Genomic DNA, 115,343 nt, shown 5'->3' on the forward strand with positions numbered 1-115,343 from the left:
CTGAATACTTCTTGAGCATTTCTGAAAAAAAACTTAATAATAAAATTAAATTGGTAGAAGATGGATTGGAAAGAGTTAAGGAGACTGAGAAGAATAGAGGTTATCTGGAAAGAGAAGAGTTGGAGTACAGAACAGACAATGAATTTATCCTTGAAAATTTCAGGGAAACTAAACAATTAGAACCTGTAACGGTCTCTACTTCTTCCAACAACCCACTCAAAAAAGCCATCTTCGGCTTCCTAGTAGGAATCATGCTAAGCCTATTCATCCTCCTAATCCCAGAACTATTCAAGGAATATAGAGACGATGAAAGGGTATAAGGAGAAATAAAAGAGAAGGCATTCATCCTTACCGATGATTGCCTTCTCTTTTTAATAAGTTAATAAGATGATTCCTCATCCTCATAAGTATCCTCAGTTTCTGGAGGTGTATATTGTAAGTGATGCTGTAATTCCTTAATAATTTCATCCGTCTTTTCTTCATCTGGTATAAAGTAGTACACGCCACTATAATATTGGTCAGTACCTGCGAATTCTATTTGTTCTAGTGATGAAGAAGAGAAGTCGTTATACTTCTGAATGAACGCAAGTCCTTCTTTAATCTTCATATTTGTTTCTACATTACTTCCGACTTCGTCTGCAAGATCGTCAACTTTTAAGAATGTTTTAGGAGATAAGGCTTTGTCAATGAGGCTCGTGACAATTTGTCTCTGTCTTTCATTTCGTCCGAAGTCTCCACGTGGATCTTTTTTGCGCATTCTTGCATAAACCAGTGCTTCTTCACCGTTCAGCTTTTGCTTACCTTCCTTGAAGTAAAACTTGTCCCAATCTTTATTGATATCAGAGAAATCGAATGGCACATCTACCGTGACGCCTCCAACCTCATCAATGATATTTTTAAATCCATTAAAATTAACCGTTACGTAATAATCTATAGGTATATTAAGAAAATTCTCTACGGTATCTATCACTAATTCTTTACCTCCATAAGCAAAGGAGTGATTGATCTTATTTTCACCGTTATCAGGAATATCTACTAAGGTGTCTCTAGGGATACTTACTAACTTCATTGTCTGGTCTTTTGGATTAAATGTAGCAACCATGATAGTATCGGATCTTCCTTTGTCATGTTCGCTTGAGTAATCTTCTACACCCAGCAATAGCACTGAGAAAGGATCATTGGAAACATACACTTGTTCATCCCGGAGTTTCGATTTAGCTCCCCGTTCTATCTCTGAATAAGTGTTGTCTAATGCTGAATAAGATTTATAAGCCATAAAGCTCAATCCGCCTATGGATATTAACAAAAAGATACTTATGATTGTCAGTATAACTCTTTTTCTTCTTTTCTTCCTGATCTTTCTTGCGTGACGAAGTCTATCTTCATTGAAATCCTTCATATTTATATCATCCTTTAAATTTGATCCATTAGACAATTATAAACGATTACAAGTCTGTTTGAAATGAAAACTAGTATTAAGATTCATTTACGGTTATGTTTTATATTGATTAAAGTCGGGTATTAATATCATGTTCCAAATAGACTGTGTTACTCTCTTGAATCTCACCCTGCCCATTCGTAAGCTCAGTCATCCAATCAACAAACTGATCCTTAGACGCGTCCTCTACATACACTTCAACTTCTACAGCTTCCAAATAATGAATGTCTTTCAATTGATAGTGAGAGGACCGCACTTCATTTTCCACCTTGCCTAACCACGTATAATCGATTTTCGTCTTCATAATCCGCATCAGACGTCTTTCGACAATACCGGTGGCGTTGAGTCCTTCTGACACAGCCCGTCCATACGCACGGATCAGGCCGCCTGCACCAAGCTTGATCCCGCCGAAGTAACGTGTGACGACGACGACGGTGTCTTTCAAATCCCGCTTCTTCAACACTTCAAGCATGGGAACTCCGGCTGTCCCACTCGGTTCCCCGTCATCGTTCGCCTTCTGGATCATATTCTGTTCGCCGATCATGTAGGCAGAGCAGTTATGATTGGCATCATGATGCTTCTTTTTAATCATTGCAATGAATTCCTGCGCTTCTTCCTCGGTTTCAACCCGATTCACGTAGGTGATGAATCTTGAACGTTCAATATTGATTTCATTTTCTCCGTAACCCTTGACGGTATTATACTGATGTAGCAAAATCATTTCTCCTTTCATAAATGCCGCAGCGTACGACAAAGTCCGCGCTTTTATCCTAATTCTACTATATAGAAAAATGGTGAAGAATGCACAATTCTAGATACTTTCCGAGGTAATAACTGGTTCTACATGAAATAATGGTAATACAATGTAATCAAACTTTAATCTCCGACAATATGTGACATGGTATAATGGACGCTGATAGTAATACTTCAGTTGTTCCAACGCTTCATTAGGGAAGCCGAATGGTCTAGATATTTGCCATAGTTTCTCTATTATTCCTGAAGCGAATAATCCCTTGGTAGAAGTATTACATAGGAATATGCCTAGATGAATAAAGGAGTTTCATGACTTTCCATTGAATTGATAAAAGGTACGATCTAGTATAGATGAATAGTAGGTCTAAGGACATGATGTCCAGAGCTTATAACGCCGATTATTATTATGCAAGGATAGTTTTCATGTTGCTAGGCGGACGACTATTGTGGAACAAAAGAGGGGTGTACCGTGTCACTTAAAAAGATAGACACCAAGATGTTGGATAGCATCCTGAAAAAGATGGTCGATACGGTTGACGAAAGTAAGGATGAGATCTTCCAGATTGGCGAGCAATGTCGAACTGATTATGAAGATTTGATGAGAGAATTACTGGAAGTGAAAGAAATGGTCCTGAAGGTGATTGATGAAGGAGATGATCTCCAACAGAAATCAAAGTTTGCCCGGCTCAGACTTTCTGAAGTCAGCAAACATTTCCAAACCTATTCAGAAGACCAGGTAAGAGAAGCGTACGAGAAGGCTCATGACCTGCAGATGAAGCTATCCATGAACCGACAGCAGGAAAAGCAGCTTCGGAACCGCAGGGATGAACTGGAAAGACGCCTGCAAGCACTCGGGGACACGATTGAAAAGGCAGAGAATCTCTGCTCACAGATATCCGTCGTTCTCAATTATTTGAATAGTGACTTAAGGCAAGTGGGTGAGGCGTTAGAAGATGCGAAGCAGCGGCAGGATTTCGGTCTCAGGATCATTGAGGCACAAGAGGACGAGCGAAAACGCTTATCCCGTGAAATTCATGACGGCCCTGCTCAAATGATGGCAAACGTGATGATTCGCTCAGATCTAATCGAGCGGGTGTTCAGGGAAAAGACCCCAGAACATGCCATCACAGAAATCCGCGATCTTAAACGGATGGTCCGCTCAGCCCTGTATGAGGTCCGCCGAATCATCTATGATCTCAGACCAATGGCGCTTGATGACCTCGGGTTGATACCGACCCTCAAAAAATACTTGAGTACAATCGAAGAGTATAACCAGGAGACCTCCATACAGTTTGTGAATATGGGGCTCGATATCAGACTTCCTTCCAAATTCGAAGTCGCTCTGTTCCGGTTGGTACAAGAAAGTGTCCAGAACGCCCTTAAGCACGCAGAAGCCACGCATATCCAAGTTAAAGTAGAAGTAAAGAAAGACCAAATAACGGTTGTCATCAAAGACAACGGCAAAGGATTCGATGAAGACAAACAAAAGACAGGATCCTTTGGAATCATGGGGATGAAAGAACGTGTCGACCTTCTCGAAGGAGACATCACGATTGACTCAAAAGTAGGAGCAGGGACGGTCATACTGATCCAGGTTCCCCTTAATACGTAAATTTTTCGAAGGTTTAGGGAGGCGAAAGACATGGCAACAAATATTGTTATCATTGACGATCATCAGCTTTTCAGGGAAGGGGTTAAACGAATCCTCGAATTCGAACCTTCTTTCAACGTAGTAGCAGAAGGTGATGACGGTTCAGAAGCAATGAACCTCGTCGAAGCACACGAACCCGACGTAGTCCTCATGGATATCAACATGCCTGAGACAAACGGCGTGGAAGCGACTCGTAAATTAATGGACAAGTATCCGGATACGAAAGTCATCATCCTGTCCATCCACGACGACGAGAACTATGTGAACCATGCGCTGAAAACAGGTGCACTTGGTTACTTGTTAAAAGAAATGGACTCAGATGCATTGGTTGACGCCGTGAAAATCGTCGCTGAAGGCGGTTCATACGTACATCCTAAAGTGACGCATAATCTGGTTGCAGAATACAAGCGCCTGGCAAACGCCCAGAACTCAGGCGGGTTCCAGCAATCCGAAGTTCGCCGCCCGCTTCACCTGTTAACGCGCCGCGAATGTGAAGTCCTGCAAATGCTTGCAGACGGTAAAAGTAACCGTGGCATCGGTGAAGGCTTATACATCAGTGAAAAGACTGTTAAAAATCATGTAAGTAATATACTTCAAAAAATGAACGTGAACGACCGTACCCAGGCAGTAGTGACTGCAATCAAGAACGGTTGGGTTGAAGTACGATAAGTACTACCGTTTGATAGATAGAGTATTGTTAATTTGTTGTTGAGAGAGCGGCCCTTCATCGTGGAGGGTCGTTTTTTGGTTTGATTGCGGAGGAGAGGGAGATGAGATATCTACAGATAGTGAATGATGTGAACATTAACAGAGTCAAAAAAAACGCCTGGACAAGTAAAGAACCGCTTCTTGTCCAGGCGTTAATCTGTTATTGTATCATTCTATTATTCTACTTCGACAAAATGATCGAACCGACCGATTTGTCTTTTGCCTGATCATTGACCAGAACCTTCAGTCCGTAATGGCTGATATTACGTCCGGCATCCGGAAGGTAAGAGTTGTTATAATCCTTCATATCGTTAAATAAAGGAACTCCGCGCTGACTTGGGAAAGTAAGTGTTTGATCAGGGTAAATCAAGTTCAATCCCGACGTCGGCATGAAGTTAAATGCTGCATCTGCCACATGGTAGCGACTTGAAGCCTTAACTCCAGTATTCCAGACTAAATTAGTGTCATCGTGAGCATCGACGACTCCAAGGAACCCGTCACCAGGATGGATGCCTGTCCAGTTATCAGTATACGTATCATCCACATACCAGACGACAAGGCCGCCATCGTAGCTCATCAAAGAGTTACCGCGTGCGATATGGGCAAGACCTTTGTCCACACCTTGATGGTTACGCCATTCCATTAAGTAGTAGTGATCAACATATTTATTTCCGTCAAATCGATCGAATCCATTGAATGTGAATGAAGAGCTTGTCGATTCAGCGCCATCACTTAATACAGTTGCACCGTCGGCAACCACCTTGATGTTATCCGCAAAGAATCCGGTTTGAGTTGAACCCCAATCGGAAGCATAACGGAGTCTTAACTTAATTTTTTGCCCTGCATATTGATTTAAATCAAAGGTTTGGGCTTCCCAACCATCCGAAACCCCTGTAAATCCTGGCATTGAGTTAAGAATCGTCGGATACCCTTCAGGAACCACATCACTTCTAGTATTTTCGTTCCCTAATGAAGTCCACGTTTCACCGTTATCCGTTGATACTTGGACAAATCCAAAATCCCATTGTTCTTCAATATCATACCACGCATCAAATGTAAGCTTGGCAGAAGATTTACCTGTTAAGTCGACATCGGTCACCATATTCGTATCGATTTCGTCTTTTTGGCCGCCCCAATATTCATAGCTTCCAGCAGCAGGAGTATTGATAGCCGTCTTTTTCTCAGGAAGATTCACCTGAATCGCCTGATGGTTTTGCCCGTTAGGTGAATTAGCCTGATCGAGAAGGAGAGCCGTTCCTTTTTTCTTTAAATCCTCAAAGTCGACGACAGTCGGCTTCGTCCAGTTTCCGCCCAGTGTCGTTTGGAGGTAGGATTTAGCCCAAGGGGAGAAACCGGTCGGTTCTGTACCAGGCACTTTACCTGCCCATGAACCTGCCGACATGATTGACCAGTACTCGACCGCATCCCCTTCACCTGAATAGATTGTGTCATATTCATCCGGTAATCCCAGGTCATGACCATATTCATGAGCGAATACACCAGTCGCGCCATCTTCCGGCATCATCGTGTAATCATAGAATCCCGGTTTGCCTTTCCCAAGTCCATCTTTGTCAACGAACACTGCGGATCTGTGAGACCAAATGGCATCATCAAATAATGAGCCGCCTCCTGCTTCCTGTCCCATACCGGAGTGAATGATTTGAAGATGATCGACCAAGCCATCCGGCTCCCAGTAGTTTCCATCACCATCTAAATCATGTGGATCTTCTAAGTCATAGTCTTCAAGGGGAATTCCTGCCGCAAGCGCTGCAGCATAAGTATCTGCCACTAATTGTTTCGATCCACCAGGAGTGACATTATCATGGCCACCTGTTGATCTGTCAGCCCCATAATACTTCGCTGTACCAGGAACTTTAAGCCAACCGTAAGCGTTTCCTTCGACTGTATACGTTCCGCCTGATTGCTCCTCATAAAACTGCTTTTGGGATACAAAATTTTCTCCATTTGGACCCTTTACGCCATCTTCGCCAAAGATCATTTCTTCGAAGTGCTCCGTATTGTAATCCGCATAGTAGTTATCCGTTTCGCTTGGTTTGATATTGTTATGGGCGAAATCCGAGTATTCTACCATTATGGTAAGAAGCTTCCCTTTTTTAGCTATTCCCGGTGACGGTGATTCCTTTACGGGATCAGGGTGTTTGGTACTTCCTTGCAGTTTGCCGCTGTTTTTTTTACTGGCATCTTTGAAATTCTGATGCTTTTCGGATTCAGCAGCCTTTGCCTTAGGTGCGATGGGATCCTTACCACTGGCATCTTCCACTTTCTTTCCTTTGAGTTCAATATACTTCTCCAACGCTTTTTGCTTGGAGGCATCAGAAGCCTTGGATGAAATCTTCCCTTGCTTGATTAATGATGCCAGCAATCTCTCATCATTGATCAACGCAGCATCCAATGTCCCGATGAAATGTGAATCCGTTTTATTTACTTTGCTTTCTGTCACCACACTCGCCGAGACGGAGGAACTGACTGGAATACCAGCGAATAATGTTCCTGCCATCACAACCGAAGTGATCCCTGTTTTAAATAACTTGTTCATACGTAACCCCCTAAATGTTTTTTTGATACATTCCCATATTATTCTATTAAAATTCACAATTCTAGAAGAGTCGCTCACCAAATTACGACATATTGGAGGGGGTGATTTCTTAGGTCAAGAACCCCTTTCAACCTTGTTTTCGCACTCTAAGCCTTATCGCAGCTTAATTTTTTAAGCAAAAAAAATAGAATTCATCTACAGATATTTTGTCGCTTTTTAACGAACATTTTTGTTCGTTATAACGTTGACACTTTTATCTAAGTCTAGTAAATTTGTGAATACAGGCGATAACTACAATAGGAGGATGTGATGAATTGGGAAGAAAATTGTTGAAAATGTTCACTTATCTCCTGTCGATATCTGTTCTATGTTGTATTGTGTTTCTATTATTCGTAACGTATCAGGCACAACAGAACCCTAGTAAGATTCCATCCTTTTTTGGGTACAAGCCGTTAACAGTCCTGACAAACAGCATGGAACCCAAAATCAGCGCGGGGGACATGATCTTCGTAAAGGAAAAGGATGCTGCGGATGTGAAGGAAATGGATATCATCACGTTTCGAACTGACGATCAAAAAGTTGTCACTCACCGAGTTGTGCAGGTTACACCTGAAGGCATCATGACTAAAGGTGACAATAATAATGTCGAAGATAGCTGGAAGGTGACATCTGATAGCTTGATAGGAGAAGTGGGGGTCATTCTGCCAAATGCAGGGTTTGTGGCAAAATTTATTTCCAGCAAAATTGGATTTTCCTTATTTGTTCTGCTGCCATTTCTACTCTTTATCCTAATTGAAGTATTTGAGCGGACGAAGAGACATTATAACCGTAAGGAAGATGCTGCATCATCAAAGGTTTAAACATATCCAGGTTCAATGAAAGAAAAATAGAGTATACAAATTCGAGGAGGAATTCATTTTATGAAATCAGTAAAAAAAGCATTATTGGCAACATCATTGGCAGGAGCACTAGTGGTAAGTGCAGGATATGGTACATATTCTTGGTTCACATCAAGTACATCGGCATCGGGAACCATCGATACGGGGACTTTATCGGTCAATAATGGGGAAGCCATCACGACACCGTTATTCACCGGTTCAAAATTTGCTCCTTCCCAAGTCGTCTTTGGAGATTTCATTACCCTTGAGAATACAGGAGACTTAAAGCAAAACTTAAAACTGACGTATACCGGCTCCGTGGATAAAGCTTCGGCTGATCCATACAAAATCTACTATATGGCTTTTAAATATAAAGAAAAGGCTGACATGGATGAAATGAATGACTGGAGAATGGCTTGGGAAAAAGGATTCTACAATGGAAATCACAATCCGCAGATGAGCATGGCGATATCGGCAGTGGCGGCATTGCCTAAAGGGGTAGAGGTGGTGACAGGTGAAGCGACGGTAGAAGAAGTGCAGGCCATGTCGTCTCTTGCCAAATCCTCTTCAGAAGGAGATAAAACCTTTAAATTCGGTAAAGACGAGTTCTTCACGTTGGAAGAGGATCAATACATCACAATGGAATTTGCTGTGAAACTTGATCAAAGTGCAGGGAATGAGTACCAAGGGGTAAAATATAGCGGAAACTTGATGGTTCAGGCCAAGCAGACGGATCAGGGCGCTAAATTCGAAAACAAGAAATAATGACTAATGGAAGGGGCAGTCGCACTCAGGCTGCCTATCTTTATTGAAAGGAGAATCTAATGAAATCGCTACATAATGGACGTAAGGGGAATAGCACCCTTATCTTGATTTGTACCTTCCTTATCCTTTCCTCCATCTATTTCATTTCAACTGCATTAAACAGTTTACCAGGAACCTATGCGTGGTTCACCTCAGAAACGAGTTCGTCGGGAACCATTCAAAATGCGACTACGGAAGACTTGCTGCAGATCGGTTCCTCGGAAATCACATATGGAGACGATTGCTCCATTGAACACTCGCTATCTGTCAAAAATATTTCGGATATGAGTACGAAGGTGACCATTTCCCTTCAATCCGGCAGCGGAGAGGAACTGATCACGAGTCAAAAATTGAAACCGGGTGCATCCTTAGAAACCGCACCAGATGCTATCTCAGACCCAAGCGGTGGGTGTGAGGTAACTTCTGTGGACTACCATATCAAGGGGTTTATTAATTATGTGGAAGAAACCTTCAGCGTGGCTGTGGATCCAGCGGAAATGATCCAACCGATTGTGCCTGAACCGGATGATAGTAAAGTAGATGAAAAGGTGAAGGAACAAGATCAACCAAATGTAAAGGAACCGGAAAAGGCTGAACCTGAGGAGGAAGCAGCTGAAGATGATGAAACATCTCCTGCAAAGGATGAAGAGGAAGAAGCGGAGCCGCCTGTTGTTGAGGAGAAACCGGTAGATAAACCTGAAGTAGAAGAAAAGGATACAAGTAGTATAGAAAAACCGGAAGAAAAGATAACAGAAGAAGCCCAGGAAGAAAAGCAAGTCGAAGAAGTGAAAGAAGAACAGTCTGAGCAAGCCAAAAGCATAGCTGGTGAATGAAATAAGATTAGTCCGGGCATATACTGACGGACTGATTTTTTTTTGCTATATGGGTGAGCGAGTGTAACTAATAAAGAAAAATCCACTCCCCATTCAGGAAGTGGACCTTACCTAATGCTTTCTCCGTGCAAAATCCACAAACCGGAACATGTCCAGCCGGTGCCGGGATTCTGTGTATTCAAAGAGTGTGGCATCCTTTAAATGGACATAGTTCTTCACTACGACCACATGATCATATTCATTCAGATCCAAATACTCCCGGTCTTCCTCGGTACACTCTTCCACGACGATTTCTTTTTTTGCAAAATCGATGGGTAGTTGGAGCTCCCCTTCGAGATACTCATAGATGGAGTTCTCGCATATTTCTTTTGTCAGAAGCGGAACTTGTTCTTTGAGAAAATACGACTTGTCCAAAATGATCCTCTCGCCGCCGATTTTGCGGGAGCGGACGACTTTCCATATTTCAGCGTCACGGGACGTCTCGAGTTGAGTGGCGATCCCATCATCGGCAGAAATCAAGCCGAAGTCGTGGACGAACGTTTCGATTTGATCGCGTCCCATGGATGTCTGCAGTTCCTTGAAGCTTACAAGTCCGGAAATCGGAAAGCTCATACGTGACACGTCGAGCACGAGGGATCCTTTTCCGCGCAGTTTCTGTATCAACCCTTTTTGAGCCAGTAATGTAAGCGCTTTACGTATAGTCTCGCGAGAAGTGGCATAGATCACCGAGAGCTCGTTTTCTGATGGCAGGATGGAGTTCGCCGTATACGTGCCATTTTGTATTTTTTCAGAGAGATCCTCGAAGATTTGTTGGTATTTATTGCTTTTCGTCATAATATCACCTGCTATTATTTTACCATAATTATTAGGAAGTGATGAGATTCAACTTGAGTGTTGTGAATATTTTCAATAGAATGGAGATAGTGCAAATTTTAGAAAAGGGTGAAGAGCATTGTCGAAACAGCATTGGAAGAAAATCATGTTGGGAATTGGCATGAGCACGTTATTATTGGGTGCTTGTGGGGCAGACGAAGAGAAGAAGGAAGAGAAAGATACGGCAAAGAAAACGGAAGAGGTCAGCCCGAGTGAAGATCCTGCAACAGATGAGGCGGCATCCCTGACCCAAATGACGCAGATCGTGGAGGACGCAAGTGAACTGAAGGAAGCAGAAGGGATCCCGGCAGAAGAAAAATCGGCGATCGACGCAGCCTTTAATCAATATATCAATGCCTTTAACGAAGAAGATTTCGATTCATACATGAGTGTCATCTCGAAGACACCTGTGAACTTTAAGTACGAAGATGAAGAGCGCTATGTGAAGCAGATCTTTGATACCGTTGATTCAAAGCGTAAAGTGGATAATGTAAAGATCATCAACTACGCTGGCAAAAAAGCGGATGTATATGCAGAGATTCAAGCAACAACGAAGGACCCGAACAGTGATAAGGAAGTGACCCGTTCAGGGAAGCAGGTAACCGTCTTCCATAAGAAAGATGATGGGTGGAAGGTTGCAGCGATTTTCTTCTTGGCCAGTGAGGGAGAAGAGGAAGCGACGGAATAATGAAGAAAGGCTGTGCCCTGGCACAGCCTTTTACTTTTGATTCAATTGGTGGTAGAGGTTAAATAGTTCATCGAGTTCCTGACTGAGTTTCACCGTTGCGGGATGTGAGAAGCCGTGGTATTGAGCAAGATATTTAAGTTCCAGACGCTTTGTTTCCATTTCATGAAGAAGATGTTGATCTTTTTCCGTGGCGTTCATTGCAGGAACTCCTTTTTGCTTTATTATCCCATAAAAACTTTTAAATGTTAACCTAATTTCAAATATGGTTTACTTTTTGAAAAATTTTGAACGAACTATAAGTAAAAGGATAGCAAAACCATAGTTGACGATTGCAATAACCACAAATGCAGGAAGCTTTTCAGGCATGGAAGTGCCGGTGAAAATAGCTGGGCTGATGATGGCCAGTGGCATCGTTCCGCTGATGAATCCCATGATGGCGAATACAAGCAGCCCGGTCCGGATGATTTTCCTAAGGGATGGATTATCTGAGAACATTAGCAAGCCACTCCTAGTAAGTATTTTCCTGACGATCGGCTTCTTCACGGATTTTTTTATCTTCATCCGTCACGTAGCCGTTATGTAAAACTTCTTCGATCAGGTTCCGGTTAAAGAAGACATTGTAATCAGGTGAAATATTGCCTTCCGGATAAGGGACCCCGATATAATCGTATTGTTTATTCGTGCTTACTTGGATTTGATTGTAGCCATAGATCATAACCGATTTGTCCACTTTAGACAGCTTTACGACGGTTCCAATAGGTAAAAGCTTAGTCGGATCCAGGCTTTCCTCTTTTACTTCCTCTTTCTTATTAGGTTTATCGGCAGCAGTCTGGCTGCAGCCAAGTAAAGTGAATGTGATACATATAAGCATAAATAGAAATTTAATTTTCATCTTGGTTCCTTCCATTCCTCCGATTCTTCTCCATATCCTCTTCTACTTTTTCCCTCATCAGTTCTTCTGCAGGAGAAACGAGTCCCGGATGGATGACGTCTTCGATCAGTCCCCGATTGAAAAAGACGTTGAATTCTTCTGTCAGGTTTCCTTCTGGATAAGGGACCGCTATGTAATCGAAGATGTTCTCTGTCTTTTTTTGAATTTGGTGGCGTCCGTAGATCATGACCGGTTTATCTACCTTCTTTAACTTGACGACCGTTCCGATGGGGAGGAGGGTGGTGTCTTTTTTACTCATGAAAAATCCCTACTTTCCTAAAGAATAATGAGCAGGGGATAACCCTACTCTTGAGAAATCTTTTCCTTTTTAAAGAAAATGGCACGGATGACAAGGGAAGCTGCACACGTTCCGTAAATGACCAAAGCCAAGATCAGGATGGCTGGCAGCTGGGATTGTAAGTCTTCCTGTGGTATTCCCCATGTGACAAGGACAATTAAGCTAATGGTCCCCATGAGGCCCATAAAGATGGGATATATGAGCAGAAGCAATCGAAATAAATTTCTGGATTTTTCTCTGGTGGTTGGCATGTGGTCCTCCTTCATCAGGTTATTTCTTATCTTCTTCCAGTCCGCCTTTGATGCCTACGCCGATTCCGTAGGCGGCATAAACCCCGGTTTCCATTCCGACTGATCCACTGACACCTGCGCTCCCTAAGGATACATCGACAGCGATGTATGGATCATAATCGAAACCGAACCACTCTTCAAGGGGTTCGTAGCCGAACCAATTCAGGGGTTCAAGTTTTAATTCCGTTTTGGCGGCGGCAACTCCTATACCTGCACTTGCCGTGTAGTTTTCGACGTTTGCTTTCGCTTCTGCCTGACCAAATGCCAGGTCAAGGGCGGCAGGTGAATTGTCGTGGGCAAAGGTCGTTTTCGATACGTTAGCTTCCGTTTTCAATCCGATATTCTGGCCATAGAGAAGCGCTTCACCAGTCGATTTGAATGAATAAGGAATGTCGGCGTCCATCTCTCCGAATAAAACCTTTTGCTCCAGAAAGGAGGGAATGTCGTCCATATTATTGGTATCAACGACAGAGCCATTTAAATTAAATGAAAGATGACCAGCATCATAGTCATTCGTAAAGTTCAGGCCTGCGTTCCCGACACCGTCAGAACCAAAACCATCTTCTATTTTTTTATCTATGACGTATTCATTTTTCTCGGGAGGATAGCAGACCCCGTAAGAAGTTTGTGCTTTGCCTTCACTAGAAATAGCGAGATCATCTGAATAATAAGATAGGAATGACCCGGAATTCCCTTGACCATTCAGCATCAACAATTGCTTCAAGGAATCGTATTCACTCGAAATGGTCATTCTGGATACTAGCAGACTTTCAAACTGCAATCTGTCAGAGAGCGTACTCATAAAAGGCTGGCGGTGGAAGGATTGATTCAATTCTGTACCGGAGTAACTACCGACTGTGATCTTCCCGCTCTTAAACATTCCCTCTATTTCATAAATATAACGTTTCATCAGCTGAATGTCATGGTCCACAGTATCCAGGGCTTTCGTTTGGTCAGTGTCAAAAGAAGTTAAATCTTCTAGGGTCTCTGTGATTTTCTGTTCGGCTCGTTTCGTATCACTGAGGAACTTCTGGTCCTGTATGGCAGGAACATGAACGATGTCCCGAATCGAGTCCAATGTCTGATTCGTTTCATCTACGAGGCCAAGGGTGGTGCTTTCCGTTTTGTTCAGACCATCCCTCAGCTCCCCATCGAGGAATGGTTGACGGATAAATCCTGAAGTGTCAGATTCCAGTTGGGTGGAGGCCGACTTCAACGCGGTCAGGACTCGTTCATAGTTTAGCAGGGAAAGGCTATAGAACGTCAGAAAAGGGGTGTGAAGATCCTGGTAGAAAGACCGGACGGCTTCACCGCCCTGCCCGCTGAAGGCATCGTGTGAACCGGAGAACTGCTCGACGGCTTGCCTGAGCTCGGACAGCTGTTCTTTCTGGGTTTCAAGCTTGCTTCGCAAATCTTCTATACCGCTATGTAATGATTGATTATCAAGAGTTTTCATTTTCCTCTAATTCCCCCTAACGCGACCGGATGGAAGCGGAAATGGTGTCGTCGACTTCTTTAAAGTCCTGGATGGCGTTGGTCGCCGATACATTATTCGAAGTCAGAAGGTTCTTATACACCCGGGCGACATCCTCCAGCTGTGTATTCAATTCATTTAATCTCGTCACCACGTCCAGGTGATTGGAAAACGCCATGTCCTTTAATAGGGCTGGTTCAAATGATTCCGTGGCAGCCTGGATGTTCTTCAAGGATTCATTGATTTCACCCATGCGGAGGATAATGTTTTGGTTCATGGTCATCCTTCCTTTCGCTGTTCTTGTTCGATTCGGGCACGTTCATTGGCCATACTCGTTTCAAGGGACTGGATCTCTGTCCGGAGTGAGGCGATTTTGTCTTCGATGGTACTGATGGCCGTATCCATTTGGTTATGAGATAGATCTTTATAGGAAAATAACATATCTTCCCGGATTTCCGTGAAAGCTTTGGCTAATGTACCCTGCCAGGTAGTGGGGCTAAGGTCCGGTGCAGTCACGGATGATTGATGCTGAAGAAATTCACCTTGAAGGGCATTGAGGCTGGAGAGGGAATTCCTCAAGCGTACAAGCTGCTCTTTTTTCTCATGGAGCTGGGAAATCAAATATGATAAATAGGACAAGACTTTCATCCCCCTTTTTAATAGTAAACACACAAATTAATGGTATCAAATGGAAATAGTGGTTGGGTATGGGTTATTTGTACTGAAATTGATTTTGTGACTTAAATACCATATACCCATATTATGGATTCTTAATCTTCTATACGTAAAAAAAGCATTGCCCATATGGACAATGCCTCATCTTCTTTATTTTGTTAACCGAAACACCACAGACTCATATGGACGAAGAGTGATTTGAGAATACACATTCTCCGCATCATCATAATTCGAAATCAGAACCTCACTCGACCAGCCTGCGACATCAACCTCATCAGGAAGCGTGAACTCCGTCTCGCGACCATAGAAGTTATTCACCGCAAGCAGCTTCTCTCCCTCACCATTCCGCACATAGGCAAAAATCTCAGGATGACCTTCCAAAATCAGCTGGTAGTCACCGTCGACGATGATGTCATATTCCTTACGGAGGCGGTTCAGCTTCTGGTAGTGATAGAAGACTGAGTTTTCGTCATCTAACGCCTGTTCTGCGTTGATATCCTGGTAGTTCTTCGCAACAGGGATCCAAGGGGTGCCGCTCGTGAACCCTGCATTTTCTTCATTATTCCACTGCACCGGTGTACGGGAGTTATCACGGGACTTGTGTCGTAGGATCTCGAGGATCTCTTCTTCCGTTTTTCCTTGTTCCTTCAATATATTGAACGTATTGAGGGATTCCACATCACGATACTCCTCGATGCTTGTGAACTTCGGATTTGTCATTCCGAACTCTTCTCCCTGATAGATATAAGGGGTACCCTGCATCATATGGATCGTCGTCGCAAGCATCTTCGCCGATTCGTTACGGTACTTTCCGTCATCACCGTAACGGGACACGATACGCGGCTGATCATGGTTACACCAGAAGAGGGCGTTCCAACCGCCGCCTTTGTTCATTTCACGCTGCCATGTAGACAGGATGTCCTTTAATTTCAGGAAGTCGAAGTCAGCAACCGACCATTTCTGTCCGTCCGGGTAATCCACTTTCAAGTGATGGAAATTGAACGTCATGCTGAGCTCATTGCGTTCCGGGTTGGAATACTTGATACAGTTGTCGATCGTGGTGGAAGACATTTCCCCGACAGTCATGATGTCATATTGAGAGAAGACTTCTTTGTTCATTTCCTGCATATACTCATGGACCTTGGGGCCGTCAGTGTAAAACTTGCGTCCGTCCCCGGGAGCAACCGAGCCATCATCATCAGGGAAGTCCTGATCTTTGGAGATTAGGTTGATCACGTCCAGGCGGAACCCGTCGACACCTTTCTTTAGCCAGAAATGCATCATGTCATACAGTTTCGTGCGCACCTCATCGTTCTCCCAGTTCAAGTCGGCCTGAGTGACATCAAAGAGGTGAAGATAGTACTGACCCGTTTCTGCGTCATACTGCCAAGCGTTACCTCCGAACTTCGACTGCCAGTTGGTCGGCTCGGAACCGTCCGGCTTACCATCTTTCCAAATATAGAAGTCACGATACTCATTGTCCTTCGATTTCCGGGACTCGATGAACCACTGATTCTCCGTCGATGTATGATTGATCACGATGTCCATGATGATCTTGATTCCGCGGGAGTGGGCTTCCTCCAGAAGCTCATCGAAATCCTCCATCGTTCCGTATTCTTCATGAATATTGAAATAGTCGCTGATGTCATAGCCATTATCATTCTGAGGAGACTTATAAATCGGCGTGATCCACACCACATCAATCCCAAGCTCCTTCAAATAATCCAGCTTCGCCGTAATCCCCTTAATATCCCCAACGCCATTCCCCGACGTATCATAAAAACTCTTCGGATAAATCTGATACACAACCGACTTCTTCCACCAAGGCTGCTTCATACCACATGCACCATCCTTCACATATTTTTGAGGGACGGACCTCAACTTTTTAGCTCATCCGCCTCATTTATTTCATATCATCAATGTTCTCATGCTTATTTAGAGGGACGGACCTTCCATTCTTCGTCACAAAGCCTTACCTAATAGGAAAAGACTCTCCAAAACAAGCAGATTTGAAGGTCCGTCCCTCTAATGAAAAAGGGGACAAACATCCCCATCACTATCCCTTTCAGGCAAGTGCTAAGAATTCATTTGTCCCCCTTAGTTTAACTTGTATATACAAGTTGTTGCAACTGTTTTCTCTCTATTGATCAGACTACTTCGTTTTTACTGAATTTGGACCAGACGATTGTCAGGACGAACGGTACGACGATACAGATGCCCATTCCAATGAAGAACGGCAGCCAGTATTCAGGAATGATCGATAGGAATCCAGGCAATCCACCTACACCGATGGAGAATGCTTTCGTTCCTGTCATCGCTAAGAGTACACCACCGATGGCAGACCCGATCAAGGCACTGATGAACGGGTAGCGGTAGCGCAGGTTCACCCCGAACATCGCCGGTTCTGTAATTCCAAGATAAGCCGAGATGGCTGACGTACCTGCCAAGCCACGAAGCTTTTCGTTTTCTTTTTTCGCTACAACCATCATGGCAAGCGCTGCTGAACCTTGTGCAATATTTGATAGAGCAAGGATCGGCCATAAGAATGTGCCACCTTCACTACCGACCAGCTGTAAGTCTACTGCAAGGAACGTATGGTGCATACCTGTGATAACCATGACGGCGTATAAACCACCATACAGGAGACCACCTAACCATGATACGTGATCGAACACCCATACGACGCTATCCGTCAGCATGTTACCAATAAAGAAGGTCACAGGTCCGATCAGGACGAAGGCGGCAAATCCGGTAATCAGAAGGGCCACCGGTGCCACGACTAAGAGCTTGATGGAATCATGAACTCTTTTGTCCAGGAACATTTCAATCTTCGCTAATAGATAGGAAGCGAATAGGATCGGTAAAACTTGTCCCTGATACCCGATCTTGTCGACTTCAAATCCGAATAAGTTCCATGTAGGAATCTTTTCTGCACTTGCATATGACCAAGCGTTCAGTAAGTCCGGATGAACAAGCATAAGACCTAATACGATACCGAGTAATGGACTTCCGCCAAAACGCTTGACTGCTGACCAACCGATCAACCCTGGCAGGAACACAAAGGCTGTATTGGCGATCAAGTTAATGATCGAGGCAAAATCAGCCCACTGCTTATGAACATCGATGACCGACTTCTCATCATAGAAAATCCCCGGTCCGGTTAGAATATTATTCAGACCCATCAACAAACCGGCCGTTACGATCGCCGGCAGGATCGGAATGAAGATATCCGCCAGTACCTTGATCGCGCGCTGCAGGGGATTCAGGTTCTGAGTCGCCGCATCCTTTACATCCTGTTTCGATGCATGCTCGATTCCCGTTTCCTCAGCCAGAATTTGATACGCTTTATTCACAAGACCTTGTCCAATGACAACCTGGAACTGACCGTTGGAGGAGAAGGAACCCTTCACCAGATCAATTGCCTCTAATCTTTCTTTATCAACTTTCTTCTCATCATTCAGCACCAGCCGTAGACGAGTCACACAGTGCGTGGCCGTACGGATATTATCCTTACCGCCAATCGCTTCAATGATTTCGAGAACGTCTTCACGTTTCACGCTCATGAATTTCCCTCCCTTGGAATGGTGAAAGATGTCGGGCGCTTGGATTGTACCCGCTTTCATTTCTATTAATGGAATTCCCCTAATTAGTATGTGAAAAACGCTTTATATCATGCTTTTGTCAAAACGCTTTCATTTTTTTGGGGAGTGTTGTATATACAAGATATACTCTTATTGTATTCATGTATATACAAGTTGTCAATGAAAAAGTGTAGACGTTTTCATTTTGGACAAAAAAGCTTACAGCAACTCTGTCGCTTCAAGCAAATGATGCAAGGTCATTGAGGATTTCTCTCATATTTATCCCACATATGATAGTTATACGCAATTTGAAGGATGTGACTTATCAGACCAACCCCAACGAAAATGAGGGTATTTATTTATGCTAGAGTTAAACCTCTGTTGTAAAAATAGCAATAAAAAAAACCAGCTGAATATCAGCTGGCACAGTAGAGTATTGTTTATAATCAACCAGCCATTTTCACTTTTCCGGCCGGCTTCTTCCTTTTAATAAACGTTTTATAATTAATGACGGAATACACAACATAAGAGAGTCCCAGGCAAACTCCAAATATGACCACAGCATACACGAGATATTGCAGGATCAGGAGAGACTCGCTCCTGATATTCATCCATTCCATGACATTGCCCCATAATCGCTGTCTGATCAGGGGATGCTCATGTATCAGGTAGACGCCAAGTACATACCCTGATATGGCGTTGATGGGTCTCGATACAAAGCTGAGCTTCGAGAAAAATAGGAACAGTGCCAGCGACATGATCACGGTGATGGGAGAATTATAGGTCAGCAATTTGAAAGGCAGCTCCCATGCCTGCTGTATCATCAGGGCAGTGCCTGCTCCGATAAGGATGTAAACGCTTAAATAATATCCCGTACTTAGGGAAGAAATAAACGTTCCGTGATGTCTGAGGTACCCGGCGACAAAATAGAGAAAGATGAAATGTACGATGCTGTATCCACCATTGACCCCGAAGCTTGCCAGGGGATGAAAGAACTGCCAGACACAGTTGACCAGGAATAATAGGAAAAGCAGTTTCTCATATTCCTTCTTTGATAACTGATTGATGACGATATTGAGATACGGCGAAATCAGAAATAACAGGATATAAACCGTGATGAACCAATAGGTGGACAAATAAACAGGGAAGACCGATGGGAGCATTCCGGCAAGAGAACCGTCTGTCCTCTGCAAGACTGCCATCCCGGCAAAAATCAGAACGGAGAAAATAAAGGTTTCCCAAACTACCCTTATCGCCTTGCTCATCTTGAAAGTTGACGTACACAAGAAGTATCCACTGATTAATACATATACGTTAACCCCCACCAAACACAGTACCTTGATGAAATTGAAGAGGAATTGATTGATATTACTTAACTCAGATATGTTCATATACTTCGAAATACCATAGGTCCCAAAATGCAACAGTACAATCATGATCATGGATAGGACCCTGAGAGATTCAAAGTTTGACAGCCTTATTTTTCCTGCCAATTTAACCCGCCCCTTGCTTTTACGAAAGATAAATTCTACTTATTTTAATCGATAAAAATCATCTTGTCATTCAGAATTTTCTTGAAGTAAGTGGAGGGGTGGGGTGGGTAATAGGGATGGGGAGAGGGGAGTCGACTGGTCCATATGAAAGGTCAGCGGTCGTAAACCACCATGAGAAAAAGAGAGTAAAGACCCACAAAAGCATCGAGGCAATGTTGTAAGCGTAACCATAAATTTCTAAACGGTATGACACCGGGGCTGATAATGTTTTTTTGCAAATAAGGACATTCACCCAGGTGAATCCTTCAAACTATGTAAGGAACTATTTGTAAATGGAAATAGGACCATAAAGTACCAATTACTATTACACTGGGGTTTCTTCCTGTTTTTTCTTCATATAAGAATATTAGCCTATTAAAATATCAGTCTATTTCATAGATAATGGACAAGCACTAAAATTCGACACTATCTATGAAGAGGAGACATTTTTTTGAAAAAAACAATCATTGCCTTTACTACTGCTGCTCTATTCTCGACAATGGCTGCCAATTCAGCGGAAGCGGCTTCTTACCGTGTACAATCAGGTGATTCCCTTTCCGTGATTGCATATAAATATGATACATCCGTTTCAAACCTTAAGAGTTGGAATAACTTAAGTTCCGACACGATCTATGTTAATCAGGTCCTAGAAGTATCAAAATCAACAAGTACATCTGGTAAAACATATACTGTCCAATCAGGTGACTATCTATCAAAAATCGGTGCCAAATACGATGTGTATGTAGCCGAACTAAAATCATGGAACAACCTGAGTAGTGATGTGATCTATCCTGGTCAAACGTTGATCGTTTCTTCCGGCGGAACAACACCACCACCGTCAACGGGATCAAGTACATACACTGTACAATCAGGAGACACCCTTTCACATATCGCCATCCGTTATGACGTGAGCGTGTCGTCCATCAAGTCTTGGAACGGGTTAAGCTCTGATACAATATATGTAGGTCAAAAGCTTTCCATTAATGGTACATCAGGCGGAGGAACAGAAACTCCATCATCAAACGTCGTCGACATCGCCAAGAAATATGTAGGAACTCCGTACGCATGGGGAGGCACATCACCATCTGGCTTTGACTGCAGCGGATTCATCTACTACGTCTTCAACCAGGCGGGACAATCGATTGCACGTACGAACACAGAAGGCTACTACAGCAAATCATCCTTTGTATCCAGCCCGAAAGCAGGCGACCTCGTATTCTTCGAAAATACGTATAAAGCCGGCATCAGCCACATGGGAATCTACGTAGGAAACGGGGCATTCATCCACGCATCCGACAGCGGAGTTGTGGTATCGAAGTTAAGCAATACGTACTGGAATCCTAAGTTTGTTGGGTATAAGAGATTTTAAGTTCGATTGGAGCGTCCTACCTGTTGAGGGTGGGGCGTTTTTATTAGGTTATGAAGATTATTTGACACGGCGGCACGATTATTGAGAATCTCGCATGAAAAATTTATATCTCGCACGAAAGGCTTATATACCGCACGATAATCTGCATTCCGGCATGATCCTCTTTAAAACCCGCATGATTGTTTTGCGAGGGTGGCTTGTTTAGGAGAATACGATTCTAGAACGGCCCATAGTCTTTATCAAGGACCTCATTCCCAATCAAAACAGACAATCTAAAGAAGAAATACCGTTCAGAAAGAAGATCAAAAGCTCAAAAATAAGCTGTTTTGAGAACGGAGCCTCTGCCTGTTACGGAGATGGGAGAGTGGAGCCGAAAGGGCATAGTAGTAGGGAAGGGTAAAGAAAATTCGACACGTCGGCACGATTATGTGGAATCTCGCATGATTAATCAGCATGACGCATGAAAAACCCACAGCCCGCTTGATAATCTCAAATCTGGCTTGATCCACCTCAAAACCCGCACGATTCCTCCACGACCTAGATCCCAATAAAGAAACCAACCTCTCTATCGGCCCACAATCCCCCTCCCAAACGCCACACCCAACCAAAACTAGACAATTCAAAACAAATCCATCAAAAAGCAGGATTTTCACCACTAAAGTAGAACTAATAAACAATCAAATCCCAAAAGGAGTGAACCATCTTTATATGAATGTGAAAAAGCGAACCACGCCTATCAAACTTCTCCAAACAGAAGCCTTACTGCAAAGGCTGAATCCTCCAACCCATCCGAAAAGACCCATCATTGAAAAGGATTTAAAAAAACGAAAAGCCGGCTACCAAGGAGAGAAGACAGTAGATTATCATTTAAGTTTCCTCACCGACAAGAAGTATATGATTTTCAACGATCTCAGGCTGCCCCTCGCACCAGATTACTTTCAGATTGATAGTTTACTTGTCACACCCTGTTACTCCCTGCCGATTGAAATTAAGAATATCGCCGGAACCCTGACCATTGATCCGGAATTCAATCAGCTTTCGCAAAATTACAAGGGAGTCGAAACGGGCTACCCGGATCCTATCGCCCAGGCCACCCGCCAAAAACTATTCCTCCAGAAGTGGTTCTTCAATAATAAACTCCCTTGTCCGCCGATTGAATTCCTCGTCGCTTTCAGTAACCCTGCTACGATTCTTAAAATGGCTCCAGGTCACAAAAGGATTCCTCCATACGACAAAATGATCCATGCCCAGAACATCGTAAGTGAAATCAGTAAGCTCAATACCGGGTTCACCCGTGAAGTCACCGATCTCAAAAAAATAAAAAGACTCCTCCTGAATCAGCATCAACCAGCCTATCCGACAATCCTCTCAACCTACCAACTCACAGAAGCCGACATCATTAAAGGAGTCCAGTGTGAAAGATGCTCCCACACCATGATAAGAAAAATAGGGATGTGGCTTTGTACAAACTGCAGTCACCTATCCAGAACCGCCCACCTCAAAGCCATAGAAGACTACTTCCTCCTCATCGAGCCTACCATCACCAACCAAAAACTGAGAGATTTCCTTCAACTTTCTTCTGCGAAAACCGCAGCTGAAATCCTGAAGTTTCTTAAACTAACAAGGACCGGTTCTACGAAAGGAACTCACTACATCAAAAACTTCCCATAAAAAAACCGCCCGAAATCCCATTCCGAACGGCTCCATCCTTATTTATAACTAACCACACCTTCAACCCCGCGATCATACTTCCAATACATCCATCCACCAAGCACCACACACGGAGCCACAACCACGGCCATCCCCATAAATGCCGTACCAGGTGAGATGTCATACAAGAAGCCGCCGACGAACGTCAGCACAGCCGTACTCAATCCCATTCCAAGGGAAGTATACACTCCCTGGGCTGCAGGAATATCCTTGCTCTCCAATTCTTCATAAATCAACCGCATGAATGCATAATGGGTCAATCCGAAGGTTAGAGAGTGGAAAAGTTGGGTAAAGATGAAGACAGGGGTGCTGGGGAATAGGAACAACAAAGTCCAACGCGTCACAGCAGCCCCTGCTGCTATTATAAACATGAGGGAAATGCTCTTTCCCTTAAGCAGTCGGTCTGAAAATGCAAAGAACAGGATTTCCGATAACACGGCAACATTTAAGATCACGCCGATATACACGGCGCTCACATCTAATTCCTTCAAATAAAGAACGCCATAATTATAGTAAGAAGCATGTGCTCCCTGAATCAAGACGACGATCACCATCGTCCAGACAAACTTACTGGATTTCAGAAGTCTCCTGTAAGAAAGCTTCTCCTGACCACGTGTCCCGCTCATAGACTGTGGCAGTTTCGCAAGGGAAGAAAGCAAGATCACGACAATCCCGCCAAACAGAAGATAAATCACGGCCCCCTCTGTAAAAATCGACGTCAAAAATCCAACTGCAAGCAATGCAGTCGTATACCCGATCGATCCCCAGGAACGGCTCCGGCCATAATCAATCCCATCTTCCTTCATCATCACAGCCGCCATACTTTCAACCATCGGAAGCAACATCGGATACACAAGGCTGAATAACACCATACATCCTAAAACCATCCCAAATGAGTTCAGTGGCAGGAACAGCAACAAAGCAGCCCCCGATATCAACACCAACCACCGGGAAAGACGTCCCAATGAAACCGTCTGGCTCAACTTAGGAAATACCAAGAAGCTTGAAAACGAACGGGCGATCATTCCTACGGCAATCACGGTACTTGCAGCCGAAATGGAGAAATCCTTACTCTCCACTAACCACGCTGTCCAGTAAGGAATGAAAATTCCCCATGTAAAAAATATCGCAAAGAACTGAAGTGATAACCACGACTGATTCTTCAAATATATCAAATCTCCCTTTATGTAGAGTTGGAAATAATTTAACAAACAACGAACCATTATACGGAATTCAGTCCCGATTGACAACCAACTTAGCGACCGTTTTTTTACTCTGGTAATAAAAGGATGGCTATTTTTGCGTTCTTGAAGGACTACGTCCGTGTAATCTAGAAGAAGTGTACATATAGATATGGGTTTGAATACGAGGGGGAGATGGGATCGTGAGCAGGAAGACAGTCGGAATCATCATCGGAAGTGTATTATTGTTAACTGCTTTGGGTGTTTACATAGCTTTGGGTACTTTAAATGTGGGTGGAGTGATTGGTGGATCAGACGAAGAAGCAGATGTTGGGAGCGTGGAACAAACGGAGGGGGTAGAAATGAATGATGATGAAGAGGATGGACAGAAAGTAAGTAAAGGTGGAAACCCATTCGGGGAAGAAGTCAAAACCCCCTTAAGCGAAAAGCTGATGCAGCAGTATATACATGCCATGAGCCATCAAAAGGTAGCGGCGAAAGAAAAGTGGTCATTCTTCCAAATCACAGATGAGCGGATTGAGTACCTGCTGAATCAATTAGAAATCAATCAGTATAAGCATGAAAATGCATACGAAGATATATTGATAAGCTGGAAAGAGGGAGATTTCTCTGATGCCGTCAGTGATCATAACACGATTTGGCGGATCCAGGAGGGGACCGTAGGAAAAGCAACCAGTTTGCTGTCTTCTAAGGAAGAAGAAGCTTATATCCATAAGCAAAAGACGGAAAAAAGGTAAAAGAAAGGCTACGGATCTGCAGATCCGTAGCCTTTCTTCTTATAACTCGAGATGCTTTTTAAGAGTATCCTGAATCTCTTTCAGCTCTTCATCAGGAATCACATAATAATAGATTCCATCGATTTTTGTACCTGTGCCGTTCTTGATTTGAATCTGTTCTATATCCTTTGATGCTGATTTGTAGTGTTTTTGTATTTCGACCATCTCTTCGAACGTGAGGTTGGTTTTGACGTTACTTCCCAGGGCATCGAAGATATTATCGAAGTTCCAAAGACTTGATACGCTTGCCCCTTCACGAATGACGGCCTGGATGACTTCACGTTGACGAAGCTGTCTTCCAAAGTCACCACGTGGATCATCGTATCTCATGCGTGAGAAAGCCAGGGCTTCTTTCCCATTCAGGTCAAGCTTTCCTTCGCGGAATGTATATCCTTCATAACTGAAGTTCAGGTCATTGTTGACCGTCACACCACCGACGGCATTAACGATATCCTTGAAACCGTCCATATTGATCTGTACATAGTAATCGATGGGAATATCGAGTAACTCTTCCACAGTGTTCATGGACATTTCCACACCGCCGAATGCGTAGGCGTGGTTGATCTTATCTCTTGTACCGTGACCTACAATATCGGTCAGAGTATCACGGGGGATACTGATCATCTTTACGGATTTAACCTCAGGATTCACGGTAAGGACAATCATGGAATCCGAGCGGCCTTTGTCATTCTTTCGTTCATCTACACCTAATAGAAGAACAGAGAATGGTTCTTTGTCTTTGAAGTCAATTTCTTTCGTGCGTTTCGACGATTTGTCACGGTCGATCGGGGAATGCATGGTTTCCACTGCTTTATTCAATGAAGCATAGATGCTATATCCATATACACCGCCGGCAACAACCAGTAACAGCACAATCATGCCAAGGATCTTTGGCCATCTTCGTTTCTTTCGTTTTGTATGTTTATCACTTCTCATTAACGTTTACCTCACCTTTAGTTAGCCTACTCCATAAGATAGCAGATTCGGGACCTATTGCATAGATAGAATTTTTGAATTATTTATGAAACTTCTGATGATTCATTGATGAAATATTCGATTAAATAATCTGCCCAGATTTTATGCCCTTTCTCGTTAGGCGTGTCCTGGGATTCGATTAAATAATCGCTGAGGGTCTTATCATCCGGCCATGAATCCCAATGGTCAAGGTATGAAATGGATTCTTCCCCGGCAAATTCCTTCAATGCCTCAATTTGCTGAGGGTAGTAAGTGGCTCCTTCTAATGGATGAGGAGGTTGAAGAAGTAAAACGCTATCCTCATTTGTTTCTTTCATTTCCCTTAAGAACATAAGAATGCTTTCATGGTTCTGAACGGTCCCTACCTGATTAGAGTTATCCGTAAGGGAGAAGGGTTCTAATAGAACGAGATTGGGTTCGAAGGCGAGAACATTGTCGGATTCTTCACCATTAATGAATTCAATGGACGTGACGTCCGATTGAAAGATCTCCACTTCCACTTGAGAACCGAGTTCCGATAAGAGCTTTTCTTTTAATTGAGGGGCCCAACCATTTTCATCTTCCCCCATAGCCGGGGAACCGACTATAGCCAGCTTAAAAGGTTCATCTTTCTTCATTAGCTCTTTAAAATGAGTGCGGGCTTCTTCCGGCCAGTTGGCAGTAAGGGAATCAAGATCTTTCTTTCCTTCTTCCTCGGTTGCTTCCTTTTGAGGAACCTGTGTTTCCCCTGACGGAGAAGTTTCAATCGTCTTGGTGGTCTTTTCTTCAGAAGCGACCAGTGTCGTCTTCTCCTTCCAATACATGTTTCCAAGGTACAGGAAAGCAACGCAGCTGATGGCCAATAGCGTGAGCAATAATTTTTTCATGGAAATCTCCTTCCCTTTAGGTAAATACTTACAAGAAATTAATACCAATTATGATAATTCCCTTTTCAAATAGAAAAATTTGTAGTTTAATAGATAAGTATGGAAATATTACAATTCAATTAAAATTATGACAATAAATGAGAAAAAACACAACAAGATATGATATTATTTTACATATTTTTCTTTAGGAGGACGTTATGGAAGAAACAATTAGTTTGAAGGAATTGATCGAGACTATAAAGAAGAGAATGCAGCTCATCCTGCTCATCACTCTTACAGCCATCATTGTAAGCGGAGGGGTAAGCTTCTTTCTATTGACACCTGTGTATCAATCCTCAACTCAACTACTGGTCAATCAGTCCAAATCGGATCAACCGGCTTATAATATTGGAGAGATTCAAACGAATCTTCAATTGATTAATACATACAATGTCATTATGAAAAGTCCGGCCATACTTGAGAAGGTCATAGCAGATTTGAACCTGGATCTTACAGTAGAAGAATTAAATGAGAAACTTTCGGTAGCCAGCGAAAAGGACTCCCAGGTCATCAACCTTTCTGTTGAAGATACCGATCCAAAACAGGCGGCTGCCATTGCCAATAAAATAGCAGGTGTCTTTCAGGATGAAATCGGTAAGATCATGAATGTGGATAATGTCAGTATCCTGGCAAAAGCGGAAGTGGGTAAAGACCAATCTCCCATTAAACCGAAACCTTTACTGAACATCGCCATTGCTACAGTCGTAGGGTTGATGGCGGGAGTCGGTTTAGCCTTCCTATTAGAATTCCTTGATAATACGATCAAGACGGAACAGGAAGTAGAAAAAATCCTTTGCCTTCCGGTGCTTGGATCAATCACACGAATCCAGGATCAGGCCGAACAGGCGAAAAGCCGTTCCCAGCGAAAATCAAGAGTGAGAGGTGAGACAGTTGGCTCTTAACAAGAATCTAAAAAAACAAATGATGAATACCAAACGTAAATTGATTACGAAAACGGATCCGATGTCTCCGATCTCTGAACAATATAAAACGATCCGAACCAATATAAACTTTTCTTTCATCGATCAGGAATTACGTTCCCTTATGGTCACGTCATCAGGACCCGGAGAAGGGAAATCAACTACCTCTGCCAATCTTGGTGTCGTCTTTGCCCAGGAAGGGAAGAGAGTTCTCCTGGTTGACGCAGACATGCGTAAACCAACGGCTCATTATACATTCGGATTGAATAATACGTTCGGGCTGACGAGTGTACTGACACGTCAGAAGTCCTTAACAGAAGTAACCCATTCATCCGATGTGAAAAACCTGGACCTGCTAACCTGCGGTCCCATCCCGCCAAATCCGGCAGAACTTCTTAATTCGAAGCGTATGGAGCACTTCTTTAAAGAAGTGTATGAGGAATACGACATGGTGATCTTTGATACGCCTCCGGTACTTGCCGTAACGGATGGACAAATATTAGCGAATCAATGCCAAGGTACCATTCTTGTCATCAGTTCAGGAACAACAGAAGTGGACAGGGCAGTAAAATCCAAAGAATTATTAGAGGCAGCCAAGGCGAAACTAGTTGGCGTTGTATTGAATAATAGAGAAATGAAAGACAGTAATTACTACTATTATTATGGTGGAAATAAATAACATATATAACAATGATGTATTTACTTTACATTTTTAAACATTATAGTAAAATATGAATGGGTATTTTAATGGGTATAATTAACCACGAATCAAGGAGGGGTCGGCATGATAGACATTCACAGTCACATTTTGCCTGGAATAGATGATGGAGCCAAGACGATTGAGGAAAGCATAGATATGGCGAAACAAGCGGTTTCTGAAGGCATTCATACAATCATTGCGACTCCCCACCACCGGAACGGGAAGTATGACAACAAGAAGGCTGATATCCTGCCTCTAGTGGACACGGTCAACGAAGCATTTAAAAGAGAAAACGTGAACCTGACAGTCCTGCCTGGGCAGGAATGCCGTATATATGGTGAGATTCTGGAAGATTATCAAAAAGGTGAGATTCTTCCCCTCAATCAATCATCACAGTACTTATTCATCGAATTTCCATCCAGTTCTGTACCGAGATACGCAGAACGTCTGCTCTACGATATCCAAGTCGAAGGTCTGACACCGGTCATCGTTCACCCGGAACGTAATGCCGAACTGATCGAACGACCAGACAAATTATACAAACTGGTCAAGAATGGTGCCATCACTCAACTGACAGCTTCCAGCCTGGTAGGCTACTTCGGAAAGAACATCCAAAAGTTTTCAGACCAGATGATCCAAGCCAACCTGACGCACTTCCTAGCATCTGATGCCCATAACATACATAATCGCACCTTCAAAATGGAAGAAGCGATGGACTATATAGAGAAAAAGTACGGAATCGACATGGTCTATTACTTTACCGAAAATGCAGAAATGCTCGTGGATGGAAAAACAATCTATAAAGAAATACCTGAATTGATCAAAAAGAAAAAATTCCTCGGAATCTTCTAACGCAGGTCAAGATACAGGTAATCCAAGGTGCTATTGTCGTTGGTAAACAAGAAACAAAAGCTCTACACAGACAACAGTAGAATTTTGGGAATGTCTCCTTGCCATTATCCATGGGGGCACTCGGTCACGCCGTGGGGGAAGAGAAACTTCGCCTTAGACGCACGTCGTCAATGGTGGGATGTGAGGAAGGGTTAGATGCCCACATTTACTATTTTAATTGAAATAAGTAAAGAAAAACAATGAAAACGCTTTATGCAATAGTTGGTTCAGGTTCCAATTGGATACCTAATGAAAAAACATTTGGAAATGGTGTTTTTTCATTAGGTATTTATTATGTCGTAATTAATTTCAAAATAACAGGGGGGCTATAAGTGAAGAAAGTTAGAAAAGCTATTATTCCTGCAGCTGGGTTAGGGACAAGATTTTTGCCTGCTACTAAAGCGATGCCTAAAGAAATGTTGCCTATTGTTGATAAACCAACTATTCAATACATAGTAGAAGAAGCAATCGCATCAGGTATCGAAGACATTATCATCGTTACGGGTAAGGGTAAAAGAGCAATTGAAGATCACTTCGACTTCGCGCCGGAATTAGAAAGAAACTTAGCTGAAAAAGGGAAATTTGATTTGCTGGAGAAGGTACAGCATTCCAGTAATCTAGTGAATATTCACTACATCCGCCAAAAAGAGCCGAAAGGATTGGGTCACGCGGTCTGGTGTGCAAGGAATTTCATTGGAGATGAGCCATTTGCAGTCTTGTTAGGTGATGACATAGTTGTAAGTGAAACGCCTTGTGTTAAACAACTTATTAATCAATATGAAGAAACAGGTTCTTCAGTCATTGGTGTTCAAACCGTTGAGCACAACCAAACACATCGATACGGAATTATTGACCCAGCAAATGTTGAAGGTAGGCGATACAAAGTAAACAATTTTGTTGAGAAGCCGACACTTGGTACTGCTCCTTCAAACTTGGCGATTATGGGCAGGTACTTACTTACTCCAGAAATTTTCAACTTGTTAGAAGACCAAGAAGAGGGGACAGGGGGAGAGATTCAACTTACCGATGCTATCCAAAAACTAAATAGCATTCAAAATGTATATGCGTATGACTTTTTTGGAAAGCGATATGATGTTGGGGAAAAGATAGGGTTTGTGAAAACAACAATCGATTTTGCTCTTGATAATATTGAAATAAGAGATGGCGTACTTGAATATATGGAAGAAATTCTAAACAAAAATAGAGTTTAAAAAAAGCTGTGAGAAGAGGAAGGGAAGCTATTGTCAAATCTAGCAGAGAAAGACCTAATCTATTTAAACTCTGGAACAAAAGCTACCATCGAAAATAGAAAGAGTTACTTATTACTTAAGAGATTTGTAGATATTACTGGCTCTATATGTGGAATGGTATTATTGAGTTTTTTATTTATTATTCTAGCAGTATTAATAAAACTAGAAGATCCTAAAGGACCAGTTTTTTTCTCTCAAAAAAGAGTAGGGAAAAACGGAAAAGAATTTAAAATGTATAAATTCAGATCTATGGTAAGTGATGCGGAACAGAGATTGAAAGACTTATTGGAATTGAATGAAGTAACTGGTGCGATGTTCAAAATGAAAGACGATCCAAGAGTTACAAAAATAGGAAAGTTTATACGAAAAACAAGTATCGATGAACTGCCACAATTATTTAATGTGTTAAAGGGAGATATGAGTTTAGTAGGGCCAAGACCTCCATTGCCTAGAGAAGTCGATGAATACACGAGTTACGATAAGCAAAGACTCTACGTCAAGCCAGGATGCACTGGCTTATGGCAAGTGAGTGGAAGAAGTAATGTGGGTTTTGATGAAATGGTTGAACTAGATTTAATTTATATTAGAAAGAGATCAATCTTATTTGATTTTAAAATAATATTTAAAACTGTCTTAGTGCTATTTGGCTCAAAAGACGCTTACTAAAAATAAAACAAACAAAGTGAGGAAACAACATGTATGATTTAAACGGTAAAACAATTTTAGTAACAGGCGGTACGGGTTCATTTGGAAAAAAATTCATTGCAAAAGTCCTACAACAAGATGTTAAGAAAGTAATTGTATTCAGCCGTGATGAATTAAAACAATATGAAATGGCCCAAGATTTTACGGATCCACGTATTAGATTCTTCATTGGGGATGTTAGAGATAAAGAGCGTTTATATAGAGCTTTTGATGGGGTAGATGTAGTCATTCATGCTGCAGCTTTAAAGCATGTGGGGGCCTGTGAATATAATCCATTTGAAGCTGTAAAAACAAATATTCATGGTGCACAAAATATTATTGAGGCTGCAATTGATAGAGGAGTTCAACGGGTAATCGCACTAAGTACCGATAAAGCGGCCAGCCCGGTTAATCTTTATGGGGCTACAAAGTTAGCTTCGGATAAAATATTTGTAGCAGCAAATTCGTATGCCGGTAATAAAGAAACAAAGTTTGCTGTGGTAAGATATGGAAATGTTGTAGGGAGCAGAGGCAGTGTTGTCCCCTTCTTCAAAAGAATTAAAGAAACTGGGAAACTACCGATTACAGACGAAAGAATGACAAGGTTCTGGATTACACTTGATCAGGGTGTACAGTTTGTCCTGGATAATCTTGAAAGAATGTATGGTGGAGAAATCTTTATTCCTAAAATTCCGAGCATGAAAGTAACAGACTTAGCAACTGCAATTGCTCCAGAATGCGAAATTGAAGTTGTAGGAATACGTCCAGGTGAAAAATTACATGAAGCTATGATTACTGAAGATGATGCTCGTCGTACTATGGAGTTTGACAGTTATTATGTCATTCAACCGGAATTTCCATGGTGGTCTGATGAAAATACTAATGGCGGGAAAACGTTGCCTGAAGGATTTAGCTATGTAAGTAATGTGAATGAGGATTGGTTAACAGTTGAACAATTAAGAGAACTAGTAGAAGGAATGTAATATTCCTTCTGCTTTAATAGGAGAATTCATATGTCTAATATTAGAGATACCTACCTTCCTTATGGGAAACAATGGATAGATGATGATGATATTAATGAAGTAGTAAAAGTATTAAAGAGTAACTATTTAACAACAGGTCCAGCTGTGTCAGAGTTTGAAGAAGCTGTGGCAAATTATGTTGGTTCTAAATATGCTGTTGCATTTTCAAATGGAACAGCTGCATTACATGGAGCTTGCTTTGCAGCAGGTATCTCTAATGGTGATGAAGTAATTACTACTCCATTAACCTTTGCTGCTAGTGCAAACTGTGTGTTGTATCAAGGGGGAGTACCTGTTTTTGCTGATATCGATCCCCACACTTATAACATTGATCCAGAAGTGATAGAGAGAAAAATCACTTCTAAGACAAAAGCGATTATTCCAGTCGACTTTACTGGACAGCCAGTAAATTTGGAAAAGATAAAGGAAATTGCTGATAAGAATAACCTGGTGGTTATTGAAGATGCAGCACATGCCCTTGGTGCAACTTATAAAGGTGAAAAGGTTGGATCAATTAGTGATATGACGATGTTCAGTTTTCATCCAGTAAAGCACATCACTTCAGGTGAGGGTGGAATCATTACTACAGATAATAAAGAATATCGTGATAAGCTTGTTCAGTTCCGCTCACACGGCATCACCAGAGATGCTGACAAATTGGTGGAAAATCATGGACCGTGGTATTACGAAATGCAATTCTTAGGCTATAACTACCGAATGACTGATATTCAAGCAGCACTTGGGAAAAGTCAATTGATGAAATTAGACAAATTCGTAGAGCTTCGAAAAACCATGATTGAAAAATATAATGATTCCTTTAAAGAGTTACCACAAGTAAAGATACCTTACCAAGATGCCAATGGATCATCTAGCTGGCACTTGTATATATTACGGTTCGATACTTCAAAGCTCAAAGCAGATAGAAAAGAAATATTTGAAGCACTTCAAAAACAGAATATTGGTGTAAACGTACATTATCTTCCAGTACATTTACTACCTTATTATAAGGAATTAGGCTACGAAAAAGGAATTGCACCTGTTGCAGAAGAAGTCTATACGGAAATTATCACTTTACCTCTTTTTCCAGCGATGACGGATAAAGATGTTCAGGATGTTATCAAAGCCGTTAAGCAAGTGATTGAAAGCCATAAAAAATTAGTTTAAGGGTGTAGAGATGAGAGTTATTGCGATCATTCAAGCCAGAATGGGTTCATCCAGGCTACCTGGTAAAATACTTAAAAAGGTAATGGGAAAAACTCTACTGGAATATCAGTTGGAAAGAATACAAAGGTCAACTTTAATAGATGAAGTAATAATTGCTACAACAGTAAAGGAAAGCGATTATCCGATAGTAGAATTATGTAGAAACTTAGATATTAAAGTATATAGAGGGTCAGAGCAAGATGTACTAGCTCGGTATTATGAAGCCGCAAGAATGCATAATGGCGATGTGATTGTGCGATTGACTTCTGATTGCCCTCTAATTGACCCAGAAGTGATTGACAGCGTTATTCAAATGTACTTAGACAATATAGGGGAAATAGACTATGTTTCAAATACATTAGAAAGAACTTTTCCTAGAGGACTGGATACAGAAGTATTTTCTAATAAAATATTAGAGGAAGCTTTTAATCATGCTAAAAAGAGTATCTACAGAGAGCATGTTACCTCATACTTTTATAATAATCCAGATAAGTATAAGTTACTGAACAATTTTAATACTGATGACCAGAGTGATCATAGATGGACAGTAGATACAATTGAGGACTTGGTGCTAATAACAAAAATATTAGAATGCATTTACCCTCAAAAACCTTTTTTTAATACAGCAGACGTTTTGGATTTAATAAAGGATCATAAAGAATGGAAGAAAATTAATTCACACATAGAACAAAAGAAGGTTTAACAATGGTAATTAAGAACGTGAAGATTCGAGTAGATGCCTCTGTGAAAATAGGAAGCGGGCATGTTATGAGATGCTTGACATTAGCAAAACAACTTAGAGAAAAAGGTGTTATTGTTAGCTTCATATCCAGAGAAACTCAGGGGAATTTAATTGACATGCTAGAGAGACATGGATTTGTAGTTGACAAGCTTACTAAAGTTGACATGGATAAAGAGAATAGTTGGTATAATGAAAACTATGTAACTGACGCATTTGAAACGGTGAACCATATTAAAAATTCATCCTCATGTGATTTGCTTGTAGTTGATCACTATGAGCTTGATGCTAAATGGGAATCAATTGTAAAAAAACACGTTGGTAAGATAATGGTAATTGATGATTTAGCAAATCGTGTACATGATTGTGATTTATTATTAGATCAAAATTATTTAATTGATTATGAAATAAGATATAAATCATTGGTTTCCTCAAGTACTCCACAATTATTGGGCCCTGAGTATGTTCTATTAAGATCTGAGTTTTACGAGGTCCCTAAAGCATATCGATGTCGAAATGGGGAAATTAATAATATACTTGTGTTTTTTGGTGGAACTGACCCAACTAATGAAACATTAAAGACACTAAATGCTTTGTTAAAGTTAGAGTCTGAAATTGATGTTATTAATGTCATTGTGGGGAAGTCAAATGCAAATAAAGATCAAATTAAAGACTTGTGTCAAAGGTATTCCAACTTTGAGTATCATGAACAAGTAGATAATATGGCTGAATTTATGAATGAAGCTGATTTAGCAATAGGTGCAGGTGGAACAACAACTTGGGAAAGGTGTTTCTTAGGGTTGCCTTCTATTACAATAGTAATCGCAGAAAACCAGTTTGAGATAACCAAAGCAGTAGCTGAATTTGGTGCTACCATTAATTTAGGTTGGTATCAGAATGTTGAAGAACAAGATATTATTCTAGAGGTTGAAAAGTTAACAAAAGAACCTGGAAAATTAGCGATAATGAATCAGCGTTCGTTAGAACTTATACCGCCAGGAGTGGCTCATAACTATACTGTAACAAGTTATATTTTGGAGGAGTTAGATGGGGATTCAGGCTGAAGCTGAATTAATTGATATAAACGAGGATTTTTTGGACTTAGTTTTATTGTGGAGAAATCAAGAGGATATTAGAAAGGTAATGTACCATGATAAGCTAATCACGATAGAGGAACATAGATCTTGGTTTAATAGTATTAATAACTCCGAAAAAAAAATTACGAAAGTTTTCTTGTTTAAAGGAGCACCATATGGTGTTGTGAATATAACCAATATTGATAGAATTAACCAGAGATGTGAATGGGGATTCTATATTGGTGAGAAAAACGCTCCTAGAGGACTAGGTTCTATAATGGGGAATTTGGCTTTGAATTATATGTTCAAAGAATTGAGACTAAATAAAATTTGCTCTGAGGTATTGGGTTTTAATCAGGCGAGTTTACATTTTCATAGGAAGCTTGGTTTTAATCAAGAAGGGTTATTAAAAAACCATATAATTAAGAATGGAAAATACATTGATGTGTACTTGTTTGCAAAGTTTAACAATAGCTAGAAGAAATTCTAAAAAGGAATGAGATCATGAAGGAAATTCAAGTTGAAGGTATAAAAATAGGACCGAAGCAGAAACCATTTATCATTGCTGAAATGTCTGGCAATCATAATCAATCTTTAGAGAGAGCCCTGGAGATTGTAGAAGCAGCAGCAAAATCCGGTGCTCATGCATTAAAGATCCAAACATATACTGCGGATACTATGACATTAAACATAGAGAATCCAGATTTCAAAATAGAAGACGATAAAAGTCTATGGAATGGGAAAAACTTGTACCAACTTTATCAACAAGCATATACGCCTTGGGAATGGCATAAACCAATATTTGATAAAGCTCGAGAACTAGGAATGATACCATTTAGTACCCCTTTTGATGACACTGCAGTAGAATTTCTAGAAGAATTGGGTGTGTCAATGTATAAAATTGCCTCTTTTGAAAACACTGACATCCCATTAATAAAAAAGGTAGCCTCTACTGGAAAACCAATGATCATTTCTACTGGAATGGCTTCAGTAGCTGAATTGGATGAAACAGTTAAAGCCGCAAAGGAAGCTGGATGTAAGGATTTAATATTACTGAAATGCACTAGTACTTATCCTGCCACACCGGAAAACACAAATATTTCAACCATTCCTCATATGAGAGAATTATTCAAGGTGCAAGTAGGAGTTTCTGATCACACAATGGGAACGGGAGTATCTGTAGCTAGTGTAGCTTTAGGTGCTACTGTAATCGAAAAACATTTTACTTTATCACGTTCAGACGGAGGGGTAGACTCTCAATTTTCCCTTGAACCTGATGAATTAGAAAGATTAGTAGTAGAGACAGAGAGGGCATGGCTATCATTGGGCGAAATCAAATATGGGGTTACAAAAGCTGAATTTAATTCTTTGAAATTCAGAAGATCTATATATGTTTCTCTAGACATTAAAAAGGGAGAAAATATAACTTTAGAAAATATAAAGATTGTCCGACCAGGGTTCGGTATAAAACCAAAATACCTCACTAATGTTTTGGGAAGAAAAGCTAATAAGGATTTAAGCAAAGGTAGCCCACTAAGTTTTGAGGATTTATAAAAGGTGATACAAGATGAGAGTTATTATCACAGGCAATAGAAGTAGTGAATATAATGCTTATAAAATTAACGACTTACTTTCTTTGAAAGATATAGAGGATATTGAAAATCGAGCATATTTATTATCAGATACGTGGTTTGAAGGAAACCCTTTAAAGTATAATAACATTAATTTTAGTAGGTTATCCCAGTTATATACTTACAAATATTTCGAGGAAATTCTTACTTTATCTAAAATATATCGGAACATTATGCAATTAGACATGGATATCTGTTATTTATACTCTGAAGAGCCTAAAAGACTATACAAATTATTTGAAACTGTAAGTAATTATTCAACTGTGAGAGAAATTGAGTTTAAATTAGAAACATTAGTAAGCAATGGTACTGGTGAAAAGAAAGACTACAAAAAATATTTAATTGACTATCTAAAAATGAATTTCATGGATAACTTAGTCAAATATTTTTATAGTTTCATAGGCAGTAAAAGTAATAAAGTGAAAAAAAAGCCTTCTAAAATACTTATATTTGCAGATGTTTATAATAAACCAACCAATGAAATGTTAAATCAAGTATTTAATAATCTATTAGAGGAAGACAAATTAATTGTAGCCTCTGAAAAAAGAATTATAAATGAATTTTTTTTCAAAGGCAACTCACTTGGACAATATTTTCATGTCAAAGATATTTTTAAAGCGTCGACTCAAGTTTATAAAATGAATAAGAAAATTAATAAATTATTCGAAAAGATAATGGTAAATGAAAATTTAAATTTTTTTGAAATGGAAAATGCGATTATTTTGGATAAGAGTTTTATTAACTTTTTCAAAAAGATTTCTTTTTCATCATTATTAGATCATATAGTACTAAATAGACTACTTAATATTGTTTCCCCTAAGTTAATTGTTCTAGGAACAGATTGTCATAAACTCTCAAGACATATTAGTATGATCTCCAATCAAAATAATATTTCAACCTTAGTAGTACAACATGGGGCCACTAATGGAAAATTTGGTTTTTCTCCTTTAATTGCAGACAATATTGCAGTTTGGGGAAATATATCAAAAAAAACACTAATAGAATGGGGAGTGGCTGCTGAATCAATTCATATTACGGGAAACCCTAGATATGAGGAATATAAAAAATTCAACAATGACATATCTATAAATAAAATTCACAATGATAATAAACAGCTTGTGTTTCTCCTAGCGTTGTCACCTTATGAAACTGATACAATGAATGAGATATTAGAGTTGGTATTAAAATATTTCACTAAAACGAATAATAAAGTAATATTAAAGCCACACCCTTCGGATAAAAATTTACAAATCTATCGGGATAATGTAAATAAGTTTTCAAATGGGAATTTCATTTTAGACACAACTTCTAGTACAGAAACTTTATTAGCTAGAAGTGATGGTGTAATTACTGCTCAGTCTACGATTGGAATTGAGGCATTAATATTAGGTAAACCATTGATAGAAGTTAATTCAAAAAGAATACAAGTTAAAATACCTTATATTGAATATAATTGTTGTTATACTATTTCTAATGAACAAGAATTAGAAATAGCTATAAATTCTATATTTGATAAAGACAGTAACTGTAGAATAAAAAGTAAAAATGCTGAGAAATTTGTGAATGATTATATTGGCGAGGAGAATTCTTTCTCAAAACTTAATTCTCTAATTTCATCCATTTTGCAAAAAAGGATAATTGGGAAATTGTAACAAAAAATAAAAGTCGTCTTACCCTTATAGTATTTTGGGGTATGGCCCAAAGTTTCAGCACTATAAACCATGTTATTCAAAGTAGTTTTAGGGTTTAAAGGGAAATTTTTCTTTTTTAAGTGAAGTCTTTAAATTACTCTCTCTATGAAGATAAAAAATTTCAAAAAACTTCTGGTTAATCATTTAGAGTGGGTCGCTTGTGCTTTACTGGAATAAGAAATATTTATGATTAAGGTAACTTAAATAAGTACTATCTAAAATTATTTGTGAAATTTCTAGATGTATTTCCACAAAATATATAAAATAAGATAAGGAATATTTATTTCCACTCTTAATAAATATTTTAAATGAATAATATTTGGAAAAAAGTCAGGGTTAATTTAAGGAGTTATTATAAGTTGAGGACGGGAATTTCAAACCTTTTTTTAAGATCAATATCACTGTCTGCTAAGTTCATATTAACAATATATATTGCCAAGTATTATTCTACAGTAGAATTAGGAATGTTTAACTTATTCACAATAAGTATTACAATTCTAATGTACTTTGTTGGTTGGGATTTCTATACTTATTCAAATAGAGAAATATTAAAAAATAAAGATGAAAATAAAAATATTATTTTGAATCAACTTTTATTCCATACAGTGATATTCATATTTTTATCTCCATTTATAGGAATTATCTTTTTGATAAATATAATACCTATAAAATATATACTTATTTTTTATATTCTTCTATATTTAGAATCAATATCACAAGAGATTTATAGAATTTTAATAGCAATGAGTTACTCTGTGAAAGCCAATATAGTTTTTTTAGTACGTACAGCATTTTGGATTTATTTGTTTATTTTCTTGGGGTTTTCCTCTAGCAAGGGATCAATAGAATTCAGCGCTATATATTATCTGTGGGGAACTAGTTCTTTTATCAGTATAGTTTTAGGTGGGTATTTCATCTATAAAAAAATGGATTTTAAAAGTAAGGATTTTACTATTAAAATTAATTGGATCAAGAAAGGGGCTATCGTTTCTTTTCCTTTTTTTCTGTCTACAATTTTGTTGAAAACTATTGAATTTGCAGATAGATATATTATAGATTTTTATTTTGGAAAAGAATTTGTAGGTTTTTATTCCTTTTTTTTTAGTATAGCTAATATTACAAATATTTTTGTAGTCACAGGTGTTATAAGTATAATTTATCCTAGACTAATTGTATTGTATGAAAATAATAATTTAAATGAATTTGATTTTCATATAAAGAAGATGATCAAACAAGTTATTTTAGTATCGTTTTTTTTGTCAATAATATTGATAATATCAATTCACCCAATTCTCAATATTATTGGTAAGAGAGAATTTAAAGATTATGTTCATGTGTTTTATATTTTATTAGGTAGTAGTTTTCTTCTTAACCTATCGTATATACCACATTATATACTATATGCATATGGACTCGATAAAAAAATAATAAAAAGTGTAGCAATTGCAGTTGTAATTAGCTTAGTTCTATCACTGTTTCTTATCCCAACCTATGGATTAGTGGGAGCAGCAACTTCACTATTGGCTACTAACTTTTCTATTCTTCTATTAAAAATGTTGTATCTTACCAAGACCAAGGTTAAATAAATTAAACCCAGTGGTAATATGTCAAACACCATAATTCACTGAATTGTAAATTAATCTTGAATTATATCAAAAAACACTTAAAAAAGAGGCGCCACGGACTGTGATATATTTCTAGAATCTTGAACTTCCGTATTTAACCAAAAGTGGTGATCTAGCCAGCTATTGTAGAAACTTGCAATTCCCTCTGGCTTTTTTAAATGTGTTTCTCCTTTATCCTGTAATACTACGAGTTCTTCAAGATTCATCTCAGTGATGGTACCAGGCTCTAATTCTTCCATGCCAGCCATTCTTGTAACTTCGTATTGATTTGAAAAGGGATTATCTTACCTAAACGACTAGATTTCGAAAAGACCTGATTGAAGTGCGTTTTATTGTAGGTGATTTCACTCATGATGTGAAAACTGGGTCGAGTCAATATTTTAAGTGACTCATATCGAATGGCATTTCTCATTGAGCAGGCAGTTTCTCAAAACGCAAGTAGTCATTGATGGCCAAGGTATCTATACGATCGGGGAGTTATACCCCTTTATGAAACGACCGACTCTTCTCGCATTTAAAAAGATTGAGGCTTGAAACTTTGGTTCATAGCCTTTCATACAATCAGGGTTACGGCCCCGTTTTGATCATTCGACACATATAAGTAGGCGAGTGTGGACCTTTGCTCTTTTATGAAATGAAAACGGTAGAACTTCATGCTTACAACAACACCAACAAGCATTTGTCACATACCAATCACCTCCAGTAAGTTAATTAAGCACGTTCAGACTTGATTGCTCACGAGAATTATCGATGTCATACTCGTCATCTAACCACTGGCTGCGCCGCCGTTAAAGAAGACGGATCTTGAAACGCTATAAAAAATGGCTGAGTAAAACCATGGAGTATCCTCTATCCTCCGCCATCTCGCACTAATCATTTTGGATATTTTTAAGAAGCAGGAGGGAACATCCCTCTGCCAGATAGGAACAACAAACAAATCTTTTAATAGTATTTGGATTTTACTCGGTTTCCCCATCAAGTGGTGAAACAAGGTTAAATCGAAACATTTATAGATGATAACCCGAGAGGCTAACATAGGAAACCTATAGGAATCTAGAGTGAATTTTAGAGGATCCGGATTAACTAGAAATTCTTCTGAAAAGAGCTCTTACTAATAATATACGAGGAGTATTTAAATGAAAGAAGTATTTATTATTGGCTCAAAGGGAATCCCTGCTAAATATGGCGGGTTTGAAACCTTCGTTGAAAACTTAACAAGAATGAAAACTTGTAAAAAAATTAATTATCACGTTTCCTGTATGGCAGAGGATAATGTTGAATTTTATCATAATCAAGTTCGGTGTTTTAATGTGAAAGTTCCGAATATTGGCAGTGCAAAAGCTATTTTATACGATATCTTGAGTATAAAAGAATGTATAAAATATATTAAGGAAAAAGGGATAAACAATGCGGTTATATATGTGTTAGCTTGTCGCATTGGTCCCTTTTTTGGTGGATATAAAAAAGAATTAGAAAAATTAGGCGCTAAAGTTTTTGTGAATCCAGATGGTCATGAATGGAAGCGAAGTAAATGGAATTTTTATATTAGACAATATTGGAAGGTATCGGAACGACTTATGGTAAAACATGCAGATTTATTAGTATGTGATTCTAAAGGAATTGAAAAGTATATACAAAAAGATTACGCTAATTTTAATCCTAGAACTACTTTTATTGCTTATGGTGCAAGTGTCGGTGAATCAAAACTTGATGATGATTCAAGTAGATTAAGCGATTGGTATCAAAAGCACAGTGTGAGTTTAAATGAATACTATCTGATTGTGGGAAGATTTGTTTCAGAAAATAACTATGAACTAATGATCCGTGAATTTATGGCATCTAACTCAACAAAAGACTTAGTTATTATTTCGAATGTAGAGCATAACAATTTTTATAAAGAACTCTTAGCACGAACTAACTTTAAAAGTGATCCTCGAATTAAATTTGTAGGAACGGTATATGACCAAGAATTACTTCAAAAGATTCGTGAAAAAGCTTACGGCTACTTTCATGGCCATGAAGTCGGAGGGACAAACCCATCATTACTTGAGGCACTGGCAACTACAAAGTTAAATATACTGTTAGACGTAGTTTTTAATAAAGAGGTAGCTGCTGGAAATGCAATTTATTTCACAAAAGAAACTGGTAACTTAGCAAGTGTAATTAATGAAGCTGACTCTATAAACATTGATAAAATGGAAGAGTTATCTACTAAAGCAAAACATCGTATAAAAGAAGAATACTCATGGGAAAAAATCGTTAATGAGTATGAAACTTTATTTCTTAATGAATAAGGAGGTGTTATAGATGAAAGGAATTATCTTAGCGGGGGGAAGTGGCACTCGATTATATCCTCTAACAATGGTTACAAGTAAACAGTTGCTTCCTGTATATGATAAGCCAATGATTTATTATCCACTATCCACATTAATGTTGGCAGGTATTAAAGATATTTTAATAATTTCTACTCCAGAAGATACACCAAGATTTGAAAGCCTATTAGGAGATGGTTCTCAATTTGGATTGACCCTCAATTATAAAGTTCAACCTAGTCCAGAGGGATTAGCTCAGGCATTTATATTAGGTGAGGAATTTATTGGACAAGATTCAGTTTGTATGATCTTAGGAGACAATATATATTACGGTAGTGGATTAAGGAAAATGGTACTGAAAGCTGCTAACAAAAAGGTTGGAGCGACTGTTTTTGGTTATCATGTTCATGATCCCGAACGCTTTGGAGTAGTTGAATTTGATGATAATGAAAAAGTATTAAGTATAGAAGAAAAGCCAAAGGTACCAAAGTCAAACTATGCAGTAACAGGGCTTTATTTTTATGATAATAGAGTGGTAGAAATAGCCAAAAATGTTAAGCCTTCAGATCGTGGAGAACTTGAAATTACATCTATTAACGAGGTTTTTTTAAGTCTAGGAGATTTAGATGTAGAACTCTTAGGTAGAGGATATACCTGGTTAGATACTGGTACTCATCAAAGTTTAGTAGATGCTACAAATTTTGTTCGTACGGTCGAAGAACATCAAGGTATGAAAATTGCAGCACCAGAAGAAGTTGCTTATATCAATGGATGGATTACCAAAGATGAGCTATGGTCCTGTGGAGAAAAGTTAAGTAAAACTGGTTATGGTCAGTACCTGATGAAAGTAGCAAATGGAGAGATTAGATATTAATTTAGAAAGGTTGAGTTATATGAAGGTATCAGAAACTACTTTAGATGGTGTGTTAGTTATCGAACAGGCTGTTTTTGGTGATCATCGTGGATGGTTTACAGAAACATATAGTGAAGCGCAGTTTAAGGAAGTTGGTATTGATATTAATTTTGTACAGGATAATCATTCTTTCTCTGCCTCAAAGGGTACTTTAAGAGGATTACATTTTCAAAGAAGTCCCATGGCTCAAACGAAGTTAGTTCGCTGTACCAAAGGAGTAATCTATGATGTAGCTGTGGATATACGGAAGAAAAGCTCTACATTTGGTCAGTGGTTCGGTTTAGAATTAAGTGCTGAGAATAAAAAGCAATTACTGGTTCCTAAAGGGTTTGCTCATGGATTTATGACATTGACTGAAGATGTAGAGGTTCAGTACAAAGTAGATGAAGTATATTCTCCTGAACATGATAGAGGTATTATCTGGAATGATGCTACTATTAATATTGAGTGGCCAATAAATATTAAACCCATTCTTTCTAGTAAAGATGAAGGAGCTCCTAAATTAGAAGAAGCAGAAGCTGATTTATGGAGTTCTAAAGAGTGAAGGTATTAGTTACTGGATATAATGGCCAGCTCGGGTATGATGTTGTGAAAGAAGGAAAACGTCAAGGGATAGAAATATTTGGAACAACAAGTGTTGACTTAGATATTACAAATAGATCAATGGTTACTAATTTCATTAATGATTTGAAACCAGACGTAATTATCCATTGTGCGGCATATACAGAGGTTGATAAAGCTGAAGATGATAGGGAAAAGTGTTGGGAAGTTAATGTAAATGGTACAAAAAATTTAGTTGATGCTACTAGAGGAATTAACTCTAAATTCATGTATATCAGTACAGATTATGTATATGAAGGTGTTGGTAAAGTGCCTTATGTAGAATCAGACAACCCTAATCCACATTGTTATTATGGCTTGACTAAATACGAAGGAGAAAAAGTTGTTCAATCCGCAATCGGAAATTTTTTCATTGTGAGAATTTCATGGGTGTTTGGTATAAAGGGAAACAATTTTATTAAAACGATGCTCCGTTTAGCTGAAGCAAGGCAAGAGCTAAATGTAGTAGGTGATCAATATGGCTCACCTACTTATACCGTAGACCTCGCCAGGTTATTGTTAGAAATAATCAAAACCAATCAATATGGAATATATCATGCTTCTAACGAAGGGTTTTGTAACTGGGCAGATTTTGCAAGAGAAATATTTAAACTTTCAGAAAGACAAGTTAAAGTTAACTCTATTACAACTGAGCAGTATCCTACTAGGGCGAAAAGACCAAAAAATTCAAGAATGTCTAAAAAAAAGCTTTCTGATAACGGCTTCACCCCATTACCTTCTTGGGAAAATGCGTTGAATAGGTTTTTTAAAGAATTAGAATTACACAATGAGGTGGAATAAATGTGTAGACAAAAGGTGTTAGTAACTGGTGGTGCAGGTTTCATTGGTGGAAACTTTGTACATTATATTGTTAACAAATACCCTCAATATGATATCTATAACCTAGATTTACTTACATACGCTGGAGATTTAACGAAACACAGTAATATTGAAAAAGAAGATAACTATTTCTTTGTGAAAGCTGATATTGCTGATAGAAAAGCAATTATGTCTTTGTTTTTTAAAGAAAAGTTTGACTTTGTTATTCATTTTGCAGCCGAAAGTCACGTAGATCGCTCAATTACTCAACCAGAGATATTTATTCGTACTAACGTATTAGGTACTCAAATTTTATTAGACGCAGCAAAGGAACATAAGGTTTCTAAATTTGTTCATGTTTCGACTGATGAAGTATACGGAGAATTAGATTTTGATCCAACTACTTTTTTTACTGAAGAAACTCCTTTAAAACCAAACAGTCCTTATAGTGCAAGTAAAGCATCTTCAGATTTATTAGTCCGAGCATATCATGAAACTTATGGGTTACCTGTAAATATCACTAGATGCTCTAACAATTATGGTCCTTACCACTTTCCTGAAAAATTGATCCCGTTAACTATTTCTCGGGTGTTAAATGATCAAACTGTGCCGGTATATGGGGATGGGGAGAATATTCGTGATTGGCTGCATGTACTAGATCATTGTAAAGCAATTGATTTGGTTATGCATAAAGGGGTGAATGGTGAAGTATACAATGTCGGTGGCCGAAATGAGCGGAACAACTTAGACGTTGTGAAAACGATTATAAACACCTTGGAAAAGTCTGAAGAACTAATAGAATTTGTAACGGATAGGTTAGGACATGATAAGAGATATGCGATTGATCCTAGTAAGTTAGAAAAGTTAGGATGGAAACCTGAATTTAACTTTGAAACTGGAATTGCTCACACCATAAAATGGTATTTGGATAACATAGAATGGTGGGAAAAACTGGTTAGTAGAAGGGATGAAAATATATACTGAAAAATAACACTCAAATTTGCATATTAAAGTGTGGTGGATCGTGTTGGTGGTAAAGAGGATAGCTAGCATTCAAGTTATCTTCAGGATATACACGAAGCAACAATAGACAGGATAACAATGGCTAATTTAACTGGATATCCTCAAGCGAAATCAATTTTCCTAAGCATCTACTTTAATAAACAGTAATTTCGATGTAACATTAATTCAATTCTTAGGGTCTCAAGTACTCAGCATGTCGAAATTATTCTAATCTACCTAGAGTTAAACATTGAGTACTGGAGGTTAATATGAAAAATTGGTCAAGTTCTTTTGAAAAAATCATGTTCTACCTGTTATCAGTAACAATTTTGGTTGATTTTGTTAATGGAATTATACCGATGCTGCCGATAGGAGAAGTGTACAGAACTATTGTATTATTGGTTTCAGTAATATTTATTTTCAAAACTAACGCTAGTTCATTTGCTTTTGTTTCTTTCGTTATAAGCTATTTACTTATTAATTCATTAGTTTCTTTTACTAACACATTGTCTACAGTGGGGTTGTTATTTGACTTAAAAATGGCACTGAAAGCCATATATTTTATTATTATTTTTATGGTTTTAAGAAGTTTATTCCATGTAGGGAAGTTGAAACTTGAAACTGTGAGGAAAATAATAATTATTAATCTATACTATACACCAGTATTATTTCTTATGTCATATGTATTAGGTATTGGAAAAACTAGTTACGAATCGGCCGGAGTAGGGTTCAAAGGGACCTTTCTTTCACTTAACTCCATAAATGTTTCTATGATAGTTATGTTTATTTTCGCTATAGACAGCTTATTTCGCGATAAAAATAAGTTTAGGTGGCTAATTGTAACTATAGCAATATTAGTTCCCATGATATTATTAGGTACAAAATCAAGTTGGATTTTTATTATTTTCATTCCCTTATTTTATATGTTAATCAATATTAATTTAAATTTTAGAATTAGTCTCAGCTTGGGTAAGTTTATTCTAATTTATTGGACAATGTTATTTGGGTTTTTAGTTAGCTTGTTTTTACTATTCAACGGAGTATCAGTGTCGAGAGCCGCAAATCAGTTTGAACAGTTTTTCACTCGACAATCTTTTCTATTTGAAAACAGAGATATTTTAACGTATTTATTAAGCGGTAGAAACTGGATGTTAGAAGACGGTACACAGCTATTTTTTAATGATCTAAGTATAATCAAATTATTATTTGGAACGGGTTATTTCAGCTTGCATAATGAAATGGCATACTTATTTTGGGGAATGGGAGAGAACGATGTTAGACCGATTGAGCTAGATGTCTTTGATATATTTTATAGTTACGGAACAGTGGGACTATGCTTGACTTATGGTTTTTTTCTTTATCAATTATTCAGAAGCTTCTACAGCTTTACAAATAAAAAAGCACAACCATATTTTGTAGCTTTGGTTTCGTTACTAATTTTCAGTGTTACTGGTGGTCATGTTTTTTTAGAAGCAATATCTTCAACGTTTTTAGGAATATCTTTAGCAGGTTGGTACATAACAGGCAAAATGATTGAGGAAGAAAAAGTACAGTAATTATACCATCGTACCATCGTGCAACAAACTACAGGAACCACTATCAACTTCAAAAAAAGTAGTCCTTAGTGAATAGAAATATTAATCTGATTTCTTATTTTTGATAATAATCGTAATAGTGTCTCTTGTTAGTTATAAGAGGTAGTGTTTAATAAATTTCCTAGAGAAATTATTGTAGAATTATCAAATGCTCCTTGTATTTGTTAACATTGATTTGAGCCAGAGCGATCACTTCAAAAATGAGCCAATTATTCCTAAGTTGTTACCTTATATGGGGGAGGCATGGGGATTTAGGGGGGGGTGGCCAGAGGGGCAAAATCCCCTAAATCCCTGCAGCGCCATATTACTGATTAGTTTCTTCTCTTCGTTTCATAAATTGTCTAGACCGATAATATTCTCCGTTAAGTAAGCGAATATGAGCCTTAGGTGTAAGTCGGTCAAGTAGAACTGCTGTCATTTTTTCGTTCCCCAAGATGGAGGCCCATTCTGTAAATTCTAAGTGAGTGGTAAAGATAATCATTACGATTGCACGTTCATATCGTCCGGCAAAAAATTCAAACAATAGCTCAGCTCTCATCTTGGTGAATGGTACATATCCAAGTTTATCTACAATGATTATATCAAATTTGAGCCATCGTTTCTCAAACGCTCCAAGTTTATGTTCTTCATTGGCTAAAAGGAGTTCTTCTCCTAGTTCAGGTGCTAAGATAAACTTTACTTCTAGCCAGGTTTAATCATCTCAATACCAATCTTCGTTACGAGATGGGACTTTCCGTCTCACTATTTCCTAAAATAATGATATTTTTTCTTTTCTCCGCAAAATCACCTTTAAGTAAAGTGAATAACCGCCAGAAGGCAAATAAAGTAGGACTCATCCAACGTATAATCAAGCGTTACTGTCGTCCAGATTTTCTTATTATGGATGAAATAGGCTATTTTGCCTTCGATGATGTTAGTGCTCATACCCTGTTTCAAATCATATCAAAAAGGTACGAAAAAAGAGCTATGATCTTAACTTCAAAAAAGTCTTGTGTTGAATGGGGAAAGATTTTTGGTGACGATGTGATGGCTACGGCTATGTTAGACCGAATCGTTCAGCACTCAACTACATTTAATATCAAAGGCGAATCTTACAGACTAAAAGAAAAAGTAAAAGGTGGCATACAGCCAGCAAAGGTGCGCTAACATTAGGGAACTTGTTTCCGTTGAAATCAGGGAATTTCAAACAGTTATTGACAAGGACCTTTATTAGAGGTAAGGATGATCGAGCTTCGTACGTATAAATGATTAATTAAATGAAAATACAGTCCATATAAAACCTGCCAGTTCTCTAGCCACAGCCGTTACGGCTTTTCCTCCTTCTTTCCCTCTGGATAAAAGGCGGTAATACTTATTATGAAGTCGATTTTGTGCTTTCAAAGATATTGCTTGTATAGTAGGAGACTGGCCGTTTTGTCTTCGTTTAAGATCTCCCTTGACCGCAGGTTGATATCGATAGCTCCAAGCTGACTCCACTAATAACCTTCGAACGTGCCGATTTCCGGTATTAAACCAACGTAGGCCATGGATTCTCGTGGTGTAGAAAAACGTTTGAAAGACCCAACTTCAGCTACAATACTAGTCGCAGTAATAAGCGCAACTCATCTAAGAGCTTGAAGGGCTTGTATTTTAGAAGTATGGACCCCTTCATTCGCTTCAGTCCTAATTTCTGCTTCAAGTCGTAGAATACGTTGTTCCAACTCTTTTAACTGGTGATAATATCCTTGAAATACGATACGTAAATGAGAATTCTCGAATTTCAATGTATCCAGCCACCTCAAATAATTCACTGTCCACTTTTTGACTCCTGAGGGGGATTGATATTATTTCGTAGTGAAAACTTACTTAAACGATGTTTGGCTCTTAATTCATCTTCTTTTGCGTCTTCTCGACATCTTACAAGATCTCTCAATGCTTCATCATCTGTGGTAGGGACATATATAGATGTTAACTCGGTAGCTCGTTATAACTGTGCGAGCCGTATTGAATCCTGACGATCTGTTTTAATACGTTCCCCTGGCCTTTGAGGAATAAGGGACGGGGCAATGACTTCACAGTGGATACCCATAGATTGAAATAGCCTAAATAAGGGATAGCCATTAGGAGCTGCTTCATAACAAACCCGTAAACTCTCGGGACTTCCAAGCTTTTTCATTAATTTTTTCACAGCTTCTGGGGTATGAGAAATCATTCCCCAATATCTTGGCTCTTGTCGACCTTCTTCTGCAATCGAAACAGCAATTTTTTCCTTCGATACGTCTAAACCAACGTATTTTATGGTATGCTTCATAATAACTAGCTCCTTCCGTAATGTAGCTCTGATTTGGTATTTGTTTACCTCAAAAACAGTCTAACCAAATTAACCTACGATGTTACGAGTAAGGAGCTAGTTTCGTTCATGATAACTCAGGAGCTCAAGCCAATATGGCAGTCTACTTCACCATCCTTGAACAGGGCGACACGGTTCTTGGAATGAACTTATCCCATGGGGGACATCTGACTCACGGAAGTGCTGTGAACTTCAGTGGTATTCAATATAATTTCGTAGAGTACGGTGTGGATGAAGAAAAGCACCTGATCAATTATGAAGATGTTAGACAAAAAGCCTTGGAACACAAGCCGAAGCTGATCGTAGCGGGAGCGAGTGCGTATCCAAGAGCGATCGATTTCGCGAAATTCCGTGAAATCGCTGACGAAGTGGGAGCTTATCTGATGGTGGACATGGCTCACATCGCTGGTCTGGTAGCGGCTGGACTTCACCAGAATCCAGTTCCGTATGCAGATTTCGTGACGACTACTACTCATAAAACATTGCGCGGACCACGCGGAGGTATGATTCTTTGTAAAGAAGAGTTCGCGAAGAAGATAGACAAGTCTATTTTCCCTGGCATCCAGGGTGGACCTCTTATGCACGTAATCTCAGCCAAAGCGGTTGCTTTCGGTGAAGCTCTGCGGGATTCTTTCAAGGATTACGTACAGAACATCATCGATAACGCAATACGCTTAGGGGAAGGCCTTGTGAAGGAAGGCATCGATCTTGTATCTGGCGGTTCTGATAATCACCTGTTACTGATGGACACTCGTTCCCTGGGCTTGACTGGGAAAGAGGCGGAGAAAGTCCTTGATGAAATCGGGATCACTGTTAATAAAAATACGATTCCATTCGATCCGGAAAGCCCATTCGTCACAAGCGGTGTGCGTATCGGAACAGCTGCTGTGACGTCCAGAGGATTTGGATTAGAGGATATGGACGAAATTGCTTCAATTATAGCACTTACTCTTAAAAACCACGATGATGGATCTATTAAGTCTAAACTAAGTAATAGGGTGAAAGACTTGACCAGCAAGCATAATCTTTATTGAAGCTAATGTAAAAAGTAAAATCTCGAAAGTTGAAAATGGGGAGTAGTTAACAAATGATAACGGTGTTAAGGAGGAGTTTTTTTGATTCTAGTAGTTGGCGGTGCAGGTTACATAGGAAGTCACCTAGTAAAAGAATTAGTTGAATATAAAGAGGTAATCGTTCTAGATAATCTATCTACTGGACATGAGGAATTAATGGATAGTAGAGTTCGTTTTGTTAAAGGAAATTTAGGAGATAGATTAATACTAGATCAACTTTTTTCGGAAAATTCAATTGATGCAGTGATGCATTTTGCTGCAAATAGTCTAGTAGGAGAATCAGTACTAGATCCTTACAAATACTATAATAATAATGTTTCCAATACCTTAACTCTATTGGATGCAATGTTAAAGCATGGAGTGAAGAACTTCATTTTTTCTTCCACTGCAGCTACCTATGGAATTCCAGAAACAGAGTTAATTACTGAGGAAACAGTGACTAAACCAATCAACCCTTATGGACGTTCTAAGCTGATGATTGAACAGATATTAGATGACTTCCATCAAGCATATGGATTAAATTATGTTGTGTTAAGATATTTCAATGCTGCTGGAGCTCATGTATCGGGAGAGATTGGTGAGAACCATGATCCTGAAACACACTTAATCCCTATTGTTCTTGAACAATTATTAGGGAAGCGCGAAAGTATTTCCGTATTTGGAACAGAATATGATACTCATGATGGAACGTGCATTCGAGACTACATCCATGTTACAGATTTGGCCAACGCTCATATCTTAAGTCTGAATGCTTTATTGAAAGGGAAACTCCAAAAAGCGACCTATAACTTAGGTAATGGTAAAGGGTATTCTGTGAAAGAAATCATAGATACTTGTGAGAAGGTAACAGGTGTGAAGGCTAATGTAATTCATTCAGATAGACGTCCAGGAGACCCAGCTACCCTTGTGGCTTCTTCAGAGAAGATTTATCGTGAATTAGGATGGAAGGCAGAGAATGAGTTGGAGGACATTATTGAAAGTGCTTGGAAGTGGCATAAGAGTTGCGTGACAAAAACTAAAAAGTAATTTTTTTAAGAGTCTTAATGGATAACGGCTCCATCTTTTTTGTGCTTCACAGATTAAAACAGTAGTTCTGTAGAATACATACAGGAAAATGAGGAAGACCAATGCTTATTTTCCTGTATGTATTGATCTTCCCATTCAATATATTCGCTAAGTTATTTCACTTTTATCTGGTAAGGTTGAATTTATTTTTCCCTTGCACTCAAGTACTCCATACAACTCATAATAATCATTAAAGGAGTCAAACTAACCAAATACCTGGACCGCGTTTTTCATACTAGGCAGGGAATGGTATGTCGTGGTCGGCCGAAATGACATGAAGTTTTATTTAAAATCTCACAATATATCAAGTGAATTTATAGTCAAAAGGGGAGCTTCATATTGGATCCTCCCTTTTGACTTGTGGACATGAAACTTGGAAGAGTTGAGACAAAAGTAACCGTCAATTTTCGGTCGTACAGGGCTGTCAGTAACAAGAAGGGTGGTCCTCTGCATGGCAGAGGTGGAACAAAAACTTGTCCTTAGTGGAACAAAAACATGGCAAGCCTGGTACAATTCAGTGGCTGTATTCACCCCGAGAAACCTAATGTGAAAAGACACAACCAGAATAGTACCCTAGCTGTGTCTTTTCTTGTTTATTAAAGTCATTCAATTTGGGATTTGTATTGAATTCTTGCGATTCCTGAGTCTTTGGTGTGGGTGTACCCTTCTCCTATAAGCACGTATTTATTATCAATTGAATAGATCTGCGTGTATAAACCCGACATTTCATCGATGCCTGCATACTGTGGGGTTCCTAGCAGTGATTCCAAGTCTTTGAAAGTTTGTGGTGTGTTATTTACGTTATAAAGAATGGACACAAGCTGTTCTTCGTTCATTAAGTGGCTAAAGAATAAATTAGAATCTTTATACCCAAACGTAGGAGCGCCTTGATAATATTCTTCAACATCTGGAGTGCCTAATTCATTTTTAATTTGTTGAATATTGGTACCAAGAGGATATGGAATTCCTTTTAATCGTCCTTTAGTAAGTTCTTCCTTAAATGCCTTGTCAAAATATTGTTCGGTATCCATTAGCATAACGGTTCTATTTTGAGTTTTCAGTATCCAATCAGATTCGAATTCCCATAGTTCCTCAGTTTGCACATTGCCATTATCGTCAAGTATCTGCAGTGAAAATGCATTCTTATTCATTTGGACTTTATAGGGATTTTCGTTCGATATGGCAATGGTTGAAACAGATCGAATCTCTTGATTAGAGGGGTTATATTTAAAAATTTTTAAAGCGGAATACATATTGGTAGCACTTGCTACTGTTTGGCTTCCCACAAGGAATTTCTCTTTCTTCGTGTTTTCAATTACTCCGTGAAGCTGGAAATCATTCACCAGATCATCCTTATACTCCCCTGCTTTTTTCCAAGCTCGTGAAGAATCGTCCTGTTTAAAAATTGTTAAGCCGTGAATATTCTCAGTAAGCTGTTCTGAAAATGGACCATAATAAGCGATGACCTCGGGTAAAGTGTCGTTATCAAGATCATGTACTATATATTGAACGGGACCTTCTATGCCGACATTAGATAAGAACCCATCTGCTTTGCTTTCATCAATCCACTCCCTATCACTTTTCTTTTCTTTCTTTAAAAGGGTGGGATCATTCTTGCTCGCTTTCGCAATGTCTGGCGTAGAAGAAGTTTCCTCCGTCTTGGTTTCTGTGTTGTTGCTCTGGCAGCCTACAATGCCAGCCATTATAAAAATGAGGGTAATCGTGCTGATGAATCGTTTCATGGAATCCTCCAGATAGTGTTATTCTTTAATAACTCAATCCAACTTCGTATTAATATCCCCAAGCATGCCAGCGGTTCCGTAATTATGGGTATAAGCAGGATCTTCAATTGAATTTAGGTGGAATTTGAAAGGAAGGAATCTCAATACTTCCTTTCTATTAATGTCCCATTCTTTTTAATTGTGATAGCTTGTTATATGCGTTAATTATTCCGATCATCCACCCTAGGAGTAACGTAACAATAACCGAAAACGCAAGATTGATGGTGGTTATCATTAATGCGGTATATCCTTTACCGCCACCGCGTGCCCAATGTTCACGATCTGATCTTCTCATAGTGTTATATAAGTTCAGGATTTGACGCCAGCCATACACAATTCCCACTGGATAGCAAATAATCATGAATAAAATTAGGTAATCATTGACACCAAAACGTATTGTTGAACCGGAATATGTTGTGATGGCTTTGAATAGAAACACTGCAGCAAGAATAATCCCCACCGCAATGAGAACAAGGATCTTCTTTAATTCTTGTTTATACAACATGCTTCTGACCCCCTTATGCTTTCTGTTGGGAAGTGGATTACGCCACTTCAGATTCAATTCGTTTAAATGATTCGGGATGACTGGACGCCAGGTTAGCCCACAATCCTTTTCTGAAGCTCATTTCCATTTCATTGAAGCTGTTTAAAACTTGTATTAGTGGATCACCATAGCCTAGTTGGTAAGCAAAATGGTCGGCTTCATATTCATTTTTTCTGGAAGAATGCATAACGAGCATTGTGCCAAATTTCGTCCAAAGCCACATCATCGCGACTAGCATGAAGTCGATGAAAATAGTCATAATCAAAGTCCCGAAGCTGCGGTTTGCGATACTTGCCATGATGCCAACGGCTGACATTACCACACGATAGAGTACAAACATGGTGGAAACGATCATATTCCCTACTGATACAATTAGAATAAGGTCAGTATCCTTGTTGGAAAGATGTCCAAATTCATGTGCTAGAGTAGCTTTGATTTGTTCATCACTGTACTGCAATAAGCCGCTGGTAAGGCAGATGGTTTTACGGCCCGTAGCAAACGCATTGGGATTAGAATCGTTACTTATGAAGAGCTTGACGTGATCTGCAATGGATGGATCAAGCATTTTAGCTTTCTCATAAACTTCCTCGAATAATGGCATAAGACGGTCAATATATTCTTGTGAGAGCGGTTTGCATCCTTGTTGGACGCGGAGCATCCATTCACCAACTGGAGATAATGCGATGGTAAGAGAGACCAGATACAATGATAAACCAACAAAGATGTCTTGAAAAAGAGCCATGACAATCAGTGTATTAAGAATAAGATAAATAATAATTCCAGTGTTCTGCTTCTTAAATAGCCGTTTTGCGAAATCAACGAAATACATAGTTTTTTATCCTCCAATAATTATTTTTTATAAAAATCGTATTACCTCAGACCGGTTCCCCTAAAAAAAAAAAGCTAAAGCAAACAGCCATAGCTCAATTTTTCTACGGCAACCTGACAATCATAGCGCTGAATAGCACCTTAGACTCATGGATTTGCGTCCTCCCCTTTCAGAAAGTTTGCCTTTATCACTATTATAGGAAATTAGTAATATATTTAAATTGAGTATAAAGTAATAAGAAAAATATGTAAATGGTATAGAAAGAAAAGTCATTCAATCCAATTTGGCAAAACTATGGGCATGTCCAAACTTTAAAGGATTATATAGGTGAAATGGCTCTAGAACCCGTCTACTCTATCATTGCCTTCTCGAAGAAAGCCACATTAAAATGTAAAGATGAATTTACATCAGCGAAGGTTATTAAATTTGGGCAATTAACAAAAGTTATCAAAGAGTGGTGTTTTGGAAGCAGAAGAACCGTCCCCTTGCTTCTCATCTTAAATGGAATAAGGTATAATATACCATAAGACAAGTGAAATCGGCTTAATGTGAAGAAATTGAGGTGAGTGTGATGTTTGGCTTTTGGGTGATTGTGACGATATGTTTAGCTATTTGGGGTGGATATATTGCTTATAAATCTGAACGGTGAGGATGGTCAGTTCGTCCTCTCACGGCTATGAAAAATCCTCACTTATGAAAGTGAGGATTTTTTGTTTGAATTATCACCCTTGTTCAACCAGGTGTGAGGCAAATTCTCCGATGCTCCGCAGCATGTCTTCCCATTCTTTCTCATCGGCTAAATGGAAATGGACCGTCGCCGAATCATCGCTGTATTCGCTCAGCCAAATTCCTTGGGTGGATGGAAGGAAGAATAGGATATTCTCCAGATACATTTCATCCTCCAGTGACACGATTCCAAAGTTGGATATATTGAATAATGTCCATTCAAAGCGTTTTAAATCCTCAGTAAACAGGTCGAAGCTGCTCACTTCTTCAGGTGTGAAGCGTGAGCTTTTTCGAACCTTTTTTAGTTTATCCGGATTGCTTAAGCGGTCGAAGTTCTTCTCGCTCAGAATGAAGGATCGCTGCTCGTTCGTGTGAAGCTTCTGGATGCCATAGTATTCTTTCATATAATGCTCCATCTCATCTGCTGAAATGATGGAGAACTCATGGATGATATCCTTTTCAATGAGGTGGAGCAGCCACTCATCGTTCTCGTAGTGATGGATCATCAACACAGACTGAGCCGGTGTATTGGAACAGCGGATCATCCTCTTGGATTCCACATAGTTCCTGATGAAGTGGAGCATTTCCTCCGTTAAAGGATTCTCTCCTCTTGCATCACGCTCTTCATCCAGGATGCGCTTCATGATCAGCTGTTTACTCGTCGCCTCCATGATGGCGATCCATTCCTGTTCGGTCTTCTTCCCGATCGCTGCCTCTGCAATCCCCTTTGCTACACTGTCGTAGCCTGATAAGCTGACCATTAAGGCAAGTTCTTCTGATGTGCATGTTAGTATATGGTTCATGGGCTCACTCCTATAAGTATGTATTTTGTTGAGGTGTTACATACTTCTTCAATAACATTTACCCTGTCTCTTGTTGAGTGGGAATATATCCTCTTCTAACCAAAAAAGATGTAATCTACGATCATAGATAGAACGGTATAAAGGGTGACCGAAAGAATTCCCTGAACGAGGAGGGCAACTAGAAATAGAATTTTTCGTAAGAACCAATTGTATTTTTCGATTTTCGTATAGATATAGGGTCCGGAACCCAGCATCCCCTTCTGGAATGCGTTTGTTATTTTTTGAAATAACGTAGTGGGGGGATCAAAGATCGCCACTTCGTAGTAACCTAACATTGTTTTTTCTAGAATGAGTATCGTACACCCGTAGGCAAATTGAGTAGATAGTACAATCCCAATCGCTAATAATAAGAAATCAACGGCACTATACAGTGTCAAAAACATATTTTCCTTCCTCTCAAATAGGCTTTAGTTGAACCAACTCGCAACAGAATTCTTTACATTTACGATGGCTTCTGTTGCTTCTTCGCCGACTTTTTTACCTATTTTACCTGTGAAATCTTTTACTTTGTCTCCATACTTAGAACTTGCAAGACCACCAACTAATCCACCAACAGACGCTCCAATGACAATACCTAACGGGCCACCCATACTTCCGATTGTAGCCCCGATTCTAGCCCCGGCACCTATGGCCATCATATCTGTACCTACTCCACCTGCAAATCTACCGAATTTCTCCATCCTTCCCATGTGTGCATTCTCTTGAGCAGTAAATTCTCCAAAGTTTGCAATGTATGAAATGGCATTTCCCACTAAAGGGATCCTTTTCCCGATGGTGGTAAGTCCTTTGACTCTTGCTGCGTTTCCAACGATTTCTTTCGTACCTGTTTTCATGCGCCCGACAATACTATTTCTTAATTGCGCTCCCGTTGTCTTGTTGAAATTCTTCGGGAAACCAGCTGCATGTTTATATAAGTGAGCTGGACTTTCATAACTTTTAACGAACTTATGCATGTACTTTAGGAGAGGGTTACTAGGTGTTTCTGCTCTAGAGAATGTAAGAATACTCTTTGCCATTTTCGAACTGTGTTTTCCTTTACTCGTCCAGGAAGGATCTGTCCTGACGCTGAATTCGTAATTCCCTTTCAGCTTTTGCCACAACGTGGGGGTGTTGCCCAAATAGTGGACTGATAGTTTGGACGAGAACACTCCAGTAGAAAGAACAGCAAGTGTTTGATAGCCTGCCAGAAGATTATCACCCCAGCTCATCTTGCTGTTTAACATATCGAATGGTGATAGGAATATGTCACCTAATCTTGTATACCTGTTACTTTGTTGAAGAGCAACGATGTCTTGATAGTGGTCTGTTTTCCGGAGTTCGGAGCTTTGGTAGCTGCCAATATTCAACTTCTCACTCTCGAACATTCCGCTCACTTCAAGTAGAAAATCTCTTACAATTTGAATATCGTGTTCAACCGAATCAAGTATCTTCGTTTGAGCAGAATCGAATGCAGCCAGATCTTCAATAGTGTGCGCAATCTTCTTATGAGCTTGTTGTTGATGACTGATAAAACGATTGTCTTCAAGGGGAGGTGCATAGACAATATCACTCACCCTGCTGATAGCGGAGTTTGCTTCATCCACGAAGTCCATTGTCAGGTTCTCCGCTTTACGGAGGCCGTTTGTCAGATCACCCGTAAGGAATGCCTCTTGAATATAACCGGTTTGATCGGGTTCTAAGTCGTCAGCGGCACTTTTAATATTTTTAAGAATTTGCTCGTATTTTTTAATTGTGAACAAGTAAGTGGAAAGAATCAATTGATGCACACCCTGGTAGAAGGAACGGATGGCCTTCCCCCCATGACCCTCAAATGAATCCTTCAGATGGGTGAAAGCCTTGATCTCATTTTCAAGCTTTTCAATCTGCTCTAATTCAGTAGAAAGCATGTTTGTCAGTTCATCGATTCCGTTATGCAGTGACTGTGAATCCAATATCTTCACAACGTATCGCTCCTTAACGCAATTTGATGGAGGAGGATAATTCGCGATCTGCTTCCTCCATGCTGATTAATGATTGCTTGACTGATTGATTATTCTTTGCCAGAAGTTCTTTATACATCTTCCTGATTTCCGACAATTGGTGGTTCAGTTCATTGATTCGTTCTGTGACGTCCAGACGATTGTCGTTGGCAATAGTGCTTGGGATGTCTGTTGTAAGGGACTCAGACGCATTGTCGATATATGTAACAGCTTGTTCCACAGCACTGTAGCGTATTTTCAGTTCTTCACCCAACGTGATTGTCTCCTTTCCTCTTTTCCTCGTTTATTCTGGAAACCTCTTGAGAGATATTGTACTGCAATGTCTGTATTTCAGAGTGAAGCGTGTTGACTTTATTTTCAAAGATTGTAATAGCCTCAGTTAATTGAAAGTGGTAAAGGTCCCTGTAGCTCAATGAAATATCATCACGAACTTCTTGAAAGGCATTTGCTAACTGGCCCTTCCACGTATGTGGGGTGAGCTCAGGATCCTCTATGGAATGTCGGTTGTGAACGAACTCATTCTGTATATTCTCTAATTCTCGTATATTTGATTCTAAGCGGTGGACCTGCTCTTTTTTTTCAGCGAGCTGAGATTGCAAGTATGATAGGTAGGACATCGGATTCATCTCCTTACAAAAAAATGTCGTAATTCCTCCAGTATAAATGGTATCAAATGGAAAGGAAGATAGTAATAGGAAAATTAACACATATTTACGGAAGTGAACTAAGCCTTTTGTCCTCCCGGAGGATATGCACAATGAAGATTTACCCATAAAATGTATAAGATATTCCTTTTTATTGAAGAAAAGGAAGCGCGGGGACGGTTCTTGTGCTTCTTTTTTAAGGGAAGCAGCAGAACCGTCCCCGTGCTTACAAATGAAATGATAGTATAAATAGGAGAAATCTTTCTAGTTTAATGAAAGGGTGATTAGACATGATCATTGGAGCAATTGAAGCGGGAGGAACCAAGTTCGTATGTGGAATCGGGAATGAGAGGGGGGAAATCCTGGAGCGAGTTACGATTCCGACGACCACTCCAGGTGAGACGTTAAAACAGGTAGTGGAGTTCTTCGAGGATAAGAATATCGAGAGACTGGGAGTTGGTTCTTTCGGGCCCATCGACCTTAAACCAGAAAGTGAGGGGTATGGTTCGATTACAAGTACCCCAAAACCGCACTGGAGTCATTTCAACCTTATAGGTGAGTTGAAGAAGCATTTCCACGTTCCGGTTGCATTCGATACGGATGTAAATGCTGCTGCTCTTGGTGAAAGTGTTTGGGGAGCGGCCAAGGGCTTAGACAGCTGCCTCTATATAACGGTTGGTACAGGCATTGGTGTAGGGGCTTTAACAGAAGGGAAACTTGTGCACGGATTGACTCACCCTGAAATGGGTCACATCATGGTCCGCCGTCACCCTGCAGACACCTATAATGGTGGTTGTCCGTATCATGGTGATTGTTTAGAAGGACTGGCATCCGGCCCAGCGATTGAAGCCAGATGGGGAAAGAAAGCTGTTGAGTTGGTGGACAACCCTCAAGTATGGGAAATGGAAGCCTATTATCTCGCTCAGGCGATTGCCAATTACATTCTGATTTTATCACCGAAGAAAGTCATTCTTGGTGGGGGAGTGATGAATCAGATGCACTTGTTTCCTCTGATAAGAGAACAGGTGGTTACCATTCTCGGTGGGTATGTTCAACATAAACAAATCCTTGAAGAGATCGACACATATATCGTGTCGCCTGGATTGGGAAATAATGCCGGGCTAGTGGGAGCGCTGGGATTGGTCCGCTAATACGTAGTAGGCAGAGGACCACATTCTAATTTGTCCTTGAAACTTTATCCCTTATGTAAGACAATCAGTGGACAAGAATATTCAACTGAATTCAGGAGGCTGTCATGAACCAACCACTATTTCTACAACCCGTATTCCAGGAAAGAATCTGGGGAGGTACGGCATTAAAAGACCAATTCAACTACGAAATTCCATCGAATCATACAGGTGAATGCTGGGCCATATCCGGTCACCCGAACGGACAAAGTACAGTAGTAAACGGTGAGTTTGCCGGTAAGACGATTGGTGAGCTTTGGAATGATCATCGTGAGTTATTCGGTCAGCATCCGTCGCCTGTATTTCCGTTATTGACGAAAATCTTAGACGCCAACGCCGATCTTTCTGTGCAGGTACACCCGAATGATGCGTATGCAAAGGACCATGAAAACGGTGAACTGGGTAAAACTGAATGCTGGTACATCATTGATTGTGATGAAGATGCCGAGATGATCTTCGGACATACGGCTCAAACGAAGGAAGAGTTCGTGTCGATGATTGAGAAAGGCGAGTGGAATGATCTATTGCGTCGCATCCCGGTGAAGCCTGGTGACTTCTTTTATGTCCCAAGCGGTACGATTCATGCCCTTTGTAAAGGGACACTGGTGTTAGAAACACAGCAAAGTTCGGATACGACGTACCGTGTGTATGATTATGACCGTACGGATGCGGAAGGGAATACCCGTGAGCTGCATATTGATAAGTCGATTGAAGTGACGACGATTCCACATAAGGCTGAAGCGGTTGAACCAGTTGTGGAAACACGTGAAGGAGTTGAATCCACGAAGTTTGTGGAAGCGGAATACTTCACTGTGTACAAATGGAAGGTCGACGGCCATTCCTCGTTTGTACAGGACCAGCCATTCCAACTGGCAAGTGTACTGGATGGAAACGGAGTGCTGAAGGTGCACGGGGAAGAGTATTCTCTTACAAAAGGAGCTCACTTCATCCTGCCTGCCGATATTGAGACATTTGAGATTGAGGGACAGGTTGAGTTGATTGTTTCTCATGTATAAAAAAAGCACGAAGCTCCTATTCCGTAGGGAGCTTCGTGCTTTTCGTTTAAACAAACGTTTGATTACTTATAAGAAACCCCCAGAACATAGGCAGAATCCCACTAAACACTTGTTTAGTGATCATTTCATCACTTTCTTCAAATAAAACTCAAAAATCAAATCAATTAAAATGACCATCGTAGACCGAGGCGTCAAATCATACCCGGCAAACTGTACTTTTTGTACATCGGCACTGATGGCATTCCGGGTGATTTTCGCTAACGTGCTATCTGCTGAATTGGTGATCGCCAGTGAGTCTGCATTTTTATAACGGATCTTCTCAGCTGCCCCGACAATGGTTTTCGTCTCGCCGCTGGATGAAATGAAGACGATGAGGTCATCCTGCTGCACCATATTCGGAAGCAGGTCGATGATATGTGATTCATATACGTAGGACGTTGGTTTATTGACCTGCATGAATAGTTTACTGAAATATTCTCCAGCCATCTTCGTCAGTCCCACGGCGACAATCATGACGCGATTCGCCTTCAATAGCTGTTCGCTGATTTTCTCCAATTCCTCGACGCGCAACGATTCCAATGTCCGATTCGTATCCTGGCGGTAACGGTCCAGCATATTCTCCGACGGACCTACGTTTTCATCGATGCTCTTTAGGTTAAACTTAAACTCAGAGAAGCCGCCGAGCCCCAGCTTATGACACATGCGGATGATCGTGGTCGTGCTCACACTATTGCTTTCGGCCATCGCGGTCAAAGACTGATTCTTCGCCGTCTCCAAATTCTCCTCTACATAATAGAGGACGTGCTTTTCAGCATATGTTAGTTCTCCGATAGAAGAAGAAAACCGATCCAATACTTTCCCCATACCATACTCCTTTGTAAACCGTTTCATTATTTATCATTCATTATATCATTGATTCCTATGCTCTTTGGCATACACATGTTTAAGAAAAGGTTTTCATTCTGTACAATTGTACGCTCTATGTACAAAAGTCCCGATTCTTTCTGTGATATAACTACATTGTAAGGGATTTCATAAACCTAAATTATTACTTGAGAGGTGAACCTCATTGGAACTAAGACAAATGACAGATGAACAACTGGTCATATTTGATATTGAAGCAAACACGAAACAAGAAGTTCTTGAAACGATGGTTGATGCGTTATATCAACAGGACGTTTTAACATCGAAAGAAGAGTTTTTACAGGCAGTTCTTGAGAGGGAAGAGATTTCTCCTACTGGGCTTGAGGCTGGACTTGCCATTCCTCATGGAAAGAGTAAAGCAGTAAAGAAAGCGAAGTTTTCTGTTGCGAGACTACGAAATAGTCTTGATACATGGGAAAGCATCGATCCGATGAACAAAGTACAGCTCGTGTTCTTGCTGGCCATTCCGGATGCGGAGGCAGGATCTACTCATTTAAGCGTCTTGTCTGAACTGAGTACAAGATTGATGGACAAGGGGTATATCGATAACTTGATGAACGCTTCTTCTCCTTCCGAGTTCTTAGCATTATTGGATCAAAAAGAAAACGTTATCGACACTCCACAAGAGTATACAAAAACCGTACTGGCGATCACGGCATGTGCTTCGGGTATCGCTCACACGTATATGTCTGCTGAAGCTTTGGAGAAGGCAGGGCGTGAGCTGGGTGTCCGTGTTCTCACTGAGAAACAAGGTGCGAATGGAATTGAAGACGAGCACCGCGGGGCGATCTTGAAAGAAGCGGATGCCGTTGTGTTTGCGACTGATATTGCACCTAAGAATAAAGAGCGTTTTGCAGGTAAGCCTTACGTGCAGACACGAGTTGCCGAACCGTTAAAGCACGCTAAAGATATCATCAACAGAGCATTGACGAATCCTGATGGAACCGTAACGGGAGACAGCAGTGAGGACGAGGTTTCAACAAACGGAAGTAAGCAGGGTCTGATGTCTGAAATCACACAGGCAGTCATGACAGGTATTTCGTATATGATTCCTGTCCTTGTGGCAGCGGGTCTCATGATGGGGATTGCGAAGCTTGCCGCCATGCCGCTCGGGCTCGTTGATACCATCAATGATATTAAATATGCGACGGATTCAAATGAACTATTAGTCATTCTCCATCATCTCGATAAGTTCGGTGGAATGATCTTTAAATTCATGTACCCGATCTTCGGTGCATTTGTGGCATACGCCATCGCCGACCGTGTCGGACTCGTATCCGGTTTTATCGGAGGGGTATTCGCGGCAGGTCTTCACTATACGTTCTGGGGAATTGAAGGCGGAATTCCATCAGGTTTCCTGGGAGCATTGATCCTTGGACTGACGGCTGGTTATGTATCTAAATTCTTAAATGAAAAAATTAAGCTGAATAAAAATCTGATCGCGATGAAGCCGATGCTCATCATTCCAGCGATTTCCGTGTTAACGATTTTCTTCTTGAATTTTTATATTGTAGATCCTGTATTTGGTGGGTTGAATGCCCTTCTAAGTGACTGGATCACAGCGGCTCAAGGTGCAGGGAATGTCGTACTTGCAAGTATCATCGCTGCAGCTACAGCCTTTGACTTAGGTGGACCGATCAACAAAGCGGCAGGTGCCATTTCCATCGGACTTGCAGCAGATCAAATCTATCCATTGACTGCCCGCGTATTGGCGATTGTCATCCCGCCGATCGGATTGGGACTTGCAACGGTCATCGATAAGTATGTCGTTGGACGCCGTGTGTTCGATGCAAACCTGCGTGTGGCGGGGAATACGTCACTATTACTAGGATTTATCGCCATCAGTGAGGGTGGGATTCCATTCATGCTTCGGAACCCATTGATCACCATTCCAATCAACATCATCGGAGCGGTCCTGGGATCTGTAACGGCCGTCGTACTTGGAGCCGTTCAGTGGTATCCACTTCCGGCTATTTGGGGATGGCCGCTTGTTGAAAATATTTGGGCATATCTCATTGGACTTGCAGTCGGGGTATTGTTCATCGCTTTCGCAAACATTTTCATCCGCTTTGCCATTTTGAAAAAGAACGAACAATAATCACAAAAAAGGGGGCCGGGTCGTCATAGATCCGGAACCCTTTACCTATTATCTGGAGGGAACATCCATGAAAAAGCGTGTTTATGTCGTACCTCATTCCCACTGGGATCGTGAATGGTATTTTACAATAGAAGATTCAAATGTGTTACTTGCAGAAAACCTTGATCATCTCTTAGATGTCCTGGAAACAGATGAAGACTATACAGGCTATGTATTTGATGCCCAGGCGAGCATCGTCGAAGAGTATCTGAAGGTCCGTCCTGAAAACAGGGACCGTTTGAAGCAGCTTGTGGAAGAGATGAAGCTGTTTATCGGGCCTTGGTATACGCAAACGGATTCTCTGCTTGTCAATAAAGAATCCATCATCCGTAACCTGCTATACGGAACGAAGATATCGAAGAGCTTCGGTCACAGCATGAATTGCGGGTATCTGCCGGATATTTTCGGGCAGAATCAGTATCTTCCTTCTATCTTCAAAGGGTTCGGTATCGATAACAGCGTCCTTCAGCGCGGGATTTATACGGATCAGTTAAAGGGTGATTTGAACTTCACGTGGAAATCCCCTGACGGCGAAACGGTGAATGCCAATAATATTTATTTCGGATATGGACCGGGGAAATTCCTTGAAGCTTCAGAGGAGTATAAGGAAGAACGCCTGTTTCCGATTCTCGGGAAACTGGCGGATATGAACCAGAATAGTGATCATCTCTTACTTCCGGCAGGCGGAGATCAGGTGCTTGTGCGTGAGCATTTCCCTGAAACCATCAAGAAGCTCAATGAGGGCTCAGAGGACTATGAGTTTGTCCTTTCCGACTATGAAACCTTCATGAAAGATGCATGGGAGAATGAAGACCATTTTACAAATGTGATCGAAGGCGAATTGACGGCGACGCAGAAGTCCCGTATTCATAACACGATTCGTTCCCAGCGCTATGATATTAAGAAAGCCAATTATGAAGTCGAACATAAGATCCTGAATGTACTGGAGCCACTGGCCGTCATCGGTCAGTCTCTAGGTCTGCGTTATCCACAGTCGTGGTTGGACGGGATGTGGAAGGAACTCTTCGATGTTCACGCCCATGACAGCATCGGCGGATGTAACTCTGATGACACCAACCGTGATATCGTCCAACGATTGGAAAAGGTGAACCGGATTGCTGACGGACTTCTGAATATCTTGAAGAAACAAATGACAGAAGCCATCAGTAAGAAACTTGGTCATGACTCCATTTTTGTTTTCTTTAATACAAATGCGTCTGTATTCTCCGGCACGGTGGAGGCTGTCTTGTTTACGAAGTCTGATCAGTTCAACGTGAAGGATCTTGCTGGGAAGCCTGTTGTGATTGAAGCCATTGATCAGGAATATATCAGCGGTGGTAAGAAAATCGTGGTCACAGCAGAAGGTGAGAAACAGGTGGAAGTACCGGGTTATTATCGTACAGTCGTGATGGCAGAACTGAAGGATGTTGCCGGATTAGGGTATCAGACCTACATCGTGGAAGAAATCAGCGAAGGAATGAAAGAGCTTGAAGAGAAAGGTAGTCAGGCCATCGAAAATGAACATGTAAAAGTGGAATTCGTCGAAGGGAATCTGACCCTGACAGAGAAAGACAATGGCACCTTGATTTCCAATCTGCTTCGCTTTGAAAATGTAGGGGATGCGGGGGATTCCTATGATTTCTCTCCTTTAGAAGGGGATCAACCTCTATGGATGGAGCATGGTGAACTGCTTTCTGTAGAGGAAGGTGAGCTTTCACAGAAAATGATGGTGAAGCATGAGGCGCTTGTGCCAGGGAATCTGGAGGACCGTCAGGCAGAAATCAATAGTGAACCCCTGGTGATCATTTCGACTCTTGAACTTCGAAAAAATGAAACCTTCGTTCGGGTTCAACATACGATCGAGAATGCGGTTTGTGATCATCGTGTGCGCGTTCGATTAAATACAGGCGTAAAACAGCCTCAAACTTCTTTTGCCGATCAGGGCTTCGGGCTGATTGAGAGAAGCGTGAACAATCCGTATATGAAGGATTGGAAAGAGAATGGATTTGCCGAAGCGCCGGTTCCGATTTATTCACTTGAAAACTTTGCAGGGGTGTCAGCTGATTCTCATACGTTTGCAACTGTAACAAGAGGGATCAAGGAATATGAAGTGGTTGAAGAATCAGGAGAACTTGCTCTTACTCTATTCAGAAGCGTCGGGTTGTTAGGAAAAGATGATCTCATGTGGCGTCCAGGAAGAGCATCGGGTATTAATAACAAAGTCGTCTACACCCCAGACGCCCAGATGAAGCAAAGAATGGTGTTTGAATATGCTCTTTATGTTGGAAATGCAGAGCCTGTGGCGATGTTCGGGCTGACGGATCAATACGTGGATCGATATGGTTCTTATCAGAAGCAAAGCTTAAATACCTTTGAAGAGCGCCTTGAGCGTTTTGAGATTCCTTATCCGGTTAGGGAGATGGAGGACACCGTTTCATTATTGGAAATGGACAACCCATCTGTGGTCATGAGCAGCTGCAAACGTGCTTATGATGACAAGTCGATGGTTGTTCGTTTGTTCAACCCGGCGGAAACCGTTCAAAGCGTGACGTTTAAACATGCATTCAGTAAGGTTGTTACGACAAATCTTGCAGAGGAATACCAGGGTGAAGCGGGTACGGAGATTGTACTCAATCCGAAGAGCCACCTCACATTAAAACTATCTTAAGAAGGTGAAAAGATGACCAAGCAAGAATTAGTACAAAATGTAGAAAAGAGATTGCGAACGATTTATGGGGAAGATTTCAAAGAGGAGTTCCTGACTTCTTTTACCGAGCTGATGGATAAGTGGAGCCGTCACTCGTGGGAAAGCGCCGCCCCTGTGTCAGAAGAAAACGTGTATCTCATCACGTATGGTGACAGTATCTACGAAGAAGGTAAGCCAACGCTTGCCTCTCTTCACACCTTCTTGAATGAAAAGATGAAGGGCTCCGTTACGGATGTCCACCTGCTGCCAATGTTTCCTTATACGTCCGATGATGGATTCTCCGTCGTGGACTATCGTCAAGTGGATGAGAAGCTCGGTGATTGGACAAACATTGAAGAGCTGTCACGGGATTATCGCTTAATGTTTGATTTTGTTGCCAATCATATTTCAAAATCGAGTGAATGGTTTCAAGGGTATCTGAATGGCGAAGCAAGATATCAGGAATACTTTGTTCCGAGAGATCCTTCTTTTGATACGAGTGCTGTGGTCCGTCCCCGCACTTCGCCTTTATATCATGAATACGAAGGGCGTGACGGCGTGAAAACGGCTTGGACGACCTTCAGTGAAGACCAGGTTGACTTGAATTTCCGCCACTTCCCGGTATTAGAGGAAACGACGGATATTTTACTCGAGTATGCAAGTAAAGGCGGGACCAGTATTCGCCTCGATGCCATCGGGTTCATTTGGAAGGAATCAGGCACCACGTCCATCCATCTGCCACAGGCCCATGAAATCATCAAGCTATGGAGAGAGGTCATGGACTTCTTCAAACCGAATACGCAGATCATTACGGAAACGAATGTACCGCACAAAGAAAACATCAGCTATTTCGGTGATGGGACCGATGAAGCCAATATGGTTTATCAATTTTCCCTGCCTCCATTGGTGTTGTTTTCACTGACGACACACAATGGTGAGAAGCTGACGGAATGGGCGAAAACGATCGATACCGTTTCGGATACTGCGACCTATTTCAATTTCCTTGCAAGTCATGATGGAATCGGGATGCGTCCCACAGAAGGGATCTTGACCGAGGATGACAAACAGCTGCTTGTGAATAAAGTGAAAGAAAACGGCGGCCGTGTTTCGTATAAAGCCAATAGTGACGGCAGCCAGTCTGTCTATGAGCTGAACATCAACTATTCAGCAGCCCTGGTCAATCAAGGCAAGGATACGACGGAAGAACTTGAAGTGAAGAAGATGCTTGCCGCACACTCCATCCTGTTATCGTTTGTGGGAGTTCCGGCCGTTTACTATCATTCTTTACTCGGTTCTCATAATGATGAAGCCGGTGTTGAAGCATCTGGCATCAACCGCCGGATCAATCGTGAGAAGCTGGAGCTTGGTAGCATCTTTGAGGAACTAGAGACGGATTCTCGTCGCAAAGGGATTTTCGAAGGCTTACAGGAGATGATTTCGATCCGCCAGAAGGAATCTGCTTTTTCTCCTTATGCAGGGCAGGAAGTGTTGGAACTTGGTGGGAATGTATTCGGACTGAAGCGATTCAATGTGGAAACAGGTGAAAGCATCATGTTTGTCGTCAATCTGGATGCGAAGCATGTTGAAGTGAATCTGCCTCACTCAGGAGTCGATCTCGTGAGTGGGAAGCAAGTAAGTGAAGTTGTGGAATTACGTCCATATGAATTTATGTGGGTGAAACAATAGATGAATTTAAGGTGCCAGTCGCTGTGTGAGGCTTCTGGCATCTTTTTATAGGAGCGTGTAGGAGATGAATGTTTTAATAGCATCGGATTCTTATAAGGATTCATTGTCTGCTTTTGAAGTGGGTGAAGCGGCTCGAAAGGGGGTTCTATCGGCTTGGCCATCCGCTTATGTGGAGAACTCTCCCATGGCGGATGGTGGAGAGGGTACCCTGGATGCCTTGCTCACTTGCCTTGATGGAGAAGAGAAGGAAGTTCGGGTACATGATCCGTTAATGAACATTGTCACTGCTCGATATGTTGTTCTGAACGGGGACACGGCGTTTATCGAGAGTGCGAGAAGCAGTGGACTTCCTCTCGTTCCGTTTGAGAAGCGGGACCCGATGAAAGCAAATACGTATGGTCTGGGAGAACAGATTAAGGATGCTGTTCAGAACGGATATCGCAATATCGTCATTTCCCTTGGGGGGAGCGCGACGAATGACGGTGGCGTCGGTATGCTGCAGGCTTTGGGATGGACGTTTTATGGTGAGGACGGAGTAGAGCTCGGTGTGGAAGGGAATCCGTTACTTCAGGCGGCTTCATTTTCAGATCGGGAGCGGTTGCCCGGACTGGAGGAATGCTCGTTTACGATTGCGAGTGACGTCACGAATCCATTCTATGGGGAGAAAGGTGCTGCTCATATTTTCGGAAAACAAAAAGGGGCGACATCTGAGGGGATTCTCGAACTTGATGCCGGTTTGGTGAGGATGGCTTCCCTTTTTAAAGAAGTATATGGTGTTGACGTTCAAAAGGTAGCTGGATCGGGAGCCGCCGGAGGACTCGGTGGAAGCATCGTGGCCGCTTTAGGTGGGACTCTTCAATCCGGAGTGGACACGATTATAGAGCTTACGGGGTTGGAAGAGAAAGTAATGAAGGCGGATATTGTTTTTACCGGTGAAGGAAGTCTGGATCAGCAATCACTGATGGGGAAAGTACCCGTTGGGGTTGCGAGACTGGCGAAGAAGCACGGTAAGAAAGTGATCGGAATTGCAGGTCGGATCGATACGGATTTGGCAGAGGTGAATCAGTATCTGGATGCGGTGTTTTCGATTCAGACCGAGTGCCGGTCGTTGGAGGAAGCCTTGAGGAGCGAGGTTACGAGTGAGCAGATCCGGGTGACGGTGGAGCAGGTTGTGCGGTTGTTGAAGGTATGATGTAGGAGGTCGCCTTTTGATTCTTCTATCTATTGGACGAGAAAATATAAGTTGCCTTACGCTAAGTTCCGGGTCAAATTGAAAGGTCCGTCCCTCATTGCTTTAAAGCAGTGAGGGACGGACCTTTATCTAAAGTGAGTTATTACTCTTCAGTTGATGGATCGTATAGGTACAGGTTAGTTTTTTATCTGTAAATAGTTTGACTCCGGTTGATTGCTGCATGGGGAAGGCTCTTGTTGTAAAAACAACCTCACCGTCATTGATGAAAATTTCGGCAATGCTCCGGTCAACAAATGCCTGTACTTTAACGCTGTCCCCGATGCTGAGCTCAGCACTTCGCACCAAACCATTTTCCTTATCAAATGAGGTATGGAAATTCTCGCGATTCAACGAAACGGTTTGACTGGAACGATCAAATGCTAAGACAAGTCCCTCGGTTTCCGATGAGAAAAGTTCTACCCCGAAAGAGTCTGCTCCACTGGATTCGATGGAAGCTTCCAACTCAAATGAGAGGAACCCGGAATGGAGTTTGGTTGAGCCATTATCCAGCGTCCGGACATCTGATTGGGACTTACTTCGCAGCTGTTTCAATTCTTTTGCCGGCTTTTGAATAAGTCGACTGTTCACGATATCAAGCTCCCTCGGAAGTGTCAGGCAATGTGCCCAATCTTCTTGGTCGGTGGGATATTCCACCTCAGCCATGCCCGCCCAGCCGAACATTAACCGTTCATTGCTTTTTCCTTCGAATGTTTGGGGAGCATAAAAGTCAAAGCCTTTGTCCAATTCCTCATAGCTTGTCACGTCAAATGTCAGGTTCTCGATGTCCAGTTTACCAAGTGCATAAATCACATTGTAAAGATTTTGATAGTCGTGCTTTTTCGCTTCCAGCCCTTGTGGGGAGACAACAAGAATCTCTTGTCCCTGGATTTCAAAATAATCAGGGCACTCCAGCATATAGCACGATTCCGGTAAGTCCAGGTCCAATTTCAATTCTCCCTTGAACGACCAGTCCAGGGCGTCCTTCGATTCATAGATAATGATTGCGCCGGTTTTATCTTCGCGTTGTGCACCGAGCAGCATGTAATACATGTTCCCTTTTTTAAACACTTTGGGATCGCGGACATGACCGGTAAATCCAGCCGGGACACCCTTGATAATCGGATTTTTATCATATTTCCGGACTTGTCCATCCTTTTCCATGATGGCAAGACACTGATTGGCCGATCGTTCTTCAGCGCTAAATTTTATGTTCCCTGTATAGTAAAGGTACAACTTCCCGTCCACTTCCATGGAAGCTCCGGAATAGGCACCATGTGACTCATAATCCTCAGTCGGGACCAGAGCTGTTGGCAGCCGTTCCCACTCCACCAGATTAGTGGACTTTACATGGGCCCAGTGCTTCATTCCGTGATATGCTCCGAACGGAAACCACTGGTAGAAGACATGGTACGCACCATTGAAGTAGGCAAGACCATTGGGATCATTTAAGAGACCATGCTCAGGGTGGATATGGAAAGCGGGTTTCCACAGAGATGCAGCCACTTTTTCTTTAAGGCTTTCCAACTCGTTTGCTTCTGCTTCGTGGATGGTTCTATATTTCGGTTCGGTATATTTTGTCATAATGGAATAAATCCTTTCGTGTAGGGTTCTTTACGTGTATGGAAGAAAAGCAGGTGAGAGCCATTCACCTGCTTTTCTTTAGTGTCTGTCTACTTTTCAATTTCAAGATTTTTCTTATTCGAATACCCGAACATCCAGGTAAGGGCGAAGGCTACTCCGATGGCGACAATGTTAATGAATAGATATTGAAGGATTTGTCCGTTTAAATATAGCAACATACCAGGTATAACGGTAATAGCCATCCCTGTTGCTTTCAATCCCATGAGGGAAGCTAGGAATCCGCCGGCTGCACCGCCGATAAGTCCCATGATGAATGGTTTTCCGTAACGGAGGTTGACCCCGAAAATAGCTGGCTCTGTGATTCCTAGAAATGCAGATAGGGAAGAAGGAAGAGCCAATGCTTTCAGTTTTTTGGACTTGGTCTTTAATCCAACTGCCAAAGCTGCGCCGCCCTGTGCTGCAATCGAGCAGGTGATGATCGCATTATAGGGGTTGTTTCCATATTTGGCAAGAAGCTGAATTTCCAGAAGATTAAAGATGTGGTGAATCCCCGTTACAACGATTATCTGGTTGATTCCACCAATAATAAGTCCGCTAATGCCAAAAGGCCATTCCAGAACAGCGACTGTTCCATCAAGGATCACATTCTCCAGACTGTGGAATATAGGTCCGATCACGAATAATGCTAGAGTAATCATAATCAATAATGTAAGAAACGGCGTAATGATTAAATCCAGTGCTTCCGGGGTCCGTTTCCGTATCTGTCTTTCAAGCTTTGCCCCAAGAATACCGGCAATGAAAGCTGGAAGAACGGATCCTTGATACCCTACTACAGGAATGAACCCGAGAAACTCAAGTGGCTGTACATCCCCTCCGGCAACACCCCAGGCATTGGGCAGTGATGGACTCACAAGCATAAGGCCAAGGACCATTCCGACAATCGGTGTACCGCCAAATACTCTGAAGGTCGACCAGGCGACGAGGGCGGGTAAGAAGATAAATGCTGTGTCTGTGAGGATCTGAGTGAATAATATGAAGTTTTCAGATATATCATCCGGCGTCATGCCAAAGAAGGATAGAATCTGTTCTTGTAGTACGAGGCCACGCAGTCCCATGAACAGACCGGTTGCGACAAGGACTGGTATGATCGGTACAAACACATCACCGAATGTACGAATGGCACGTTGAAATGCGTTTCCGTTCTTGACGGCTTCTTTCGATTGTTCAGTCTTTGTGGATCCCGCAACTCCTAATTGCCTTACTTCTTCATAAATGCGATTAACCGTGCCGGTTCCTAATATAATTTGGTATTGACCGGAGTTGAAAAATGCTCCCTTTACTTTTTCCGTATTTTCAATGGCAACTTGGTCGATTTTCTCTTTATCTTTAACCATGATTCGTAAACGGGTGGCACAATGGGCAACGGAAAGGATGTTTTCTTCACCGCCGACACCTGATAGAATGTCCTCTGCAATCTTTCTGTTATCAGACATGATTTCTCCTCCTTCTTTTGTGTGTAATCGATTACATATTTCAGAAAATTAATAGTATCAGCTGAATTATGCCGATACCAGGGGGAATGAATGGACGTTGTGTGTAATCGATTACACATGTGTTGAAAGTGGTGTGTAATCGATTACACAAAATTATACACTATCTTTTTTTACTAGTCTATAGTCTAATACCCTTTTATCGTTCGGTATGTTCTCATGGTTGATTTGAGCCAGGATCTTATTGGCTGCTTCCTGTCCGGCTTTATGGTAATGGAAATCAACGGTGGTGAGGGAGGGAGTGACATATTGAGAGAGTTCGGAAGCTCCTACTCCAGCCAAAGCAATGTCTTCAGGTATCCGCAAACCCGCCTGTTTGATATAGTTCATGGCACCGATCGCAAGACGATCCGTCACGGCAAATACCGCTGTGGGGCGGTGTTTTGAATCTTCCATGATGTTCTTCATCGCCTGATAACCGGACTCCACATCGAAAACAGCCGTTTGAATCCAATGCTCCTCGATCCGGAGGCCATGTTCTTCCATTGCTGACAGATAGCCTTGTTTTCTTAGCAATCCTACTGCCCTGTCTGATTCGCTCACTCCGATGAAAGCAATCTTCTCATGTTTCTTTTCGATGAAGTAATCGATCATGTCCTTCGACGCCATCATCTCATTAAAGGCAACGGAAGGCGTATCGGGGAGGTCCTGACCAACGACCACTACCGGAATCTTCAACTTTTGAATTTCTTCTATTAATGGTCCGCTCGTATTCGTAGCCGAAAGGACGATGCCTTCAACATCCCTGCTTTTCAGAAGTCTGATAAACTCGATCTCTTTAGTAGCATTTAAATTGGTGTTGGCGAGTAAAATCTGATACCCCTTTTCGGCAAGGATCTGGTCCAGCCCATTCACCATCCGGCTCGTCGTTTCTGAACCGAGCTTCGGCAAGATGACCCCAATCACCTTCGTTTTCTTTGTCCGCAGCGACTTCGCATTCTCACTCGGAACATATCCTGTTTCTTCTATTACTTTCAGAATTCGATCTCGTGCCTCTTCACTTACATACCCGGAATCATTCAACATTCTGGATACTGTTGCGCTTGATACTTGGGCTCTTCTGGCCACTTCCTTGATTGTGATCAATCAACATCCTCCTTGTTCGTTCTGGATCATGTCATTATTTTACCTTATGGGAGTGAATTTTAGAAGGTTGGTGGTGAGGTCGGGTTTCAAATGCCAATTTGGCTCTTTCTGATCATAAAATTGAAAATATTTTATAGAGAGAAGGAAGGCATCCCTTTTATTATTTTGGAGCAATAATCCACCAAAAAAATAAAAAATGGAGAACATATTCACAAAAGCGCTTTCATATGCTAGGATAGAAGTTAATAGGGGAACCTATACCAGGAAAGGGGGAGAAGAGGGTCGTTGAATGCTAGCTTGAAAGAGTGCGTGATCACCAGTCAGCATCTACGCAGAGATCAACTTTACTACACCTGCGAGTACAAGAGGGGTCAAGGTGATGTAGCAGATTTATTGTTTGTTCAGGATGGGCTGGATTATGTCGAGATAGGGCATATTCAACAGACAATCCAAACGGTTCTGAAAAATTCAGGGCACATCCATTTAATGTTGGTTCTTGTGCCACCGTTAAACTCCATGGATCGCTATCATCTTTATCATCCAGATGGTGAGCTTCATGAATCGTACGTGCATTTTTTTACAGAAGAACTTTTACCAAATTTACAGGCAAAGCTTGGCAGGGAAGGGCAGGAAATTCGTAAAGTGGGCTTATTGGGGGATTCTTTAGGAGCAGCTATATCCATGAGTATAGCCTGTGCATCTCCAGAGTCTTGGTCCCACTTACTACTGCAATCCGGTGCTTTTACAGTCAGTCATGTAAATAAAATTCAAAATATTCGTAATTCTTTATGGAAGGTGTATCAAGTAGTCGGTCTTCAAGAGGAAGCAGTTACGTATCCGCTAACGGGAGAGATACTGCCCATCTTATCCATCAACCGAATTCTTCACAACCAACTTCTCTCCATCACAGATACCATTACATACTACGAAGAAGACGAACAGCACCTCTGGGATTTTTGGCGAAGGGACTTGCCGCGAGCACTGAACTATTTTGTCCATACGATTACAAAAGGGGAAAGGGATGAACAGAATGTTTAAAAATGGAAAGTTTCTATTAACGCTTATGTTGATGTTTGCTATGCTATTTACAGCTGCCTGTAATAGCAGCAAATCCAGCTCTTCAGGTGAACAAAAAGAGGGAACGAAAGACGATCCGGTTGAAATTGAATTCTGGACGATGCAATTATCTCCAACGTTTGATGATTACTTAAATGGAGTCATCACTGACTTTGAAAAGGAGAATCCAAACGTAAAAGTGAAATGGGTCGATATTCCTTGGGGGGATATGGAGACAAAGATTCTCTCTGCAGTCGCTTCTAAAACGGCTCCGGATGTAGCCAATCTGAATCCTCAATTCGCTGCGAAACTGGCAGAGCTTGATGCATTGGTGAATATGGATGAAATGGTGCCGGAAGATGTGAAGAGTAAGTACTTTGAGAATATCTGGTCTTCCAACACATTCGATGGCAAGACGTTCGGTATTCCTTGGTACTTATCTTCACAAGTAACGATGTATAACTCTGATATCTTCAAAGAAGCTGGATTGGATCCAGAGAAAGCACCGGCCACTTTCGAAGAATTAAAGGACGTTTCAAAAACGATTAAAGATAAAACAGGTAAATACGCGTTCTTCCCGGCTCTAGATGGAAGTCATCTACTTGAGACGATGGTGATGATGGGCGTGGATTTAACCAATGAAGACATGACGAAAGCAACTTTCAACACGGCAGAAGGGAAGGAAGCATTCAACTTCTTCGTGGACCTTTACAAAAACGATTTGATTCCACGTGAAGTGTTAACAGAAGGGCACTCCAAAGCGGTCGATTTATATCAAGCAGGTGAAATTGCGATCCTGCCTTCAGGCCCACAATTCTTAACGATTGTAGAAGAAAATGCCCCGGATATTCTAAAAGCGACAAGAACCGCTCCAATTATCACAGGTGATACGAATAAGAAAAACGTAGCGGCTATGAACGTTGTCGTACCGAAGCAATCTGACCATCAAAAGGCAGCAGTGGACTTCTCCATTTTCCTGACGAATGCAGAGAATCAGGTGGAGTTTGATAAACAGACAGCCATCCTTCCATCCATTGAAACGGCTCTTGATGATCCGTACTTCAGTGAAGAGCCGAAAGATGCGACTCCGATTGATAAGGCTCGTATCGTATCAGCAGGGCAATTAAAGGATAGTGAAGTATTGATTCCACCAATGAAGAATTTTGAGGAACTACTAACATCCATGAACGAAGCGCTTCATGCGGCTATGCTAGGAGATATGACAGTGGATGAAGCATTGGATCAGGCAGAAATGAAATGGAACGAAACGCTATCTAAATAAGGGAATGGAGGAAAGGGAGTTTATCTCCCTTTCTGCATTTCAATGAAAGCACGGTGAAGACAATATGATTAGCAAGGAAATCGTTTTTGAACAATTGAAAGGGAAGCTCGTGGTTTCCTGCCAGGCCCTTGAACATGAACCATTGCACGGGGCGGATGTAATGGGGAAAATGGCGAAGGCCGCTTACGTCGGTGGTGCGTCGGGAATCCGGGCAAACAGTGCGGTTGATATTAAAACCATTAAGCAGTACGTGGATTTACCGATCATTGGATTAGTGAAGAGGGATTATCCGGGAAGTGATGTCTACATAACGGCTACCAGGAAGGAAGCCGATGAACTGATTGGAGCAGGGGTGGACATGATCGCCATTGATGCGACGACGAGAACACGTCCGAACGGTGAATCGCTGGAAAGCTTGATATCGTATCTGAAGTCAAAAGGGCAAACGATCATGGCGGATGTTTCCACCTATGAAGAAGGCGTTCATGCCGTGGAGCTCGGGGTCGACTGTGTCAGCACGACCATGTCGGGATACACGCCGTATTCGCCTCAGCAATGTGAGCCTGATTTTAAGTTATTGAAAAAATTGGTTGAAACCATCAAGATTCCGGTGTTTGCCGAAGGGCGGATTTCGACTCCGGAAGAAGTGTGTCAGGCATTGGATATGGGAGCTCACACTGTCGTAGTCGGTTCGGCCATCACAAGGCCGCAGGAAATCACGAAAAGGTTTGTACAATCCATCCAGAATAAAGGAGGTAATCAAGATGCAGGCACAAACGGCATCAAAGAGCAAATTAGGAGGGTTAATTAACAGCTATTATCCTTCCCTCACAAAGTCCGAGCAAAAAGTGGCGATAGTTGTGTTAGAACAAATGGAAAAAGCCCTCTACTACTCGGTGACAGATCTTGCCGATGTAGCGGAGGTAGGGGAAACGACGGTGCTCCGTTTCTGCCGGAAGATTGGCATGAAAGGATATCAGGAGTTCAAGCTTGCCATGGCGAAGGATTTATCTTCCATGTCTCAAGAAGAAGAGTCAGATCCCAGTAAGCCAGCCGGCTTCATTCAATCGATTGCTTCTTATACGAAGAACGCCGTGGATGAAACCGTCAATAAGCTGGATGAAGAAACGTTGGAAGAAGCGATCAGACTCCTTTCCGGAGCAAGATCCATCCATTTCTTTGGAGTCGGGACGTCGGGACTGACGGCATTGGATGCGAAGAATCGTTTCCTTCGGATCGGATACCGTTCGGATGCGGTCATCGATCCACATATCCAGTCCATGACGGCTGCCACTGTGAAAGAAGGGGATGTGGTGGTTGGATTGAGTATCTCGGGAAGCACCAAAGACACAATCGATTCCCTGACACTGGCCAAAGAAAACGGAGCAAGCGTCATCGCCATCACGTACTATGCCCGTTCACCAATCACGAAGCTTGCCGATGCAGTTCTGTTAAGCGGCGGGAAGGAATCCCCTCTTGAAGGTGGATCCATGATCGCGAAGATTTCACAGCTCTTCGTCATCGATCTGCTATGTACCGGACTTGCCCTCCACAATAAAGAGTTCTCCCTTGGCATGAAAGAGAAAACCGCAAGAGCCGTTGTAGACAAAATCTATTAAACTGGTAAGCAGGTGAAACGATGAAGGTCATTGGAATCGATGTCGGGGGTACCGGGGTCAAAGGGGCGGTTGTTCAAAAGGATGGCACGATCCTCCACGAGGAAAAGGTACCCACCGATATCTCGAACGGGAGAGAGGGAATCCTCGGCTCAATCTTTCAAGTGATTGATCTATTAATGAAGGAAGACTGCACTATTTCAGGAATCGGGATCGGTACGGCAGGCCGTGTGGATCCTGTGAAAGGGACGGTCGTCTACGCGACAGACAACTTGCCTTCCTGGCAGGGAACGCAAGTAAAAGAAGAAATCGAAACGCGCTACGGACTGCCATGTGCAGTCGACAATGATGCGAATGTCGCTCTCCTGGGAGAGCTTTGGAAGTGGGAAGGAAATCCCGAAACGGCGGTCATGTTGACCCTTGGGACCGGTGTCGGGGGAGCGAACGCCATACAAGGTGAGGTCTTACATGGCCACCACCATCAAAGTGGGGAATGGGGCCATGTCGTGCTCGTTCCAAATGGAAAGCCATGCAATTGCGGGAAGAACGGCTGCCTGGAGCAGTATCTGTCGGGTACGGCACTTATGCAAGACGTTTTCACTGAATGTCATCGTTCTTTCCGGCATGGCTCAGAGACTTTTGAGGAATATTCAAATGGAAATCAACAGGTCAAGCAGGTGGTTGACCGATATTTAGATTACTTGGCCGTTGCCGTTTACAACATATCTGTGGCCATTGATCCAGAAGTCCTCTTCATCGGAGGAGGAGTGATTGATTCAAAGGACCATTGGTGGGACGGCTTCCAGGTTAAATTGAAGGAATATTATGTGAATACAAGTGTTTATCCTGCTGTGCTAGGAAATCAGGCAGGAATGCTTGGAGCAGCCAAGCTTTTATTTCAAGCGATGGAGAAAAGAGGGGAGTCCGTTTGAGAAATCATCCGTTAACACCATTTCTATTTTTGATACCCGGTGTCATCATCCTGGGTGCGTTCATCTTCTATCCTATGCTCAATGCCATCTGGCTGAGCTTCACGAATTACAACATTGTCACCGATGCAGAATTCATCGGGCTGGAAAACTATAAAGGACTATTCTCCGATGCACTGTTCTGGAAAGTGCTCTGGCAGACCTTATTATACCTGGTCATCGTCGTTCCGGCTCTCGTGATCCTGCCGATCTTCCTTGCGATTCTTGTGAACCAGCAGGTTAAGGGGATTGGATTCTTCCGTTCCGCTTACTATGTACCGGTTGTCACGTCCATGGTCGTAGTGGGAATTGCGTGGAAATGGGTTTATGCAGACAAAGGTATCCTGAATTACATATTGGAATCACTTGGCTTGATATCGGAACCGGTGAATTGGCTGACTTCGACGACTACGTCCATTTTTGCCGTCATGGTCGTAACCGTCTGGAAGGGGCTTGGCTATTATATGGTCATTTACCTGGCTGGACTGCAGTCGATTTCAGACGATTTATATGAAGCGGCAGACATTGACGGAGCAAGTAAGTGGAAGCAGATTTGGCATATTACCATTCCTTTATTGATGCCTTCTATCATGATTGTGACCATCATGTCATCGATTTCCGCCATGAAGGTGTTCGAAGAAATCTACGTCATGACCGGCGGCGGACCGTTGAACAGCTCGAAAACACTGGTCTTCTACATTTATGAAGAAGCCTTCGATAAGCTGCAAATGGGCTATGCCAGTGCGGCAGGGGTCGTATTATTCATCATTACTCTGATTTTCTCTGTGATTAATATCAAGTTCATGAGCAAAAAAGAATCTGCGATAAAGGGGTGATTCTCCATGAGTTCTCCTTCTCTTGGAACCAGTAAAGAAAATCCAACCGTACTATCTGTCAAAAAGCCAATAAACGTAAAAAAGATAGCAAAAATCGTTCTGCAATATGCGACACTTCTTTTCGTCACGCTCATCATGGTCGGTCCATTCCTATGGCTTCTGGCTACGTCGCTAAAATCCGGCAGCGAGAATATCTTCTCGTATCCTCCACAGTTTATCCCTGAAAAATTCACGTTCGGAAACTATGTGGAAGTCATGGATTTCTTCCCGTTCTGGCGTTACCTATTCAATAGTGTCGTTGTATCTGTGGTGACGGTCCTCTTGAATATCGTCTTTTGTTCATTGGCAGCCTATCCCCTCGCCCGTATGAATTTCCGCGGGAAAAACATCGTCTTCGTCCTGATTCTCAGTACGATGATGGTGCCGTTTCAGCTCTTGATGATCCCGATTTACCTATTGGCATTGGACTTAGGTTTGCAAAACACGTATGCAGGGTTGATCCTTCCCCATGCCACGACGGCCTTTGGCATATTCTTGATGCGCCAGGCATTCCTCACGATTCCGTACGAGCTGGATGAATCTGCCCGCATGGATGGAGCCAATGCGTTTCAAATTTGGTGGAGAGTGCTCATGCCGCTAGTGAAACCTTCCCTTGTGACACTGGCTATCTTTACCTTCATGATGGCATGGGGAGATTTCCTCTGGCCACTGATCATCTTAAATGATACGAGCATGTACACACTGCCACTCGGCGTCAATACGCTCGCCGGTTCGTTCTCGGCTAACTGGCGCTACATCGCGGCAGGGTCGATCATCTCGATTCTTCCAATCATCATCATCTTCTCGATCCTGCAGAGACACTTCATCGCAGGTGCCATGAAAGGGGCGGTGAAAGGATAATGAGTCAGAAAATGACGTGTCATATCGTCTTCCAGACCCATTGGGACAGGGAGTGGTACTTACCGTTTGAAGTGTTCCGCTACCGGCTCGTCCAGGTGATGGACCGGATTGTGTTAGGTCTTGAAAAGGGAGAGTTGGAGCAATTTGTCCTGGATGGCCAGATGGCTGCCCTGGAGGATTATTTTGAAGTGTGTGAAGAGAGCATGAAGGAAAAAGTCCTCCATTTAATAGAAGAAAAGAAGATCATCATCGGTCCGTGGTATGTCCTGGCCGATGAGTTTCTCGTTAGTGGGGAATCCCTGATTCGGAATATGGAGATCGGATTGAAGGTCGCCGGTCGTTATGGAGAGTCTCAAAAGGTCGGGTATTTACCGGATACGTTCGGGCATGTAAGTCAAATGCCCCAGCTGTTACAGGGATTTGGTATTGACAACGCGATTTTGTGGCGGGGGGTTAAGCCCGAAACATCCGAATTTTATTGGGAAGCGCCGAATGGCTCGAAGGTGTTTACGGCCTTTTTGCCAGAGGGGTATTATCAGCCTTTGTTGAATGAAGAGAATGTAAAAAAGCAGTTGAATTCCTTTGTGGAGAAGGTCACGCCTTATGCGACGACGTCTCAGCTGTTGTTAACAAATGGCGGGGATCACCTTATGCCAAAACACGGAAATCTAGTGAAGCAAATCAATGAGTTTCAAGGTGAAGTGGAGTTTGTGTCCAGTACGTACGAAGCTTTTTTGCAGAGCGTTCAAGCTGAGATTACTGCTGATTTGCCTGTTGTTGTCGGGGAAATGAGGAGCAATGAACATATTTATGTGCTTCCGAATGTGCTGTCGGCAAGGAGCTATTTGAAACTACAAAATCAGGAGATGGAAGACGAGTTAACGGGGTATACGGAACCTCTTGCGACTCTTGCCGGTCATGATCAATATCCTCACCGTTATCTTGAGGAATCCTGGAAGCTTCTTATGCTGAACCACCCCCACGACAGTATATGCGGGTGCAGCATAGATGAGGTTCATAAGGAAATGGAAACAAGGACGATGATGCTTAGGCAAAGACTCGCCTCAATCCAAAAGGGATCGCTCACTCATCTGGGTGTTCAGGATCCGATGTTTTCAGGAGATGGGCGGCGAAAGCCGTTTGAGGATAATAGCGTATTTACGGTCTTCAATCCTCATCCAAGACCTTTCACAGGCTGGGTGTCAGGGGAGATTTGGCTCGAGAAGGAAAGGTCGTTTCAGTTAAAAGATCAGATCGGGAAATGGCATACTCCTGTGATGAAAAAGAAACGGAGTGGCAGACATTTTGATTCGCCTTTAGATGCTTTTCCTGATTTTAAAAAAGGGACATTTTATGAGGTGGAATTTTATGTTGAGAATCTTGCTGCTGCTTCACTCTCGACCTTTACAGTAGTAGAAGGAAGGTATGAAGAATTTTTATTGTCTCAGGATAATAGAGTCGAAAACGAATATTATTTGATTGAATTGGATGGAGATGGCACTCTTTCATTAATTGAAAAAGAAACGGGCAACCGTCATAGTGGCTTGCAACGGTTCTTTAGCTCTCTGGACGCTGGTGATGAATATAACTACTCTCCACCTTTGAACGATGTGAAGACGGTGGCTGAGCTTGCGGGCGCAGGAAAGGTTCGGAAAACGGCAGGGGTTCAAGAATTATCGTATGGGCTGAAACTTCTCACACCAGCAGGGTTGAACGAGAAACGAAACGGTCCGGCTGAAGAGACGGTCACGACGATTGTACAAATCACTCTTACTGTGAAAGAAAAGGATCGGAAAATTGATGTATCGTATACGATCAATAATCGCTCGAAAGATCAGCGGTTGCGCGTTCAATATCCATTGGGGGAGTCCGTGGAACATACGTACAGCAATACGGCATTCGATGTGGTGAAACGGAAAGCGAAGACGGATGAAGCGTTTGATGCAGCTAAGCAAAAGGAAGTGCCGGTTGTCGTTGAGCCTTCTCTGTCGTTTATCCAGACGGAGAGCGGTTTCGCGTTCTACCAAAGAGGGCTGCAGGAGTATCAGGTTACAAGGGTGGAAGAGAAAGATTCCCTTGACGTTACGGTGATTAGGAGCGTGGGCTGGCTGTCCCGTGATGACCTGAGGACACGAGGCGGGGGAGCGGGACCAAATATGGAAACGCATGATGCGCAGTGTATCGGTACGCATTCCTTTTCTGCAGCGTTTGAATTTAATGCTGATGGTAGTATTGGGCAGGCGGCTACGCAAGCCAATTTGTTTCGTATTCCACCTCGGATCTATCCGGGAGAAGCAATTGGTATCGAGAGTTTAATAGAAATTGATAATCAAGACGTGCAGTGGAGTTCTCTTAGAAGAGTGGCTGCAGACGTCGAAATACGATTGTGGAACCCGACGGACCAGGAACAAACCGTTACTGTGATGTCACGTGGAGAGAGTGTGGAGCGGGTAAACCTTCTTCATGAACCAGCTCGTGTTATAGAGAACGGGAAGGATACATTGAAACCGAAAGAAATCGCTACTTATCTAGTAAAAGGAGGAAGGAAAGAATGAATAGAAAGATTGCCCTTCTGCCTGTAGATGGGAGACCGGTGACAAGGGAGCTTCCCAAGCAGATCGCCTCGATCGGAAATTGGGAAGTGCTGCTTCCGCCTAAAGACCTCCTTGGCTTTTTGAAAGAGCCCGGGGATATGGCTGCTTTGGAAAAGTGGATTTGGGAGGTTGCTCCGGAAGTGGATGGATTTGTCCTTTCGGTTGACATGGTTGGATACGGTGGCCTCGTCCCGTCGAGGGTTTGTATAGACGGGGAGGAAAGGATTATACAGAGAATCGGACTCCTCCGGTCGTTAAAAGAGAAGTATCCAGATAAAGTCTTGATGGCCTTCAGTTCTACAATGCGTATCTCGAATAACTACGTAAATGAGGAAGAGAAGGAATACTGGAATGATTACGGAGTCGAGCTTTGGGAGTATTCCTTCCATCATCATCGGTATGAGAAAACAGGGTGTGAGGAATCCAATCAAAAAGTACAGGACCTGGGGAACCGCATCCCTTCAGAGATTCTGGAAGACTACTTAACAACCAGACTGAAAAACTATCGTGTAAACGTCTCCCTGTTGGATATGGTGGAAGATCAAACACTTGATGTGCTGGTTTTCCCTCAGGATGATACGTCCGAATATGGGGTGAATATCGGGGAGCAGGAAGACCTTTCAAAGAATGTATATGAGCGGAAGTTATTTCAGCGTGTATTCATATACCCGGGAGCAGATGAAGTCGCCAATACTCTTGTGGCGAAGATGATCTATCAGCTTGAAAACGTCAGGTTCCCTACGTTTTTCCCGGTGTACAGTGGCGAAATCGGTGCGTTATCGACGGCCATGTATGAAGACAGGCCGATTTGTGAGTCGGTGAAGGGACAGATCTTTGCCTTTGGCGGATACACCGTCAATTCTCCAGTGGAATCGGACATAGTGTTCGCGGTCAATGTGCCGGGGAAACGTCAGGGAGATCTTGCCCTGCAAAAACACTTGGAAGAGGTAGACACCCCTCAACGGAATATCGGTGAGTGGATCAAGCGTATCTCTCATTATCTGCGTCAGGATAAGCTTGTGGCAGTTGCGGATACGGCTTATGCTAATGGCGTTGATGCGCGCATGCTGCCACGGTTACTGTCTGAGGTCAAAGTGAGTGAGCTTGCCGGGTTTGCAGGATGGAATACAGCGGGGAACACGTTGGGGACAGTCGTGGCACAAGCAGCTATGGTTCATCTGCAGAAGCAGAAGCCTTCACTGCCGGAAGCAGAGGTAAAGGAAAGGTTACTGGCAGAAATCACCCTCAGATTATTGGACGATTATGTGTATCAGTCGGTTGTCCGTCAGAAGGTGCGGGCTGTAGTGGATGAGTCGGCTATCAGCCGGGAAGAGTTGTTGTATCAAGTGACAGAATCGTTCCGAAATGAAGCTTCTGTTTTCTTGGATCAATACGGTCTGGATTTTTCACTGAAAGACATTTACTTACCTTGGGACAGAACGTTTGAAATTGGCATTGGCAGAGGTGTTGTGTCATGACAATCCGTATTGGAGTGGACTATCAAGGCTTGAAAGAATTCGTCCGTATCGTCCCGGCCAAGCTTGACTCTAATTCAGGAGTAATCGGGGATGGCTTCATTATTTAGACATACGTTTATTTAATTTTATGAAAGAGAGGGGTGGAGAAATTGTTGGAGACCTTACAAGCAGACATCATCATCATCGGTGGAGGAATCGGGGGATGTGCGGCTGCACTCGCAGCATCCAAAAGAGGGAAAAAAGTGATCATGACAGAGGAGACCGAATGGATCGGCGGACAGCTTACGAGCCAGGCGGTCCCGCCGGATGAGCACCAGTGGATCGAGCAGTTTGGCTGCACAAGGACGTACCGTGAGTTTCGGAACCGTGTGCGGGAGTACTACCGTCGTCACTATCCTCTTAGGGAAGAGGCAAGGCGGGATGAGCGGCTGAATCCAGGAACAGGGTGGGTCAGCAGGCTTTGCCATGAACCAAAGGTGGCTCTTGCCGTGCTTCAGGAAATGCTTATTCCGTATACGAGCAGCGGGAGATTACAAATCCTTACCGACTATAAAATATCGGAGGCTCAGGTTGAGGGGGACGACGTTCAAATTGTCACTGTTCAGCATGCGGACGGACGTTTAAAGAAACTGAAGGGACATTATTATCTCGATGCCACTGAAACTGGAGAGCTTTTGCCGCTGGCGGGAGTGGAGTACGTCACTGGGGCAGAAGCCAAAAAGGATACCGGCGAGCGGCATGCGCCGGAAGAAGCCAGGCCGCAGGATATGCAGTCATTTACGTATGTATTTGCAGTGGATTATGTAGATGGCGGAAATTTTGTCATTGAAAAGCCTGAACAATATGAGTTCTGGAAAGAATATCGTGCCCCTTTTTTACAGCATAAACAGTTAAGCTGGTTCGCTCCCGATGCCCATACGGGTGGTTCGAAGGAATTTGCGATGTTCCACTATGAAGATCTGTGGGGACTGTGGGATTATCGCCGGATCGTGGACCCAACCCTTTTTGTTGAGGGAACCTATGAAGGGGATATTTCCCTAATAAACTGGCCGCAGAATGATTATTGGAGCGGTTCCATCATCGATGTCAGTGCTGAAGAGCGGGAAAAGCATATCCATGAGTCGAAGCAACTGAGCCTTTCCCTGCTGTACTGGCTCCAGACAGAAGCGCCGAGGCCGGATGGGGGCAAAGGGTACCCTGGACTGCGGTTACGAGGGGACATTCTCGGGACGGAAGATGGTCTTGCGAAATATCCTTATATCCGCGAATCACGGAGAATTAAAGCCGTGTCGACGGTAGTCGAAGAAGATATCAATGCCAATACGAGGGAAGGCATCAAACAGGTGGACGATTCTGTTGGGATCGGCTGTTACCGGATCGATCTGCATCCGACGACGGAGACGAATACATTTTTTTATGCTGAGAGCTATCCGTTTGAGATTCCATTGGGGGCTTTGTTGCCGGTTCGGGTGAACAATGTGCTTCCTGCGTGTAAGAATATCGGGTCTACTCATATTACGAACGGCTGCTTCAGGGTGCATCCGGTGGAATGGAATATTGGAGAATCGGCAGGGTATCTTGCGGCATTTGCCATGGAGAAAGGGATCCTGCCACGTGACGTGAGGGAGGATCAAGCGTTGTTGCGGGAGTTTCAGGAAATGCTTGTGGAAGAAGGGATTGAATTGAAGTGGCCTGAGGTCGGGGCGATTTAGGGGAGAACCCTTTTTGTAGAGGGTCTTCCCGAATCGTTTATAAGTCAATAGGTCTAGAAATCGACGTTCAATTTGTCTACAAATGAAGAATATATCCATCTTAATGAACTATTCTGAAGAAGTATTCCTTTTATTCAGAAAATTACGATATAATAAAACCGCCACAACATGATAGCGCATACATATAAAACGATTTTATGGAGGTACTCTATGAAAAAGTGGTTAATCGGAAAGAAAATGACAATGTCAGCAATGGCCCTCGCACTGACAGTGCCGGCTCTTCAGGCCCCGGCACTCACAGCGGAAGCAGATGAAGGGGAAGCGACGAAGGTTGTGGATGAGGACGGGGTCAGCATCATTGTCAATGCAGAAAATGACCGCAACAATACAAACAAGCTTGTCGTGTTTGATCCGACGTTCAGTTATTTTACCGAAACAAACGGGTCATCGTATGAAGTGATTCTCAAGAAGGATGATGGGAACAGTTATCATGTTGTGTCTTCCGGGCAGGGGGACAGTGCCATTCCTGAAGATGGGGTCGTCCTGTCAACGGGACCGCAAACGACTGATGAGATCATGAGTTTCCTGAAAAGCCTGGAAAAGGGAGAGAGTGTTTCATTCAATGAACCGGTTGAAAAGACCTATGCCAATACATTAGACGATATCGACCCTACCGATGAATCCAACCCTGAAGGAGCACCGTTTCCGGGCAACCGAGGAGCGAACCAGTTACTCCTTTATACACCGGCCTTTGGTTCAAGCACCGGAACGAATCCATATGGATATGAAATTACTGTGACCGATGGTGTCGTAACGAAGATCGGTGGAGGGGACAGTAGCATTCCGGCAAACGGATTTGTCGTAAGCGGACACGGAACAGAAGCGGAATATCTGAAAAAAGCAGAGATTGGGATGAAGGTAGAGTATGATGCAGACGGCAATATTGAATTGATCCGCGACGCGTCCACCTATATTTTTAAAAGTGAACAGACCTTGCAGGAAGCGAAGCAAAGTATCGCTCATGCTGAAGAAAAGTATATCGATGCAGATTTTAATAAGGCCAATGCTTCTGTAGAGGAAGCTGAAAAACTATTGAAGAAAGCAGGACAAATCCAGAGTGAAGATCCTCAAAAGGCGTTGGAATATACGGAGGAAGCGACTCAGGCTGCCTATGACGCGTACTATTATTCCCTTCCTTCTGAAGTAGGGGAGCAGCGAGCCATCTGGTATCGACCAGAAGAGAAGGATCTGGATGATGTCATCACGACTCTGGACCGAATGGAAGAAGCAGGCTTCAACTCTCTTTATCTCGAAACCACTTTCTGGGGATACACGATTTTTCCGAGTGATACGATGGAAGCCTACGGTCTGCCAAAGCAGCACCCGAACTTCGCCAATCAGGACTATGGGAAATACGGTTCTGACATCCTAAAAGCTTTTATTGAAGAAGGGAAGAAACGGGGAATCACGATTCAATCGTGGACGGATGGCTTTATGATCGGCCATAATAGCCTTGGCCTGCCATCCCAATTCAAGAAATATCCCGAATGGAGCGCTGTACAGCGGAATGATGAGCCAGGTACCCCTGGCAGTGATTCCAACAGTAATTACTACTGGCTGGATATTGCGAATCCTGACGTCCAGGACTTTATGCTGGATATTTATAAAGAACAGCAGGAGGACTATAAGATCACAGGTGTGAATATCGACTACATGCGTTACCCTCACCATCCGTTTGATAAGAGTTATGGATTCAGTACATCAAACCGTGAACGTTTCGAAGCGGAATTTGGAGTCGATCCAATGGATTTACAAGAGTCCGATGAGCTATGGGAAGAGTGGGAGAATTGGCTTCGTGAACAGGAAAACATGTTTGTCGACCAGCTTCATGTGCAGAGTAAAGACATAAACCCTGCCTTTATGGTGACAGCCACTCCTGAACCGGGCCAAGAGGCCGTCTTGATCAGCGATTGGATCGAGGACATTGATGGTGTCATCCCACAGGCGTATGGACATGATTTTAACAGCATCCAATCAACGGTCATCGCCAGTAAAAAGCTGACGCCGCCGTCGATGATGTATTACACAGGAATCTATTCGTTCTATCACCACCTAGGTGAAAAAGCAGCGGTCAATGATGTATTGGCAGCAGGTCACGGAACGTCCGGCGTGAACATGTTCGCCTTCGGTCAGGCCAGTGGCCCGTCCGTGGACGCATTGGGGAAAGGTCCGTGGAGAAATGCGGCTGTGAATCCCGGGGAAGATCCTAAAGCGGCCGTCCAGGCTACAGTCAAGCAGTTGAAGGAACAGACGGCGTCCATCTATATTCCGAAAGGGGCCGTTAGCAAGGAGGAAGGAAAAGAGCTTGAGAATAATCTTCGTAAGTGGGAGAAGATGATGGAGCGACCAGATCATTCGCTTAAGAAAGACAAGGTAGAAAAAGAGTTTGAGAAGACTGTTGATCTGATTAACTCACTTGAAACGCTGAGTTCGGTAGTGAAGGATAGAGTAGTGGAGAAGATGGATAAGGTGCATAAGTGGTTGAATTATTATTATGAAAAACAACAGTAATAAAAAGGTTTTGGGAGAGCATTTCTCCCAAAACCTTTTTTAGTTCGCTGTTATGTTTTCTTTCAGCAGTTCTGTCACTTTGTTCTGGTCATTTTCAAGAACGGTAATATTGATAATCTTACTACTTTATTTTAGATTTCTTATAAAGCAGTGTTTCAATCCCTCGTGCCTTTAAGTACCCCATACAACTCACTATAATCATCAAAGGAGTCAAACTAACCAAATACCTGGACCGCGTTTCCCACATTATAAAGAATAGAAAGAAACCAATGATAGATAACATAGAAAAGGTAGCAAAGGAGTCCTTATTCTTTAATCTTAAGAATAACAGCAATCCTATCAGCAGCATGAGATGCTGAACCCTTGCATACCCTTGGATCAAATGACCTGGCGTATGTGTGGTCAATTGAGTGAAATGTTCTGGATGATTTGGTATCCTTCTCAGTTTATTTAATGAGTAATAGGTTCCATCTGTCCATGTATGACCGATCTTTTCAATGTTAAATGCCATGTTCCCTTTTATTCCCTTTTCTGAGATCCGGTTCTTAAGCTCTTGATAATGGACTTGAGAAACGGTTTCTCTTGGATACTTCGTTAATAGTTCTTTCGTCCATACGACATCATCCTCAGCGTACTTACCCAGCTTATTTTTGTTTTGTCCCATCACAATCCAATGGGTAACCGGCATGCTTTTTTCTTCGACCATTTCCTTATCCAGTATTCCGTAATGGTAAATCGCACTGTTAAATAATGATTTAACAATCAATAGGACGAGGAGCGGAATAATAAAGTAGAGCTTCTTCCATTTTTTTTGATAAAGAAAAAGTACGATGGCAAAAGCAATGACAAAGATCACAAGTGATCCTTTTAATAGCATCCCGAATGAGAACAGGATGGATGCTGTTGAGACAATAAAAATATTTCCTCTGAAATCCCCGTTCTTATCTACTAAAATATTTAGTGGAAGCAGTAGAAAGATGAGTGAAATCGTATCTGTATAGACGATAGGTGCAAAAAAGATATAAGGAAAGAAAAGGACACTGACGAGTAAACTGACAATCCCAACGGGTGCTCCTGCCACCTTCGTAGCAATTCGATAGATTAAGTATTGACTTAAGGTAATGACAATGACATTAAATACCTGAAACGTGAGGAGTTCAGGGGTGAAGATATTCCCGATCAGCGCCAATATGCAGGCAAGTAAAATATTATTTGGGTAAAGGGAGAAATACTCACTCATCTCACCGCTCTCAACAAACAGCTTAGCACTGTTTACTACCGCCCCGAAGTCCCAGGAAGGGGTCACGGATAATTCACGTATTACAATGATTTGTAGAACCACACTTACTCCTAACAAGGTGAAAACAGTTGCGAATGTTGGCAGTTTCTCAATAAACCTGATTATATGATTTCTGCATAGGAATACAATTAACGAAATGACGATCGCTAGGAATAATGTGATGATATTAAAGTAATGGGGTGTTTCCTGACTTATGGTGCTGTACCCTCTGCTCATAAAGACGTTCAGGCCGACTAGAAATAATATCAATGAAAAGAATAAAATGTAAATGAATCTATGTAAAAATTGAAAGAATTGCGCTCCCATGGTGTACCTCCTTGTAAATCATAGAAATCGAGTAGCTTTTGAAAAAAACTTCAGCATATAGTAGGTTACCATCTTATGTTAATTTGGTAAATATATCTCCCTGTAAAAGATGAATATATTTCTATTTTGCCTCTTGTTTTGTTTAGATAGAATACTTTTTTACTATTAAGAGCATTGAAATATATTGGAAATTTTGATACCTTTAATCAAGTGCTTTCTATAAGTTCCATGCCTGTACTAAAATGGAAGAGTATTATGTTAGGCTGGAATTTTTATTAGCATGAGTGAGTTTACTAGTTTGCAGCAAGATGCGTAAAGAAAGGAAAAAACATATATGAAAATGTTCCTCAAATTTGGGACAGTGGGTTTCTTTAACACCTTAATCACTTTAGGGAGTTACACCCTCTTTGTTTATATAGGAATAAACTACTTGGTGGCAAATGTACTGGGATACCTCTTAGGGGTCTTAAATAGCTACTATTGGAATAAGAATTGGGTTTTTCAGGATCGAACGGGAAAGGCTGGGGTATTCGTTAAGTTCTTCGCAGTGAATCTGCTGACTCTTGGGTTTAACACGCTTGCTTTGTTCATTCTGGTTCATCAACTGGGGTTACACCCCGTACTGGCTAATGTATTTGCCGTCGGTTGCGGCTTGGGATTGAATTATATCCTTAATTATAAATGGACATTCAACCAGGCGTCTTAAGCATTACAAGAAATATTCTTATTGGAGGAAAACATGAAAGAATTAATATCGGTTGTCATCCCAATGTATTATGAAGAAGAAGTCGCGCAGGAGTGTTATGACAGGCTGAAACGTGTCATGCAGGAGAATAAAATACGATATGAATTCATTTTCGTGAATGACGGCAGTACGGACAGGACGTTAGATATTCTAAATGATATCGCGAATCGTGACAGCCAGGCAAAAATAGTGAATTTCGCCCGGAATTTTGGTCATCAAACCGCCGTTACCGCAGGGGTGGATTTTGCTGAAGGAGATGCAATCGTCATTATTGATGCTGATCTTCAGGACCCTCCCGAGGTGATCCCGGATTTGATCGCCAAGTGGAAGGAAGGGTATGAAATTGTATATGCAAAGCGGAAGAAGCGATCGGGAGAAACGAAATTCAAACTTCTCACCGCAAAGTATTTCTATAAATTCCTTAACCATATGTCAGATATAGATATCCCGAAAGATACAGGGGATTTCAGGATCATTGACCGTAAAGCAGCGGATGTGTTCAAAAGCATGACAGAGCGCAATCGGTTCGTCCGGGGGATGTTTTCCTGGGTGGGATTCAATCAAACCTTCATAGAATATGAACGGGATGAACGGTTTGCTGGAGAGACGAAATACCCGCTGAAGAAAATGATTAAATTTGCTTCAGATGGAATTATTGCCTTTTCAACCAAACCTTTAAAAATCGTCATGACTCTGGGCTTCTTTTCTGTCCTGGTTTCCTTCTTAGTCCTTGTGTATGCCATTTCAATCAAGCTGTTCGGGCGTGAAGTGGAAACGGGCTGGGCATCCATTATGGTGGCCATTACGTTCTTTAGTGGTGTTCAACTGCTCGGGATGGGTATCGTCGGTGAGTATATTGCGAGAATCTATGATGAAAGTAAAAATCGGCCGATTTATATTGTGAAAGAGACGGTTAATATGAAAGAGGGATCTCATAATCAGAGAAGAGAGGTCATCTGATACGTAGGACCGATGAGAAGAGCATTATCTAAATGCAATTCTGTTTAAAAGATGAAAGAGAGTGCAAAAGCTGCACTCTCTTTCATCTTTTTACTTATTGAAGTGATTCAATACGTTTTTAACCATTTGAGAAATATTCTTATCAGATTCCAGGGTCCCGGTGAATGTCAGGGAGCCTACTGAGAAGACTCCGCCACCGGATGGTGTATCATAATAAATCATATCTGATCCGCCTAAGTTTGGATTTAACCCTTTAGCAAGTCGAACAAAGTTCTTTGGCGTGTAGGGAGTGATTTTATCTGTTTCCCCACCTGCTGCACCACGTCCGTTTACTCCTGATTTCCCAATCAGGTCTCCGGTCTTCAAGCTTGTGTTCTTAAAAATCCAATGATTGGGCCTTTCCACTCTGTAGGGTTTATAGGTTCCGTAACCCAAGTAATTATAAGCCACACCTAAGTACTTCGATTCCGGTCTTCCCAGGTCTCTCCAGAGTCCGCCTTTTTCTTTCGTTAATGTGTGGTATCCTTTATCCTTTCTCACTTCAATTTGATTTCCCTCGACCGCCACTTTCCAGTAAATACTGTTAGCAGAAAGATTAAGTACATTTCCACCCTTTTTCACGAAAGATTCGAATCCATTATACATAGGGGTAGTCCAGTATTCACTGTGCGAGTTTAGGGCGAGAGTTTCATAGTTCTGAAGAATTCCGGGATTATGATGTAAATCATACTCTGATATTACATCATATGCATACCCGTTTTTCTCAAGCCAGGATAACAGAAACTTTTCTGCGTATGGCAGGTGGATGCTATCCTCGTAAGGATTGGTTGTCGGGTTTGGACGTTGGATATTCAACGTCTGTGCATAGGTTCGACCTGACCCGTTGTCCACTTTATACCCGTAGAAAGAGGCACCTCCCCATATGTTATAAGCTTCCCATGTAAATGTATTCGCGAGTACGGCAAGTTTTGGTTTTGTGCTGCTTGCATTCTTGATGGTGAACATGATGTAAAACTCTTTGCCGCTAGCATCATACACTCTTGCTCCATACATGCCACTTTTCCAGTTGCCAAGAACTTTAAGCGAATAACTGGTCGTCCAATCCGCTCCATTTTTGAATGAGTATTTTCGATAGTTCTGTTTGGTTCCTTTTATCTCAGCATCTGTAAAGACGGTGGTATCGTTTGCCCCGAGTCTTTTGACTTCAATAGAGAAGGAGGGTTGAAGAGTATGAACTTTAAACTCGACGGTTTCACCGGGAGAATAGCTTGGTTTGGCTGTATAACCTTCAATGGAATGCTGATTATCAATGACCAAAGCATCAGAATATGAATTCAGCACTTCTTCCATAACAGATGCTGGACCACCTAAGATAAGATAACTACGTATGTTCTTTTCTTCTATTATATCCTTCGTATCTTCAGGCAGTCGGTCGGGCCTGGTCAAGAGGATGGGGGTGTTTTCTTTCGCTGCCAGAACGGAACCGGTAAGAGCGTCTGCAAAGGACAGGCCGGTCGCTATGTATGCTTTTTCTGATGGGAGCCTTTTTTCTCTGATTAAATTGGCTGCTACAGCATAACGGTCGGATCCTCCGATTCGTTCCGGATTTGGAAGCTTCGAAGCTACTTCTTTACCTACACTTCCTTCACCTCCCATGATGATGGTGGAGCTGAAGTTTTTCTTGTTTAAATAACCTGTAACGGGTGCTGGGATGTCACTTTTTCTCGTAAGAAGAATAGGGTAACCATTTCTTGCGGCGAAGGGTGCCACGGACAGGGCATCGGCGAAAGTCATTCCCGTTGCGATAACAGCTTTATCTGTGGAATGGACATAGTTTGCGACATTGGCGGATACATCATATCTGTCCTTTCCCCCGATTCTATGAATATCTCTAATGCCCATATTTTGTAATTCCGTTACAATATTTTGAGAGATACTTCCGGTTCCCCCGATAATGATAACCTTAGTGGCATGCAAGCGATTGAGTTCGTCTTTTGTCACTCCAGTTAAAGAATTGGCATGCGTAAGTAATATCGGTGCATCTGACTGGTAAGCTAACGGAGTGGCAGACAGGGCATCGGCAAAGGCGAGGAAGTTCACTATGTATACCGTTTGAGAGTCTTTCCATCCATTCTGTGAAACGTTTACCGCTACTTCGAATCTGTCCTTCCCTCCGAGACGCTCTACTTCATTCTCACCGGCGTGTACTTCTGCACTAAACCCGAATACAAATAGTAGTAGTGATACGATTATTATCTTTCTCATTTTTACCCCCTAATATATGTAAAACTGGTAATCTAGTATCTAATAATAGCATACTAATTACTTTATATTCCATATAAAGTAATAAATGGGGGTAATATTACTTGAGTTTTTTGAACTATTATAGTGTGGGAGGGTATTAAAAATCACGCTTAAGGAAGTGCATAATGCATCTCCTTAAGCGTGATGTCAAAAGAGAGAAACTCTTAAGCGTCTATTCGTTATTTAGATTGTTGAAGTGGTTTGATTTTCGGTACGGTCAAAATATATTGGTTCCATGGTAATAGCTGTATGATTTTTACCGTTAAGATGGTCCCCAGAAGAATGATTAAATAAATTGCCGGGAAATGAATTGTTTTCCAAATAGATGGAGGTGCGATTTCCTGAAAACAGTAAAGTACAAATGGGTGGGATAAATAAATAGCCATGGATAATGTACCGACTTTTGTCATGAACAGGTTTGTCCATTTTAATCTTGTTATGTTGGATCCTACTCCAATGATAAACAATGTAATAATGGGAATATTAATCATATTGGTCACCCGGTTAGAGGCAATCGAACCCATGACGGTATATTCCCATACAGCAACTAAAGTGATGAGTATGACGGCTACTCCTAATAATACTTTAGATCTTTTTGCGAATGAAGATAAGGGTTCCCAGTAATAGGCTAAGAAACCACCGAATATAAAGAAATAGATCCAATTTGGGAGAAATGCTCGTTGACCCAGGATATCACCCCATATTCCTTCCATTTCACCCAGTGAAAATATCTCAAGAAAATAAACATTCACCCCTATTGCAACGACCAATAGGATTGCCCAACTCTTTTTTGACCGAACAAGCTGTAAGAGTGGAAATACTAAATAAAACTGAAAGACAATCGACATAAAGTAAAGGTGGTAAAATGAATTTCCGAAAGAAAAGCTCACTAGAAATTGTTTCTCGCCTACATCAAACGGATTTACACCTTCTGCTATATACATGAAAAGAAGATAAAAGATACTCCAAAACAAAAAAGGTATTCCGATTTTGGTAAAACGACTAGAGACAAATCGACTTAGATTAAATCCTTTAAAACGAGCTTGATAAAATAGGAGGAATCCACTGATAAGAGCAAACATGGGAGTTCCAAACCGGCTGATTTGATTGATGAAATAAGTCAGATCATTGAACTGCTGACCTTGCTGGTAATAGAAAGTCGCTGAAACATGAACAAAAAGTACGAGCAAACATGCAATGGCCCTTAATATATGAATTTCGGATATATGTCCGCGAGAATTACTCATGATGTCACATCCCTCAAGATATATAGATTTAATCTTCTACATCGTAAAGGATGAAAGTGGGAAAATCACAAGTGTCATCTTTCTTTAAACAAAATGTATCAAGAGAATAATAATTCATCCATTTGTTAGAAGAGTTGGTATGATTCCTCTCCTGTCCGGTTGGTTTTATTTTATAAGGAAAAGGGAAATGATTATATATCATAATGCAGTTCCACAATTTTATCCTCAAATGTATAAAAAATCTAAAATTTTTCACCTTTTTTCCGACAACGTTTGCTAAAGACTCGTGTTTATAATAGAAGAACAACATTCGAAACTTACTACCACTAAACAAGAACAGGGGTGCTTATTCAATGAAAACCGAAGGAAATTTCATAAAAGGTATGTATTGGGGCACTTTGCTAAGTATTCCGCTTTGGGTTTCTTTTTTTGGATGGGTAAAGATTGTGAGGGGATTGTTTATTTAGTATTTTGGGTGGCGTGATGAATGATCTAAAGAATACGGTGCTCTTTTATTTACGTTGTAAGTGTAGAAAAAAACTTCGTTGATAGGTTAGTTTAGGATTACTTTATACAATATTTGGGTATTTAATGTAATAGTAATCTTATAGGGAACCTTCCAGATGACTATTCAGGATTGTTCAGTAAAATGTTTTATCTGAATATTCGTTCTTTTAGATTAGGTTAGGTTAACCAGTTATACCAATTAATTTGGAAAGGGGAGTTTCATTTGCCAATTTATTATATGAAAGAAGTTTGGACCCCGTTAAAATTCATTGGGATAAAGTTATTCAGATGTGAAGAAAATCAGTTATATATCAAATTTCTAAATAATCCTCGCAGACGATTGTTCAACTGAGGAAATGTTCTAGTCCGTTTAAAATATAAGAACGACATAGGATGCGTTGATTCTCATTCTATGTCGTTCCAGTTCTTGTACTATGAAATTCTTTTAGCAGTTAAAAAGGTTCTGGAAGAAGATTCTCCCAAAACCCTTTATTAACTGGCAGCTAAATTCTCTTTCAGCATCTCCGTCACTTTATCCTGCTCATTCTCTGGAACCGTCAGATAGTAGGTTCCTCCGATCTTTCCACCCTGACCTTTGATTTCATATTGTTCAATCGTATTCTTGGCACTTCTATAATTTTTTTGAATACTCATTATATCATCTAAGGTCATATCTGTTTTAACATTATTGCCAAGGACATCTAGAATATCATCGAATTTACCAACCGAAGAAACGTTAGATGCTTTCCCTATGATTGCAGCGATGACCTGACGCTGACGTTCATTTCGCCCAAAGTCTCCTCGGGGATCCAGATGCCTCATCCTTACATACCCCAGTGCTTTGGCTCCGTTCAATTCAATGTCCCCTTCGCGGTAATGATAGCCTTTCTTATAATACCCTTCATCATACCAATCCAAGTCATTATGAACCGTAACTCCATCCATGGCATCCACTAAGGAGCTAAGAGCCTCCATGTTTACTTTAATATAATAATCAATTGGGATGTTTGTGAAGTTTTCCACCGTCTCTATGGCCATCTTCGTACCTCCGAAGGCATAGGCATGATTGATTTTATCCGTCGTACCATGACCGATGATCTCGGTTCTCGTATCACGGGGAATACTGATCATCTGCATCTTTTCTTTCTCGGGATTCAAGGTCATGACAATTAGGGCATCCGATCGCCCCTGATCATTTTGACGTTCGTCGACTCCCATCATTAAAATGGAAATAGGCTCAGCCGGCTCATCTTTTTCTTGGGTGATCTTCGGTGTATCCTTTGGTTTATCCCTCTTCACTTCTTCATGCATACTCTCCGCTGTTCCTTTAACAGAGTCGTACATGTAATAGGCATATCCGCCGATTCCCAGGAATAACAGTACGACCACACTTACAACACTCAATATAATTTTTTTCTTCAATTGGATATCCTCACTTTTCAACGTAGATATCACTATTCTACCTAAACTGCTTTATATAGTAAATATTAGGTAGTATTTTTCTTATTCTGAATTAATCAATCTAAATCCTATTTCTATTAATTATTATAATAAGTAAATTTATCCAAATTCCTATTTATATTGAACTATTTCCATATTAGTGTAAAATATGAAGCTGTAATTATATAACATTATGGGGGTAAGTTCATGAAAAAGTTTTTTAAATTTGGATGTCTTGGCTTTGTTGCCTTGATCGTGCTTGGTATTATTGTTGGTGCACTTTCTGGTGGAGATGATAGTGGAGAAAAAGCCTCCACCGAACCAACAGTTGAGGAGGAAAGTTCAGAACCTGCTACAACTAATACAGAAAAGAAAGAAGTTGTGGAAGAGAAGAAAGAAGAAAAAGAAGACGTTCCAAGAGAATATACTGCAGCATTAAAAAAAGCTAAATCTTATGCTGAGATGATGGATATGTCAAAAAAAGCTATACATGATCAATTGGTTTCTGAAAATGGGGAGCAATTTCCAGAAGAAGCAGCACAATATGCCATGGATAACATCAAACATGATTGGAAAGAAAATGCATTAAAAAAAGCTGAATCTTATGCTGACATGATGGATATGTCTACTGATGCAATTTATGATCAATTAGTGTCTGAGAATGGAGAACAATTTACTCCTGAGGAAGCTCAATACGCTATAGATAATTTAGAATAAAAAAATAAGCCCCTCTCAAATCGGGGCCACTGAATAACTATAGGCTCTCAGAGACAGTTAAATAAAAAACGGCCCGTTTGGAGTGAGTTTTTCCAAACGGGCCGTTTTTTTGGGGAGGAAAAGGATGGTGTTTCTCCATGCTATTGATCCATTAATTAACTCATCCATAATATGAACCAGCTTTTCATTCTCTTTATTAAATCGCCAGGTCAATGTCGAATACCCACGGGGACAGGTCCCGCAGCTCTTTTTGAGAGTAAGAGGCCAGGGTGCCTGTCCCCATGGCTCTGTGAGACTATTTTTATGAAAAAGTATCATTTTGAGTCCAACAAGACATTTCCAACGTCTAACAAGTAGAAATGAAGAAAAAGGTGTGTACGAAATGGGGCAGCAGTCAATGGAGCTTATTGATAGGTATGGTAAGCTTCTGGTCAATCTTGCCTATACATACCGTAAGGACTGGAGTATGTCCGAGGATATCGTGCAGGAAGTATTTATTAGTGCATATATGAACCTCGATGAATTCAATAGGCAATCTTCTTATAAAACATGGTTGTTGCCATCACAATCAATAAATCGAAGGATTTTCTTCGCAAGCTGAAGCATTTCAAATAGAGAAAACAGAATACACTGACCTGGGTACGTATGTACATGACACGTACGAAAGTTATCATGACGGTTCAGATTACAAAAGGGGCACTAACTCTGACCCAGCAGAATCAACCTCCATCAGGGCAGCGATCGCATATATCAATTGTTCGAGAAGGATATAGAAAAGAAGGGAATGGCTGAAGACTTCGAGGAATGGCAGGTCATTGCCTATGAGTATAATAAGGGAGAGACCAGTGGGAAAGTAGATTCTTCAAAACAGGATGAACTTAAGAAGCGGTTTGAGAAGAAGATGGAGGAGATAGTATCGGAGTTTTGAATAGGAAAGAGGAAATGGATTCATTCGGGGGCAGTAATAACAGAGTTTCTGGCTAGTGAATCTCCTAAATAAACACCCTATAGATAAGTCACTTCTTTCAGTGTCCAATCTATAGGGTGTTTTTAACTGAAGGGAACATCAAACCATTCAGCTACCTCCCAAGTCATCCTTTTGTAAACTACCCTTACAAGCGGAAGGCACCGATTTAGAGGGCCGAGGGACCTGTCCCTGAGGCTCCTAAATTATTGGATGAATAATAGTAATAAAATAGTTCAGGACGTTACCTCCTCTTTTTTTTATCAGTTCTATGTCCTGAATCACTTGTTGAATTTGGTGTGGATTTAATTTCTTTGAAAGCATTCTGGCAAGTTGGGTAGAGGTTTCATTTACAGACAAGCTTTTTCTTATTTCGGAATGAAATTCAGCACAATAACAATATAATGTATATTCTTCCGCACTCATTTAATATCACCTTTTTCTTCATAAATTAAACGTTGAATTTGCTACTGATCTCAGCTAATGAGATGCTGGCCTCATTTAAACTGGCGGCCGATTGAGCGATGGAGTTCAATGCCATCAATTGCTGTTCCGTCGATGCACTTACCTCTTCACTGGATGCAGCCGATTGCTGCGCCGTTGCAGAAATACTTTGGATAGCCCCCACCACATCATCCTTATGGCTTGTCATGAATTCAACTTTTTGTGAAATTCCTTGGATTGATGAAACCATGTTATCAATCATGGATGAAATGGAATGGAATGCATTTTCAGTTTCGTTGACGACAAGTGTTTGTTCATCAGCAATTTTTCTCGTAGTGTTCATTTCAATGGTTGCCTGTTTAGATTGACTTTGTATATCTTGAATGGTCATCCTTACCTGATCTGTTGCCCTGGCTGATTGCTCGGCCAACTTCCTGACCTCTTCGGCCACTACCGCGAACCCTTTTCCATGTTCCCCGGCTCTTGCTGCTTCGATACTCGCATTGAGTGCAAGCAGGTTCGTCTGATCAGAGATGGCATTTATGGAATGAATGACTGTATCAATTTCACTTATTTTCTTCGATAAGTTATGAATAGCGGACTCTACTGTATGAAGCACTGCATTGGATCGATGTGCCTTTTCTTTTAGATTGGTCATCTGTCTCAAGCCATTTTCACTTGTGGTAGATGCACTTCTTGAATGGGTAAGTAACTTGTTGGATGCTGCATCCACTTCTTCAATTTGAGTCGATAAGTCCATCGTTCGTTGGTTCGCCACTTCTGAGTCTGTTGCAGCCTGGGTTGCACCATATGCGACTTCATCCATGGCACGGGAGATTTCTTCACTTGACGCAGTCGTTTCCTCTGAGATGGCACTAAGGCTTTCCGTTGATTCTTTTACCTGATTAACGGAGGATTGCACCGATTGAATAATTTCTCTCATACTCATAACCATTGAATTGAAGTTCCTGGTCAGTTGCCCCAATTCGTCACTTGTTGTTGATTGGACGGACACGGTCAGATCACCTTGAGCTACTTTACTTACTTGCTTATTCAAATGGATCAATGGCTTTGTAATACTTCTCGCAACGACAGTCGTAATAGTAGAAATCAGCACGATGATAATAAGAGTGAGGAGCAAGAGTGTATTTCGTAAATCCGTTGCTTCTTCCAGCATGTTTTTCTTTATGTAAACCGTTCCAACCTTCCAGTTGGTTTCCTTAATGGTATTGTAAAATAATACCCGATCCTGTTTGCCAAACACGTAATCGAGTCTTCCGCTTTCGTCACTTGCGTCATACATATCTTTAATAAATCCAAGATTCATAAGGTTCTTCCCTTTTTCTGTTGGATGAACCATTGCGACGGCATTCTGATCGAAGAGAAACGAGTACCCCTGGTAATCCACATCAATGGATTTGACCAACTCATGTAGCTGATCGATTTTGATATCGAACGCAATGACTCCTAGAACTTTGCTTGAGTTTTGTTCTGTTACGACTTTAGATAATGTAACAATAAACTCACCTGATGACTTATCTTCATAAGGCTCACTCCAAAATGCTTCTTCCCGGTCAGAACTGGCTCCTTTGAACCAGGGCGCGTCTAACGGATTAAAATCTGAAGGGAGAGTGACTGATGGTTCTATTAAAATCTTTTTATTCATCGCAGTCACATAGATATTTGTTACTGCTGGATTATGCCTGATGAAAGAAGCAAATTCATTGGAAACCCTTTTATGGAGTACTTTGGCTTCCAAGGAATCCTCTCCTGCTTTATCTTCTGTACTCTTTAAGTAATCTACTATTAAAGATTGATTGCTTAAAATGTTAATCGTAGAATCATACTTCTCCAGAAACATATTAATCCCGAAATCGATCTGTTTCACAATTGATTCTGAATTTGACTGTGCATCTGCTTTTATTTTCTCACTTTGCTGCACATACAAAAATACAGCTAACCCAATTAGAATGACGGTAAAAAGAGATGAAAAGATGACAATCATTTTCATACGTAAGCTATTAAATGTAAAACGTTTTAACATGATGGTTCCCCCTGAAGTGAAATTCTTTAGTATTTTAATACCTTTAAAAAGCCCTTAGACTCTATGAAATTCCAGTAAAAAGCTTTTATATAAGACTTTTGATTCATTCGATAAAAATTGATTATACCACCACAATTGAAAGTTTTTGTAAAAAGTTGTCGGAAAATAAGAAGTAGTTTTATTCAGAAAAAAAAGTTAAATGGGGAGTTAAGTAGGGACGGTACTTGATTAGAATTAGTCTAGGGCCGGGATGTAAAGGGGTAAAGCTATGTAAGAAATTATGGAAAACGAGAAGAGATGGGTGTTCTATTACTTTTACCCTCGAATTGTGAAAGATAAAAAATGCCAAATATAAAATAGGTATATTTTACTACATGGTGTAGTTGATATTACCCAATGTCGGGTTGGTTAGATGATATAATGGAACCTGCTTCCAAATGAAGTGAGTTTCTAACAAGGAGGACGAAAGTTGAGTTACTGTACAGAATGTGGAGAATCACTAAAAAATGACCTGGCTTTTTGTGAAAGTTGTGGAGCTAAGAGGGAGGTGGATAAGGAGGAATCGATCAAGAAGGTTCCCAAGACTACATTGTCTAAGAAGAAGAAGGTGTCTCTGTTCATTGCCGGTATGTTGGTTGTAGGTCTGGTTAGCACTCATATGATATTATCTTCAATTTATGATCCTATGAAAAAAATTCAATCGATGGACAATGCCATGACGAGTAATAGTGAGGAAGGTTTTCTTGAATACATAGCGTTCGACAAAGATTCATTATTAAATAAGAAACAGTATTTCTCTTATATAAAGGCATTGGATTGGGAAGATATGAGGGAACAATTGGTTTCCATTACAGAGAGTGACCTGACATTTGATGCTTTTGTTAAGGATCAACGCGGTCATGATGTTTTCAAAGTAGAGAGAGATTCCATCTTAGGTTTTTATGAAACATATGACATTGAAGCGGTTCCCAATCGAGTCTTCATTACAACTAATATGGAGCCCGCTACGTTTAAGATTGGTGATAAAACGGTGAGTGTGAAAGACAGCAGTGAACCTGTTGAGGTGGGTAAAGCCTATTCTGGCACATATACGGTAAAAGCCGATGCCGCTAATCTCTACGGAGAATTCTCCATAGAAGATGATATTGAAGTGAAATCGACGAAATCCGGTGACTCAAAGTATAATCTGGAATTTAACGGGGATACATATGCGATTGATACTAATTTTCCTGAAGCCGTTTTGTTTATAAATGGAGAAAGCACGAAGAAGTCGTTGCAAGAGCTGGAGTACCTTGGCCCATTTCCGGAAGACAAGGAAGTGACCATGTTTGCGGAATTGTCGCAAGCGAATGGGGAGTCTTTAAAGAGTGAAGAGGTCACACAGCAACAAGGGTCATGGGGAAGTCTTTCTTTCGTATTTGCAGAGGAAGAAGAGAACCTATCTGCTGACTCATCAACTTCTATGGAAGAAGCCAATCAGTTTGTACTCGATTTCAGGGATTCATATGAACAGGCTTTGAATACCCGGGACTATACGTTAATTTCTTCCTACCTGCTTTCCGGAAGTTTAGCAGAGAAGGAATTAGTTGAGTATATAGGAGATTTGCAGGATAAGGATTATTCCTATGATTTCAGAGACAATACGATCTTGAATTCTAAAGAGGCCGAAGAGGGCATATTTGAAATTACCACAAACGAGAATTTCATTTTCACCAACCATCTCGGAGAACAGACTACATATGATCGTGAGAAAATATATACCATCATAAAAGAAGATTCAGCGTTTAAAATTAAGAAAATCGATATTCATGATACAGAACGAAATGAGATTTAATGGAGGGAACGACATGATGAAATGCACGAAATGTGTGAATGAACAGGATTCTGGTAAGTTCTGCGGGAAATGTGGAGCCGGTTTAATGGAGACTGAAAATAACCATCAGCCAAGTGCTTGCGAAGAAGTTGCTGTTGCCTCGGAGACAGTTGCAAGAGAGCCTGTTCAAGTAAATGAAAGTGTGACAAAGGCTAAGGAAAATGTATCTAAATACTGGAATTATGCATTACAAGTTCTGAAAAAACCTTCTGTAGCATTAGAGGGTGGAGATCAACAGTTTGTTAATGGACTTATTACGATTTGCATTTTTGTCATAGCTTTCTCACTAAGCATCTATTTTTTGGTGAATAAATTATTTAAAGCGATGTTCGGTGGACTTGGAAGTTTGTTCTCTGAGGATGGGATGGGAACACAATCTTTGCCGTTTTTCCATATTACATCATCCCTCCTTATGTTTTCCCTGATCTTTATTGTGGGAGCGCTGATTAGTGTGTTTCTGGCAGGGAAATTGATGTCTCAAGGGTTTTCTTTGAAAGAGTTACTGGCTCACTTCGGTGGCGTTCTCGTTCCATTTGCTTCATTGAATGTAGTAGCGATTCTTACTGGATTAATGGGTTCAGTTCAATTTACACTTATTCTGACAGGGGTCTCAATTCTTTATGCCATTGTCATTATGCCGGCAATAGTTGTGTACGACAGAGCAATGAAATATCAATCGTCAGTTAACAAGGTATACTTGGCTGCGGGAGCGTCGGCGTTGTCTATGTTCATTACTTACCTGGTGATTCGCACGAGTGTGATGGAGTTCATGGATGAGATTGAATCTTTGTTGAATATGGGGTTTTAGTAGACTGATTCAGATTGATAACCATAAAGTTTGAATTCATTTATTATCCTAAAAAGAAGCACGGGGACAGTTCACGTGCTTCTTTTTGTTATGAGGAAACTTCAGATCCGCCCCTATGCTTTCAATGCTTGCTTATAGATCCCTACTATCTACTTCTTCAGTCGATACGAGATCATACATCTTCAAGCCATCATCTGTAGAAGTTATTTTGTACTTGCCTTCAAATGCTTTGTATTTCCCTGTGTTGTCATTGTAATAAATATTGTATTCTTCCGATGTATAAACGTAGTAAGAGCCATCTTCCAATGGTTCGACTTTCACTATTTCAACGTTGACGAGATCCTCGGTTATTCCTTTTTTCTCGAGGTGGTCGATATAGTCTTTAACTGTTTTTGAATAGGCGGAAGAGGAGTCTATATCATCTGATAGAATTGAAAAGTCACGATTGTTATATGCTTGAACACCATTGGAAATAAAGGATTCAACAAAGGATTCCACATCATCACTGACTTGTTTTTGAGAAATGTTACTAAATGCCGGTGCAGTTTCCATTTGTTTTTTCAGTGCAGCTGTATCGATATCGATCTTTTGAGCGTTGCTTTCATCAAAATCCCAGGCCGAAGACCAGGAGGCGACACTCCATTTTTTACTTTTTGGTGCATAGCTTAAAGAGTAGTTACTCATAACACTCTCTTTTGTCAATGAAATGGGGTCTCCTGAATACACATAATCCTGCATCCATTCTGCGTGGACCGGCAGAGTGGCCATCCATTCACCATCCACTTTCTCCAGATATATAGCTTTTGAATCTACTTCCAGTCCTGTAATGTAACCGAACGTTTTCCAGTCATCACCCGCCAACTCTTCAAAAGAAGAAGAAACAAAGGGTGAAACTTCGTTGGATTCCTCTTTAAGATACTTTTCATCTTGATAGGCAAGTGCTTTGGAAAGGTTAAGGAAGTATTGTTTCAGTCCTTCCTTGGCCTGATCCTTTTGTTTGTCGCTCAACGCCAAAGGCGCATCAAGTACATCATCATCAATGGCCAGGACATCGGATTGAACTGTCCCGAAAGGCATGTCTTTCTTTACTTGCACCTCCATGGAACCATCTGTAAGAATCGGGCCGATTTCGGCGGTGTTGTCTTCTGTGGTCTTTATCCCAGTATCCTTTCCATTCACCCACACGGAGGCACCTTCGCTATTCGTATGGATCGTTGTATAGTCGATGTCGAAGAAAAGATCCGTGTCCGTTGGTCCGACATGTTGAATATCGACTTCCTTTTCCAACTCCACGAAATCGGAAGTAAGGACTGCCTTGACTTTATACGTTCCAGGTATGAACGTTCCGAAATTGACACTATCGCCTTCTCCGGATTCAGGTTTGATTTCTTTTCCGTTGACGTAATAACGAAGGTCGTTGTAATTGGAATAAACCGTCATGGGGTCGGACTCCATAATGAAATCATAATTGTCGTAAATCAGGAATTTCTTCCCTCTTTTTTCGAAGGTAATCAGCTGGTCGAGAGACTCAAGATCATCATTGGCTTTAACTGTATGGGCATCAGCGGTTTTTACATTGTTATGTAATTGGGTTATCATGCTTTCTTTTTGATCCGGGTTTTCTTCTAAATAGGTAAGAAGGGCCTGAACATTTTTCTTTGTAACCTTTTCAGAATCTTTTCTTGAATCAAGAATACTGACTAATTCATCGACATTGCCTGTCTCTAAGTATTCCTCGAAATCAGTCAGCAGGTTTGCTTTATTCGTTAGGGAGTCGCCCACTTTATATAGAGAAATACAGGTAATGAAGAAAAGTAGAGCGGCTCCGATGATGATTTTTGATTTTAAGGTTAGTGTTGAAAAGGAAGGAATGCTGGTTTCTTTTTTATTAAGTGTTTCTTTCCCTTTTATATTAGCCCCGCAGCCGGTACAGTGGGGGGTGTTTCCTTCTATTTTTTTTCCGCATGAAGTGCAAAATTTCAAAGTGCCTTCTCCTCTTTATACATATTTAGTGAGTTCTTTTTACAATAAACGTTGTAATGTTATACATGATTAAGAAATGAGCCATAAAAATACCACTCCAGAAAAAACGGAGCGGCAATAGGAACGAAAGATCATGACGATCTCTATTAAACTGCTTTTGACAAACCGGAGATGATCCCTCTGGATTGTAGTTCACTTCTAGTGGTTTCATCAGCAGGTCGGTAGCCTTTTTCAAGTAGATCTTTTATAAAGATTTTATTATATACAAATGAGAATATGATTCCTGGAATCCATGCACCAAATCCAAATGTAAAGGCACCAACAATTGCAGCTGTAATGAACATAATGGCAGCCCACTTTAAATCTCCTCTAATAAGGGCAGGGAAAAACCCAAAAAAGAAAGTCGTCCAGCTGAATCCGATCTTCACTTCTTTTGTAACTCCCGCTTCGTTTTGTAATCGTGCTTTCACTCTACATTCCTCCTCCTTTAATTATAGTACTTTAGTATTGTATCATAATTTATTCAAAATATAACTATATTTTCCTGTTCGATTTCCTTCTTTTGACCGTCTCAGGATACAATCACCAGAATCTACTAAAGGCAGGCTGTCAGAATTAAGGTGTAGAGAAAAGGGCGCAAAAAAGAAGCAGGAGACGTCCCCTGCTTCTACATCGCTTCCTTCAACCCTTTCTTGATCAACCACTGATTCGCCGGATAACTTGTCAGAAACCCTAGTATCATCGCAATCTGCATCATGAACCAATATGAAGGTTCAGTCGGCTTCGGCGGCTCAGTGAATAAGAGATAATGAACAACGGCCATCCATCCGAACATCCCGACTTCAAAGGCGATCAGGGAGAGGGAGTCGGCTTTGATTGCCTGTTTGAAGGCGTTGAGTTTCCCATCTTCCTTGTTCATAGGGTAAATGGAGTAGAATTGAAAGATGACGCCGAATAAGTAGGCAAGTATGAATTCCACGGTATAATGTGCGAATAAGGTAGAACCGGCAATGGCAAGTCTAGTCATGGCGACGATCGGAACACCGACCGCGTCACCGAACGAACAGCCTGCCGAGCAGTGGCTGGTGGAGACGAACACTTTCACCCCATGGCCGCGGTTGTCTTCCTTCTCTAAATCCTTCGCTTTTACCCGACCCCATTTAAAGTATGTCCAAAGAGCAATCGGCCCGAAGAACCACCCGTTGATCGGCCAGACCACATTCATGATCTTCATCTTCTGCGGATGCTTGAACACATCCATTAATATGATCAGGGAAGACAATAATCCTATCCCTAGAAAAATCCACGAAATCGTTGTTAGCACAGAACCATCCTTTCTATATTCTTCTATAAGCAAATATACCCGTTAGAGGATATTGATAATCTTTTTGAGATTGAGAGGTTTTTTGAAAAAATTCTCCGCGGGGACCTTTTTCACTTTTCCAACCTATTTAAAATATGAATAAGGAGGGAAAACAATTGAGGGGGATGCTTCAGGTCTTTTGTTTTAGTTGGAGGTGTATGTATGTGATAATAATGTAACCAAAATATAACGGGCGGATTGTTTTACTTCACTAGGGGATTCAAAGGTGAACCATGAGTTCAGTCCCTATGGCTACCCTAATCCTTGTTTTTTAATATATTTTTTGTAGAGCCAAGGGAACGGTCCACGTCTTTTTAAACAAACGTTTGATTAACCATAGGGATTACTGGTATTATGCTGTTCGTATATGTAAACAAATATTTAGATAATAGTTAGGAGTTAAAGAGGTTGAAGAAGTGACTTGTTTAGCAGTTCTATGGGGGAGCAGGTCGAGGGGCAGAGCACACCTTCTCTTGAATGATAAAAACGAGGGGGGAACCACGGTTTTTCTCTCATCAACTACTCACTAGGAGGGAATCCAAATTGAAATCATACATTGTCAAAATCGATTTAGAAGAGTCGGATCCTTTGATATGGAGAAGAGTCATCATGCCAGCGGGAGCGACATATAGAAGGCTTCACGACGTCATCCAGACCGTCACAAATTTCCGAAGTGGTTATCCTCGGGAAGGTTATCACCTCTATGAATTCGACTTGACGAAAGACGAAAAGATTGTCACGGACCATGAAGAAGCCTATCTTGATCATCAGCACTATAAAAAAAACAAGGCGGCGTATGAGGAACGGCTTAAATCGGTTCCGCCTGAAATGTTGGAATTTGAAAAGAATGTTTTGGAAAGACTGAAGGTCGAAGTGCGGAAACCCACTGGATTAAAGATCGATGATTATCTGGAGAAGTATGGAAAAATCCGGTATGCCTATGATTTCGGTGATGGTTGGCAGTTTACCATTAAGCTTGAGCAGATTGTCGACGATTACTACTTCGGCTATCCAACCCTTCTGAATGGAGAAGAGACATCTCCCCCCGAAGATGTAGGGGGGATCCATGGTTTTTATGAATTTCTTAAAGCATACCGTGATGAGAAGCATCCGGAGCATAAGGAAATAAAGGCATGGGCCAAATCAGTATACTTCAGGGAATATGATCCTGAGTGGACCAATTACATACTCAAAGGACTTAACTATAAGAAGACACAGTGGGATAAGATTAATCATGAAAATTATATGATTATTGAGGATAAGTATCGAAAGAGTTAGGGAGCAAGGAGACGGTTCTCTTGCTTCCTTTTTTTGGGGTGGAAGCAGAAGAACCGTCCCCCTGCTTCTTATTTAAACGACGCATACCCCTCATCCGCCATTACAACGCTACCGTTAATCGCATCTGCTTCCTCCAATGAAAGAAGGTAAACCGCATTGGCCAGTTGCTCAGGCTGGGTCAATTTATTCCCCATTACTTTCGCCTTCATGGAATCAATGATGCCGTGGTCTTTATAGCCTTGGATGATCGGGGTGTCCACGACTCCTGGTGCGATGCCGACGACTCGGATGCCGTATGGAGCCAGTTCCAGTGCCGCTGATTTGGTCATCATGTTTACGGCTCCTTTTGTCGCGTGGTAGGCAAATGTGTTCGGTGACGCGAGTACCCCGAATACGGAGGTGGTGTTGATGATGACGCCTTTGATGTTCAGTTCTTTCATCTTTTTAGCCGCTGCGATGATGCCGTATGCGACGCCGTGCTGGTTGATATTGATGATCCTGTGGTAGGCATCCATGTCCATATCGAGTACAGGTGTAGGTGACCCGATTCCGGCATTGTTGAACATGATGTCGATTCTTCCGTATTCTTCGACGGTTTTTTCCACTAAGCTGGTTACGTCTTCATGGTTGGACACGTCCGTTTTGATGAAGATGGCTTCGCCGCCTGCGGAACGAACCATCTCGACCGTTTCATTACCCAATTCTTCATTGGAGTCCGCAACAACAACCTGGTCGTCTTTTTTAGCAAACTTCAGAGAAGTTTCCCTTCCAATCCCGCTTGCTCCGCCTGTAATGACAGCTACTCTCTTCGTCATGTGTATTTCCTCCTTGTTTTTATGTCTTAATTTATTTTAACATTCACATAAATTTATTATAATTTAATAAAACTAACATTTAGTTAAGTATTACTTAAGGAGGGACGGGCCTTGAATATTGAACAGTTGGAGCATGTAGCAGAGGTGGCAAGGGCAGGGGCACTGACGAAGGCGGCGGATCATTTGCATGTGAGCGCGTCTGCCGTGAGTCAATCCATCAGCAAGCTGGAACAGGAGTTGGGAGTGCAGATTTTTACCCGTAATCGTCAGGGGACAGCGTTGACGGCTGATGGGAAGAATATTATGAAGAAAGTGGACAATGTTCTTGCTGCCATTGGAGAACTGAAGGAAGAAACGAACCGGTGCTCGGATACGCTGACAGGGGAACTGAAAATCGGTATGATCCCAGGTCCCATCAACCTTCTGCTCGAAATGGTATCGGCGTTTAAAACCGATTACCCGAACGTGAAGGTGGAAATACATGAAATGGGACCGGTGAAAATTGTCGAGGGCGTTGAGAATAACGAACTGGATATCGGTCTGATTTTGACCTCTGAGACGTTTGCAGTTCAACATCACGAACTGATGGCAGAGGAGCTCCTGGAGGGGAAGATGGTGGCGGGCGTTCACGAACATTCCCCGTTGGCCGCATTCGACCAACTCTCACCTCAGCAGCTCGTTGGAGAGACCTTCGTTCTGTACAACGATGATTATATTAAACAATTTGCCCACGATACCTTATCGCCATTTGGCCCCATCGATATTCTTTTTACCACAAATAATACGGAGGCGATTAAGAGGGCGGTCCAAAGTGGGGTGGCCGTGACCCTTGGGATGGATTATTCATTCCGGCCCCGTACTCCCTATTCGAATCAACCGATTATCCCGGTGGAGATTGAAGGGGCGGGGAGTGAACTGCTTCATCTTGCATGGATCAGGAGGAAGGACCGGGTTCCTTCGCGGAGGGTGGAGGAGTTTGTGAAGAGGGTGAGGAGGGAATTGTAGGGGGAATCGTCACTATGCTTCTTTTAAAGACATTTTAACGACGGGTGGTTAACGATATGTTTAAAGATAGATCCATTGTAAAGGATTGAACGGAATCTTTATAAGGAGTTGATTCTACTGAAAACCATCGCATACGATAGCCATCACATGACTATCTGTTTTGCCGCTCTGGAGTTACGAAGATTGTACAGGAATAGTGGAATAGAGTTAGAGGTTCGGAGAATGGACGCAGACGATGATAAGCACCCGGGAACCATTTATTTGATGCTTGAGGAGCAATATCAATCGTCCCCTTATTCTCAAACCCCGTTATCTTTAAAGAATGATGGATTTGCGGTTCTTGATAAGGGGGAGGAAATTTGGATCATAGGCAAGGAAGAACGATCGGTTTTATACGGCGTGTATCATGTATGTGAGAAGAAATTTGGATATTCGTGGGTTCACTTTGGTGAGAAAAAGGAGAATCGTCAAGAGAAAGATGCCTCATGCATTCTACACCCCCTCTTCCCCCGACGCGGCAATATCATCGAAACCATCGATGACCCGATTTACATAAACCAACTGATCGATTGGGGAGCGAAGAATGGATTGAATGAATACTTCTTCACCTTCTTTCTTTGGGATAAGGTGAAGAAATATATTGAAGGGGAGCTCCTGAAGCGGAGTATGAATGTGACCCTTGGGGGACACAGCTTATCCTTCCTATTAAATGAAAATAAAAATCAGGCGACCCACTTTTTAAAGGATTCCGTCAGTCAAGAGACCGTCATGGAGCGGATCTATGAGATATGCTCAGAATCACCGGTTGTGACAAGGGTATCCCTCTGGCCGGAAGATGTCGGGATTCATCAGGATGATTATGCTGATTTCATGCCCGGGTACATCCGGTTTACGGAAAAATTGAAGTCTGCATTAAAAGACCTGAATGTCGAGGTTGAACATATCGTCTATAACGCCGGACTGGAGTGGAATATGCTTGAACGGAGTGAAGGGACGGAGGTCTCACCGGATGTGGATGTCTTATATGCCTATTGGGGCAGGGATTACTCGAACTCCATTCATTCAGAAAGAGAAGAACAGAGCCGGGCGACGGACAGCTTGCTGGATTGGAAGAAGGAAACAGTGAAAAAAGGTAGATCCTTTACCGTGCTTGAGTATTACAGTGATCATTTCATGTTAAGTGAACTATTCCCGCCGCTTTTCAACAGGATAAGACAGGACGTGGAAGATTACAAGAAGCAGGGCGTGGATGGACTCCTGAATTTAATCGTACCGTGTCATATCAAACGGTATGATTCAGGCATCACATCGGGCTATCCTTGGAAATGGATTCAGCAGATCAATAATCATATGTACGCTGGATTGACCTGGGGGAAGGATTATGAGGATCTGGTAAACTCTTATTTTTCAATCTTTGGAGAAAAGAAAAGCCTATATCGCTCCATTATGATCGATCTAGAGAGAATCCTGTCTGCCCACACGTTCTGGAATGTCCCCTTATTCCCGGCCCGTGTTGTAGATCCTGAAAAGGTCAATGGAGTAGAGGGAAGGGAGAAGGTCATAACCTACGTGGACGGAGTGCTGGATTTCCTGGAAAAACGGACACCGACGGTTAGTAAGGAATTATTTGCCCTTCTAACCAAAGACAATTTTGCCTCCTTTTCGCCTGAGGAGATGCTTCAGTTTTACTTTCATTATGTAAAGGAATCTGTCAGGAAGTGTAAGCGTGAGTGGCAGGAGCAGGGGGTAGACGTACATGGACTATCGTAATCTTTATTATTACAAGTCTCGGAAGAGTGAAAAAAGGGATGAAAGAATCACAAAGCATCTCATTGTGTACGGCGCGACTCCTGCAGGCATCTCCTGTGCGATTCAGGCGAAAAAGATGGGCCTGACCGTGGCGATTGCTGAATTCGGCCGTCATATGGGCGGGATGACGGCAAGTGGTCTGGGTGCGACGGACTTCGGAGCGAAAGAGGCGATTGGAGGCTTGTCCAGAGAGTTTTATAGGAGAATCGGAGAGTACTATGGAAAAGATGAACAGTGGACGTTCGAGCCTAAAGCTGCGAGTTCGGTGTTTACTGACTGGCTGAACGAATATGAGATCCCTGTCTATCTGAACCAGCACCCGGAAAAAGTCGTGATGCAGGATAGGAAGATTAAGAGAATCATCATGGAAAACGGGACGGTGTTTGAAGGCAGCTATTTCGTTGATGCAAGCTACGAAGGGGATATCATGGCGAGGGCGGATGTGGCCTATGCCGTTGGCCGGGAAGGCAACGCCACATACAATGAAACCTATAATGGCGTACGGTTTGGCGAACCCCATCATAAGTTTGAAGTTCGTGTGGATCCGTATGTCGTAGAGGGGGATCCCGGAAGTGGACTGCTTCCAGGGGTGACGGAACCGGAAGAAGGATCTCTTGATGATGGAGAGGGAGATCACCGGATTCAAGCGTATAACTTTCGGATCTGTTTAACGAAAAATCCCGATCATCGTATTCCCTTTCCAAAACCTCCGTTGTATGATCCGGAAAGGTATGCCCTGCTGCTGAGATATATTCAAGCAGGGGTGTGGGATGCGATGAAGCTCCACATCATGCTACCGAATGCTAAATCTGATCTGAATAATCATGGAGCGGTGTCCACCGATTATATCGGAATGAATCATGAATGGCCGGATGCAGGTTATGAAACGAGGGAAAGGATTTTTCAAGAGCATGTCACCTATGATCTCGGCATGCTATATTTTTTAAGTCATGATGAGCGGGTCCCTGAATCCATCCGGAAGGAACTGGGTGAATGGGGCCTTCCTGAGGATGAATTCCCGGAAACAGGTCACTGGCCGCCGCAGTTGTATATTCGTGAGGCAAGAAGGATGGTGTCAGACTATGTCATGACGGATCGGAACTGCCTTGGGCAAACAAAGGTGGAAGATTCCATCGGCTTGGCGTCGTATCAAATGGATTCCCATCACTGCAGACGGGTCGTGATCGATGGAAGGTGCGTGAATGAAGGGGATGTGGAAATCCCGATTTCACCGTATCCCATTTCGTACCGGGCCGTCTTGCCAAAAGCGGATGAATGTACGAATTTGCTTGTACCGGTTTGTTTGTCCAGTTCCCATATTGCGTATGGTTCCATCCGGATGGAACCTGTGTTCATGATCATCGGACAATCGGTGGGGGCTGCTGTGTCCCTTGCCTTTCATGAGGATGCAACTGTTCAGGGTGTCGATTATCATAAGTTGAAGGAAGAGCTGCTGAACGAGGGACAAGTATTGGAATGGGATGCTACCATGGAATATGATCCTGTGAAACGGATGAAGGAAACGTTCGGAAAAAAATAACCCGGAATCGGTGCACATACGCACCATCCGGGTTATTTTTTGTAGTCTTACAGCTCAATCGTTTTTAAAGCCAATTTGACCTTCAAGTCATTTGTTACATCTGAATCCTTGGCCTTTTCAAACTGTTCCAGTGCTTTCTGAAGATGCTTCTTTGCTTGATCGGTATGTCCTTTGTCACGATGATGAATCGCTTGTGTAAGGGAATTGACAAGCTGTTTTTCCACTGAATGCTTGATCTGTCCATCTGCTGCTTCCTTTTGAATCAGGTCTCTTGCAGATTCCAACGTATACTCCAGCACATCGATTTTCATCAATCGACTTCCGGAAGTATAGTAGATGTCCCCGTCATCCCCAATTGTGGCTAGTTCCGTTACGGCAAGGGTTTCA

At 41.6% G+C, this 115,343-nt stretch carries 105 protein-coding genes, 1 pseudogene and 1 riboswitch (2 of these 107 only partly in view); of the genes and pseudogenes, 60 read left to right on the forward strand and 46 right to left on the reverse strand.

The window, feature by feature from the left end; genetic code table 11:
• On the forward strand, positions 1 to 320 hold the 3' end of the coding sequence (locus tag ACSQ2E_RS01480) for a hypothetical protein (protein ID WP_435989033.1). 370 nt of this gene lie to the left of the window's left edge; the window shows 320 of its 690 coding nt (coding positions 371-690); the start codon falls outside the window, past its left edge; it ends in the stop codon at positions 318 to 320.
• Between the two features lie 59 nt (positions 321 to 379).
• On the opposite strand, the gene ACSQ2E_RS01485 is transcribed toward ACSQ2E_RS01480, so the two are convergent.
• Together ACSQ2E_RS01485 and ACSQ2E_RS01490 are read right to left on the reverse strand one after the other, a co-directional pair.
• Positions 380 to 1,399, reverse strand: a complete 1,020-nt coding sequence (locus tag ACSQ2E_RS01485) for an LCP family protein (protein ID WP_435989034.1) — start codon at positions 1,397 to 1,399, stop codon at positions 380 to 382.
• 109 nt (positions 1,400 to 1,508) lie between these two features.
• Positions 1,509 to 2,153 (reverse strand): YigZ family protein, encoded by a 645-nt coding sequence (locus ACSQ2E_RS01490; RefSeq protein ID WP_435989035.1) that lies wholly within the window; start codon positions 2,151 to 2,153, stop codon positions 1,509 to 1,511.
• A gap of 507 nt (positions 2,154 to 2,660) precedes the next feature.
• Between ACSQ2E_RS01490 and ACSQ2E_RS01495 the strand changes: the two genes are divergently transcribed.
• Positions 2,661 to 3,803: a sensor histidine kinase gene (locus tag ACSQ2E_RS01495; protein ID WP_435989036.1), complete on the forward strand. Its 1,143-nt coding sequence runs from the start codon at positions 2,661 to 2,663 to the stop codon at positions 3,801 to 3,803.
• Between the two features lie 30 nt (positions 3,804 to 3,833).
• Positions 3,834 to 4,511, forward strand: coding sequence for a response regulator (locus tag ACSQ2E_RS01500; protein ID WP_159363039.1), 678 nt, complete (start codon positions 3,834 to 3,836; stop codon positions 4,509 to 4,511).
• A gap of 220 nt (positions 4,512 to 4,731) precedes the next feature.
• Here ACSQ2E_RS01500 and ACSQ2E_RS01505 read toward each other — a convergent pair whose 3' ends face one another.
• A complete protein-coding gene (locus ACSQ2E_RS01505; protein ID WP_435989037.1) occupies positions 4,732 to 7,107 on the reverse strand; it encodes an immune inhibitor A domain-containing protein in 2,376 nt (791 codons plus the stop codon).
• Positions 7,108 to 7,421: 314 nt separating this feature from the next.
• Between ACSQ2E_RS01505 and ACSQ2E_RS01510 the strand changes: the two genes are divergently transcribed.
• The 3 genes from ACSQ2E_RS01510 to ACSQ2E_RS01520 are packed head-to-tail and all read left to right on the forward strand — an operon-like array spanning position 7,422 to position 9,622.
• On the forward strand, positions 7,422 to 7,967 hold the full coding sequence (locus ACSQ2E_RS01510; RefSeq protein WP_435989038.1) for a signal peptidase I: 546 nt from the start codon (positions 7,422 to 7,424) through the stop codon (positions 7,965 to 7,967).
• 60 nt (positions 7,968 to 8,027) lie between these two features.
• Complete coding sequence (locus tag ACSQ2E_RS01515; RefSeq protein ID WP_435989039.1) at positions 8,028 to 8,750, forward strand: hypothetical protein; 723 nt, start codon at positions 8,028 to 8,030, stop codon at positions 8,748 to 8,750.
• Between the two features lie 59 nt (positions 8,751 to 8,809).
• Positions 8,810 to 9,622: a hypothetical protein gene (locus tag ACSQ2E_RS01520; RefSeq protein WP_435989040.1), complete on the forward strand. Its 813-nt coding sequence runs from the start codon at positions 8,810 to 8,812 to the stop codon at positions 9,620 to 9,622.
• Between the two features lie 111 nt (positions 9,623 to 9,733).
• Here ACSQ2E_RS01520 and treR read toward each other — a convergent pair whose 3' ends face one another.
• Positions 9,734 to 10,456: a trehalose operon repressor gene (gene treR / locus ACSQ2E_RS01525; protein WP_435989041.1), complete on the reverse strand. Its 723-nt coding sequence runs from the start codon at positions 10,454 to 10,456 to the stop codon at positions 9,734 to 9,736.
• 118 nt (positions 10,457 to 10,574) lie between these two features.
• Here treR and ACSQ2E_RS01530 point away from each other — a divergent pair, with 118 nt between their 5' ends.
• Entirely contained in the window at positions 10,575 to 11,183 is a 609-nt protein-coding gene (locus ACSQ2E_RS01530) for a nuclear transport factor 2 family protein (RefSeq protein WP_435989042.1), read from the forward strand.
• A 30-nt stretch (positions 11,184 to 11,213) separates the two neighbouring features.
• Here the strand turns inward: ACSQ2E_RS01530 and ACSQ2E_RS01535 are convergent, their stop codons facing one another.
• From ACSQ2E_RS01535 to ACSQ2E_RS01585, 11 genes are all read right to left on the reverse strand, one after another.
• Positions 11,214 to 11,381 (reverse strand): aspartyl-phosphate phosphatase Spo0E family protein, encoded by a 168-nt coding sequence (locus ACSQ2E_RS01535; RefSeq protein ID WP_435989043.1) that lies wholly within the window; start codon positions 11,379 to 11,381, stop codon positions 11,214 to 11,216.
• Positions 11,382 to 11,450: 69 nt separating this feature from the next.
• The gene (locus ACSQ2E_RS01540; protein ID WP_435989044.1) at positions 11,451 to 11,678 is read right to left on the reverse strand and encodes a hypothetical protein; all 228 of its coding nucleotides are present in this window, start codon (positions 11,676 to 11,678) and stop codon (positions 11,451 to 11,453) included.
• 13 nt (positions 11,679 to 11,691) lie between these two features.
• Positions 11,692 to 12,075, reverse strand: a complete 384-nt coding sequence (locus ACSQ2E_RS01545) for a DUF4176 domain-containing protein (protein WP_435989045.1) — start codon at positions 12,073 to 12,075, stop codon at positions 11,692 to 11,694.
• Positions 12,065 to 12,373: a DUF4176 domain-containing protein gene (locus ACSQ2E_RS01550; RefSeq protein WP_435989046.1), complete on the reverse strand. Its 309-nt coding sequence runs from the start codon at positions 12,371 to 12,373 to the stop codon at positions 12,065 to 12,067. The genes ACSQ2E_RS01545 and ACSQ2E_RS01550 overlap by 11 nt, the downstream gene beginning before the upstream one ends.
• Positions 12,374 to 12,417: 44 nt before the next feature.
• A complete protein-coding gene (locus ACSQ2E_RS01555) occupies positions 12,418 to 12,663 on the reverse strand; it encodes a hypothetical protein (protein WP_435989047.1) in 246 nt (81 codons plus the stop codon).
• A 19-nt stretch (positions 12,664 to 12,682) separates the two neighbouring features.
• Positions 12,683 to 14,158, reverse strand: a complete 1,476-nt coding sequence (locus ACSQ2E_RS01560; protein ID WP_435989048.1) for a ribonuclease YeeF family protein — start codon at positions 14,156 to 14,158, stop codon at positions 12,683 to 12,685.
• A 16-nt stretch (positions 14,159 to 14,174) separates the two neighbouring features.
• Positions 14,175 to 14,453 (reverse strand): DUF5344 family protein, encoded by a 279-nt coding sequence (locus ACSQ2E_RS01565; RefSeq protein WP_435989049.1) that lies wholly within the window; start codon positions 14,451 to 14,453, stop codon positions 14,175 to 14,177.
• 2 nt (positions 14,454 to 14,455) lie between these two features.
• On the reverse strand, positions 14,456 to 14,815 hold the full coding sequence (locus ACSQ2E_RS01570) for a YwqH-like family protein (RefSeq protein WP_435989050.1): 360 nt from the start codon (positions 14,813 to 14,815) through the stop codon (positions 14,456 to 14,458).
• A gap of 186 nt (positions 14,816 to 15,001) precedes the next feature.
• Positions 15,002 to 16,687 (reverse strand): alpha,alpha-phosphotrehalase, encoded by a 1,686-nt coding sequence (treC, locus tag ACSQ2E_RS01575; protein WP_435989051.1) that lies wholly within the window; start codon positions 16,685 to 16,687, stop codon positions 15,002 to 15,004.
• A 311-nt stretch (positions 16,688 to 16,998) separates the two neighbouring features.
• Positions 16,999 to 18,414: a PTS system trehalose-specific EIIBC component gene (gene treP, locus ACSQ2E_RS01580; RefSeq protein WP_435989052.1), complete on the reverse strand. Its 1,416-nt coding sequence runs from the start codon at positions 18,412 to 18,414 to the stop codon at positions 16,999 to 17,001.
• A gap of 464 nt (positions 18,415 to 18,878) precedes the next feature.
• Positions 18,879 to 19,925 (reverse strand): acyltransferase, encoded by a 1,047-nt coding sequence (locus tag ACSQ2E_RS01585; RefSeq protein ID WP_435989053.1) that lies wholly within the window; start codon positions 19,923 to 19,925, stop codon positions 18,879 to 18,881.
• A 490-nt stretch (positions 19,926 to 20,415) separates the two neighbouring features.
• Between ACSQ2E_RS01585 and ACSQ2E_RS01590 the strand changes: the two genes are divergently transcribed.
• Together ACSQ2E_RS01590 and ACSQ2E_RS01595 are read left to right on the forward strand one after the other, a co-directional pair.
• Positions 20,416 to 21,333 carry a LysM peptidoglycan-binding domain-containing protein gene (locus ACSQ2E_RS01590; protein WP_435989054.1) on the forward strand — a complete coding sequence of 306 codons (918 nt, stop codon included), beginning with the start codon at positions 20,416 to 20,418 and terminating at the stop codon, positions 21,331 to 21,333.
• 708 nt (positions 21,334 to 22,041) lie between these two features.
• Positions 22,042 to 23,004: a nuclease-related domain-containing protein gene (locus ACSQ2E_RS01595; protein WP_435989055.1), complete on the forward strand. Its 963-nt coding sequence runs from the start codon at positions 22,042 to 22,044 to the stop codon at positions 23,002 to 23,004.
• Between the two features lie 38 nt (positions 23,005 to 23,042).
• Here the strand turns inward: ACSQ2E_RS01595 and ACSQ2E_RS01600 are convergent, their stop codons facing one another.
• Positions 23,043 to 24,209, reverse strand: coding sequence for a 3-phenylpropionate MFS transporter (locus tag ACSQ2E_RS01600; RefSeq protein ID WP_435989056.1), 1,167 nt, complete (start codon positions 24,207 to 24,209; stop codon positions 23,043 to 23,045).
• A 218-nt stretch (positions 24,210 to 24,427) separates the two neighbouring features.
• On the opposite strand from ACSQ2E_RS01600, the gene ACSQ2E_RS01605 reads away from it, so the two are divergent.
• Complete coding sequence (locus ACSQ2E_RS01605) at positions 24,428 to 24,982, forward strand: DUF6241 domain-containing protein (protein WP_435989057.1); 555 nt, start codon at positions 24,428 to 24,430, stop codon at positions 24,980 to 24,982.
• A 39-nt stretch (positions 24,983 to 25,021) separates the two neighbouring features.
• Here ACSQ2E_RS01605 and tagU read toward each other — a convergent pair whose 3' ends face one another.
• On the reverse strand, positions 25,022 to 25,957 hold the full coding sequence (gene tagU / locus ACSQ2E_RS01610; RefSeq protein ID WP_435989058.1) for a polyisoprenyl-teichoic acid--peptidoglycan teichoic acid transferase TagU: 936 nt from the start codon (positions 25,955 to 25,957) through the stop codon (positions 25,022 to 25,024).
• Between the two features lie 83 nt (positions 25,958 to 26,040).
• Positions 26,041 to 26,862 carry an SGNH/GDSL hydrolase family protein gene (locus ACSQ2E_RS01615; protein WP_435989059.1) on the reverse strand — a complete coding sequence of 274 codons (822 nt, stop codon included), beginning with the start codon at positions 26,860 to 26,862 and terminating at the stop codon, positions 26,041 to 26,043.
• A 197-nt stretch (positions 26,863 to 27,059) separates the two neighbouring features.
• Here ACSQ2E_RS01615 and ACSQ2E_RS01620 point away from each other — a divergent pair, with 197 nt between their 5' ends.
• The 13 genes from ACSQ2E_RS01620 to ACSQ2E_RS01680 all read left to right on the forward strand — a co-directional run bounded on the left by ACSQ2E_RS01620 (position 27,060) and on the right by ACSQ2E_RS01680 (position 40,294).
• The gene (locus tag ACSQ2E_RS01620; RefSeq protein ID WP_435989060.1) at positions 27,060 to 27,803 is read left to right on the forward strand and encodes a YveK family protein; all 744 of its coding nucleotides are present in this window, start codon (positions 27,060 to 27,062) and stop codon (positions 27,801 to 27,803) included.
• Between the two features lie 22 nt (positions 27,804 to 27,825).
• Complete coding sequence (locus ACSQ2E_RS01625; protein WP_159363348.1) at positions 27,826 to 28,500, forward strand: CpsD/CapB family tyrosine-protein kinase; 675 nt, start codon at positions 27,826 to 27,828, stop codon at positions 28,498 to 28,500.
• Between the two features lie 105 nt (positions 28,501 to 28,605).
• Complete coding sequence (locus tag ACSQ2E_RS01630; protein WP_435989061.1) at positions 28,606 to 29,373, forward strand: tyrosine-protein phosphatase; 768 nt, start codon at positions 28,606 to 28,608, stop codon at positions 29,371 to 29,373.
• A 371-nt stretch (positions 29,374 to 29,744) separates the two neighbouring features.
• Positions 29,745 to 30,623 carry a UTP--glucose-1-phosphate uridylyltransferase GalU gene (gene galU, locus ACSQ2E_RS01635; RefSeq protein WP_435989062.1) on the forward strand — a complete coding sequence of 293 codons (879 nt, stop codon included), beginning with the start codon at positions 29,745 to 29,747 and terminating at the stop codon, positions 30,621 to 30,623.
• A 57-nt stretch (positions 30,624 to 30,680) separates the two neighbouring features.
• Positions 30,681 to 31,328, forward strand: a complete 648-nt coding sequence (locus tag ACSQ2E_RS01640) for a sugar transferase (protein WP_435994356.1) — start codon at positions 30,681 to 30,683, stop codon at positions 31,326 to 31,328.
• A 29-nt stretch (positions 31,329 to 31,357) separates the two neighbouring features.
• Positions 31,358 to 32,329 carry a UDP-N-acetylglucosamine 4,6-dehydratase (inverting) gene (gene pseB / locus ACSQ2E_RS01645; RefSeq protein ID WP_435989063.1) on the forward strand — a complete coding sequence of 324 codons (972 nt, stop codon included), beginning with the start codon at positions 31,358 to 31,360 and terminating at the stop codon, positions 32,327 to 32,329.
• 30 nt (positions 32,330 to 32,359) lie between these two features.
• Positions 32,360 to 33,532, forward strand: coding sequence for a UDP-4-amino-4,6-dideoxy-N-acetyl-beta-L-altrosamine transaminase (pseC, locus tag ACSQ2E_RS01650; RefSeq protein ID WP_435989064.1), 1,173 nt, complete (start codon positions 32,360 to 32,362; stop codon positions 33,530 to 33,532).
• A 10-nt stretch (positions 33,533 to 33,542) separates the two neighbouring features.
• Positions 33,543 to 34,274 (forward strand): cytidylyltransferase domain-containing protein, encoded by a 732-nt coding sequence (locus ACSQ2E_RS01655; RefSeq protein WP_435989065.1) that lies wholly within the window; start codon positions 33,543 to 33,545, stop codon positions 34,272 to 34,274.
• Between the two features lie 2 nt (positions 34,275 to 34,276).
• A complete protein-coding gene (gene pseG, locus ACSQ2E_RS01660) occupies positions 34,277 to 35,374 on the forward strand; it encodes a UDP-2,4-diacetamido-2,4,6-trideoxy-beta-L-altropyranose hydrolase (RefSeq protein ID WP_435989066.1) in 1,098 nt (365 codons plus the stop codon).
• Positions 35,358 to 35,864 carry a UDP-4-amino-4,6-dideoxy-N-acetyl-beta-L-altrosamine N-acetyltransferase gene (pseH, locus tag ACSQ2E_RS01665; RefSeq protein ID WP_435989067.1) on the forward strand — a complete coding sequence of 169 codons (507 nt, stop codon included), beginning with the start codon at positions 35,358 to 35,360 and terminating at the stop codon, positions 35,862 to 35,864. The genes pseG and pseH overlap by 17 nt, the downstream gene beginning before the upstream one ends.
• 26 nt (positions 35,865 to 35,890) lie before the next feature.
• The gene (gene pseI, locus ACSQ2E_RS01670; protein ID WP_435989068.1) at positions 35,891 to 36,940 is read left to right on the forward strand and encodes a pseudaminic acid synthase; all 1,050 of its coding nucleotides are present in this window, start codon (positions 35,891 to 35,893) and stop codon (positions 36,938 to 36,940) included.
• 13 nt (positions 36,941 to 36,953) lie between these two features.
• Complete coding sequence (locus ACSQ2E_RS01675) at positions 36,954 to 38,669, forward strand: UDP-N-acetylglucosamine 2-epimerase (RefSeq protein ID WP_435989069.1); 1,716 nt, start codon at positions 36,954 to 36,956, stop codon at positions 38,667 to 38,669.
• Positions 38,670 to 39,016: 347 nt separating this feature from the next.
• A complete protein-coding gene (locus ACSQ2E_RS01680) occupies positions 39,017 to 40,294 on the forward strand; it encodes an oligosaccharide flippase family protein (protein ID WP_435989070.1) in 1,278 nt (425 codons plus the stop codon).
• A 77-nt stretch (positions 40,295 to 40,371) separates the two neighbouring features.
• Here the strand turns inward: ACSQ2E_RS01680 and ACSQ2E_RS01685 are convergent, their stop codons facing one another.
• Positions 40,372 to 40,572 carry a hypothetical protein gene (locus tag ACSQ2E_RS01685; RefSeq protein WP_435989071.1) on the reverse strand — a complete coding sequence of 67 codons (201 nt, stop codon included), beginning with the start codon at positions 40,570 to 40,572 and terminating at the stop codon, positions 40,372 to 40,374.
• A gap of 897 nt (positions 40,573 to 41,469) precedes the next feature.
• Here ACSQ2E_RS01685 and cps2T point away from each other — a divergent pair.
• From cps2T to ACSQ2E_RS01715, 6 genes are all read left to right on the forward strand, one after another.
• Positions 41,470 to 42,627 carry a beta 1-4 rhamnosyltransferase Cps2T gene (gene cps2T, locus ACSQ2E_RS01690; RefSeq protein WP_435989072.1) on the forward strand — a complete coding sequence of 386 codons (1,158 nt, stop codon included), beginning with the start codon at positions 41,470 to 41,472 and terminating at the stop codon, positions 42,625 to 42,627.
• Between the two features lie 13 nt (positions 42,628 to 42,640).
• Positions 42,641 to 43,519, forward strand: coding sequence for a glucose-1-phosphate thymidylyltransferase RfbA (gene rfbA / locus ACSQ2E_RS01695; protein WP_435989073.1), 879 nt, complete (start codon positions 42,641 to 42,643; stop codon positions 43,517 to 43,519).
• A gap of 19 nt (positions 43,520 to 43,538) precedes the next feature.
• The gene (rfbC, locus tag ACSQ2E_RS01700; protein ID WP_435989074.1) at positions 43,539 to 44,102 is read left to right on the forward strand and encodes a dTDP-4-dehydrorhamnose 3,5-epimerase; all 564 of its coding nucleotides are present in this window, start codon (positions 43,539 to 43,541) and stop codon (positions 44,100 to 44,102) included.
• Complete coding sequence (gene rfbD, locus ACSQ2E_RS01705) at positions 44,099 to 44,959, forward strand: dTDP-4-dehydrorhamnose reductase (protein WP_435989075.1); 861 nt, start codon at positions 44,099 to 44,101, stop codon at positions 44,957 to 44,959. The genes rfbC and rfbD overlap by 4 nt, the downstream gene beginning before the upstream one ends.
• Positions 44,960 to 45,961: a dTDP-glucose 4,6-dehydratase gene (gene rfbB, locus ACSQ2E_RS01710; protein ID WP_435989076.1), complete on the forward strand. Its 1,002-nt coding sequence runs from the start codon at positions 44,960 to 44,962 to the stop codon at positions 45,959 to 45,961.
• Positions 45,962 to 46,248: 287 nt separating this feature from the next.
• Positions 46,249 to 47,535 carry a hypothetical protein gene (locus ACSQ2E_RS01715; protein WP_435989077.1) on the forward strand — a complete coding sequence of 429 codons (1,287 nt, stop codon included), beginning with the start codon at positions 46,249 to 46,251 and terminating at the stop codon, positions 47,533 to 47,535.
• Between the two features lie 343 nt (positions 47,536 to 47,878).
• Here ACSQ2E_RS01715 and ACSQ2E_RS01720 read toward each other — a convergent pair whose 3' ends face one another.
• Complete coding sequence (locus ACSQ2E_RS01720; RefSeq protein ID WP_435994358.1) at positions 47,879 to 48,244, reverse strand: ATP-binding protein; 366 nt, start codon at positions 48,242 to 48,244, stop codon at positions 47,879 to 47,881.
• Between the two features lie 86 nt (positions 48,245 to 48,330).
• Between ACSQ2E_RS01720 and ACSQ2E_RS01725 the strand changes: the two genes are divergently transcribed.
• Positions 48,331 to 48,720, forward strand: coding sequence for an ATP-binding protein (locus ACSQ2E_RS01725; protein ID WP_435994360.1), 390 nt, complete (start codon positions 48,331 to 48,333; stop codon positions 48,718 to 48,720).
• 329 nt (positions 48,721 to 49,049) lie between these two features.
• Here the strand turns inward: ACSQ2E_RS01725 and ACSQ2E_RS01730 are convergent, their stop codons facing one another.
• The 3 genes from ACSQ2E_RS01730 to ACSQ2E_RS01740 form a co-directional block, all read right to left on the reverse strand.
• A complete protein-coding gene (locus ACSQ2E_RS01730) occupies positions 49,050 to 49,166 on the reverse strand; it encodes a transposase (RefSeq protein ID WP_435994362.1) in 117 nt (38 codons plus the stop codon).
• Positions 49,167 to 49,175: 9 nt separating this feature from the next.
• Positions 49,176 to 49,337: a hypothetical protein gene (locus ACSQ2E_RS01735; RefSeq protein WP_435989078.1), complete on the reverse strand. Its 162-nt coding sequence runs from the start codon at positions 49,335 to 49,337 to the stop codon at positions 49,176 to 49,178.
• Positions 49,338 to 49,537: 200 nt separating this feature from the next.
• Positions 49,538 to 49,864, reverse strand: a complete 327-nt coding sequence (locus ACSQ2E_RS01740) for an IS110 family transposase (RefSeq protein ID WP_435989079.1) — start codon at positions 49,862 to 49,864, stop codon at positions 49,538 to 49,540.
• Positions 49,865 to 49,968: 104 nt separating this feature from the next.
• Between ACSQ2E_RS01740 and glyA the strand changes: the two are divergent.
• A pseudogene (gene glyA / locus ACSQ2E_RS01745) lies at positions 49,969 to 50,937 on the forward strand (serine hydroxymethyltransferase); the annotation flags it as partial.
• Positions 50,938 to 51,018: 81 nt separating this feature from the next.
• Positions 51,019 to 52,002, forward strand: a complete 984-nt coding sequence (gene galE, locus ACSQ2E_RS01750) for a UDP-glucose 4-epimerase GalE (protein WP_435989080.1) — start codon at positions 51,019 to 51,021, stop codon at positions 52,000 to 52,002.
• A gap of 641 nt (positions 52,003 to 52,643) precedes the next feature.
• On the opposite strand, the gene ACSQ2E_RS01755 is transcribed toward galE, so the two are convergent.
• The 8 genes from ACSQ2E_RS01755 to ACSQ2E_RS01790 form a co-directional block, all read right to left on the reverse strand.
• Positions 52,644 to 53,783 carry a DUF4309 domain-containing protein gene (locus ACSQ2E_RS01755; protein WP_435989081.1) on the reverse strand — a complete coding sequence of 380 codons (1,140 nt, stop codon included), beginning with the start codon at positions 53,781 to 53,783 and terminating at the stop codon, positions 52,644 to 52,646.
• Between the two features lie 157 nt (positions 53,784 to 53,940).
• Positions 53,941 to 54,327, reverse strand: a complete 387-nt coding sequence (locus tag ACSQ2E_RS01760; RefSeq protein ID WP_435989082.1) for a hypothetical protein — start codon at positions 54,325 to 54,327, stop codon at positions 53,941 to 53,943.
• A gap of 37 nt (positions 54,328 to 54,364) precedes the next feature.
• Positions 54,365 to 55,195 carry a zinc metalloprotease HtpX gene (locus ACSQ2E_RS01765; RefSeq protein ID WP_435989083.1) on the reverse strand — a complete coding sequence of 277 codons (831 nt, stop codon included), beginning with the start codon at positions 55,193 to 55,195 and terminating at the stop codon, positions 54,365 to 54,367.
• Positions 55,196 to 55,299: 104 nt separating this feature from the next.
• Positions 55,300 to 55,388: riboswitch (cyclic di-GMP riboswitch) on the reverse strand.
• Between the two features lie 529 nt (positions 55,389 to 55,917).
• On the reverse strand, positions 55,918 to 56,724 hold the full coding sequence (locus tag ACSQ2E_RS01770; RefSeq protein ID WP_435989084.1) for a hypothetical protein: 807 nt from the start codon (positions 56,722 to 56,724) through the stop codon (positions 55,918 to 55,920).
• Between the two features lie 95 nt (positions 56,725 to 56,819).
• Complete coding sequence (locus ACSQ2E_RS01775) at positions 56,820 to 57,167, reverse strand: hypothetical protein (RefSeq protein ID WP_435989085.1); 348 nt, start codon at positions 57,165 to 57,167, stop codon at positions 56,820 to 56,822.
• A gap of 24 nt (positions 57,168 to 57,191) precedes the next feature.
• A complete protein-coding gene (locus ACSQ2E_RS01780; protein ID WP_435989086.1) occupies positions 57,192 to 58,724 on the reverse strand; it encodes a T7SS effector LXG polymorphic toxin in 1,533 nt (510 codons plus the stop codon).
• 13 nt (positions 58,725 to 58,737) lie between these two features.
• The gene (locus ACSQ2E_RS01785) at positions 58,738 to 59,016 is read right to left on the reverse strand and encodes a YwqI/YxiC family protein (protein WP_435989087.1); all 279 of its coding nucleotides are present in this window, start codon (positions 59,014 to 59,016) and stop codon (positions 58,738 to 58,740) included.
• Positions 59,009 to 59,380: a YwqH-like family protein gene (locus ACSQ2E_RS01790; protein WP_435989088.1), complete on the reverse strand. Its 372-nt coding sequence runs from the start codon at positions 59,378 to 59,380 to the stop codon at positions 59,009 to 59,011. The genes ACSQ2E_RS01785 and ACSQ2E_RS01790 overlap by 8 nt, the downstream gene beginning before the upstream one ends.
• A gap of 317 nt (positions 59,381 to 59,697) precedes the next feature.
• On the opposite strand from ACSQ2E_RS01790, the gene ACSQ2E_RS01795 reads away from it, so the two are divergent.
• Positions 59,698 to 60,558, forward strand: a complete 861-nt coding sequence (locus tag ACSQ2E_RS01795) for an ROK family protein (RefSeq protein WP_435989089.1) — start codon at positions 59,698 to 59,700, stop codon at positions 60,556 to 60,558.
• Positions 60,559 to 60,662: 104 nt separating this feature from the next.
• Entirely contained in the window at positions 60,663 to 61,610 is a 948-nt protein-coding gene (gene manA / locus ACSQ2E_RS01800; RefSeq protein ID WP_435989090.1) for a mannose-6-phosphate isomerase, class I, read from the forward strand.
• Between the two features lie 120 nt (positions 61,611 to 61,730).
• Here manA and ACSQ2E_RS01805 read toward each other — a convergent pair whose 3' ends face one another.
• Positions 61,731 to 62,474, reverse strand: a complete 744-nt coding sequence (locus tag ACSQ2E_RS01805) for a MurR/RpiR family transcriptional regulator (protein WP_435989091.1) — start codon at positions 62,472 to 62,474, stop codon at positions 61,731 to 61,733.
• 205 nt (positions 62,475 to 62,679) lie between these two features.
• On the opposite strand from ACSQ2E_RS01805, the gene ACSQ2E_RS01810 reads away from it, so the two are divergent.
• From ACSQ2E_RS01810 to ACSQ2E_RS01825, 4 genes are all read left to right on the forward strand, one after another.
• Positions 62,680 to 64,632, forward strand: coding sequence for a fructose-specific PTS transporter subunit EIIC (locus ACSQ2E_RS01810; RefSeq protein WP_435989092.1), 1,953 nt, complete (start codon positions 62,680 to 62,682; stop codon positions 64,630 to 64,632).
• Positions 64,633 to 64,699: 67 nt separating this feature from the next.
• A complete protein-coding gene (locus ACSQ2E_RS01815) occupies positions 64,700 to 67,339 on the forward strand; it encodes a glycoside hydrolase family 38 C-terminal domain-containing protein (RefSeq protein WP_435989093.1) in 2,640 nt (879 codons plus the stop codon).
• A gap of 12 nt (positions 67,340 to 67,351) precedes the next feature.
• Complete coding sequence (locus tag ACSQ2E_RS01820) at positions 67,352 to 69,043, forward strand: alpha-amylase family glycosyl hydrolase (protein ID WP_435989094.1); 1,692 nt, start codon at positions 67,352 to 67,354, stop codon at positions 69,041 to 69,043.
• 64 nt (positions 69,044 to 69,107) lie between these two features.
• Positions 69,108 to 70,235 carry a glycerate kinase family protein gene (locus ACSQ2E_RS01825; protein WP_435989095.1) on the forward strand — a complete coding sequence of 376 codons (1,128 nt, stop codon included), beginning with the start codon at positions 69,108 to 69,110 and terminating at the stop codon, positions 70,233 to 70,235.
• A 129-nt stretch (positions 70,236 to 70,364) separates the two neighbouring features.
• Here ACSQ2E_RS01825 and ACSQ2E_RS01830 read toward each other — a convergent pair whose 3' ends face one another.
• The 3 genes from ACSQ2E_RS01830 to ACSQ2E_RS01840 form a co-directional block, all read right to left on the reverse strand.
• Positions 70,365 to 71,855, reverse strand: a complete 1,491-nt coding sequence (locus ACSQ2E_RS01830; protein WP_435989096.1) for a glycoside hydrolase family 32 protein — start codon at positions 71,853 to 71,855, stop codon at positions 70,365 to 70,367.
• Positions 71,856 to 71,944: 89 nt separating this feature from the next.
• Complete coding sequence (locus ACSQ2E_RS01835) at positions 71,945 to 73,348, reverse strand: sucrose-specific PTS transporter subunit IIBC (protein WP_435989097.1); 1,404 nt, start codon at positions 73,346 to 73,348, stop codon at positions 71,945 to 71,947.
• 153 nt (positions 73,349 to 73,501) lie between these two features.
• Positions 73,502 to 74,491, reverse strand: a complete 990-nt coding sequence (locus ACSQ2E_RS01840) for a LacI family DNA-binding transcriptional regulator (protein WP_435989098.1) — start codon at positions 74,489 to 74,491, stop codon at positions 73,502 to 73,504.
• 285 nt (positions 74,492 to 74,776) lie between these two features.
• On the opposite strand from ACSQ2E_RS01840, the gene ACSQ2E_RS01845 reads away from it, so the two are divergent.
• From ACSQ2E_RS01845 to ACSQ2E_RS01895, 11 genes are all read left to right on the forward strand, one after another.
• Complete coding sequence (locus tag ACSQ2E_RS01845) at positions 74,777 to 75,529, forward strand: alpha/beta hydrolase (RefSeq protein ID WP_435989099.1); 753 nt, start codon at positions 74,777 to 74,779, stop codon at positions 75,527 to 75,529.
• On the forward strand, positions 75,513 to 76,829 hold the full coding sequence (locus ACSQ2E_RS01850) for an ABC transporter substrate-binding protein (protein ID WP_435989100.1): 1,317 nt from the start codon (positions 75,513 to 75,515) through the stop codon (positions 76,827 to 76,829). The genes ACSQ2E_RS01845 and ACSQ2E_RS01850 overlap by 17 nt, the downstream gene beginning before the upstream one ends.
• A gap of 64 nt (positions 76,830 to 76,893) precedes the next feature.
• A complete protein-coding gene (locus ACSQ2E_RS01855; protein WP_435989101.1) occupies positions 76,894 to 77,640 on the forward strand; it encodes an N-acetylmannosamine-6-phosphate 2-epimerase in 747 nt (248 codons plus the stop codon).
• On the forward strand, positions 77,594 to 78,448 hold the full coding sequence (locus tag ACSQ2E_RS01860) for a MurR/RpiR family transcriptional regulator (protein WP_435989102.1): 855 nt from the start codon (positions 77,594 to 77,596) through the stop codon (positions 78,446 to 78,448). The genes ACSQ2E_RS01855 and ACSQ2E_RS01860 overlap by 47 nt, the downstream gene beginning before the upstream one ends.
• Positions 78,449 to 78,468: 20 nt before the next feature.
• The gene (locus ACSQ2E_RS01865) at positions 78,469 to 79,377 is read left to right on the forward strand and encodes an ROK family protein (protein WP_435989103.1); all 909 of its coding nucleotides are present in this window, start codon (positions 78,469 to 78,471) and stop codon (positions 79,375 to 79,377) included.
• Positions 79,374 to 80,249, forward strand: coding sequence for a carbohydrate ABC transporter permease (locus ACSQ2E_RS01870; protein ID WP_435989104.1), 876 nt, complete (start codon positions 79,374 to 79,376; stop codon positions 80,247 to 80,249). Before ACSQ2E_RS01865 ends, ACSQ2E_RS01870 begins: the two co-directional genes overlap by 4 nt.
• A gap of 6 nt (positions 80,250 to 80,255) precedes the next feature.
• Positions 80,256 to 81,149: a carbohydrate ABC transporter permease gene (locus tag ACSQ2E_RS01875; protein ID WP_435989105.1), complete on the forward strand. Its 894-nt coding sequence runs from the start codon at positions 80,256 to 80,258 to the stop codon at positions 81,147 to 81,149.
• Entirely contained in the window at positions 81,149 to 83,704 is a 2,556-nt protein-coding gene (locus ACSQ2E_RS01880; RefSeq protein WP_435989106.1) for an alpha-mannosidase, read from the forward strand. Before ACSQ2E_RS01875 ends, ACSQ2E_RS01880 begins: the two co-directional genes overlap by 1 nt.
• Complete coding sequence (locus ACSQ2E_RS01885; RefSeq protein ID WP_435989107.1) at positions 83,701 to 85,221, forward strand: DUF4127 family protein; 1,521 nt, start codon at positions 83,701 to 83,703, stop codon at positions 85,219 to 85,221. The genes ACSQ2E_RS01880 and ACSQ2E_RS01885 overlap by 4 nt, the downstream gene beginning before the upstream one ends.
• A gap of 149 nt (positions 85,222 to 85,370) precedes the next feature.
• The gene (locus ACSQ2E_RS01890) at positions 85,371 to 86,933 is read left to right on the forward strand and encodes an FAD-dependent oxidoreductase (protein ID WP_435989108.1); all 1,563 of its coding nucleotides are present in this window, start codon (positions 85,371 to 85,373) and stop codon (positions 86,931 to 86,933) included.
• Between the two features lie 210 nt (positions 86,934 to 87,143).
• Complete coding sequence (locus tag ACSQ2E_RS01895) at positions 87,144 to 89,504, forward strand: glycoside hydrolase family 10 protein (RefSeq protein ID WP_435989109.1); 2,361 nt, start codon at positions 87,144 to 87,146, stop codon at positions 89,502 to 89,504.
• Between the two features lie 121 nt (positions 89,505 to 89,625).
• Here ACSQ2E_RS01895 and ACSQ2E_RS01900 read toward each other — a convergent pair whose 3' ends face one another.
• Positions 89,626 to 91,110, reverse strand: coding sequence for a hypothetical protein (locus tag ACSQ2E_RS01900; RefSeq protein ID WP_435989110.1), 1,485 nt, complete (start codon positions 91,108 to 91,110; stop codon positions 89,626 to 89,628).
• 334 nt (positions 91,111 to 91,444) lie between these two features.
• Between ACSQ2E_RS01900 and ACSQ2E_RS01905 the strand changes: the two genes are divergently transcribed.
• A complete protein-coding gene (locus ACSQ2E_RS01905) occupies positions 91,445 to 91,816 on the forward strand; it encodes a GtrA family protein (protein WP_435989111.1) in 372 nt (123 codons plus the stop codon).
• 33 nt (positions 91,817 to 91,849) lie between these two features.
• On the forward strand, positions 91,850 to 92,815 hold the full coding sequence (locus ACSQ2E_RS01910) for a glycosyltransferase family 2 protein (protein WP_435989112.1): 966 nt from the start codon (positions 91,850 to 91,852) through the stop codon (positions 92,813 to 92,815).
• A 90-nt stretch (positions 92,816 to 92,905) separates the two neighbouring features.
• Here the strand turns inward: ACSQ2E_RS01910 and ACSQ2E_RS01915 are convergent, their stop codons facing one another.
• The 3 genes from ACSQ2E_RS01915 to ACSQ2E_RS01925 form a co-directional block, all read right to left on the reverse strand.
• Entirely contained in the window at positions 92,906 to 95,080 is a 2,175-nt protein-coding gene (locus ACSQ2E_RS01915; RefSeq protein ID WP_435989113.1) for a N,N-dimethylformamidase beta subunit family domain-containing protein, read from the reverse strand.
• Between the two features lie 218 nt (positions 95,081 to 95,298).
• Positions 95,299 to 96,366, reverse strand: coding sequence for an acyltransferase (locus ACSQ2E_RS01920; protein ID WP_435989114.1), 1,068 nt, complete (start codon positions 96,364 to 96,366; stop codon positions 95,299 to 95,301).
• A 999-nt stretch (positions 96,367 to 97,365) separates the two neighbouring features.
• Entirely contained in the window at positions 97,366 to 98,295 is a 930-nt protein-coding gene (locus ACSQ2E_RS01925; RefSeq protein ID WP_159363005.1) for an LCP family glycopolymer transferase, read from the reverse strand.
• Between the two features lie 225 nt (positions 98,296 to 98,520).
• Between ACSQ2E_RS01925 and ACSQ2E_RS01930 the strand changes: the two genes are divergently transcribed.
• The 3 genes from ACSQ2E_RS01930 to ACSQ2E_RS01940 all read left to right on the forward strand — a co-directional run bounded on the left by ACSQ2E_RS01930 (position 98,521) and on the right by ACSQ2E_RS01940 (position 99,958).
• Positions 98,521 to 99,030 carry an Ltp family lipoprotein gene (locus tag ACSQ2E_RS01930; RefSeq protein ID WP_435989115.1) on the forward strand — a complete coding sequence of 170 codons (510 nt, stop codon included), beginning with the start codon at positions 98,521 to 98,523 and terminating at the stop codon, positions 99,028 to 99,030.
• A gap of 382 nt (positions 99,031 to 99,412) precedes the next feature.
• Entirely contained in the window at positions 99,413 to 99,631 is a 219-nt protein-coding gene (locus ACSQ2E_RS01935; RefSeq protein WP_435989116.1) for a sigma factor, read from the forward strand.
• Between the two features lie 183 nt (positions 99,632 to 99,814).
• Positions 99,815 to 99,958 (forward strand): hypothetical protein, encoded by a 144-nt coding sequence (locus tag ACSQ2E_RS01940; protein WP_435989117.1) that lies wholly within the window; start codon positions 99,815 to 99,817, stop codon positions 99,956 to 99,958.
• 237 nt (positions 99,959 to 100,195) lie between these two features.
• Here ACSQ2E_RS01940 and ACSQ2E_RS01945 read toward each other — a convergent pair whose 3' ends face one another.
• The gene (locus ACSQ2E_RS01945; protein ID WP_435989118.1) at positions 100,196 to 100,420 is read right to left on the reverse strand and encodes a hypothetical protein; all 225 of its coding nucleotides are present in this window, start codon (positions 100,418 to 100,420) and stop codon (positions 100,196 to 100,198) included.
• Between the two features lie 25 nt (positions 100,421 to 100,445).
• Positions 100,446 to 102,482: a methyl-accepting chemotaxis protein gene (locus tag ACSQ2E_RS01950; protein ID WP_435989119.1), complete on the reverse strand. Its 2,037-nt coding sequence runs from the start codon at positions 102,480 to 102,482 to the stop codon at positions 100,446 to 100,448.
• Positions 102,483 to 102,951: 469 nt separating this feature from the next.
• On the opposite strand from ACSQ2E_RS01950, the gene ACSQ2E_RS01955 reads away from it, so the two are divergent.
• Positions 102,952 to 104,316, forward strand: coding sequence for a TcaA NTF2-like domain-containing protein (locus ACSQ2E_RS01955; RefSeq protein WP_435989120.1), 1,365 nt, complete (start codon positions 102,952 to 102,954; stop codon positions 104,314 to 104,316).
• Between the two features lie 13 nt (positions 104,317 to 104,329).
• The gene (locus tag ACSQ2E_RS01960) at positions 104,330 to 105,163 is read left to right on the forward strand and encodes a hypothetical protein (RefSeq protein ID WP_435989121.1); all 834 of its coding nucleotides are present in this window, start codon (positions 104,330 to 104,332) and stop codon (positions 105,161 to 105,163) included.
• 132 nt (positions 105,164 to 105,295) lie between these two features.
• Here the strand turns inward: ACSQ2E_RS01960 and ACSQ2E_RS01965 are convergent, their stop codons facing one another.
• The 3 genes from ACSQ2E_RS01965 to ACSQ2E_RS01975 form a co-directional block, all read right to left on the reverse strand.
• Positions 105,296 to 107,146, reverse strand: a complete 1,851-nt coding sequence (locus ACSQ2E_RS01965; protein WP_435989122.1) for a TcaA NTF2-like domain-containing protein — start codon at positions 107,144 to 107,146, stop codon at positions 105,296 to 105,298.
• A gap of 146 nt (positions 107,147 to 107,292) precedes the next feature.
• Positions 107,293 to 107,616, reverse strand: a complete 324-nt coding sequence (locus ACSQ2E_RS01970) for a DUF2628 domain-containing protein (RefSeq protein WP_159362990.1) — start codon at positions 107,614 to 107,616, stop codon at positions 107,293 to 107,295.
• 197 nt (positions 107,617 to 107,813) lie between these two features.
• The gene (locus tag ACSQ2E_RS01975) at positions 107,814 to 108,470 is read right to left on the reverse strand and encodes a DUF4396 domain-containing protein (protein WP_435989123.1); all 657 of its coding nucleotides are present in this window, start codon (positions 108,468 to 108,470) and stop codon (positions 107,814 to 107,816) included.
• Between the two features lie 582 nt (positions 108,471 to 109,052).
• On the opposite strand from ACSQ2E_RS01975, the gene ACSQ2E_RS01980 reads away from it, so the two are divergent.
• Positions 109,053 to 109,787 (forward strand): plasmid pRiA4b ORF-3 family protein, encoded by a 735-nt coding sequence (locus tag ACSQ2E_RS01980; RefSeq protein WP_435989124.1) that lies wholly within the window; start codon positions 109,053 to 109,055, stop codon positions 109,785 to 109,787.
• Positions 109,788 to 109,855: 68 nt separating this feature from the next.
• Here ACSQ2E_RS01980 and ACSQ2E_RS01985 read toward each other — a convergent pair whose 3' ends face one another.
• Positions 109,856 to 110,602, reverse strand: a complete 747-nt coding sequence (locus ACSQ2E_RS01985) for an SDR family NAD(P)-dependent oxidoreductase (RefSeq protein WP_435989125.1) — start codon at positions 110,600 to 110,602, stop codon at positions 109,856 to 109,858.
• A gap of 111 nt (positions 110,603 to 110,713) precedes the next feature.
• On the opposite strand from ACSQ2E_RS01985, the gene ACSQ2E_RS01990 reads away from it, so the two are divergent.
• The 3 genes from ACSQ2E_RS01990 (at position 110,714) to ACSQ2E_RS02000 (ending at position 114,956) form a co-directional block, all read left to right on the forward strand.
• Positions 110,714 to 111,607 carry a LysR family transcriptional regulator gene (locus ACSQ2E_RS01990; RefSeq protein WP_435989126.1) on the forward strand — a complete coding sequence of 298 codons (894 nt, stop codon included), beginning with the start codon at positions 110,714 to 110,716 and terminating at the stop codon, positions 111,605 to 111,607.
• Between the two features lie 108 nt (positions 111,608 to 111,715).
• A complete protein-coding gene (locus ACSQ2E_RS01995; RefSeq protein WP_435989127.1) occupies positions 111,716 to 113,377 on the forward strand; it encodes an alpha-glucuronidase family glycosyl hydrolase in 1,662 nt (553 codons plus the stop codon).
• Positions 113,364 to 114,956, forward strand: a complete 1,593-nt coding sequence (locus ACSQ2E_RS02000; protein WP_435989128.1) for an FAD-dependent oxidoreductase — start codon at positions 113,364 to 113,366, stop codon at positions 114,954 to 114,956. The genes ACSQ2E_RS01995 and ACSQ2E_RS02000 overlap by 14 nt, the downstream gene beginning before the upstream one ends.
• Positions 114,957 to 115,003: 47 nt before the next feature.
• On the opposite strand, the gene ACSQ2E_RS02005 is transcribed toward ACSQ2E_RS02000, so the two are convergent.
• A protein-coding gene (locus ACSQ2E_RS02005; protein ID WP_435989129.1) for an FIMAH domain-containing protein crosses the window boundary here: on the reverse strand, positions 115,004 to 115,343 show its 3' end. 1,886 nt of this gene lie beyond the right edge of the window; 340 of the gene's 2,226 nt are visible here — the last part of the coding sequence; its start codon lies off the right edge, out of view; the stop codon is at positions 115,004 to 115,006.

The organism is Rossellomorea sp. LjRoot5 (assembly GCF_964253455.1).
In the GTDB taxonomy this organism is placed as follows: Bacteria; Bacillota; Bacilli; order Bacillales; family Bacillaceae_B; genus Rossellomorea.

Coding starts and splice junctions, on each gene's coding strand:
- ACSQ2E_RS01790 (WP_435989088.1), bottom strand. CDS start 59,380: ATGTCCTACCTATCATACTTGCAATCTCAGCTCGCTGAAAAAAAAGAG.
- cps2T (WP_435989072.1), top strand. CDS start 41,470: ATGAAAGAAGTATTTATTATTGGCTCAAAGGGAATCCCTGCTAAATAT.
- ACSQ2E_RS01770 (WP_435989084.1), bottom strand. CDS start 56,724: ATGAACCATATACTAACATGCACATCAGAAGAACTTGCCTTAATGGTC.
- ACSQ2E_RS01920 (WP_435989114.1), bottom strand. CDS start 96,366: ATGAGTAATTCTCGCGGACATATATCCGAAATTCATATATTAAGGGCC.
- ACSQ2E_RS01740 (WP_435989079.1), bottom strand. CDS start 49,864: ATGAAGCATACCATAAAATACGTTGGTTTAGACGTATCGAAGGAAAAA.
- ACSQ2E_RS01755 (WP_435989081.1), bottom strand. CDS start 53,783: ATGAAACGATTCATCAGCACGATTACCCTCATTTTTATAATGGCTGGC.
- ACSQ2E_RS01520 (WP_435989040.1), top strand. CDS start 8,810: ATGAAATCGCTACATAATGGACGTAAGGGGAATAGCACCCTTATCTTG.
- ACSQ2E_RS01625 (WP_159363348.1), top strand. CDS start 27,826: ATGAATACCAAACGTAAATTGATTACGAAAACGGATCCGATGTCTCCG.
- ACSQ2E_RS01760 (WP_435989082.1), bottom strand. CDS start 54,327: ATGTTGTATAAACAAGAATTAAAGAAGATCCTTGTTCTCATTGCGGTG.
- ACSQ2E_RS01725 (WP_435994360.1), top strand. CDS start 48,331: ATGATATTTTTTCTTTTCTCCGCAAAATCACCTTTAAGTAAAGTGAAT.
- treR (WP_435989041.1), bottom strand. CDS start 10,456: ATGACGAAAAGCAATAAATACCAACAAATCTTCGAGGATCTCTCTGAA.
- ACSQ2E_RS01860 (WP_435989102.1), top strand. CDS start 77,594: ATGCAGGCACAAACGGCATCAAAGAGCAAATTAGGAGGGTTAATTAAC.
- pseB (WP_435989063.1), top strand. CDS start 31,358: ATGTATGATTTAAACGGTAAAACAATTTTAGTAACAGGCGGTACGGGT.
- ACSQ2E_RS01910 (WP_435989112.1), top strand. CDS start 91,850: ATGAAAGAATTAATATCGGTTGTCATCCCAATGTATTATGAAGAAGAA.
- ACSQ2E_RS01550 (WP_435989046.1), bottom strand. CDS start 12,373: ATGAGTAAAAAAGACACCACCCTCCTCCCCATCGGAACGGTCGTCAAG.
- pseH (WP_435989067.1), top strand. CDS start 35,358: ATGGGGATTCAGGCTGAAGCTGAATTAATTGATATAAACGAGGATTTT.
- ACSQ2E_RS01685 (WP_435989071.1), bottom strand. CDS start 40,572: ATGGAAGAATTAGAGCCTGGTACCATCACTGAGATGAATCTTGAAGAA.
- ACSQ2E_RS01545 (WP_435989045.1), bottom strand. CDS start 12,075: ATGAAAATTAAATTTCTATTTATGCTTATATGTATCACATTCACTTTA.
- ACSQ2E_RS01535 (WP_435989043.1), bottom strand. CDS start 11,381: ATGAACGCCACGGAAAAAGATCAACATCTTCTTCATGAAATGGAAACA.
- ACSQ2E_RS01825 (WP_435989095.1), top strand. CDS start 69,108: ATGAATGTTTTAATAGCATCGGATTCTTATAAGGATTCATTGTCTGCT.
- ACSQ2E_RS01500 (WP_159363039.1), top strand. CDS start 3,834: ATGGCAACAAATATTGTTATCATTGACGATCATCAGCTTTTCAGGGAA.
- treC (WP_435989051.1), bottom strand. CDS start 16,687: ATGAAGCAGCCTTGGTGGAAGAAGTCGGTTGTGTATCAGATTTATCCG.
- ACSQ2E_RS01900 (WP_435989110.1), bottom strand. CDS start 91,110: ATGGGAGCGCAATTCTTTCAATTTTTACATAGATTCATTTACATTTTA.
- ACSQ2E_RS01830 (WP_435989096.1), bottom strand. CDS start 71,855: ATGACAAAATATACCGAACCGAAATATAGAACCATCCACGAAGCAGAA.
- ACSQ2E_RS01935 (WP_435989116.1), top strand. CDS start 99,413: ATGGGGCAGCAGTCAATGGAGCTTATTGATAGGTATGGTAAGCTTCTG.
- ACSQ2E_RS01905 (WP_435989111.1), top strand. CDS start 91,445: ATGAAAATGTTCCTCAAATTTGGGACAGTGGGTTTCTTTAACACCTTA.
- ACSQ2E_RS01930 (WP_435989115.1), top strand. CDS start 98,521: ATGAAAAAGTTTTTTAAATTTGGATGTCTTGGCTTTGTTGCCTTGATC.
- ACSQ2E_RS01715 (WP_435989077.1), top strand. CDS start 46,249: ATGAAAAATTGGTCAAGTTCTTTTGAAAAAATCATGTTCTACCTGTTA.
- ACSQ2E_RS01775 (WP_435989085.1), bottom strand. CDS start 57,167: ATGTTTTTGACACTGTATAGTGCCGTTGATTTCTTATTATTAGCGATT.
- ACSQ2E_RS01655 (WP_435989065.1), top strand. CDS start 33,543: ATGAGAGTTATTGCGATCATTCAAGCCAGAATGGGTTCATCCAGGCTA.
- ACSQ2E_RS01835 (WP_435989097.1), bottom strand. CDS start 73,348: ATGTCTGATAACAGAAAGATTGCAGAGGACATTCTATCAGGTGTCGGC.
- ACSQ2E_RS01880 (WP_435989106.1), top strand. CDS start 81,149: ATGAGTCAGAAAATGACGTGTCATATCGTCTTCCAGACCCATTGGGAC.
- tagU (WP_435989058.1), bottom strand. CDS start 25,957: ATGAGAAGTGATAAACATACAAAACGAAAGAAACGAAGATGGCCAAAG.
- ACSQ2E_RS01680 (WP_435989070.1), top strand. CDS start 39,017: ATGAATAATATTTGGAAAAAAGTCAGGGTTAATTTAAGGAGTTATTAT.
- ACSQ2E_RS01875 (WP_435989105.1), top strand. CDS start 80,256: ATGAGTTCTCCTTCTCTTGGAACCAGTAAAGAAAATCCAACCGTACTA.
- ACSQ2E_RS01805 (WP_435989091.1), bottom strand. CDS start 62,474: ATGGGGAAAGTATTGGATCGGTTTTCTTCTTCTATCGGAGAACTAACA.
- ACSQ2E_RS02000 (WP_435989128.1), top strand. CDS start 113,364: ATGGACTATCGTAATCTTTATTATTACAAGTCTCGGAAGAGTGAAAAA.
- ACSQ2E_RS01855 (WP_435989101.1), top strand. CDS start 76,894: ATGATTAGCAAGGAAATCGTTTTTGAACAATTGAAAGGGAAGCTCGTG.
- manA (WP_435989090.1), top strand. CDS start 60,663: ATGAACCAACCACTATTTCTACAACCCGTATTCCAGGAAAGAATCTGG.
- ACSQ2E_RS01940 (WP_435989117.1), top strand. CDS start 99,815: ATGGCTGAAGACTTCGAGGAATGGCAGGTCATTGCCTATGAGTATAAT.
- ACSQ2E_RS01505 (WP_435989037.1), bottom strand. CDS start 7,107: ATGAACAAGTTATTTAAAACAGGGATCACTTCGGTTGTGATGGCAGGA.
- pseG (WP_435989066.1), top strand. CDS start 34,277: ATGGTAATTAAGAACGTGAAGATTCGAGTAGATGCCTCTGTGAAAATA.
- ACSQ2E_RS01815 (WP_435989093.1), top strand. CDS start 64,700: ATGAAAAAGCGTGTTTATGTCGTACCTCATTCCCACTGGGATCGTGAA.
- ACSQ2E_RS01950 (WP_435989119.1), bottom strand. CDS start 102,482: ATGTTAAAACGTTTTACATTTAATAGCTTACGTATGAAAATGATTGTC.
- ACSQ2E_RS01565 (WP_435989049.1), bottom strand. CDS start 14,453: ATGAACCAAAACATTATCCTCCGCATGGGTGAAATCAATGAATCCTTG.
- ACSQ2E_RS01960 (WP_435989121.1), top strand. CDS start 104,330: ATGATGAAATGCACGAAATGTGTGAATGAACAGGATTCTGGTAAGTTC.
- ACSQ2E_RS01820 (WP_435989094.1), top strand. CDS start 67,352: ATGACCAAGCAAGAATTAGTACAAAATGTAGAAAAGAGATTGCGAACG.
- rfbC (WP_435989074.1), top strand. CDS start 43,539: ATGAAGGTATCAGAAACTACTTTAGATGGTGTGTTAGTTATCGAACAG.
- ACSQ2E_RS01945 (WP_435989118.1), bottom strand. CDS start 100,420: ATGAGTGCGGAAGAATATACATTATATTGTTATTGTGCTGAATTTCAT.
- ACSQ2E_RS01985 (WP_435989125.1), bottom strand. CDS start 110,602: ATGACGAAGAGAGTAGCTGTCATTACAGGCGGAGCAAGCGGGATTGGA.
- rfbB (WP_435989076.1), top strand. CDS start 44,960: ATGTGTAGACAAAAGGTGTTAGTAACTGGTGGTGCAGGTTTCATTGGT.
- pseI (WP_435989068.1), top strand. CDS start 35,891: ATGAAGGAAATTCAAGTTGAAGGTATAAAAATAGGACCGAAGCAGAAA.
- ACSQ2E_RS01850 (WP_435989100.1), top strand. CDS start 75,513: ATGAACAGAATGTTTAAAAATGGAAAGTTTCTATTAACGCTTATGTTG.
- ACSQ2E_RS01620 (WP_435989060.1), top strand. CDS start 27,060: ATGGAAGAAACAATTAGTTTGAAGGAATTGATCGAGACTATAAAGAAG.
- ACSQ2E_RS01560 (WP_435989048.1), bottom strand. CDS start 14,158: ATGAAAACTCTTGATAATCAATCATTACATAGCGGTATAGAAGATTTG.
- treP (WP_435989052.1), bottom strand. CDS start 18,414: ATGAGCGTGAAACGTGAAGACGTTCTCGAAATCATTGAAGCGATTGGC.
- rfbA (WP_435989073.1), top strand. CDS start 42,641: ATGAAAGGAATTATCTTAGCGGGGGGAAGTGGCACTCGATTATATCCT.
- ACSQ2E_RS01540 (WP_435989044.1), bottom strand. CDS start 11,678: ATGTTCTCAGATAATCCATCCCTTAGGAAAATCATCCGGACCGGGCTG.
- pseC (WP_435989064.1), top strand. CDS start 32,360: ATGTCTAATATTAGAGATACCTACCTTCCTTATGGGAAACAATGGATA.
- ACSQ2E_RS01595 (WP_435989055.1), top strand. CDS start 22,042: ATGAATGTGAAAAAGCGAACCACGCCTATCAAACTTCTCCAAACAGAA.
- ACSQ2E_RS01555 (WP_435989047.1), bottom strand. CDS start 12,663: ATGCCAACCACCAGAGAAAAATCCAGAAATTTATTTCGATTGCTTCTG.
- ACSQ2E_RS01895 (WP_435989109.1), top strand. CDS start 87,144: ATGAAAAAGTGGTTAATCGGAAAGAAAATGACAATGTCAGCAATGGCC.
- ACSQ2E_RS01630 (WP_435989061.1), top strand. CDS start 28,606: ATGATAGACATTCACAGTCACATTTTGCCTGGAATAGATGATGGAGCC.
- ACSQ2E_RS01615 (WP_435989059.1), bottom strand. CDS start 26,862: ATGAAAAAATTATTGCTCACGCTATTGGCCATCAGCTGCGTTGCTTTC.
- ACSQ2E_RS01765 (WP_435989083.1), bottom strand. CDS start 55,195: ATGTATTTCGTTGATTTCGCAAAACGGCTATTTAAGAAGCAGAACACT.
- ACSQ2E_RS01915 (WP_435989113.1), bottom strand. CDS start 95,080: ATGAGAAAGATAATAATCGTATCACTACTACTATTTGTATTCGGGTTT.
- ACSQ2E_RS01675 (WP_435989069.1), top strand. CDS start 36,954: ATGAGAGTTATTATCACAGGCAATAGAAGTAGTGAATATAATGCTTAT.
- ACSQ2E_RS01865 (WP_435989103.1), top strand. CDS start 78,469: ATGAAGGTCATTGGAATCGATGTCGGGGGTACCGGGGTCAAAGGGGCG.
- ACSQ2E_RS01515 (WP_435989039.1), top strand. CDS start 8,028: ATGAAATCAGTAAAAAAAGCATTATTGGCAACATCATTGGCAGGAGCA.
- ACSQ2E_RS01885 (WP_435989107.1), top strand. CDS start 83,701: ATGAATAGAAAGATTGCCCTTCTGCCTGTAGATGGGAGACCGGTGACA.
- ACSQ2E_RS01795 (WP_435989089.1), top strand. CDS start 59,698: ATGATCATTGGAGCAATTGAAGCGGGAGGAACCAAGTTCGTATGTGGA.
- ACSQ2E_RS01485 (WP_435989034.1), bottom strand. CDS start 1,399: ATGAAGGATTTCAATGAAGATAGACTTCGTCACGCAAGAAAGATCAGG.